Raw genomic sequence first — 115,343 nt, forward strand, 5'->3', positions numbered from 1 at the left:
CAGGATAGTACAGTGGGCAATTATCCTACCCGTCAGATGGATTTAGGCTACCTTCAAACCGGAAGCGATAATGGAGTATTAATACATAATGGTATTCTGACAGACAACCATTATGTACCTTTAGGCTTACCCATCCAAGAGTTCATACAAAGAGATAGGGATGATTATGGTAAACGTCATCAAAGACACCTGCGTCCTTTTGAAGAAAAGGAGAGTGCTAAATGGATTGAAGCCATTGATTTTGCCCGTAAATATGGACGTAAAACGGGTATATCGGTTGTACAAGTAGCTGATAAAGAAGCTGATGTGGCAGAGGTCTTCAATTATGCACTTACCCATCGACAACTCTTTATTATCAATGGCAGACATGACCGTAAACTCAAAAACAGTACTCAAACCCTGAAGCCCTATTTGCAAAGTTTAACCCCTGGTGGGATTGTTGAACGTTCGCTCTTAGATGCCAAAGGCAAAGCACACCTATGTGAGTGTCAGATTACTTTTGCAAAAGTTGACTTACAGGATTTAATTAAACCTATTTATGTACTCACCTTGCAGCAACTTCAACCTATCAAAGGACAAGACTTAGCCCATTGGATGATACTTACCAATGTGCCGGTAAAGACTTTAGCAGAGGCGGTAGCTATTATTGATACCTATACCCGCAGATGGACTACCTGTGAAGATTTTCATAAATGTCTCAAAACGGGTTGTAGTATCCAACAAAGACAATTACAATCCCCACAAGCACTCTTTAATACCATCAGTCTATTGAGTTTAATAGCGATTGGTTTATTAAGAACAAGATATTTAGCTCTCAAAGAGCATGCCCAGAAGACGACTAATCATCTGATTAATGAATTACTCTCACAGGAGGAGTTAATGATGGCTGACATAGCTGCCGATAAATATCTGATGCCTATTGACTTAACTTTTGCCCAGAAGCATACCAATTTATGGTTTATGCTGCTTTTAGCCAGGATGGGAGGGCATCAGGGTATCAAACAGGCTGGTATGCCCGGATGGCAAACAATCTGGAAAGGTTGGATTTATTTCCAGGCACTTGTTGATGGTCTCAATATGTCAAAGAACTTATTTTTACAAAAAAACCGTACTTATGGGTAAAACTCACGTTATAATAGAGAAAAAATACTATATATCTCATTGGCTTATGAGTAAAATTCTATAAATTGAAACCGACTAATTAAGTTAGAAACTTTAAAAAACCACGTAACCATCTACCTCAAATGAGCTTTTTGAAAAAACTTTTCCTGAAAAAAGAAGCAAAAGAAACGCCTATTCAATCATATGCAGATTTCTGGAACTGGTTTCAAATCCATGAGAAAGACTTTTTTGATGTAGTGAAGAATGGTGATTATATTGAAAAAGGCTTTTTCGACAAACTGGGGCCTAAATTAGACGAACTGAAAGAAGGATATTATTATCTAACAGGGATGGAGAATGATGATACTGCCGAATTGATTATAACGGCAGAAGGAAATTTAAAGAACATTGTATTTGTAGAAGAGCTAATTGCTACTGCTCCTAACCTTAAAAACTGGAAATTTACCCCACTAAAACCACCTTTGGATATTAAAGATGTAAATATTGCAATGGCTGGATATGAATTTTGTGGTGATAATATTTATTTCTATGCTAACGAACTTCTTGAATACCCTGATGAAATTGATATAACAATTATCCATAATGATTATAATCAAGACAATCGAGATCAGATTGTCAATGGAGTTTATATATTTTTAGATAATTACTTAGGCGAACTTAATTTTATAACTGGTATTGATGAAATCAGGTTTATTGAAAAATACAAAGCTGAAAAAGAACTCGTACCTATAAGCAAATTAAAAGACTTTTTAATCTGGCGAGAAAAAGAGTTTTTAGAAAAATATCAGGGTATTAGAAATGACAATGGTGCAGGTAACTATTCACTGATGGAAGCCAAACTTCAGAGTGGAAATATGCTCTTAGCAGTGATTAATACCGATTTATTGGATTGGGATAGTAAAGGCTCTCATCCTTGGATTGCCGTGTTAATTGTTCATTTTGACGCAGGTAATAATGGTATGCCTGATGATGACACAATGGCTTTGCTCGAAGAAATAGAAGATAGTGTATTAGCAAACCTAAAGGATTTTGATGGCTACATTAATATTGGTCGTCAGACTGCAGATGGAACAAGAGAGATTTATTTTGCTTGTAAAGATTTCAGAAAACCCTCCCGAATATTCTTCGATATACAGAAAGCATATACTGATAGAATTAAAATAGAGTATGACATCTATAAAGACAAATACTGGCAAAGTTTTGAAAGATTTAATACAGGATATTAATTCATGACAATCATACAAAAGAAAGAGTAATACAATTACCCTAACTTTAGCAGATATAATTACTTTATCAAAAGGCAGCTTTTTTTGATTCCTGAAAGTATCCTTACTGAAAGCCACTAAACCCCTTTAGTTTCATAAATAATCCTCATTTTCAAGAATTAAAACTCCCATCTTCCACTCCTCACATCAAATTAAACCCTATCTTTGACAGCACATAATTCAACCTCATATAACTTTAACCTAACGCATGAAAAAGTATTTAATCGGCTTTGCTATAAGTACTGTTTTAGTAGCAAACAATGCCCTCGCACAAGCATCTGCCAATCAAATCACTAAAGTTACTAATGTAAAAATCACCGATACTTTCTGGAAGCCGAAATTAGATTTATGGGCTACTACCACCGCCAACGATGTGCTGGATAAATTTGAAGCTAAAAACCTGGCTACGGCAGAAGAACGGGAGAAAAACAATGTCTTTAAAAATTTTGATGATGTAGCGCAAGGCAAAAAAGGCACAAACCACCACGCCGGACTACCCTGGTTTGATGGACTGGTGTATGAGTCGATACGTGGCATTGGCGATTTATTGAAACAACACCCCAACAAACAGGTCGAGGAACGCATTGATAAACTGATTGACCGGATTGAGAAAGCTCAACAGGCCGACCCTAATGGGTACATCAATACCTATACCGACCTGATGGAACCTACTCACCGTTGGGGAGATAATGGCGGTTTCTTACGCTGGCAACACGATGTATATAATGCAGGCATGTTGGTGGATGCAGGCGTGCATTACTATAAGTCTACCGGAAAAACCAAGTTATTGGAAGTAGCCACAAGGTTTGCCAATTATATGAGTGCACTCATGGGACCTTCACCCAAAAGAAACATCGTTCCGGCGCACTCTGGCCCCGAAGAAGCCTTGATTGAACTATACTGGCTTTATAAGCAAAATCCTGATTTGAAAAACAAACTGAAAGTGCCTGTCAATGCCCAATCGTATTTTGACCTTGCTACTTTCTGGATAGAAAACCGGGGACGAAATACAGGCTATCCGCTATGGTTGAGTTGGGGGAATGATAAATCGGAAAAATGGATTAAAGACCAGCAATATAAAAATCAGGAGTTCGGCAAAGCCAACCGTCCGACATGGGGCGATTATGCACAGGATTCTATTCCGGTTTTTCAGCAAAAAACTATTGAAGGACACGCCGTAAGAGCCACCCTATTGGCTACAGGTATCACAGCCGCTGCTCTGGAAAATCACTCACCTGAATATATCCGTACGGCAAATGCACTGTGGAGCAATATGGTAGGCAAACGTATGTTTGTTACAGGCGGGGTGGGTGCTATCCACAACGATGAGAAATTCGGCCCGGATAATTTTTTACCTACCGATGCTTATTTAGAGACCTGTGCGGCCGTTGGCGCAGGTTTTTTCAGCCAGCGTATGAACGAACTGACAGGCGACGCCAACTATATGGACGAGTTTGAGCGTGTCATGTATAACAATGTACTCACGGGTATTTCGCTATCAGGCACCCAATACACCTATCAGAATCCGCTTAACTCTGACAAACATGCCCGTTGGGACTGGCATTCTTGCCCTTGTTGTCCGCCTATGTTTCTGAAAATCGTGTCGGCACTGCCTGAGTATATTTACAGTCAGGCATCTGAAAAACTCTATGTCAATCTGTTTGTGGGGAGTTCGGCCAATATAGAGGTAACCAAAGGCATTCAAACGACCATTGAGCAAAAGACCAATTATCCGTGGAATGGCAAAGTAGACTTAAAAGTATCACCGGAAAAACAAAGCACCTTTACCTTATTAGTGCGCATTCCCGGCTGGGCGCAGAGCAAAGAAAATCCTTATAGTTTATACCATTCAGACATAAAAGCCCCTGTTAAACTCTCGGTAAACGGCAAAGCACAGGAGTTAACCATTAAAGACGGCTATGCAGTGGTAAACAGAACATGGAAAAAAGGCGATGTGGTAACCTTAGAACTACCCATGCAACCCAGACTTATTACTGCCAATGCTAATGTAAGAGATTTAAAAGATAAAGTGGCTATTGCTTCAGGCCCAATTATTTACAGTCTCGAAAGCATTGACAATGCAGACCTCAGCCAATTGAAAATTATCAAAAGCGAATCACTGAAACTTGATTTTGAGCCACAGACTTTAAACGGTATCAATGTCATAAAAGGAGTAGCTACTGATGGTCAGTCAAAAAAACTATCATTTACTGCTATCCCCTACTACGCAGTAGGCAACAGAGAAAAGCAAGGGTATCGGGTCTGGATAGATGCTTTAGAGGTGGTGAAGAAGTGATTTTTCTATCCTTCAATCTTAAGCAGGTGTGTATGGGAAATAAGGGGATGTATGTACTATAAAAGTTTCTGAGTAAGTTATTTTTATCTTCAAAAATCGTTTAAACATATAGTTACTAATTCGTGAATAAGCTAAAACTTTCACTTATTTACTTCAATTATTTCAGCACTCAATTCAATTAATATCCTACCTCTGTAATTTTCTCAAAAATAATTTGCGAAACCAGATAGTTGCATATATATTTGCAACCATATAGTTGCAAAATGGAAACAAGAAGAGATATTTTTCAAGCAATAGTTGACCCGACAAGACGGGCAATTATCACACTCATTGCTTTACAGGCAATGACACCCAACGCCATTGCCGAACACTTTGATACTACCAGGCAGGCTGTTTCAAAACATTTACGCATTCTGACAGAGTGCGAATTAGTTACGCAGAAGCAACAAGGCCGAGAAATCTATTACCAACTTGAAATAGATAAAATGAAAGAAATAGACCAATGGCTGTCTCAATTCCGGGAGATTTGGGAGGCACGTTTTAATCAATTAGATGATGTATTAGCAACACTTAAAAACCTAAAAAAATGACATCAGCATTATTATTCGACTTTATCGTAGATAAAGAGAATAGAACGATTACCATTAAACGTGAGTTTGATTCTGACCTTGCATTGGTCTGGGAAGCATGGACGAACCCCGAGATTCTTGATAAATGGTATGCGCCAAAACCGTTCAGAGCTGAAACCCAGAAGATGGATTTCAGAGAAGGTGGTTTCTGGCACTATGCCATGATTAATCCGCAGGGTGAAAAGCAAGGGTATAGCCGTTACGACTACCAGAAGATTGAACCTGAGAAAACCATAATTGAATTGAGAGGATTCTGCGATGAAAACGGAACTGTCAACCCTAATTTTGCGCGTACTACCTGCTCTAATGATTTCAGCGAAGCAGATGGTAAAACATTAGTTACTATTCATGCCCAGTATGGCAGTGTAGAAACGCTTGAATTTATAGTGAAAAATGGTTTCATAGAAGGTATGTCGGCTTGTTTTGGTAACCTTGATGAATGGTTGGATACTTTGAAAAAATAGCGTAAAACAAAGTCAGGTAGAAATATTTTTCTTTCTATCAATTGCCCCTCAGCTTTAGCTGGGGGGAATGCAAAATTGTATTATCTAATTTGGTTAAAGCAGGTCTTGATTATTATGTTTTACTATTAATTCAATAATTCACAATAGTATGGACGTACAAGAACAAATCAACGACTATATTAACAGTCAACCTGAACCGAAACGTAGTGAGATGCAGGCGTTGCACGAGCGCATACTTCAGCTATTACCAACAGGAAAATTGTGGTTTCTGGATGGGAAAGACAGCGATGGTAAAATTATTACTAACCCTACTATAGGGCATGGCTCTTATACCATACACTATGCTAATGGCACAACGAGAGAGTTTTTTCAAATTGGTTTGCTGGCAAACAAAACCGGAATTTCTGTACATATATTGGGTATAAAAGATAAGACCTACTTGCCCCAAACGTATGGGTCAATAATAGGTAAAGCAAGTGTAACCGGATATTGTATCAGGTTCAAAAGCCTGAAAGATATAAATATTGATATACTTGAAGCAGCCATAAGATATGGCGTTGCGGCTCAGTCTGGCGACGATTCATGAGAAAAAAAGACATTAAGCATAGGACTATTCAAGATTTTTAGCGTGCATGCTTTTCAGAAGTTCATAGAATTTTTTCACTGCTTTTTTTTCATATACTTCTTTGATTGACAGAATCATGATACTTCGCTTCATGTTTTTTCCGTCAATTGGGATACCTACTACTTCAGGGTCGTTTACGCTGGTATCACTCAGAATAGTATGCCAATTACCTGTTTTTACGATTTCAAATAAAGTAGGAATATCATTGATTTCCATACAGATATTCGGCTCCAAGTTTTCTTCGCCGAATGATTCCACAAAAAACTGAATGGTGCTATAGCCACTGAAAGGCAATGCCAATGGCAGTTTTGCCACTTCGGTCAGCGATAGGCTTCTTCTGTTGGCCAGCAAAGATTTTTTAGCAGTTACCAGAACCATATTTGCTTTGAGCAGTGTCTGACATTTCAGATGCGGCTCTTTGAGGTTTTCATGGAATGTCAGAATAAAATCAAAATGGTATAAATTGAGTTTTTCGAGCAGGTCTTTGGTAGTGCCAAATACCACCTGTATTTTGATATTGGGGTATTGTTTGGCAAACTCAATGAGTGTTCTGGCAAAAAGAATACGCATAGAGTAAATCACGCCGATAGTGATTTTTCCTGCATTAAGATTTTTTAAATCTTTCAGCACTAATAAACCTTCATTGGCTCTATTGATACTCTGCAAAGCATATTCACCAAATATTTCTCCGGCTTCAGTAAGGTTAATGCGTTTGCCGACACGATTAAATAACGGCACATGCAGTTCATCTTCTAACTGCTTGATTTGCTGTGAGAGGGTACTCTGGCTGATATTCAGCATTTTTGCGGCTTCTGTAAAGTTCAGTAATTCTTTGGCTTTCAGAAAATATCTGAGTTGGCGTAGCTCCATATTTCTAAATCGGTTTTATCGATTGATTTTATCGAAAAATAGCGTTTTGCAAATATAGATACTGTTCTGATATTTGTAGAATACAATTTCAAACAGAAAATTTTATTACTTAAAATCTAATCAATCATGAATGTTAAACTTGTTTTATCGCTATTACTTTTTACCATCGGCTCTGCTGCATTCGGTCAGGAAAAGCCATCTGCTAAAGCTGAAAAAGGCTTGATTAAAATATCGGTTATGTACCCTTATGCCGAAGGTAAAACCTTTAATATGGAGTATTATGAAACCAAACACATGCCTATGGTGGCAGGCTATTTAGGGGCAAATCTGGTTAAATACACCATCGAAAAAGGACTTGCCAGTGGTCTTCCTAACCAACCGTTGCCGTATATGGCTATCGGTACTTTTTATGTAAAAAGTCTTAGCGAGTATCAGGCAGCTGTAGGTCCGAACAGAGAAGCTATCAGGGCTGATTTCCCCAATTATACCAATGTTGCTCCGGTGATTCTGGTGAGTGAGGTAGTGAGGTGAGGGGGTTGATTTGCCAGTTTGGTTATTATCTTATGTTTGGCTAAAGCCAATTCAGGTATTTTCTCTTTTTACCCCCATTTGAAAATGAGGGACGCCGCGCGGGGCTATTGAAATAATATTTATTTAATCAATTGCCTCCATTTTTAAATGGAGGGTACTATATTGACATCATCTAATTGGCTTTAGGTACTGTCTTAAAAAACAACAAAAAAGTATAATTTTTTTTATCTTTACAACCTCAAAAGAAGAAGTTCATTAAGAGCTTCATTCTGTGTAGCCCCGCTTGTCGGGGCTACGTGTTTATATAGGTAATTCTGGTCATATTTTTAGTCATTTTTCCATAGGGAAAAAATAAGTACCAGTAACTTTCTCTGGACAGCAACGTAGGCTTTCATTTTGATTTTTGTACGTTCAAAAACTCATTCAAATAGGTTGAGAAAAGGTGTTTGTTGGTACTTTATGACATTAAAAGCGGGCATAAATAAGGCTCTTCTAATGCGATGATTTCCTTTTTTAGAGATTTTGGCGGCCGCGTCTTTTTTATGCTTACTCTTGCTTGGCAGTGATAGGTTTAGGCAAACTCAATGATGTAGAATACCTGAAAGCCATGCAATCTATTAATAGAGAAATACAGAATTCTTAGTGCTAATAATGAAGCCATTCAAGCACAGAGAATAATATTTGAGAATACATGGAATAGACTTAACCATGTCCGTACTATTTGTTCAGTTATTAGTGTTGTATTGTTAATCATTGGCTGCCTGTATCAATACAGACCAGTAAACAAAGCCAATCATTCCGCTATTACTATTCCTCAGAAAAACAATATCTGTATGCTTACTTAGGATAAAAATTGCTACTTGTTCAACCATCTGTTTTTATGATGAGCAAACCGTTTTTACCGAAAATAAACTGAGTACTGCCGTTCCTATATTCCTATTTCCATCTTCCTCATACACTAATTAGCTTTGTATCAGTAAGAAGCAGGAATTTATTTGTTTTGTAGCAATGAGAACTCATTATGTAATAGCCGCACCAAAAAAGAAAAAGAATATCAAGAAATCAGGCTGGAGGGCAATAATTATCCGCCTTTCCTATTGGTGGAGGAAGCAATTCAGATAAACTGTTATTTTACCGATGCTAAAGGTAAGTCAATAAAAAACGTTGTACCACGGCCATCTTCGGTTTCAAACCAGATATTACCCCCGGCATGCTCTACCCCTCGGCGAGCCATCGCTAACCCTAAGCCTGAACCTCCGATTTTTGTTGTGAAATTTGGCAAAAATACTTTCTGACGGTGATTCTCCTGTATGCCTGAGCCATTATCCTGTATTTCAATAATTACTTTATCCTCTTCACTTTTATAAAGACGCAGATTAATGATGGGTCTTTTTCCGGCTTGAACTGACTGAATACCATTGATGATAAGGTTAGTAATAACCCGACTCATAAACTGGCGGTCGCCCACTACCCATGCTTCTTTTTCTTTGATATAGGCATTTAAAGCAATTTTCTCATCTTCGGCATATAAATCGGCCGATTTCTGAATTAATGGTACTAAATCAAAAGTTTCATTGCGCGGCACAGGCATTTTGGCAAATTCTGAGAACGAATTGGCAATTTCGCTGATATTATCAATCTGCTCGGTCAATGAATTCAGGGCTCTTTCTATTCTTTCTTTCGCTTTTGGGTTGTCTACAGTTAATGTACGCTGCAATTGCTGAATAGATAGCTTCATCGGTGTCAGCGGGTTTTTGATTTCGTGCGCTACCTGTTTGGCCATTTCCCGCCAGGCTGTTTGTTTTTCGCTTAACGAAAGTGCTACCTTACTCTCCTCTAATTTTTTCAACATCTTGTTATACTCTCGCATCAAAAGCCCGATTTCATCGTCCGAATTCCAGTCTAATCGTTCGTGTAATTTATCTAAATTTGTCTTTTTCAGTTTCTGTGCCACAATTCTCAATGGGTTCGTCAAGACATTAGAAGCGAAATAAGAGATAATCAATAAAATCAGGAAAAGCCAGGTAAAGATATTCAAAATAGAAGCTACCACTTCTGTTACCTGATGGTCTAACACAGGCTTGGCATCAAAAAAAGGAATACCTATTACACCTAATGGCTTGCTATCCTGCCCTTTAATAAGCATATACGCTGTTTTGTAATTCAGGCTACCTAAGGTTTCTGTCAGTAATGCCTCGTTTTCCTTTTCTTCAATAATGCGTCGATAAGCTACCGGATTTATGAAATTAGAAATCAAGCCATACTCATACACCAACGGGCGTGTAGTCAGATTCAGTTTACCATCTAAATTATAAAGGTTTATATCTAACTTAGTATCATGTGCTAAATCGTTTATTTCTTGCTCTAAAAACGCTCGGCTCATGCGTTTCTGCGTAAAGTTCTCTAACTGGAGCTGAACAGTTGAAGTAATATTTTTGGTATTATCCAGATAGGCTTTTTCCTGATTATTTACAAAAGTTGAGTTAATTACGCTTAATGTAATAATTACTACCAGCACCAGAGGCACTAAAAATGCGGCATTGAGATACAACTGAATTTTGGTAGAAAAATTGACATTCATATTTCTGAAGCTATACTTTAAAGTATAAAGCGACATCACAAATACAATACAAAGTACCGATAACAAAAATAGAAAGGAGAAATTGGGAAAGACACTCTGCCATATCTGGTATTTCGACGAAATAACAATTTTACGGCCATTCTGCCCTATTTTACCTATATGATTGTAGTTATTTAACTCTACCCCTTTTTCATACAAATCTTTATTTTCTAACACCGATACCGGCAGTTTACGCATATAATTATAGTTGCCCGAGTTGAAAATCAATTGGTTTTTCTCGTCGTAAATGGCATAGCTGTAATTTTTGGTTTCTGGTGTTTGTGCAAATTTTTTATCCATCAATAATTCAGGATAAACACTCTCGGCAAACTCATCTCTCAGTTTCAATTCAAGCACCACATTACCTATCAGGGTATTATTCTTGCTGACAGGAATAAACGCCACATATTGCTTAATGAAATTGTTGCCGATGTCGTCTATAAAAAACACATCCGGATTATTGGTTTTATATTCAGGCTTGCGGAAATTTTCTTCATAATAAGCCAGGTTATTGGCTCCTTCTGACAAATCTAAAGAATTGCCATTTTTATCAAATGCCATTACATCTGTATCGTACCTGTCAAAATATAAATCCAGATGTTTACTTTTCACAATCTGCTGGGTTTGTTCACGTGCAAGTGTAGCTCTTGCCAGGGCAGTACTGATGGCCGTATCTTTTTGCACGGTTTGAACAACCCTTGCTAATAGGCCCTCTCCTAACACATCATTCTCTGCCAGATACTTCTGTCCGAATTTCAGTTTATCAAAAAAGTCTTTCTTCTGCTCTTCATGATAAATAACAAACATGGCTATAAACGCAAAAACAAAAGCCCCAGTAAAAAAATAAATGGTTGTTCTATATTTGAAATTATAAAAGAATCTTGGAAATCTATTGGCATATATCAATAAGAAATAAAACCCGACCACCAGATATATCCAACGGAACTGGTCTATAAGACTGATAGCTGCCAGGCCTATCAATGTGCCTATTAACCACTTGACAACAGCCATTCTAAAGTCTTTATTGAGCCTTAAAAAAAGGCTGCAAAGCAAATGATTAATCAGAAAGAATATAATTGACAGAATAATATAAAACAGCAGACTGGCAATTTTAAGGGACGAAAATGAAATAGTCAGCGCAAGATCTAAAGTAAACTGCGATTTTTCGTAAACACTACACAAGTTTCTGAAAAACAGACTTGTAATACCAATAGAAGTAGCCACAAGTACTACTGATATAATACTCTGAAATATTTTGGGAGTCTTGGAAAGATTAAAGTAAGTATTTGACCGATAGAAAAAAGTAACCAGATACCCTACCAATATAAATACAACAATCGCATTAAGCAACATATCGCCGAGCGATGGTGCTAAAGCACTGATGGTTAAAAACTTGGGATTGAAGAGGTTTGACTCATAGACAATAAAAGGGATGCTATTAGATAGCATCATCAGCCGAATGAAAATCAGGTAAGCAGCCAACAAAGCAAAGGCTCGCCCGAACTGATGTATCTTTATCAGATTAGCAATCCATAAAGCAATATAAACCCCCAGTAAAAGAATACTGATGGCTAATAGAAAAAGCGTATTGCTCGGGATATTGGAGTTAGCAAGTTTTTCTACCTGCGGCGGAATAACTGAGAACAGGAAATGGGATTTATCATCAGTAATATTCAGAAACGATGCTTTACTTGCCTGCTCTGATACCTGTTGTGGTTCGGTTGAGAAAATTTTATGGTTATAGCCATTGTGCAGATAATCGTTTTCGTTGTGGAATTTGCGATAAAGATTAATCAGTGAGAAAATCTCTATCTTACCTCCTTTGTCTCCGAATCTAATTGTGTTAACAATGTATTTACTATTGTCGGTACTTAAAAGCCTTGTTTCTACATTACTGATTAATTGCTGATAGGTAGGCACAAAGCGATGGTCTGACCAATACAATAATTGCCCATTACGAAAAATATAATAAGGATAAACCGTTACGGCCTCAAAGTTCAGAAATGTGCTTTCAGGGGCTTTCTGATACTTTGTACCAATGCTGAATAGTTCATCTTTAGACCGCACAATTTCAGTCTTTATTCTTTCTCTGATAGCATTTACATAGTGTTCCTGTGATGCCCTGGGGGCATTTTTCTCAAATAAAAAGAAATTCAGGGCAGCAGTGATAGCAAATACTATAGAGAGAATAAGGAAGAGATGTTTCTTTAATAACTTCAAATCCATGTTCACTAATTTATTCTCGGGGAAAACTAATCGAAAACCATGCCAAAACCAATCAGTCTTTCAGAATTACAAAGCCCATTCCGGCTTCAGTTTGTGTGTAGTCTATCTTTACGCCTATCAGATACATCAGATGTTTGCGGTCTATTACTACCTTTACGCCATCTACTTCATATACCTCATCCTGTTCGGTAGCTTTATCTAATCCTAAAAGGTAATTTGCAGAACAAGCCCCGCCTTTCAAACCTATTCTTAAAGCGTATCCGTCCGGAACTTGTGGCGAATTCAGTGTTTTACTAATTTCTTCTTTTGCTATTTCTGTAAATACTATCATCTGTTTCAGCACGTTATTCATCAGCATCAACAAAAATAATCACACTTTCATTACATTCGCTAATGGAGTAATGTATAATTTTGCACCACAAGATTCTGAAAAAAGAAAGATAATGGCCTTATTGACCGAATTACTAAAAATTCTTATACCTGTAGCAGCCGTTTTGTATGGCATGTACCTAACTGTTCAGACTTTTTTACAAAAACAGTTTGAGCAGAAACAATTAGAAATCAAGCAAAAAAATTCAGAACTCGTTACCCCTCTGCGTTTACAGGCTTACGAACGCATGACCCTGTTTTTAGAACGCATCACCCCCAATAATCTATTGGTAAGATTAGGCAATAGTGGTATGCAGGTACTTGATTTTCAGCAATTACTATTAAGAGAAATCAGAGAAGAATTTAATCATAACCTTTCGCAACAAGTCTATCTTTCGCACGAAGCCTGGGAAAAAATCCGTCAGGCGATGAATGAAGTCGTAGCTTTGCTGAATACCTCAGCCGGAGACCTGGCTACTGATGCTCCTGCCATTGATTTATCGAAGCGGGTTTTTGAGCGGGTAATCACTGAAAATAAACAACCAACTACTGATGCGTTGAAATTTCTGAAAGAAGAAATTCAGACTATGTTTATGTAGTAGCATTAGGGTTCTGCAAGGTTTTATGTATACGTTTGCGGCGTGATTTTGTCTTAAAATCATCGGTCAATACGCTTATGTTACCGTCCACCTCTAACATGGCCAAATCAACATCTTCTATTCGTTCAATGCCATGTTCTCTGATGGCGGCTTCAAGTTCGGCATGTGTAAAACCTGCTATCATTACGTTTTTTTCCTGTACAGCACCCTTATAAATGAGCATCATAGGTTGCCCTTGTATCAGCCTGCCAATAGAGTCATATCTGCCTATCAGCTTTTTCAGAATAAAATTGGCTATAAACAAGCCTCCTGCGGCTGTCAGCCCTCCTATTAATGAGTTATCAGGGCCTACCATTGCATTTTGTACGGCATTGCTGATAAGCAAGATAAAAACCAGGTCAATCACCGATAGCTGGGCTAATTCTTATTTACCAAACAGCCTGATGGCAAAAATCATAAACAGGTAAACAGCTACCGCACGCAACATTAAGCCTAAATAATAATCCATCATCTGATAAACTTATAGTATAGTCAAATTTAGCAAAACTTTTGTGTCTGAAAAAATCGTAAAACAATCTTCTTTATCGTCTCTCTTTTATTGTTTTTTGTCGCTATTTTTATTAATGTTGAGTATGATTAAGGCATAGACGCAACCAACATATCATTTTTTGCGTATTCACATCAGTTATGGTAAATCATTTGCCTGATAGTCCGGAAGAATTACTTATTGCAAGTGTGAAGGGTGACCGAAAAAGCCAGGAAAGGCTTTATAGGCTCTTCTATGGCTTTGCTATGGGGGTTTGTTTACGGTATAACCAGAATCGTGAAGAAGCATTAGAAATCGTGAACGATAGCTTTATGAAAGTGTTTACCAAAGGCGAGCAATATGATGCCAGCGGACGGCACTCGTCTTATCCTTTTAAAGCATGGTTCAGAAGAATTATCGTCAACACAGCGTTAGATTATTACAGGAGTCAACAAAAACACTATTTCCACGAAAATCTTGATGAAGCATACGACGTTTCTTCAACCGAAAGTAATGCTTTGAGCCAACTGAATCATGACGAACTAATGGAGCTCGTACAACGATTACCTTCAGGTTACCGAATGGTATTCAACCTGTTTGTAATTGATGGGTTCTCGCACGAAGAAATAGCACAGCAACTACAAATTTCGGTAGGAACATCAAAATCAAATTTATCAAGGGCACGGGAAGCACTCCGAAAAATGATTATGAAAATTGAGGGTGCATTAACTGACAATAAAAATTAGCAGGCTTTCTGTAGCAGAAGCCGTTTAAATAAAATGAGCAAAAACTTACATGATTTATCAGATGAAGAGTTTGATGACCTTTTCAGAGATGCTGCTGAAAAGTCGGACATCGGCTTTGACCCTGAAGCATGGAACAAAATGAGTCAAAAACTTGATACGGCTTCTTCGCCTCCGTCAAGCTCGAAAAAAGGAGGTAATTCATTGAAAAAATGGGGATTACCTGGTATAATTCTATTGTTATTACTGATTACAGGTACTTACTTTATGGTAAGAAAACCTTCAGGAGTAGTAGCAGAAACAAATGCAAAAGCTAAAGAAAATTCGGTAAAGCAAGCAGGTAAGGTTGTAGAAAAAGATGTAGCAACAGATAAAGTAGGTACAGAGAAGCAGGAAAATGCCAAAGAAACGGCCATTGAAAATGGTAAAGTTCAGCCAGAAAAAACAATAGATACTGATAGTCAGAACGATACCAAAAAGACTAATGAAGCATTAAAATCTATAGATAAGGTAGCCGATAAATCAGCAAAGACATTTTCACCAAAAACCAATCAGAATCAGGAAAAGAATAATAGAGATTTAACTTCGACTACCCAATCATCTAATCAAGCTGAAACAAACGCTGTTAAAAGTTCCAAAAAGCCAGCCATCGCCTCAGCAGATAAAAAAGCTGATGATAAAAGTGATACTTATGAAACTGGCAAAAATTCTAACGATGAGTTGAAGCCTGCAAGTGTAAAAAATGCCAAAGTTTCTAAATATAAACTAAGAAGTAAACCACAATTAACTGCTTTACCGGAAGAACAAGTTAATAGTACCAAAATAGGTATTGATAATACCAAGCAGGCCTCTGCAACTAAAACTGATACTATTGGGTCAACTAATGAAATTGATGGTAGCTTGAAACCTATTACACAGAATCAGACTTTAACGGTCGATTCGGCAGAAACCATTGATAAAATGCAATGGACAACTGTGAGGATGCTACCTGCCCATCAACCTAAGTTTGAGGTTCATTTAAGACTGCCTGATGTTTATTATGTAGAAAATCTGCTTCAAGGCCGTATAGTCAGTCTTATGAACAACTCAGCATTCAAAACAGGACTTAGTTTACGTGTAGCCTTATCACCGGATTTAAGTTTTATCCCATCAAACAAGATATTTAAAGTAGGTAATAACTGGGCTGCAATTGTCGAATATCGTTTCAATAATCGTTTGAGTGTCCAGACAGGTGTGATTCGTTCGATGAAGTACTATGGCGCACTGCCAAGCCAATATGAATGGAATGCGTACTGGACCATGCCATCGCCCCTGAAGGATATTGATGCAACCTGCAAAATGTTAGACATTCCATTGAATGTACGATATGATATTTCACAAAAGCCGAATAGTCGCTGGTTTGTAGGCGGTGGATTTACCAGTTATATAATGTTGAAGGAAGAATATCGTTATAACTATGAAAATCCTTATGACCCGAATATCAAGCGTACCAGTTGGGAAGGCAAAACAGGAGCCTATCCGTTTAGTGTGTTAAATCTGTCAATGGGATACGAACATCAGCTTTTCAGACGTTTAACTTTTCAGGCGGAGCCATTTTATAAAGCTCCTTTAGGAAAGATAGGCTACGGGAAAGTCAGGTTGGCAACAGCAGGGGTATTTTTCTCTGTTAAATATCCTTTTTAGAGTGTATATTGGTACACAAATTGCTATTTTTGAATAAAAAATCATGCTCATGAAAAAGATTCTCTTATTAATAACGCTTATTACAGGTAGTTATAACTCATTTGCACAGGAAACCAAAGCTCCCAAGCAAGCCAAAGAAATACAATGGATAAGCCTGCAAGAGGCGTATATGCGTACCCAAAAAGAACCAAGAAAAACTATCGTTGATGTATATACGGCGTGGTGCGGATGGTGTAAGGTTATGGATAAACAAACTTACACCAATCCGGATGTGATTGATTACCTGAATAAAAACTACTATATGGTAAAGTTGGACGCAGAAACACGTCAGGAAATAGTAGTGGGAGGCACAAAATATGTGTTTGACGAGAGCAGCAGAACCAATCAGGCAGCTATTGCATTACTACAAGGTAAATTGAGTTATCCTACTACGGTTTTTCTTGATGCCCAGTACAATATGATTCAGCCTTTGCCCGGCTATCTTGATGCGAAGGCCTTTCATCAGATTATCACCTTTATCGGAGGTGATAATTATAAGAAAGAGCCTTTTGAGCAATACAAGGAGGGCACTTATAAAGAAACTTTTAAAGGTACTAAATTATAGTCGATAGCATAAATTGTTTTGAGTTCAACGGACGTGCTGAATCTAACTGAAAGGTTCAGCTCGTTTTGTTTTTATTCATGACTATAATTTGTTGTTGCAAAGATACGAAGCGGGTATTTACGCTCATAGCGTAAAAATACGCAATTCATTAGGGGTTTTTACGCATTGAACTTATCAGAAATTGGTAAAACGTGCTTTTGGCGCACTCATACAGAGAAGATTTATTGCTTACTTATGACTACAGAACAGGCTTTAAGTAACAATACCATAACATTATAAAACAAAAAACCCGATAAAGAGAGACGCTTTATCGGGTTTTTATTGTTTCTAAATATTACTCCTCTAAGAAATCTAAGTCTTTTCCGTGTGTTTCCGGTATAGTCAGGGTTGAATAAAACCCAATGGCAAAGCACAATGCCCCTACAATTGCTCCGGACATAACTACGCCTTGACTCGGTTTAAATAAATTAAAGAGAAAAGTCATAATTACTACTGTGCCACGCACCATATTCGGTACAGTTGTGGCTGCAGTAGCTCTCAGGTTTGTACCAAATTGTTCGGCACCTACGGTAACGAACATGGCCCAATAGCCTGTTCCTAACCCCCACCAACAGCAGATGGCATACAGCATATTGGCACTTTTTACACCGCCCGAAAACAAGAAAAACAATACGCCTATCAGTGCAAAAGACATCATAGCCGCAATGGCTTTTTTACGGGAGTGGAACCAATGGCTAATAAGGCCGCTGAACAAATCACCAACCGAAATACCAACATAAGCCCACATAATGGCTAAACCCGGGTCAACTTTTTCGGTTATACCCATTGCTTCACCAAACTCATTGCTGAAATAGGTAAGAATACCAATACAAAACCAGGTCGGAAGCCCTATTCCTATACATTTGATATATTTCGTAAATCGGTCCCAGCTATTAAAAAAGGCAAAGAAATTACCCCTTTCTACATGTTTTTTGTTCACTACATCTTTATAGATTCCTGATTCGATAACACCTACCCGAAGCAGTAAAAGAGCAATACCCAAAGCACCACCTACCAGATAGGCAATTGTCCAGTCGCCTGAAAGTTTCACTGTAAAAGTAGCAACCACCGCACCAAGCAAACCAATACCTGCCACTAAAGAAGTACCAATGGCACGTAGATTCTTGGGTAATACCTCAGATACAAGCGTAATACCTGCGCCTAATTCCCCAGCTAATCCTATACCTGCAATAAAACGAAGCCATTTATAAGCCTCTACTTTATCCATAAAAGTAATATGAGGAATAAGTCCACAGGCAATATTAGCCAATGAATAAGTAATAATAGAACCGAAAAGTACTGAAAGCCTGCCTTTCTTGTCGCCTAACACACCCCATAAAACGCCACCAATCAGGAGTCCAATCATCTGATAGCTGATAATCTTTGCGCCTATTTTTGAAATTTCGTCCTTCGTAGAAAGTCCGAGACTTTCAAGGCTTTGCACACGCACAATACCAAATAATTGAAGGTCATAGATGTCAACAAAATAACCAAGTGCGGCAACAATTACAGGAAGACTAAAAAGATATTGCAAGGTAGTTTTTTCTTGCTTCATAGTGTTTAGGTAAATTTGATAGTTATTTAGGTTTGGTAAGGTTTCATAAAACAGGTCGGATAATACTATCCGACCTGTTTTTATAGCGGGTATATCAGAGTTCTTTCACAACAATATTCTTCCATCTTACTTTAATTCCGCCACCGCTATGAATTTGTAGTGCCAGAATACCATCTCTTTCGCCAATCTTAGGGTCATCTAATTTAATCATTTCAGTTCCGTTCAGAATAGTAGTTACTACATTATCTACTACCCTTACAGTCATGGTATTCCACTCACCCATTTTCAAGGCTTTATCTTTTTCAGGGTCTGGTTTAATTATCCAACCACGACCATGAGACTCATAAATACCGCCTGTATTATGGCCGGGAGGGGCTACTTCTGCCTGCCAGCCTGTAATGGTAGTACCGGCAATTGATGAATGAAAAAATACACCACTATTGCCATTGGCTTCCTGTTTAAAATCAAGGGTCAGTTCAAAATTCTTGAATTTCTTTTCTGTACCTAAATAACCGTATTGTTTGTCGGGTCCGCTTTCACATACTAAAATACCATCTTCTACATACCATTTTTCAGTACCATATACCACCCATCCGGTCAGATCTTTGCCATTAAAAAGTTTTTGTCCTTTGCTTTTTTGTGCAAAACTTAAAGTTGAAATCAATAATAAAGTAATAGTCAGGAAACGAAGTTTTGTTTTCATTTTGAATAGAGTTTATTTACTGTTACAAAGAAAAGATAAATTTCTTATCTTGCATCACCAAGCAAAAACTATTTCTATGATAAAGCGGATATTCAGCATTTTTCTTTTGTCATTTTCTCTTTTAAGTTCCTTTTCTTTTGCACAGAATTCATTGTCGAAAGAAACTTTTGATGGATTAATCAATAACAAAATTCCTATTTTAATGACCCTTACTTTCGATGATAACCTTATCTACGGAACGTTGGTCTATAAAAGAGTAGGACAAGCCATTAAAATAGTAGGTTCTTTAGAAAATGGCAATGTGTTACTGCATGAGTTCGATTCTAAAACAGAAGTAACAGGCGTTTATTACGGCACAAAAAAAGGCGATGAAATTACAGGCTTCTGGTCAAAGCCTAACAGCGAAAAAGAAATGAGTTTTAGTCTGAAAAAGGCTTCAGAAATTAAAATAGAATCTGCTCCTATCAACACCACCGGAACTTATAACTATAGTTTTGGCAAAGAAGGAGGAACGGGTAGCTTATACGTAAACCAGATTAGCAAAGATAAAATCATTGTTGAAATGCAGTCGCTCAGAGGCGCACCAAGTTATAACCAGGCTATTATTGAAAAAACCACCCTCAAACTCAACGGAAATCAGGCCTTGTATGAAAACAATGAGTTTGGCAAATGTAAACTAAAAATCATTTTCTTTGAGGGTGGCGCTACCATTGTATACCAGGACGAAGCCTTTGAGTGTGGATTTGGTAATGCCGCAACCGTAGCGGGAAATTATCTGAAATATGATAGTAAAGTGCCCAAGTTTGAAAAGCAGGATTGATTGATAAAGTCGCCCTGATTTCTCCGGATATTACTTCCCGAAATATGTTTACAAATAATGCCCCAATCTCATCAATAAGATTGGGGCAGATTTTTACAGGTAATTACATCCATTTTATGGATTTGTTCATGGCTATAAAGTTTTCGTATGAAAAATTTATAGGGCAAAGGTAATCATAATGTGTGTTGTATTTTAGCGTAAAAAGTCCCGAATCATAGCGTAGAAATACTTAAATTCTATACATTTCAAACAATTAAACTAAAAAACCTGATGAAAAAACTATTTACTATCTTATTCTTAGCAATCTCCGTATCCTCTTTTGCACAAACTGACGAAGAGCAAATCAAAGCCAGTATCAATCAGGTTTTTGATGGTATGCGCAAAAATGATACGACACTTATCCGCCAAGTATTACACCCTTCATGTTTTCTGAAATCAATCGGGAAAAATAAAAACGGAGAGGTAAAACTACAGGAAGACCAGATCATTGATTGGTTGAAATCAGTCGGCACCAAACGTGAAGGGGTAATATTAGATGAAAGGTTATTGTCTTACGACATAAAAATTGATGCTGAAATGGCTATGGCCTGGACTCCCTATGAATTATATGTGAGCGATAGATTTATTCATTGTGGTGTGGATTTGTTTACGCTGATGAAAACCGATAAAGGCTGGAAAATCGTAGGCATCGTTGACACACGTCATAAGGATAATTGTAAGAAATAACATTATTGAACGTTAATTGTTTTTTATAGAAATAGTAAAACCTGCCATGAAAAAGATGATTATCATTGTAGTAGCACTATTGAATGCTACCTACATTTTTGCTCAGAAGAATATTTTTATTGCCTCTGACTTAACCAAAGAAGGCGAATTTACTAATAATTGCGAAGGGCCATCGGTAGATAAAGATGGGAATATCTATGCCGTAAATATTAATCAGGATGGTACTATTGCTAAAGTTACGCCCGATGGTAAAACGGCTGTTTTTCTGACCTTACCCAATGGAAGTGTAGGCAATGGCATTCGTTTTGGAGCAGAAAATATCTTTTTTGTGGCTGATTACACACAACACAATGTGCTGAAAGTTGACCTGAAAACCAAACAGGTAAGTGTATTGGCACACGTTCCAACCATGAATCAGCCGAATGACTTGGCTATTATGAGCAATGGTACTGTTTTTTGCAGCGACCCCAACTGGAAAGAAAGCACCGGACAAATCTGGAAAGTAACTCAGGACGGTAAAGCAGAATTATTAGTAAAAGACATGGGTACAACCAACGGCATTGAGGTTAGTCCTGACGAGAAAATATTGTATGTGAACGAGTCGGTACAGAAAAATGTATGGGCTTTTGATATTACGCCACAGGGCACATTAACCAATAAGCGACTACTGATAAAATTTGAAGAAGGCGGCATGGACGGTATGCGGTGCGATGCTGAGGGAAATCTATATATAACCCGTCATGGGCTGGGTATTATAGATATTGTTTCACCACAAGGTAAGTTGATACAAAATGTAAAAATGAAAGGTAAGCTGACTTCGAATATCTGCTTTGGTGGTAAAGATGGCAAAACCTGCTATGTAACCCTACAAGACCGCAAATGTCTGGAAACCTTCCGCAGTATTAATCCGGGTAGAGAGTGGAAGATGATGCGGAAGTTTAAGTAGGTATTAAATGAGTTTTGTCAGGTAATACACCCCTCTATAACTCACCTTTCAAAGCTCAATTAACTGCCTGGCCTGTTTTTCCAGAAAAGCCTTGTAGATATCAGCGGTTTTTTTGGCATTGGTATAGGCATTAATCTCATCAGTTTGTCTTGGATTAAAGTCTTTTCCATCAAAATAATCCCATATTTTTCCCAGTTTTATACGTAAGCCTAAAACATCTGTCTGCATATAACTCAATACATCATTCAGATGCCCCAAGCCATTCGCATTTCCTTGTACACCCGAGGAAACACCTACTAAGGCTGCTTTTTTGTAGTGAAAGCTATCGGGATAGCGTAATCCATCAAGAAATGTCTTCAGAACGCCCGGGAAAGAGCCATTGTATTCGGGTACAATGAAAACAAATTTAGTGGTTGTATCTACTATTTTCTGAAACTCATTAAATAATTCGTTCTTACCTGAATTATGGTATAATGCAGAAAAAGCAAAATCTTCCGGTAAGTCGGATAAATCTATAATCTGACTTTCTGCACCTAATGATTCTAACAATTGCTTATAATATAAACCGATTTTTTTTGAAATTGAATTATGCCGATTGGTGCCAATGATTACTCCTATCATTTTAGAGAAAATTATTAAAAACAAGTCAAAGAATTAATCCTTTGGCTCTACTTGTATGCTATCTATTATTATCTTTAACAAAAAAAACCTTAAATCGTTTCAATGAACGAACTCATTTCAGAATTACAGGCCATAGCGAATCCTGAACGGGCTAAAGCATCTGCCTGGTTTTTCAAAACTGGGAAAGGGCAATATGGAGAAGGTGATGTTTTTATAGGTATTTCTGCACCAGACCTGCGTGCTATTTGTAAAAAATACAATTCATTACCCTTAGAAGATTTACAGGTTTTGCTCAACGACCCTATTCATGAATACCGCATGGCGGCATTGATGATTCTGGTAAGTCAGATAAAAAAAGCCAAAGGAGATACCCAAAAACGTATTTATGATTTTTATCTGAAAAACACGCAGCAAATCAATAACTGGGATTTAGTTGATGCTTCGGCCCGTGATATTGTAGGTTACTACCTATATGACAAAGACAGGGAAATATTATATGACATGGCTCGTACCAATCATCTCTGGACCCAACGTATAGCCATTATTGCCACTTGGTATTTTATCAATAAAAATCAATATGAAGAAACTTTCCGTATTGCCGAAATATTGCTTTCACACAAACATGATTTGATTCATAAGGCTGTAGGCTGGATGCTAAGAGAGATTTGGAAGAAGGAAAAGGCAAGCGGAATAGAGGTCATACAAGTGGAACAGTTTTTAAAGAAAAATATCGGTAAAATACCAAGAACGGCGCTTCGATACAGCATTGAAAAAATGACAGAAGAGCGGAGGAAGTATTTTATGACATTGCCCCCTGCCCCTAAAGGGGTGCTTTTAAAACCTAATTAAAATTATTTTTCATCAATGAACAAACGTCAGTTTATTAAAACATTTGCTGCTACGGGTTTGGCTGTTCCTGCTTTTGGGAAGGGTTTTGAAAAAGCCTTAGCTAAAGTACAATTGCAAACACCCGAAGAAGCGGCAAAGAATTATGACTTCTGGTTAGAAATCCGGAGTGCCTATAAAATCAAGCCTGATTATATAAATCTTGAAAACGGCTACTATTGTTTTACGCCGCAGGTAACTCTACAAAATTTTATTGGGCATGTAGAGGAGATTAATTTTCAGGGGTCTTATTATATGCGTACCAGACAGTTTGATGATAAAGCTGAAATCAGAAAAAAATTAGCTGCATTGGCAGGCTGCTCTCACGAAGAACTAATCGTTACGCGCAATACTACCGAATCATTAGATACTGTCATTGCCGGTATAGACTGGAAAGCAGGCGATGAAGCCGTAATGGCCGAACAGGATTATGGTGCCATGTTGGATATGTTTAAATTACAGGCTCGCCGTTATGGTATTGTAAACAAAATTATTTCAGTACCTAATCACCCGGCATCTGATGAAGAGATAGTTTCTATTTATGAGAAAGCCATCACACCTAAAACCCGATTGCTCATGGTTTGCCACATGATTAATATTACGGGACATATACTGCCTATCAGGAAAATATGCGATATGGCGCATAGCAAGGGTGTGGAAGTAATGGTTGATGGTGCGCATGCTTTTGCCCATATCAACTATAAAATCAGTGATTTAGGATGTGATTATTACGGGAGTAGCTTACATAAGTGGTTAAGCGTGCCATTGGGTACAGGTATTCTGTATGTGAAGAAAGATAAAATTGCTAAACTCTGGCAAATGTTTGGCGATATGGGTTATAAAGATGACGACATCAGAAAACTGAATCATACAGGCACAAACCCTGTACATACAGATTTAACTATTGCCGATGCTATTAGTTTCTACGAACAAATTGGCAGAGACCGCAAGGAAGCACGTTTAAGATACTTGCAGGAATACTGGACAAAACAGGTAAGAAATATTCCGAATATAGTGCTGAATACCCCTGCCGAAAGCCATCGGGCTTGTGGCATAGCCAATGTAGGTATTAAGACCATGAAACCTGCCGACCTTGCCAAAACTCTGTTAGAAAAATATAAAATCTGGACAGTAGCTATTGACTCTCCTACAGTAAAAGGGTGCAGAATTACCCCTAATATCTATACGACAACTACTGAACTGGATACTTTTGTGCAGGCATTAAAAGTTTTATCGGCCTAAAAAAATGCCCACGATTTACTCGTGGGCTTATACCAATAGCAATCACCAGCAGATACGGATAATCTATTTTCTAACTTTTACTATTACTTTCGCATCAACGTCGTTTACTGTTTTAGACTGTACTTCTATCCGACTTTCGCTTATACCCCTTTCTAATAAAACACCTTGTAAAGCATAGGCACGGTCTTCACTTAAAGTACCACCACTACTTTGTGAGCCTCCGGCAATGGTAATTTTAGCTTTTGAATTACTCTTCAAAAACTTTACCAAATCATTCACATCTCCTCTGTTACTGATTTCAGCACTCCCTTTTCTGAAATTAAGGTTTGGCAAAGCAATCCACGAAGTACTGTTTTGCAATTCACTACTCAAAGAACCTGTATTAGAACTACTATTAGTTACAGGTTTAGATTCAATGGCAGGTAAATCTGCTTTTTTAGTATCCACTTTTGTATCGGCAGGCTTAGGTTCTATCTTCTCTACCGGAGCCGTAATGGTCAAAGTATCTTTTGGCACTACACTAAAGGCAGAGGTATCAGGCGTTACAGTAGCCATCGAATCAGCCGCAGGTAAAACCTGAGCCTGATTATCCTGCTGTTTTTTATATTTAAAAACATAAAACAAAATTGCAATCAGAACCAAACCTAATAAAACCCAGGGAATCCAGACGGCAGGACCGCCACCGGGATTATTGTTAGGATTTGGATTGGCATTTTTTTCTTTCTCTTTTTTCTTTTCTTTGGCCTGCTCTTTAGCCGTTTTTTTATCAACAGGCTCTTCTTTCGTAATCAGTTTGTTAATCAGCACAGGCGGTAGTGCTGCCAATACGGCATCTCTTTGTTCGTTTAATAATTTTATCAGACCCGAAACACCCATCCCCTCTCTGGCAATTACTTTTCCCAAAGCACCCAGCACCAGAGGCGTTGCCAAGCCTACCAGAGACGAAGCAGAAGTTTTACGGATATTACTTAACGACGAAATCGTTTCAACAATCCCATTGCTTTTGTTGCCTAAGAAATGATTGAAGATATTTGTACCAATGGTAATCAACAATTGTGTTTTATCGAAGTTTCCTAAAAGATTAGGCAAATCGTCAAGAATTTCGCCTGTATGCCCTCCGTCTTTTAGCACGTCCATCACTTTACCTGCACTTTCTTCTGTAGTAGTATGCTGGATTATACCCCCAAGCACTGTAGGAACGGTTTTATCTAAAGCAAGGCTGATATTCTCGGGATGCTCTCCCAAAAAATTGCTAACTTTTTCAATAACCGAATCTGTCAGTTTATCTTTTATCAGTCCAATTATATTCATACAAATCGTGTTCTCGTGGTAGCTAAAATTAAAGTCCGGGATAGTATCATAACAGGTATAGTTTTGCAAAAACTATGCCCAAAATTAAGGCTTTTTTAAAAAAAACTTATCCGCTTACTAACAAAACGTAAAAGCAAAGCAGCTATTTTCTGTTTTATAAGGTTTATGTCAGTCAGTATAATTTAAGAGTAAAAGTATCGCACATTCAGGAGTAAAATATTATCATTCAAGAATATAATATAACTTTTTAAAGAATTTTACAATATAAACAACTGATAGTCATACAATTATGATTTTTATAATATAATTTTGTTGCGAAAATCAAACTAATGCACAAAATGGCACTTGTAAAACAATTTTCTAAAACCAAATCAGTTTGTAAAGTTACGTTCACGCTACCTTCAGAAGTTGTTAATGAAGCTAAGAAAGTAGCCCTTGTAGGTGAGTTCAACGATTGGAACTCAACAGCTACTTTGTTGAAGAAACAAAAAGATGGTCAATATAAAGCTTCAGTAGAACTTCCAATCGGTTCAGAATTCCAATTCCGTTATTTATTGGATGGTACTAACTGGATTAATGATGAAGCTGCTGACAAATATGTGGCTAACGGATTCACTACAGACAACTCGGTAGTTGTATTGTAATCAGCGCATAGCTCGCAAAAAGAAATTAGAAAGCCCGGAACTTTATTGTCCGGGCTTTTTCATACACTATCAGCGTAGTTCGTAGTCTAATTCCAGAAAGCCTTCTACATTGGCTAACCAGTATTGCTCTACAAATGCGACGTGGTCGGGGTGAGTATTATATTTCTCGTAGAGGTCTCTATTGGCAAAATCCATAAACAAGCCATAATCAAACGAACTATGAGCGCTTGTTTGTTTATAACATACAAAATTCTCTACTCCTTCTATAGATGCTAATTTATTTACGGCAGTAAAGAATATCTGCTCTTCAGCCGACCCAACCGGGTACTTTAACTTAAATACAACTGAATGTCTTATCATTTCTTCTTAAATGAGTGAATGAATGATTGAGTGATTTAGTGATTAAAACATTGAATATTAATAATAAAAGTCAATCATTCACTTCTGACTACTATTGATTAGTCAAATTTCAATGTTTTAAACTTAATTAAGTTATCACTTGGTTTATCATGCTTAACTCCCATAATATATAAATCTCTGAAACCTTCTACAGGTTTTTCTAATTTGCTTTCTACCCATTTCATTTTACCCCAGCCCTCAGTCGGGCTAAAGGTGGCTCTGGCAATCACAGGCCCTGCAACAGAATTTTCTCTCACTTCTATCACGCCCGATTTATCCATCGAAGCATACTCAAAACTAATGGTTTTAATATTAGTTAAATCTATATTCTTAAATACCAGATATGCTTTAGAAGGACCCTGACGAAGTTCGCCCCAGTCAAACACAAAACCCGGGTGTCTGTCAGCATCCATTGCTCTTAATTGATGGTAGCGTAAACGTGTAATATCTTCTGCTTTTTCAGGTTTGGCACCTGTTGCACCATTATCCACATAAGCTGCCTTAATGGTATAATAACCAGTAGTTTTGTTTTCAAGATGTTCTTTCAGAGGCAGAATACCATTTGCTCCGATAGATTTAAAGTTTTTGTTAGGGTCGTTGATAGCTAAAATATACTTTACCATTTCGTCGGCATCCTGAGGCGATATTTGTGGATGTGCACTCATCACATGCACAGTACCCCAGCTACCACCCCCTCCTTCAATAATCTTTTTCGACAGAGTTTTGATAGTTTTATTATCACCACTACCATATTTTTTTGAAATATCGAGGAACGACGGGCCGACAGATTTCTTATCAACTGTATGGCAGGCCTTACAATCGCTTGCATCAACTAATGTTTTACCTAAAGACCCCAACTCTATTTTAGAACCTGATTTAGCACCTGAAACAGGCTGATAAGGGTTCGGGTAATAGTTATATTCTACCTTACGTTTTTTGGCATTAATTACCTTATCTTCTGCATCGTTTACTGACACAGTATATTCGAAAGGTGCATTATCCCAATAAAAAGATTTATTCTTTTTGGCATTAATAGCCACTACCGGAACAGCATTGCCTACCCTCACGTTCAAGGTATCTGTACCTGTTTTTCCGGCGGCATCTTTTACTAAAAATATTACTTTATAATTACCGTTTTTGGTAAAGGTATGCGTGTACATAGGTTTATCAGCAGGTAATTTAGTACCGTTGATATACCATTCATAACTTAGTTTATCATCAAAGTCTAAATCTACTCCCCTACCCGACAAACGCAGTTTCAAAGGTGCTTTACCAGCCCATTCTTTATATTGCGGCACGTCTCTTATTTCAGAGGTAATAAACGACTCTTTTTGTTTCTTAGCCGCCATCACAGTGTCAACAATGCTCGCTATGGCTTGCGGTGCTCTGTTGTCATAGTTATATTCTATTTTTACCAAACGGGCATCTGTATTATCTGCCCCATAAACCGAACCGTATTCTAATACATACATAATACCCTCTTTGCTGAAAGCCAAATCTATCGGGCGTCTGAAATCACCTTTGGTTGGCATAAAAGGCTCTGTTTTTACATAATCCTCATTTGTATCAAACCTGGTTGCCAGCATCCAGTTTCTCATCCAGTCGAAGATAAATAAAGCCCCATCATAATACTTAGGTATTTTGTTTTTGGCAGTTGAGGCTTCATTATATGTATAAAATTCACCTGCCATTGCACTGCGGCCACCTGTACCCAATTCAGGAAAATCAGGCGATAACGCATACGGATACCATAACATTGGCGGCGTAGCCGGAGGTAATTCTTTCAGACCCGTATTATTCGGCGAATTATTCACAGGTTTTTTAGGATCGTAATTCTGGCCGGGTTTTCCGGTTTCAAAGTCCCATTCGGCATAGGCGTAGTTGTTGCCCACAAAATAAGGCCAACCATAATTACCCGGTTTCTTTGCCTGATTAAATTCATCGTATCCTCTCGGACCTCTTGGGCTATCTTCGCCTGCATCAGGGCCAATTTCGCCCCAATAGATGGTTCCCGTTTTTGGATTAATAGCAATTCTGTATGGGTTACGGCAACCCATAGCGTAGATTTCCGGCCTGGTATTCTCTTGCCCTATCTCAAACATATTTCCTTTCGGAATCGTATAAGTTCCGTCAGGCTGTGGATGAATACGTAGAATTTTACCTTTGAAATCGTTGGTATTCGCCGCCGAACGTTGCGCATCCATCGGATAATATTGTGGGTCTTTACGTTCATCAATAGGTGCATAGCCATTAGATGGGAAAGGAGTAGTACCATCTCCGGTCGATAAAATCAGGTTGCGGTCTTTATCAAAAGCTAATGACCCGCCGTGATGCGAACCACTATTGATTTGCACAGGCACTTTCAGCAATATTTTTTCAGAAGCCAGATCAATTTCATCTTTAGCCGAAAGCGTAAATCTTGACAAATTAAAATAAATAGGTTCTCCTTCAATCGGTGGCGAATAGTAGAGGTACATCCATCGGTTGGTATCAAAATCAGGGTCAAGCGTAATACCAATTACTCCTGTTCCGCCTTTCATTACCACCGGAAAACGATGAATGAGTTTGAACTGATTGGTTTTAGTGTCAAAAACAGAGAGATTCCCTGCTAATTCGGTCATATACACTTTTCCACTATTAGATACTGCCAGTTCCATAGGGTTATTCAAATCATTCACCAGCACTGTTTTTTCAAATCTGTTTTCTTCGGGCACGGTTTTCGAATAGGCTTTTGAATAATCTAAAGGTTTGGCCTCTCCTATCGCATAATTTATACCTCCTAACAAGTGTTTCAGAAACAAAGGCTCTGAGAAACTTTCATCGGCATGTCCACCTCCGGTAAAGAAAGACCTGCCTCCATCAAATTCATGATACCAGGCAATCGGATGATTGCCGCCATTTGTACCACCGTCATAGGTGCTTTCATCGAGATAAGCTAAAGGTTTTATATTTCTATAAATAGATTTATAGTTATACCATTCATCAGTCCGTTCCCAGGAATCAGGCAAATGACTGGTTGAAATATGCGACTTATCCGTTACGAGTACGGTTGCTTTTCTGACATTTGAATTATTAGGATGGCTCTCAAAATAAGCCCCTACCAACTGTCCGTACCAGGGCCATTCATATTCTGTATCAGCAGCCGAGTGAATACCCACAAAACCACCTCCGGCCTGAATATATCTTTCAAAGGCTGCCTGTTGGTCGTTATTAAGAATATTGCCCGTAGTGGAGTTGAAAATAACGGCATTATATTTCTTGAGATTTTCATCAGTGAAATCATCAGAATTTTCTGAAATATCAACACCAAAATTATTCTCTTGTCCAAGCTTTTTAATGGCTTCTTTGCCAAAAGGAATGCTTGAGTGCCGCCAGCCTTTTGTTTTAGAAAATACTAAAACTCTTTTTTGTTGAGCCGATACGCCATGAGGAATGAGCGCGGTAAACAGGGCACAAATAGCCCATAAACTGAAAAAAAATCTTTTCGCAGGTTGTTTCATTGTAGTAGGTCAAATAGATAGAATTCAAATATAATTATTTCCTGTTAAAACTATCCTGTTTTAAGATAATTCAGAATAATTCTGCGATGAAAAACCATAAGTACCTTATAAATAATAGACCCTCCCATAATTTAACCATATTTTCTTCTAAATAGATAATAACTTGCAAAGACTGAAATTTGTATTTAAACTTATAATGAAATCTGGTAAAAGCCATATGGGTTGATACACTTTTAACTACTTTTGATGTAGCAATAAGCATTCAGACTTATGATTGATAACGAAACCCCAAGGCTCTCAAGACTTACGGCCCTTATTACTTTTTTGCAAACAAAACGGCTGGTTACTTCTACTGAATTAGCTAAAAAATTTAATGTAAGTGTCAGAACTATTTACCGTGACATCAGAGCTTTGGAGTTATCGGGCATACCCATTTGCACAGAAGAGGGCAAGGGGTATTCGTTAGTAGAAGGCTTTGTTTTAGCTCCTGTCATGTTTACAGAATCAGAAGCCAATGCCTTGATTACAGCCGAACAATTGGTTCTGAAAAACAGTGATACTTCTTTTATCAAAAATTATCAGGATGCACTTATTAAAGTAAAGGCTGTATTACGCACCAATACCAAAGAAAAAGCCCGTATACTCGCCGAGAGAATTGTGTATAGAAATAATTCAGGTCAGGGTTCGCCAAGTCATTATTTATCACTTATTCAATTGGCACTTACCAACTTTACGCCTATCCGTATTGCTTACGTCTCGCAAGAAAATACCTCAACCGAAAGAGTAGTAGAGCCTTTTGCTTTGTACAATACACAGGAAAACTGGGTGCTGATTGCTTACTGTCGGTTAAGGAAAGAAAACCGCTCATTCAGGTTAGACCGCATACAGGCATTAGAAACCTTAACCGAGAGATTCCAACCACAGAACATCAGTTTGCAGGATTACTTTGAATCAGTAAGAAAAATATATTTCAATACCCCTGACATACCGCTGTCCTGAAGGGCAGATACTTTTGCTTATCATTAAAAAAGCAATAACATGCAGCTAACAACCATTCCTTCTTTTGCCTTTATAGGCCTGAGTATCCGAACAACCAACGAAAACCAACAAGCTATGCAGGATATACCTGCTTTATGGGCCCGATTCTTTACAGAGAACACATTGGCTAAAATCCCTGATAAAGTAGATGACATGCTTTATTGTATCTACACAGATTACGAAAAAGACCATACTAAGCCTTATACCACGCTTTTAGGCTGCAAAGTAGAAAGCCTTGATAATATTCCTGATGGATTGACAGGCAGATTAATCAATGGTGGCATTTATACCACTTTTACTGCCCAAGGCAATATAAATGAGGGAATTGTGATACAGGAGTGGATAAAAATATGGAACAGTGATATAAACCGAGCCTATACAGCCGATATAGAGGTATATGGCGCAAAAGCCCAGAACCCCGAAAAGGCTGAAATAGCCATACTCATTGCTATTCAATAATATGTTGTACCCCATAGATAATTATTTTGAACAACAGAACGAACCTACCAGAAGTTGTCTGCTTTTTCTGAGGTCATCTATCCTGAAACACGACCCTGATATAACAGAAACATGGAAATACAAAATGCCTGTGTATTGCTACAAAGGCAAAATGTTGTGTTATTTATGGATACATAAAAAATATAAAAGCAATGGTGTTCCTCTGCCTTATATGGGCATTATTGACGGCAACAGGATAGATGAACCGGATTTAATTAAAGAAGACAGAGCCAGAATGAAAATTCTACTCATTGACCCGCATGAGGATATTGCTGTTGAAAGAATTGACAGGCTTCTGACAATGATGTTACAATTGAGGCAGAGTCTTTAAATTTAAAACTCCACACCAGACTTTTCATACTGAAAATGCCATGATGTGGAGTTAATCTATTTTTTTACTTTCTACTTGTTTCGTTTTCCTTTCTCCATTTACTCCGTTTTCAAAGATTTTACCGGATTCATCAGGGCTGCTTTGATGGATTGGAAACTGATGGTAACAAAGGCAATAAGAACGGCCATGATTCCGGCTAAAGCGAATATCCACCAGGCTATTTCAGTCTTATAGGCAAAATCCTGCAACCAACTGTGCATGAAATAATACGCCACAGGCGATGCCACCAGCAAGGCAATCAGAACCAGTTTTAAAAGGTCTTTTGAAAGCAAAAGGATAATGCCGGGAACAGTAGCCCCTAAAACCTTGCGGATACCGATTTCTTTGGTACGTTGCTGAACAATATAGCTTACCAACCCTAATAAACCCATACAGGCAATCAGAATCCCTAAAAATGAGAATATCCAGAATACCTGTTGAGAAACCTTTTCATTTCTGTATAATTCAGCCAAATCGGCATCTAAGAACGCATAATTAAAGGGTTGCTCAGGTAAGAACTTCTTCCAAGTCTGTTGCAATTGCCCTACCACCGACTGAAAGTCAGGTGTATTAATTCTCACACCTATCAAATTGCTTGTGCGGGCAAAAAAGCGGTCATTCACAATAAACAAAGGCGTAATTTTCTGATGCAACGAAGAAAAATGAAAATCTTTTACCACACCTACTATGGTATAAGTTACTTCCGGCCCATCGCCTTGAACAAAATTATCCGGGCTGAATATTTTCTGTCCGATAGGGTTCTTTAGCCTTAAAGCCTTAACAGCCTCCTGATTCAGAATGATTGACAATGAATCATTAAATTCTCTATTAAAAAATCTTCCCTCTGCTGTTTCCATATTCAGGGTTTGCAGATAACCTTCATCAGCAACCATACCCTTACCTGTTACGGTCTCTTTCTCTCCTCCCTTACGGAAACTAATACCAAAGAAATTTTCCTGACCCGGTTCGGCACTTGTTCCGCCTACTTTTTCAACACCTGTAATTTTCTGTACTTCGTCTTTAAACACCTGTGTACGGTTGCCCAAAAAACCTGCTCCTCTTAAATGAATCACAAAATCTTTTGAGTAGCCTAATTCTTTGTTCTGAATATAATTCAATTGCCGATACACTACCAGCGTACTGATAATGAGAATAATGGAAATAGAGAACTGAAAAACCACCAATCCGTTGCGCAAAGCATGACCTTGCTTTTTGGAAGTAAACTTGCCCTTTAATACCTGTATGGGTTGGAACGAAGATAAAACACCTGCCGGATACATACCAGCCATTAAGCCTACTGTTATTGATAAAATCAATAGTAATGGGATGGTTTTCCAGGTAAAAAAATTGTCTAATACCAGGGTTTTATTGGCCAGATTATTAAAGGATGGCAGTACCAAAACCACTATCAGGACAGCAACAAATAAACTTGTTACACTTAACAGGATAGATTCTGTCAGAAACTGAATAGATAACTGTGACTTGGTTGAGCCTAATGTTTTGCGGATACCTACTTCTTTGGCTCTTTCGGTTGAACGAGCCGTAGCTAAATTCATAAAATTGATGCAGGCAATCAACAACACAAAAACAGCAATCACCATAAAAATGTATACCAAATTCCTGCTCCCGTTAGCTCCTAACTCGGCTTCTAAATGAGACTCCAAATGAATACTTTGTAAGGGTTGCAGGAAATAAAAATAACCATTTCCTGCTTTCAGGTAATCATTAAATGATACACCGAAAGTTCGTTGAACTTCGCCAGCGGCATATTTTTCAACAATAGCCGGAAATTTTGCCTGTACCTGCTCCGGTGAGGTATGAGGTTTTAATAATAGATAAGTGGTGGCGGCAAAATTGATATGGTTGGTTGCCTCAGCAAAACGAATACCTTTGACTGAGTTTAAAAAATCGAACTGAAAATGGGCATTTTTGGGCATATCAGCACAAATACCTGTTACCTGCACTTTAGGTCCTTGAACAAATTCAAGGTATTTACCCATCGCATTGGTTGTTCCAAAATAACGTTTGGCTGTGCTTTCTGTTAATACAACAGTATTTGGGGCTAATAATGCTTTCTCCGGATTGCCATAAATCATTGGTAATTGAAATACCTTAAAGAAATTGGAGTCGGCAAACAGCACATTATTTTCTTCCAATATCTGATTATTATGTCTGATAAGCGTTCCACCACCATTATTAAAGATTCTGACAGTTTCTTCTACCTCAGGCAACTCTTTTTTTACCGATTGGGCATACGAAGGTGGAATAATGGCATACTTGGTTGACCTTCCGGGATAAATTCTTTCCAGAGACATTCGGTAGACTCTATCGCCATTCTTCCAGAATTTATCATAACTCAATTCATCAAATACAAACATCAGAATCAGGATACAGGAAGCCATCCCTATTGAAAGACCTGTGATGTTAATGAGGGTTTGCAGTTTGTTTTTTAACAAACTACGCCAGGCAATTTTTAAGTAGTTACGTATCATAGCCCCTAACCCCTGAAGGGGTATTTAATAATAAAAAATGGTTAAAATCTTAGAATAAAAGTTGGTGTGATTCAATCCGTAATTGTTTCATAAATATACTCCCTCAAAAAACATACCTAAACCAATAAACGGTTGACTATCAATATATTACTTCAACACACAAAGTTATAATCCGTCCACAAGTGGACAATTTGTGTACGGCAGCGTACAAGGGTATAGAGAAGAGAAAAAGGCTAATACAAAAACGAAGATTATAAGGTAAAAAGAGAAAGGAACAGGGAAAAGTATACTTTTCCCTGTTCCTTTCCCCTTTCTCTACCTACTCTGACTTTAAAGATTGCACCGGATTCATTAATGCTGCTCTTATGGCCTGATACAATACTGTCAGCAATGCAATACTTATGGCCAGCACACCTGCCACTACAAATATACTTGCGCCAATATCTGTTTTATAGGCAAAGCCTTGCAGCCAGTTGTTCATAAAATAATAGGCAATCGGGAAGGCAATACCATTGGCAATTAAAACCAAACGGATAAAGTCTTTGGACAATAGCCCTACAATATTGCTTATGCTTGCACCCAATACTTTTCTGATACCAATTTCTTTCACTTTTTGCTCGGCGGTAAAGGTAATCAGGCCAAACAATCCCATACAGGCAATCAGAATAGCCACACCTGTAAAACCTGCAAAAAGGCTTCCCATGCGTTGTTCAGAGCGATACTGTTTGTTAAAGGCATCGTCTAAGAAATAATAATCAAAAGGCACATCTGCTTCATATTTTTCATAAACTTTTCCGATAGATGCCAGTTTTTGTTGCAGGTCTGCTTTAGGGTCTATCCTCAGATAAAGGGTACGTAGTTGGGTGGTATCTTTTACTACCATTAATAGCATACCATCTATTTTCTGCTGAAGAGAAGTAAAATTAAAGTCTTTGAGTACCCCCACTATTTCTTTTCTTGTTCCTGCCAAATTCAGGTTCTGACCAATAGGTTTTTCAGTTATTTTCAGTTTTTCAACAGCCGTTTCGTTTATCACAATTTTATCGTTGCCCAAAGCTAACTGTTCGATATTGGCAGGCTTCACTTTCCAGTCTAATTGCAGAATTTTCAGAAAACCTTCATCTACTTCCATATTATTGATGCTTACATCTTCATTAGTAGTCGGGGTTTTAGTAAAATACATATTCCAACCTCCTGTAAACATAGATAATGACGAAGCACCTACCTGTTGAATACCTGCTTCACGTTTTAAATCCTGCCTTAGTGCTACGGTGTGTTTGCGGGCTTCACTTGAGAGCGGCAATACTAATACCTGCTCTTTATTCATCCCTATTTTTTTGGTTTGCAGGTAATTTAATTGCTTCTGCACCACCATACTACAAATAATCATGACAACCGATGCCATAAACTGAAATACAATAAAAACCCGACGAAGACTAACACCATGATTACCTGAAGCAAACTTACCTTTCAGTACCTGTATAGGTGAAAATTTTGATAAAAGTAAAGCCGGATAACTACCTGCCACTAAAGCTGTAAAAATCAGTAAACCTAAAAGAATACTTAAAAACAACGGACTTGTAATAAAGGAGTCGTCAATATTCAGGTTAAGCAGATTGTAGAAAGGCTGTTTTAAAGTCTGAAACAAGAGCAAAGCCAGTATAAAAGAAATCAGGCTCACTATGATAGACTCTCCATAAAACTGTGTAGCCAGATGCTTACGGTTAGCTCCCAGCACTTTACGAACGCCCACTTCTTTTACTCTGACTGTAGCGCGTGCCGTTGTCAGGCTCATATAATTGATAAGCGCCAGAAGCAGTACAATTCCGGCAACAATCAAGAAAATAGAAACATATTTAGTATTCGAAAAATCACCCCAGTTATTGCCTAAATGGGTTTCCAGAAAAGGTAACAACAGATATGTTGAATGGGATGTAAGGCCATTATTCTCATCTTTGGTAAGTACCTTTGGGATAACTTTTTCAACTCGGGTAACCGACTCAGGTTTGTTGAGTAAGAAGTAGGTTTCATAGCTTCCTGTTCCTACTAAATCATCTGTCTCATACATTTGCCCTCTGTCACGTTTCATCAGGGCATCAAAGGTTGATAAGGAACCAATAAAATCGAAATCAAGGGTAGAATTGGTAGGTAGTTTTTTGAAAACCCCCGTAACCCTAAGCACATCTTTTTTATTATAAGTAATGGTTTTACCTACCGGGTCTGCATTACCAAAATACTTACGGGCCATTTCTTCGTTAAGCACTACTGTATTAGGTTCAGACAAAACCGTTCCCTTATTACCTTGCAGAAGCTCTATGGAAAAAAGATTAAATAACGAAGGCTCAGAGAAATAGAATTTACGCTCAAAAAACTGATGATTTTCGTCAGATTTAATCACGAGGTCATTCTGAAAAGACTGGCTGATGCGTGCATAATCTACTACTTCCGGGTTAGCCCGCTTCACGGCATTCCCAAAGTTTTTTGATACCAGATTAAACTGTACTTCATTAGAACCAAACTTCATTTTTATCAGCGTATGAAAAATATTTTCCCCTTTCTGATGGAATTTGTCATAGCTTAACTCATGCGACACATAGAGCAGAATCAACATACAAACGGCCATACCAATAGCCAGTCCTGCAATGTTGATAATACTGAAAATCTTGTTTTTCAGTAAGTTTCTGAAGGCGATTTTGATGTAGTTTTTAAGCATAGAACTCCTAACCGTGCGACGGTCGCCCCTAAAGAGGGACTTTTTTAAAGTTAGAAAATATGTATCCTTTTCCCCCAATTGTAAATTCTTGCGTAAGCAACTCCCCTTTAGGGACGGTCCGCCGCGCGGCCGGGGGCGCTTTTATTCACTTTTCAACGATTTCACCGGATTCATCAGGGCGGCCCTGATGGTTTGATAGCTGATGGTCAATAAAGCAATTGTTAAGGCTGTAATGCCTGCCAGGGCAAATACCCACCATTTAAGCTCAATATGATAGGCAAAATTCTGCAACCAGTTGTGCATAGCCCACCAGGCAAGCGGAAAGGCTACTACTGCTGCTATCAATACTAATTTTACAAAATCTTTAGTCAGAATGATAATAATGCTGCTGATACTTGCGCCTAATACCTTACGGATGCCCACTTCTTTGATACGTTGTTCGGCCGCATAGGTAGCCAGCCCAAATAAACCTAAACACGCAATCAGAATAGTCAAGATAGCTACAATCAGAAAGATGGTTTGTTGTATCTGGTCTTGCTGATAAAATAGCTCCCATTGTTTGTCTAAAAAATGGTACTCAAACAAATGGTCGGCATCTATGCTATGCAGAATATTATTCATTTGCTTAAGCGTTTCAGCAATATTATCCGAATTAACTCTACTACTGAAATAGTCGATATTCTGAAACGGATTATTACGGAAACCCAACACCATAGGCGAAACCGACTGGTGTAGAGACTGAAAGTTGAAATCCTTGACAATGCCTACTACTCTTACATTAAATGATTTATCTAACCTCTCAACACTACCCCCAAAATCAATGCTTGGGATTTCAATCACCTGGTCTGATACCTGTGTAATGCCTAATTGTTTGGCGGCAGTCTCGTTAATGATAACAGCCGTAGAGTCTCCATTACCGGCATTTGCAAAATTTCTTCCTTTTAGCAACTCTATATCGTAGGTTTTCAGAAACTGGTCATCAATCCCCAAAAAATACATATCTCTTCCCTCTAATGAAGTGATAGTTTCGTTTTTCACCCGCACTTTTACTAAGTTTTTCCACTCACCTGGCACACGTGAACTAACCGAAACCTCTTTTACCTGCGATAACTTGGCAAACTCTCTCTTGATGGTTTCGGCACCACGTCTTACTTTTCCGCTATTAATATCTACTATCACCAGTTGGTCTTTCTTAAAACCCATATCTTTGGTATCTACATACTTCATTTGCAGATAGACAATAGTGGTAGCTATTATCATAAAAATAGACAATGAAAACTGGAATACAACCAATATACGACGAATTGAGAGGTTACTTTTGCCTACATTGATTTTATTTTTCAGTAATAAAATAGGCCTGATACGAGACTGAAACAAAGCCGGATATATGCCAGACATGAGACTGGCTACTATTACTACGATTACAACACCTATCCAGATACGATAATCAGTATTAAAATTCAGCGTTAGTTCTTTATGCGTAAAATTATTGAAATAAGGCAATAGTGCCTGCACAAACAATAGGGCTATCAATAACGCCATAAGAGTAACCAGAAATGCCTCAGCAATAAACTGTTTAATCAGGTTTTCACGGGTTGCACCTGCTGTTTTGCGTACGCCTATTTCTCTGGCACGATTGGCAAATCTGGCAGTAGTCAGATTCATATAATTGATACAGGCAATAACTAATACAAAAACTGCGAGTATAGCAAATACATAAATATAGGTAAGGTTGCCTCCTGATGCTCCCTCAAAATCGTTTGAGTAAAAATGAATGTCTTTTATCGGCTGAAGCGAATAGGTATACTTGTCTTTTTCTTCCGGTGAGCGTTTAGATTTTATTAACTGGTTGAGTTTTGCCTCCAGATTGTTGGTTTCAGCTTTTTCATCAAGCAGAAAATAGGTAACGAAGCTATCAGAACTCCAGTCTGTTCTGACAAAATCACGGAAACGCTGCCCATTGATACTTGACTCTGAAAAAAGGAGATTGAATGAGATATGTGAATTGACAGGAATATCTTTCAGAATGGCAGTAATGGTATAAGGAATCGAATCTCTGTCAACCTTGATGGCTTTTCCGATAACATTGGCCGTATTGAAATACTTCATAGCCGATTCTTCTGTCAGAACTACTGAATATGGCGCAGTTAAGGCTGTTTTTCTGTCTCCGGCTATCAGGTCAAAATCAAATATTTCTAAAAATTCATTACTCGCAAACGACAGGTCTTCGTAAAAAACATTGGTATTTTCAAGAGTACCTACATTGGTTCTGCCAGCACCTGTATATCTTGCTATTTTCTTAATTTCAGGAAAAGTAGTTTTTCCGGTTTCTGAAATCTGATAAGCAACGCTTGCTACTTTAGCCTCTTTGCCTTCGGCAGACACCTTTTTATTTACTACTCTGTAGATATTTGCAGCTTGCGAATGAAAACTGTCAAAAGTCAGTTCATCAAAAATATATAAGGCAATCAGCAAAAAGCTGGTTAACCCAACTGTTAAACCAAAGATGTTAATAAAAGAGAACACCTTATGTCTCATCAGATTTCTCCAGGCGATTTTAAAGTAGTTTTTAAGCATAAACCCCTAACCCCTAAAGGGGGACTTTTTTAAAGTTAGAGAATAGTTTTTTCATAATTCTTATCCGCCCTTTAAGCTATTTCGCACGAAAATTTGACTTTACAAATTTTCGTGCGTAAGCAACTCCCCTTTAGGCAGGCTTGATTGGTTCTAAAAAAAGTGAACAGAAAAATGTAAAACAGAAAAATGTAAAAGTTACTTTTTGCCAAATAATATCGCAGCGGCGCACCGTTCCAATTTTTACGGTTTACTTTTACAGCAACGGCTGTCGCATTTTACATTTTACATTTTGCGGTTTTTCGATTAAAATTAGAACCAATCAAGCCTGCCCTTTAGGGGTCGGGCGGACGCTGCGCGGGGCGCTTTTACTCCGTCTTCAACGATTTCACCGGATTCATCAAAGCCGATTTAATCGCCTGATAGCTTACTGTCAGGATAGCAATCAGAATAGCAATAACACCTGCCAGCGCAAATACCCACCATTCAATATCAATGCGATAAGTAAAATCTGTGAGCCATTTATTCATCAGCCAATACGCCACCGGACTGGCTATAATTAAGGCTATGGCTACCAATTTAATAAAGTCTTTGGTTAAAAGCGTAGTAATACTCAGCACCGATGCCCCTAATACCTTACGGATACCCACTTCTTTGGTACGTTGCTCTGAAATATAGGTTACCAGACCAAACAAGCCCAGACAGGCAATCAATACAGTAAGAATAGCAAACGTAATAGCTATTTTACCCACTCTTTGTTCGGCACGATACATCTGGTCAAAACTTTCATCTAAAAAATTATAGCTGAAAGGCATCTCAGGTGCCATTGCTCTGTATTTCTTCTCTATTTCATTTACCAGACCTTTCAAATCATCAGTACGTACTTTAAACGCCATCGTCCAGTCGCTTCTGCCTAAGCGCATACTTAAGGGTCCTATGGTTTCGTGCATAGAAGAAAAATGGAAGTTTTCAACCACCCCAACTATCTCATAGTATTTAGTCTGACCTGAATTAGGAGGCCCGTCTGAAGTATATAATTTTTTCCCTATCGGGTTTTCATAACCTAAAATCTTCGCCGCCGCTTCATTGATGAGAATACCACTTGAATCGGAGCCAAAACTTCTGGAAAAATTTCTACCTTTAACAACCTTCATACCCAACGTAGGAATATAGTCATAATCTACCCTCCAGACCTGCATATTAAAGCCATTTTTCATATCCATTACCGCCTCTTTAGAAAAACTGTTATCGTTGCGGGAAGAATTAGACACAGGCAAATAGCCTGCATTTGTGCCATTTTGTACACCTGTCAGTTTCATTACTTCGTTTCTGAATGATTCTGATTTCTGCCCTAAGGCATCTGTGCCATTAACCACTAAAATCTGGTCTTTATTAAAACCCACATTTTTGGTCTGGATATAGTCTAACTGACGATAAACAATGATGGTGCTTATAACGAGGAAGATGGAAGTAAAAAACTGAAAAGTTACCAGGGCATTACGGAAATTACTTTTCTGGAATCCGGCATTTACTTTACCTTTCAATACAACAATTGGTCTGAATGATGAAAGGAAAAATGCCGGATAATATCCTGCCAGAATACCTACCGCAACAGGTAGTAGTACTAAGAAAGGCAAGGTTTTTAAAGCGAATAAAGAACCAAAATTGAATGATTTGGCTGCCAGGTCATTAAAATAAGGCAAGATAGCCCAGGTTAACAATAAAGCTACTAAAAAGGCCAGATAGCTCATTAAGGTTGATTCGGCCATAAACTGACTTATCAAAGTACCCTTTCCGGTACCTAAAACCTTGCGGATACCTACTTCTTTAGCCCGATTAGCCGAACGAGCCGTACTCAGATTCATGAAGTTGATACACGCTAACAGTAATACAAACAAGGCTACTGCCGAGAAGATATACACGTACTGGATATTTCCGTTCACGTCTAATTCAGGAAATCTATCCGATTTCAGATGAATATCTGTCAGCGGTATCAGGCTATATTCCAGTTTATTACCCGATTTTCTGAATTCTTCTATGCTTTTTACCTGCATAAATTCACTGGCCTGCGGAACTACGTATTTAACAATTACCTGCTCCAGTTTTTTCTCAAAAGCCTTGGCATCAGTCCCCTTTCTCAGCACTATATAGGTATGAAAATTATGGCTCAGGAAATTCCCGAATCCATAATCCACATTGTCCATCGAAAATAGCATATCAAAATGGAAATGTGAATTCTTCGGAATATCTTTTATTACTGCCGTAATGTTATACTGTGTTTTTTCCTGAATCCCTACTTCAATACTCTTGCCCAGTACATCTGTTGTGCCAAAATACTTTTTTGCAGTGCTCTCGCTAATCACAACCGTATTAGGTTGGTCTAAAGCTGTTTTGGGATTACCTGCTATTACAGGTAGAGTAAACACATCAAAAAGAGTAGAGTCGGCATACACGACATTATTTTCTGAAATATATTCGTTGCCTTTTTTAACAAATTTAGAACCCTCACTGGCATAGAATCTTACAAATTGTTCTACTTCGGGATAATCTTTTTTTAAAACTGCTCCTGCCGGGTCGGCACTCACAGCCAGTCGTAAATCAGTACCTCCAAATCGGATATCGGCTTGCAGGCGATAAATCCGGTCAGCTTTTTCGTGGAATCTGTCATAGCTGAGTTCGTCAATCACATATAGTCCTATCAGTATAAAACTGCTAAAGCCAATGGCTAACCCTGAAATGTTAATGAGCGAAAATGTTTTGTTTTTCAACAAATTCCGCCAGGCGATTTTTAAGTAATTGCGTATCATAATACCCCTAGCCCCTAAAGGGGGACTTTTTAAAGTTAGAAAATATGTTTCCTTTTCTCCCTATTGTAAACTCGTGCGTAAGCAACTCCCCTTTAGGGGTCGGGGGTACTTTTACTCGGTCTTCAAAGATTTTACCGGATTCATCAAGGCTGCTTTGATTGACTGGAAGCTGATGGTAATGAGGGCAATAATCAGTGCCGAAATACCTGCTATCAGGAATACCCACCATTGTATATTGATACGGCTGGCAAAGTCCTGTAGCCATTGGTTCATGACTGCCCATGCAAGCGGGAAAGCAATTAGTGAGGCGATGATGACTAATTTCAGAAAATCTTTAGAGAGTAATACCACAATGCTTGAAACACTTGCACCTAATACTTTACGTACCCCAATCTCTTTGGTACGTTGCAAGACATTATAAGAAGATAGGCCTAATAAGCCCAAACAGGCCACAAAAATGGCTAACATGGCAAAAAAGCCGAATACTTTTCCGAATAGAATATCTGATTTATATTGTCGGTCGAAATGCTTGTCAAGGAAGAAATAATTAAATGGGTCGTTTGGGAAATAACGATTCCATAGTCCCTGCACTTCTGCTAAAGTACCGCTTACATCATCTGTTCTGAGTTTGATTGAATGAAAGCCGCCATTCTGCAGATTTATTCTCGCAACCATCGGATTAACTGCTCTTTTCAAACTTTCCTGATGAAAATCTGCCATTACACCAATCACCGTTACGGTGTCACCCCCTACTACTACTTTTTCACTGATAGCCTTCTGTGCATTTTCTATCCCTAATGCTTTTACAGCAGACTCATTTAATAGTATGTTTTTCCGATGCTGGTCTTCACCGAATTTTTCAGAGAAAGCCCTGCCTGCTACCATTTTCATATCGTAGGCCGGAACAAAGTCATAGTCCATCGACATGATATACATGGTTGTATTAAATTCTTTCGGTTTACGCATCCATCTTGCCCCATTAGTCCAGTAAACTTCATCACCCGGAACCGTAGAAGACAAGGTAATATTTTCAGCACCTTTTAGTTTAAGCACATCATTCTTGAAAGGCTTGAATGAAGCCTGAAATAAAGAATCCCGTACAGAACTGGCTCCTTCAAGTACAAGTGTCTGAGCAATATCAAGTCCCAGTTTCTGATTACGCATGTACTTTATCTGCTGATATACCACAATGGTGCCGATAATTAAGGCTATAGAAGCCGAAAACTGAGAAACAATGAGTATCCGACGCATAGAAACACCCCCTGTGAGTTTTGGCATGATGCCTTTTAGAACAATAATCGGTTTTATGCCTGACATCACAAATGCCGGATACATACCCGAAAGGAAAGTACCTGCTACAAATACCAATAACATCATGAGCCAGAAACCTACATTATTACTAAAGCTGAAACTGATTTGCTGCCCCAGAAAATTACTGAAATAAGGCATGGCAAAATAAGAAACCGTAAAAGCAAGTACCAATGCAGAAAGATTAAGAATCAGACTTTCCATCATGAATTGCCCTACTAACTGCTCTCTTAATGCGCCCATTACCTTACGCACACCAACTTCTTTGGCACGCTCTAACGAACGGGCAGTTGCCAGATTAATGTAGTTAGTCCAGGCAATAGCCAGTATAAAGAAGGCAATCAGAAATAACCATGATACAGCCTGCCCATTCCCATTCACCTCAGCCTCCTGATTAAAGTTAGCATACAGGTGAATATCTGTCATAGGCATCAGATAGGCCTCTGTCCGGCGATTGCTCTTGGGGTCTCTTTTGGAGTTAATGTATCTATCGCACAAATCCTGCATTTTTGCTTGTACCTGTGCTATGGTAGCGTCGGGGCGTAGTTTAAAATAGGTATAGAAATCGTACCAGCCCCAGGCAGTTTCCGTAGAATTTTCAGTATCTCCTGTCTCTTTAAGAAACTTTCCCAATGTACTGTAAGATACCAGATACTCGATTATCAGGTGAGAATTGGCAGGATAGTCTTTAAACACACCCGTAACCTCAAAAGCACGTGGGTTACCCATGCCACTCACTTTTAATACTTTACCAATGGGGTTTTCATCTGCAAAATATTTTTTAGCGTAGCTTTCTGACAGAATAATCTTTTCAGGGGCATTAAGAGCTGTAGCCGGATTACCCTTTAGCATGGGTATGGTAAATATTTTCAACATAGAAGGGTCGGCAAAGTACCCTTTCTGCTCATTGAATTTGACATTCCGTGCTTCATTGGTCAACAATAAATTGGCATCAATCAGGCGACCTGCTTCTTCAATCTCCGGAAACTCTTTTTTCATCGTCGGGGCAAATGCCGGAAAAACCGTAGCCGATTTCCAGAGCAGTTTCCCCTCGCTGTAATTGTCTATACGTAAGCGGGCAATGCGGTCGGCATCGTCATGAAACTGGTCGAAACCACGTTCATAATTTACATATTGCAGAATCAGCAAACAGCAAGTCATCCCAATAGCCAAGCCGAAGATATTCAGCAAAGTAAATCCTTTTCTTTTAAAAAGGTTTCTTAAAGCGATTTTTAGATAGTTACGTAGCATAATACCCCTAACCCCTAAAGGGGGACTTTTAAAAGATTTGAAAAATTATACCCAAGCCCTTAACAGAGAACTTTCTAAAATTAGATACTATTTATTTGCAGTCCCTAACCTCTAAAGGGGGGCGTTTAAAAGATGATTTTTTTTACTGCGTATAAAGCAATTACTCATGCGTAAGCAACTCCCCTTTAGGGACGGTCCGCCGCGCGGTCGGGGGTTATTCCGTTTTTAATGATTTTACAGGATTTGCTAACGCTGCCTTAATTGCCTGATAGCTTACTGTAAGCAAAGTAACAATTAATGCCACTACAAGCACTAATAAGAATACACCAACACCAATTTCGATTTTATAGGTATAGTCCTTCAACCATTCTTTCATTCCATACCAGGCTATAGGTGAGGCAATGGCACAAGAGATTACTATCAGCTTCACAAAGTCTTTTGAAAGTAAGCCCCATAGATTGGCTACACTGGCGCCTAATACTTTTCTTACACCAATTTCTTTTTTGCGTTGTTCAGCCATAAATGAAGCCAAGCCAAACAATCCTAAGCAGGAGATAAAGATGGCTAATACTGAAATGATAGCGGCTAAATTGCCAATCAGTTCTTCGTAATTGAATTTTCTTAAGTATTCGCTATCGGCGAACTTATAGGCAAACGGGAAGCCCGGATTGTATTTATCAAAAACAGGCTGAATGCGTTTGATGGCGTCGGCGCTTGAAACATTCGGGTTGATTCTTATATTAATAAAATTTACCCAATCTTTCTCAAAAACAATAGTCAAAGGCCTGATGTCGCGGTAAGGAGACTCCATCATGACATCGGATACCACCCCTACTATCCGGCGGTCTTGACCATTCCATTTCACCATTTCTCCTACCGGATGTTTCAATCCCATGCGTTTAACGGCCGCCTCATTTAGAATTACTCCTGTAGAATCAGTCGAAAATTCTTTAGAAAAATCCCGACCTTCTTTTAATTTAACCCCTATTGTCTTTACATAATCAAAATTGGTAGCGATGGTATTAAAAATAGCTGATTTGTCTTCGGGAGTTGAGCCTTTCCACTCCCAACCGCTATTATTACTATAGATGTCGGTTGGAGGAGAATTAGTTTTACAAATAGAAGATACCACGCCAGATGCAGCCAATTCGTTTTGAACTGACTGAAAATTATCACCCAGGTCTTTAGACCATTCTACTGAAATAAGCCCTTTACTATTAAATCCTATCGGACGGTTCTTGGCATGCTGTATTTGTTGATAGATAATTACGGTACCAATCATCAATACAATTGAGAAGGTAAACTGTATTACTACCAGAATTTTGCGAGGTAATGAGGCATTCTTACCCACATGAACACCGCCCTTGAGGATTTTGACAGGGTTAAAAGAGGATAGATAAAGCGCAGGATAACTTCCGGCTAATAAGCCTGTAAATAGGGTAAAACCTAAAATAATTGCCCAAAAAACAGGATTGTCAAACTGAATGGTCATCAGTTTTTCGGTCAGTTTATTAAAATAAGGCAACGAAAGAGCTACTAATAGAAAGGCTACTACCAAAGCCAGAAACGCAATCAGAATAGATTCGCTCAAAAACTGGCCGACTAATTGTGTACGGGCCGAACCAACAGCTTTACGAACACCTACTTCTTTGGCACGCTTTTCTGAACGAGCTGTACTCAGATTCATGAAATTGATACAGGCAATAACCAAAACGAAAATACCGAAAATACCAAAGAGTCTTACATATTTGATGAATCCACCTGATGGTTTTCCATCAGTAAAATCTGAATATAAACGCCATTCCGACATTGAGTGAATGAAAACCTCCGGTTTAATGCTTTTTTGCATTAGCTCATTATCTTTAAAATGGTCTAATACCACATTCTTGATTTTAGCATTCGTTTTTTCAGGAGTCACACCATCTTTCAACTGTACGTAAGTTTGGTGCGAATTGTTACCCCAGTTCGTTTTATGAAATTTAGCAATCCAATCATAAATTTTTTCCTGTAAATGCCAGGGTAATAGGTAATCATACTGAAGCGTGGCATTTTTAGGTTGTTTTTCTACTACAGCTGTTACTTTCAGATTCATTGTATTATCTACTCTCACCACCTTGCCAACAGGGTCTTGTTTACCAAAAAGTGCTTCGGCCGTTTCCTCAGTCAATACAATAGAATAAGGTTCTTTCAATGGGTCTTTATCGCCATTTTTAATCTTTAATGAGAACATATCAATGGCATCCTGGCCAATAAAGTGCCCATACTTCAAAAATTTTTGATTACCAACTACCAACGAGCGTGTACTACCCCAGTCGCACATAGCTACTGCCTTGAAATCGGGGTATTTAGATTTTAACTCTTCTCCCATCGGATAAGGTAAAGCCTCTTGCGTACCTCTGCGTCCATCAAAAGTCTGGTGCATTTTAACCTGATAAAGGGTAGCATAATTAGCATGGTGCTTATTGGCCGACAACTCGTCGTTTATCCAGAGACCAATCATCATGGCAACTGCCATACCTACGGCAAGGCCAAAGACATTAATAAACGAGTAAACTTTGCTCTTGGCAAGGTTTCTCCAGGCGATTTTCAAGTAATTGCGAATCATAATTTTTTAGTTAATGAAAAAGAGTGAAAAGGAAAAATCTTAAGCAAATTTTCCATTCAGTCCTTTTTCATCTTTTATGTTTAAAGTAATATCTTTTACTATAAATAAGATGCGAAAAACAGTCGTCACGTTGCAGAAATCCAGCACATTTTTACACTGACACTCAGTTATTCTATTTCAACAAACCGGCTATTCTTTTCTGCAACCTATTCTGTTTTTAAACTCATTACCGTATTTATCAATGCGCTTTTAATTGCCTGCTGAAAGAACCCGTTAAAAGAAATTTTTCCGTTTTCCTTGCTCCGTTTTCCTTTCTCCAATCATTCTGTTTTCAAACTCTTTATCGGATTCATCAAAGCGGCTTTGATGGCCTGAAAACTAATTGTGACTAACGCTACTGCAATAGCACTAACACCTGCCAGTACAAATACAGGCCAGTTAATATCTACTTTATAAGCAAAGTCCTGTAGCCATTTATCCATTCCCCAATAACCTAATGGAAAGGCAATTAAACAGGCTATCAGAATTAACTTCACGAAATCTATAGAAAGTAAAATCACAATCTGAGATACATTGGCGCCTAATACTTTGCGGATGCCTATTTCTTTGATGCGTTGTTCGGCCGTGAAGGTGGCCAAACCAAACAATCCTAAGCAGGCGATAAAAATAGTAAGCCCAGTGAATATGCCTAAAATGACCCCGGTTTTTTGTTCGGCCATATAGGTTTTATTGAAAAATTCATCAAGAAAACCATAATCAAAGGGCTCTTCTACTTTAAATGCAGCCCATTGGCTTTTCATGTCTTTCAGTAATGTTGGAATATCCTGTGCTTTAACCTTGACAATCAACCCCGAATTGTTTTCAAGAACCATCACCAATGGAGCAATTTCCTCATGCAATGACCTGAAATGAAAATCCTTTACGACGCCAATCACTTTATAGGCTTTCTTATTCCCCTGATTATCAATAAATCTATTGATGGTATGCCCTACGGCATCTTTCCCCCAACCATAAATTTTAGCGACTGTCTCATTGATAATTACTCCTGATGAATCTGTAGCAAATTCTTTTGAAAAATTGCGCCCACTTACCAATTCCATGCCCATTGTCGGAATATATTGGTCATCGACCTGATAGATAATGGTTCTTCTATTCTGATTTACTTTTTCGTCAGGATATGTCCCTGACATATTGTTATTGGTAGGCCCGACAGGCAGATAGCCTGAAACAGTAACATTGAGTACTCTGGGGTCTTTCATAAGCTGGTCTCTGAAAATTAGTTCGTTTTGACCTAATGCCCATGAGTTTCTCAAAACTAATAACTGGTCTTTATTGTAGCCAAGTTTCTTGCTTTGAATATAGGCTAATTGCTGATAAACGATAGTAGTGCCAATAATAAGGGCAATGGAAATCATAAACTGAAAAACCACCAAGCCACTTCTTAAACCTATGGTTTTGCCTGCTGCCATAAACTTGCTTTTCAGAACCGAAGCAGGCTTGAATGAAGAGAGGAAGAACGCAGGATAACTACCTGCCAACAGGCTTACTAATAAGCCAAATAAAACAAGGCCAGTGATTACAAGCGGATAATTATTGAATTGCAGAATTAATTCTTTACCCGATAAATCATTAAATAACGGTAAAGCTATTTTAACTATTACCAAGGCCAATAACAGTGCAAAGAATGTCAGCATAACCGACTCTAACAGAAACTGTCCTATTAATTCATATTTAACAGAGCCTAATACTTTTCTGATACCCACTTCTTTGGCACGTTTAGAAGCTCCGGCCGTAGAAAGATTCATGAAGTTGATACAGGCAATCAGTATCATAAAGATGGCAATTGCACCAAATATATAGACATAGCGCACATCTCCGCCCGGCTCAATACTGACACTAAAATCAGAGTGAAGATGAATATCTGTTAAAGGCTGTAAATGGAATCTGATATCATTACCTTTTTTTCTGAATTCGCTTAAGGTTACGCCCAAAGCTTTTTGTAATTGAGGAGCCACATATTTTTCGACTACCAGTGGCAGTTTGGATTCAAGTTTTTGATAGTCTTGTCCTTTGCGTAACAGCAGATAAGAGAAATAATTAGACTCCATCCAACTGGTACCTTTGGCATCTTCCAGGCTGGTCATTGAACCAAACAAATCAAAATGAAAATGTGAATTGGCAGGTACTTTCTCAATGACACCTGTTACTTTATATACCTGTTTCCAGTCCTTAAAGGTCAACACTTTGCCAATAGGGTCTTCATTACCAAAGTATTTGTTGGCCATTGCCTGAGTAATTACTACTGTATTCGGTTCAAGCAAAGCAGTTTTCGCATCTCCCTTGATAAGCGGGAGCGTGAATATCTGAAAGAAGTTAGCATCAACGTAAGCCAGATTTCCATCTTTGAATGTTTTTTCGCCGACTACGATTTTATGGTAGCCATAGGTTCTTAGTCGTGTAGCATCTTCTACTTCTTGATAATCGTTTTTGAGGGTAGAAGCTGTCGGGGCCATAGTTACAGCTTCTTTCATCTCTTCCCCATTAATCATTCCTTTAAAAACCACACGTACAATCCTGTCTGCCTTTTCATTGTATCGGTCAAAACTTAATTCATCCTGCACAAAAAGCATGATAATCAGGCAGGTAGCAATGCCAATAGCTAATCCCAATACATTGATAGCAGAAAAAACCTTGTTTTTTACAAGGTTACGAAATGCGATTTTTAAGTAATTTTTTATCATAATGTACCCCTAGCCCCTAAAGGGGGACTTTTTTAAAGTTAGATAATATACTTCTCGGCTCCAGTTGGTAATTCATAACCTGAGCAATTACTCATGCGAAAGCAATTCCCCTTTAGGGGTCGGGCGGACGCCGCGCGGGGCTCCAATTATTCCGTTTTCAAACTCTTTATCGGATTCATCAAAGCGGCTTTTACAGCCTGATAACTAACCGTTAATAACGTAATACCCAAAGCCCCCATGCCTGTTACTACAAAAATCCACCATGATATTTCGGTGTGATAATTATATTTTATCAACCATTGATTCATGAAATAATAAGCTATGGGTGCCGCAATCATACAGGAGATAATAACCAGCACTACAAAGTCTTTCGATAGCATACTCCACAAACTGCCAATGCTTGCGCCTAATACTTTGCGGATACCAATTTCTTTGGTGCGTTGTTCGGCCACAAAAGAGGCCAGCCCAAACAGGCCTAAGCATGAGATAAAAATGGCCAACAATGCAAAGAAGGTGGCTAATTTACCAATACGCTCTTCCTGACTGAATTTTTTACCATATTCCTGATCTACAAATTTGTAATCAAACAAGGCAGATGGTACTATTTTGTTAAATACTGCTTCTATTTTTGGTAGCGCTTCACTGGCACTTACATCTGGTTTCATCTTGATTATCATCTGGCTGACATCTGCGTACTTAGGGTCCAGAAAATAGAAAGAACGCTTTACAGGCTCATACGGCGACTGCATCACCAAATCTTTTACCACCCCGATAATCTGCCAGCTTTTGTTCGCTCCTTCATCTGCATTCGTAATAAATTCACCAACAGGATTTTTAAGACCTAAGTATTTTGCTGCTGTTTCATTGATAACTATCGCATTAGAGTCTGTTGCGAATGCGCGGGAGAAGTCGCGGCCTTCTTTAATTTTCCAGTCAACTAATTTACCAAAATCATGGGTTACGTTGATTACTGCAAAATCAGAGGCTAATTCAGGGTCTTTGCCTTTCCAGTTGTATCCTCCGGCATTACTCCATATCTCGGTCAATGGGCTTGAAGAGAGCGCCAGGTTTTCTACTATGCCTGTATTTATCAACTCTGTCTTTATCACATCCTGCTTGCCCTGATAATTCGGGTCATTCAATGATACTTTAATTAAGCCTTCTCTGTTATAGCCTACAGGTCTGTTACGGGCATGCTTAATCTGCTGATACACCACAATAGTTCCTACAATCAGCACTACCGAAACTGTAAACTGCACAACCACTAAAACTTTACGAGGTAATGAAGAAAAGCGACCTAACTTGAAAGTACCTTTCAGCACTTTAACAGGCTGAAAAGATGACAGATAGAATGCCGGATAAATACCCGCCATACCTGCTGTAAATACAATAAATGCCAGGCTGATTGCCCAGAAAACAGGATTAGTAAACGGAACCGACATATCTTTATCTGCCAGATTATTAAACCAGGGCAATGTCAACAACACGAAGCCAATAGCTATGACAAAAGCTAATAAAACCACCAAGAAAGATTCGCTGAGAAACTGTTGAATCAACTGACTTCTGACAGAACCAATGGCTTTACGAATACCTACTTCTTTGGCACGCTTTTCAGAGCGGGCAGTACTCAGATTCATGAAATTGATACAAGCCAACAATAAAACGAATATACCCACAATACCAAATAGCCATACAAAAGTGATACGCCCGCCTGCTACCTTACCATCTTTAAATTCTGAATATAAATGCCATTGTTTCATAGGGTATAAGAAGATACCCGGGTTATATTTCCGCCACTCGTCTGCTATCTGTTTAGGTGCATTTTTATTATAAAAATCTTTTAAAGCTACATTTGCCTGCTCAACCGATACGTTAGGTTGTGTTTGCACATATACATTAAATGAGCTGTTCTCCCATTGGTTTTCACAGGCTTTTACCCAATCGTTTGAAGACACCCATAATGACCACGGTGAGAAAAATTGTACCTCCCTGAAACGGTTGTTTTTGGGCAGATCTTCGTACACGCCTCTCACCACAACATCCATGCGGTTGTCTATTTTCAGATTTTTGTTCAGCGGGTCCTCATTGCCAAAAATAGCTTCTGCAGTAGATTTTGAAAGAATAACCGAATGTGGGTCTTGCAACGAAGCCCCTGAACCTTTCAGCATTTTCAATGATAGCATCTCTATCACATCTCCATCAATAAATTCGCCCCTCTTGGGGTACTTATTGTTGTCAGAAGAAAGTGTATAATCGCCTACCCAAAAGGCTAACAATACGTGTTTGAAATAATGCTTATAATTATTTTTTAATGAAGTACCTAACGGAAATTGCAGCGCAGGGCCACTTCTGGTAATACCTGTATTAGGGTCTGTGCTGATATTGCGAATCTGCGCAATAGAATCATAGTTTTTATGAGATTTATTGTAAGATAACTCGTCATAAATCCAAAGTCCAATCAGTATAGCTACCGACATACCTACGGATAATCCACCGATATTGATGAATGAATAAACCTTATTTTTAGTAAGATTTCTGAATGCGATTTTGAAATAATTGATTAACATAATACACCCCTAGCCCCTAAAGGGGGACTTTTTAAAAGTTTTACAATTTGTATTCTATTCCCCTTTAAATTGTATTGCACGAAAAATCTATCTTAAAAACTTCTCATGCGTAAGCAACTACCCTTTAGAGTCGGGGGTCTTTTAGTCCGTTTTTAGTGATTTCACTGGATTCATTAAAGCGGCTTTAATAGCCTGATAGCTTACTGTTAACAGCGTGAGCATTAATGCTCCTGCCCCTGCTGCGGCAAAAACCCACCACGAAAGCTCGGTGTGATAAGTGTATTTTTCCAGCCAGTTATTCATAAAATAATAGCCTATGGGTGCCGCTATCAGGCATGAAATGATAACCAATAGCACAAAGTCTTTAGATAACATTTGCCAGAGATTGGTTACACTTGCCCCTAAAACCTTGCGGATACCAATTTCTTTAGTGCGTTGTTCGGCTACAAAAGAGGCTAAACCAAAAAGCCCGAGACAAGAGATGAAAATAGCCAGAATAGCAAATAGCGCAGATAATTGACCAATACGCTGTTCCTGAGAGAATTTTTTATTATATACATCATCTACAAATTTATAATCAAAAGAAGCTGAAGGTACCAGTTTGTGGAATACCGCTTCTATTTTAGGTAAAGCTTCGGTTGGGCTGACAGTAGGCTTAATGCGCATGGTCATTTGTTTAGAACCCTTGTTAAAATCTAAAAAGTAAAATGAGCCATTGATTTCGTCGTAGGGAGACTGGATAACCATATCTTTGGTTACACCTACTATCTGCCATACAAATTTACCATCTTCAGTTCTGATGTATTCACCGATAGGGTTTTTCAAGCCTATATGTCTGGCAGCAGCTTCATTCAGGATTACGCCTGCCGAATCAGTTTTATAATCATCAGAAAAATCACGACCTGCTACTACTTTCCAGTTGAGCATTTTGCCAAAATCGGCCGTTACTCTGAATTTATTAAAGCTCGATGGAGTCTCAGGTGCTTTGCCTTTCCAGGTAAAACCGCTTGACCTGTTAGAGATAGAAGTTAAAGTACTATTGGAAAGTGCTACATCTGATACTACACCCGAATTCATCAATTCACTTTTGAACAAATCATACTTGCCTGCGTAATTGGGGTCGTTTAAACTGATAGTAACTAAACCGTCCTGACTATAACCAACCGGACGATTTTTGGCATGCTGAATTTGTTGGTAAACTACCAATGTGCCTATAATCATCACTACTGAAACCGTGAACTGCACTACCACTAATACTTTGCGGGGAACTGCCGCAAAACGACCTGTTTTAAAAGTACCTTTAAGTACCTTGATAGGCTGAAAAGAAGATAAATATAAAGCAGGATAAAGACCTGTAAGGATACCTGTTAAGGCAACAAAGGCCATACCCGCTATCCAGAAATACAGATTGGTAAATGGCAAAGCAATGTCTTTATCTGACAATTCATTAAACCAGCCCAAAGACAAAACCAATATAATACATGAAATTACAAATGAGACTAATACGATGAGAAACGACTCGCTGAAAAACTGACTTACCAACTGGCTACGAACAGAACCAATGGCTTTGCGGATACCTACTTCTTTAGCACGTTTTTCTGAACGGGCAGTACTCAGATTCATAAAATTGATAGACGCCAGCAAGAGCACAAAAACACCAATAATACCAAAAAGCCAGACAAAAGTAATGCGTCCCCCGGTAGGTCGGCCATCCGTAAAGTCTGAATACAGATGCCATTGCTTCATAGGATGCACAAATATTTCAGGCTTATAGGCCTTTATTATTGTATAGAAATCTTTGGGAGAATTTTTAGCATAAAAATCTTTCAGACCAGCCTGCGCTGTTTCAAGGCTAACATTTGGTTGCAATTCTACATAAAGCCCAAAAGAAGTATTATCCCAGGAAGTTACATTTTCTTTTACCCATTCATTTGAGGCCACAAATAAGGCCCAGGGCGTAAAAAACTGTACCTCAGCAAAGCGTGAGTTCTTAGGAATATCTTCATAGACACCTGTTACTTTTACATCAGTTTTATTATCAATCTTAAGACTCTGGTTAATTGGGTCGGCACTACCAAATATAGCCTTAGCCGTAGATTCTGACAGAACAATTGAATGAAGGTCTTTTAAACCGTCATACGAACCTTTCAGCATTTTCAAAGAAAGCATTTCAAGAATACCCGGCTCAACAAAATGCCCTCTTCTGCTCAGATTTTTCTCGCCCACTTTTAATGTATATTCTTCTACTGCCCACGAAGTAAGCACTTTGCTGAACAGATGTTTGTAATTCTCTCTCAAAGCCGTACCCATCGGAATCTGCATATGAGGGCTACCCTCAATTACTCCGGTAGATGGTTCGGTAGAAATAGAGCGTATCTGTCCTATTCTGTCATAATTCTTATGATATTGATTAAAACTCAATTCGTCATACATCCATAGTCCAATCAGCATGGCTACCGACATACCTACGGCCAATCCACCGATATTGATGAATGAATAAACCTTATTTTTAGTAAGATTTCTGAATGCGATTTTGAAATAGTTTAAAAGCATAGTAGTGGGTTAAAGGAAAATGGAGAACGGAGAAAGAAACATACAAGCATAGATTTTACTTCCTCCGTGTTCCTTTCTCCTTTTTTCCGTTATTCTGTTTTTAATGATTTAACCGGATTTACGAGTGCTGCCCTGATTGCCTGATAACCCACAGTAAGTAAGGCTACTACGATGGCACCTAAGCCTGACGCTGCAAAAATCCACCATGATATATCTACCTTGTACTCAAAGTTTTCTAACCATTGAGTCATCAGATAATAAGCAACCGGGCTTGCAATGGCAATTGAAATAAGCACTAATTTCAGGAAGTCTTTACTTAGCAATGCCGTGATACCTAATACGCCCGCGCCCAATACTTTTCTGATACCTACTTCTTTTGTCCGGTTTTCGGTAGTAAAAGTCGCTAATCCGAAAAGACCTAAGCAGGCAATCACAATAGCCCAGATAGATGAGGTAGTGAATATTCTGCTGTATTGCTGCTCGGTAAGGTATTGCTTATTGAAATTCTCGTTCACAAAGAAGTATTCATAAGGATTACCCGGAAAATTAGCTTTATAAATTTTTTCAAGGCTTGCGATTTTATCCTGCATTTTATCAGGCGTAAGTCTTACCGTAAAATAGACTGATGAGTTTTGTGGGTAGAAGATAATAGGGTCTATGGCCTTTTGTACTCCCTGATGGTGGTAGTTTTTTACTACCCCGATAATCTCTAATGGTCTTTCGTCCCACTGAATACGTTTGTTTACTGCTTCTTCTGCCGAAGCAAAACCTAAAGACTGTATGGCCTGTTCGTTAAGCAATATTTTGCTATTTTTATTCCATTCCACATTACATTCGGCCGCAGTAAAGTTTCTGCCAGCTTTTAAATCAATCTCATAGGTTTTCAGGAATCGGTCTCCGATAAGGGCAAAAGAATAGGTTTTCAACTCGTCGTCGGGTTTTGATTTCGGTTGCGTAAACCCTGAGGTGGTGAAATTATACCAACCACTTGGAACACTACCTGAGGCACAATAGTCTTTTACAAAACTTTGTTGTGAAAGGCCGTCAATAAAAGCCGTTTTACGTACCTTATAAGTACTATCCTGACCTACTTCAGGCCCTTTAATAACCAGTAACTGGTTGGTATTCATGCCTAAGTTTTTGTTTTGCATGAAGTGCAACTGGCGGTATATTAGAACCGTACCTAAAATAAGCATGATAGAAATACTGAACTGCGAAACCACCAAGGCTTTGCGTAAGAATATCCCTTTCGATTGTTTGCCTAATTTTCCTTTCAGTGTTTCAATCGGATTGAAGTTTGATAAAACCAGGGCAGTTAAAGCCCCTGAAAGGATTGAACCGATAAGCAGTAAGCCTAAACCGACAATAGAAACCGACGAAAACTGAATAGTTTTAACAGATAATTCCTTACCAATCAGTTCATTGAATAAGGGTTGGAATGAATAGATGAAAAACATAGACAGCCCCAGACCCAATAAATTCACTAAGATTGACTCTCCTAAAAACTGTGCAATCAGGTTCATCTGGGTAGCACCTATTACTTTTCTAACTCCCACTTCATTGGCTCTTTTCAAAGAATTGGCTGTTGATAGGTTAATATAATTAAACCATGCAATCAGCAATATCAGGAAGGCAATACCACCCAGCATATATACGTATTTCAGATTGCCGGTTGTCTGATAATTATCATTCAAAGAGGAAGCTAAATGTACGTTACCTAATGGTTGTAAACGAAACCGAATACCATCATTTTCTTTACCCAATTTTTTGCGCAAAGCAGATAGTTTGTTCTCAAATGTTTTGGGGTCAACACCATTATTAAGCTGGAAATAAGTATTGATGTATTGCGAATCAAGATTTGTCAGTAAAGCCCAGTCGTTGCCTTTCAGATAGCCAGGGTTTTTCATGGTTTCCAAGGAAAACACCATATCGTATCTGATGTCTGAATTATCAGACATATCGGCAAAAACTCCTTCAATGGTATGCGTTGACTGTCCGAACTGGTTATTTAAGGTGAGTACCTGCCCCATTGGATTATCATTACCAAAATATTTTTTAGCAGTTGCTGCTGATAGAAAAACGGTGTTTGGTTTATTAAGCGCTTTGGCATCACCTATTACTAAAGGAAAAGTGAAAAACTCAAAGAAATTCCCTTCTGCAAAGCCAATATTTGATTCACGGAAAGGTTCGCCATTGGTATTTGCTCTTTTTACTACTCCTTTAGATACACCTGACTCAAATCGGCAGAAATCTTTAATTTCAGGAAAATTTTCTTTGGCTTTCAATGCCCAACCGGGTTCTATTTCTGTCCAGGTTACCCCATGAATATCTTCATTCAGTAAACGATAGGTACTTGATAGGTTTTTATGAAAATGATTAACGCTTTTCTCCAGACTGATGTATTCCAGAATGAATAAAAAAGCAGTAATACCCATAGCCAAACCAACAATATTGATAAAGCTATACACCTTGTTACGAACAAGATTTCTAAAGGCGATTTTTAAATAATTGCGTATCATACACACCCCTAGCCCCTAAAGGGGGACTTTTTTAAAAGTTAGAAAATATGCCCCAACCGCGCGACGGTCGCCCTAAAAGGGGAGTAAAAAATAAGATGCTACTCATGCGAAAGAAGCTCCCCTTTAGGGGCGGGGGCTTTTACTCCGTCTTTAATGATTTCACCGGATTTACCAATGCTGCTCTGATGGCCTGATAACTGACAGTTAACAAAGCAATCAGTAAAGAAATAATAGCCGACCCGACAAATACCCACCAATGTACTTCTACTTTGTAGGCAAAGTTTTGTAGCCAGTTATTCATTAAAACTATTGCTACTGGTATGGCTATTACTGCTGCTATGATTACCAGTTTTAAAAAATCTTTGTTCAATAAAAGGAAGATAGAAGTAATACTTGCGCCTAATACTTTTCTTACTCCGATTTCTTTCACCCTTTGTTGGGCAGTAAAGGCAGCCAGGCCGAATAATCCCAGACAAGCCAATAGCACAGAGATGAAAGCAAAATTGAGTGACAGAGTTCCCTGTTTTTGTTCTGCTTGGTATTGACGGGCAAAATTCTCATTCAGAAAATTGATTTCAATAGGGTTTATTTTGTCAAACTCACGATACGTTTTTTCAATATGAGCTAATGCTTCTTTAGTTTTTGAAGTATTAATTTTCACATACAGATTATCTTCCATGCTTGCTTGTGGTGGCATAATCAATACTACAGGTTCTACTTTATGTTGTAAAGAATACGTATGAAAATCTTTAAATACACCTATTATTTTTCGTTCGACTGTAGTTTCATTATTAATTTTTACCTGCATTCTTTTGCCTATTGGGTTCGAGAAACCTAATTGTTTCATCAAGGTCTCATTGATAAGTGCTGCATCGGTAATAGCACTTGGCTTATTCTCTGAAAAATTTTCACCCAACTTCATCTTAATATCCATTGTTGGTACAAATGAGGCATTTACCATCAGTTCTTGTACTACAGTAGAATTGGTAGAAATAGAGCCATCTGACTTTTCAAAATAGTAAGGTATTTGACCCAGATTATTATTCCCAATCGGATTGCCCGCAGTTGCTACATTTTCTATCAGAGGGTTTTTCATTAATTGTTCTCTTAAAGCGGCAACTTTCGAGCGTAGATTTCTATCGTCAATGTGGATAGTTAGTACTTGTTGTCTATTGAAACCCAGGTCTTTGCTGGCTGAAAACCTCAATTGCTGATAGATAATCCAAGCTCCGGCAATCAAAACCATAGTCGCTACAAATTGAAATACAACCAATGATTTCCTGAAAATAACGCTTTGATTCAAATTGCCAGAAAGACCCTTTAAGGCCAAAACAATTTTGAATCTCGAAATAAAGAAAGCCGGATAACTGCCACTCAAAAAACCAACAAACAAACTGAAAAGAGCGAAAGTAGCAATTGAATTACCAACACCAAATCTATCTATACTTAAAGATTTATCTGCTAATTGATTGAAAAAAGGAAGCAACGCAGTTATTAAAAAGACTGAAACAATGGAAGCGATGATACTAAGTGTAATTGCTTCAACAATGAACAAACCCATTAAATCGGTTTGAGTAGAGCCTATTGCCTTGCGTACACCTACCTCACGGGTGCGTAAACCTGCTCTGGCAGTAGCCAGATTCATATAGTTGATAATAGCAATAATCAGTATCAAACCTGCCAATGCCATAAATAAATACACACGGCTGATAGAGCTATTGGCGCTTACTTCGTATTGAAGATTAGAATGTAAATGAATATCAAGTAGTGGTTGCAGTTCCATTTTATAAGAAACTACAGGCATTTCTTTTAAAATAGTTTTTTGCGCAAAGGCAGGGAATTTTGCCTCTAATTTGCTTTTATCTACACCATCGCTCAAAAGCAAATAAGTATATAAATTAGAATCTTGCCAGCCTGCTGTAAAGTTAGTCGGCAATGAACGTAAGCCTTCAAATTGTAAATGTGAATTACTTGGGGTATCCTTTATGACACCCGTAACCTTATTGGTTACTGTTTTATCAAATACAACGCTCTGATTCAAAGCTTTCTGCGCATTACCAAATATTTTATTTGCCAACGATTCTGTAATAACAATGGTATTTGGCTCTGAAAGCGCCGTTTTTGGATTGCCTGCTACGAAAGGAAAGGTAAATACCTCAAAAGCATTTCTATCAGCGAAAAGAATATTACCTGCTTTAACAGTCTTATCTCTAAAAGTGATAACTCCCCCACCTTCGGGTGCAATTCTAACGGCCTCTTTTATCTCCGGAAATTCTGTTTTCAATGCCGGAGCAAAGGCTGCTGAGGTAACTGCATGATGTGCTTCTCCCCCTTCCCATTCGGCATGATGCACTAATCGAACTATATGGTCTCCTTTTGCATGAAAACTATCAAAACTTAATTCATCAGCTACATATAAGGCAATCAGGCAAAAGACCGTAAAACCTACAGCCAAGCCCCCGATATTGATGAATGAATAAACCTTGTTTTTAACAAGATTACGAATGGCGATTTTTAAATAGTTTCGTATCATATGACCCCTAACCCCTAAAGGGGGATTTTTTTAAAGTGTAGATAATACTTTGCTCAACTCCCTATTTGCTTACCATTTATGCACATATTAAACTCGTGCGTAAGCAATTCCCCTTTAGGGGTTAGGGGTATTTTACTCACTCCTCAACGATTTCATCGGGTTCATCAAAGCGGCTTTGATTACCTGATAGCCTACTGTTAAAGCGGCAACCACAAACGTTGAAGCAATAGCTAATATAAATACGTCGATTTTGATCTCAATCTTGAACTTAAAATCCTGTAGCCAGCTATTCATTAACCACCAGGCAAGTGGTGCGGCTACTAAAAAAGCAATCATAATCAGGCGGGAAAACTCTTTTCCGAAAATCCAGATAATACTGCCAATGCTGCTGCCTAATACTTTTCTGATACCTATTTCTTTGGTTTTTTGTGTAACCATAAAAGAAACCAGCCCATACAAACCTAAACAACCAATGAAAATAGCAATACCTGAAAAAGCCTGTATCAGTTTAAGCATAATGCTTTCGGTTTCGTAAAACTCAGCAATGCTTTCATCTAAAAACTGGTACTCATAAATCTGGTCAGGGTGTGCTTGTGTCCATATCTTTTCTACCGAAGCAAGCGTTGCCTGAGCATTGGCCATATTCAGTTTGAGTCCGTAACTATCATAATTTTCAGCTAATGTAGTAATACAAACCGGGTTAATTTCTTCATGGAAAGAGCGGTCATGAAAATCTTTCACCACACCTACAATCGGCCCGCTACTATTACCGCCATTCATTGATACATTTTTACCGATAACTTCCTGTGGGGATTTGAGGTTAAGCTTGCGAACAAATGTTTCATTTACCAGACATTCTCTCATACTATCGGCAGGAAAAATATTTCTTCCTGCTACTAATTCGAGGTCAAAGGTTGAAAGATATTGTTCATCTGCTGATTTTACATTTACTCTGAACACCTCGTCTTCGGCACGATTGTCGAATTTTACTGAAGTACTCCAGTTTGAATTTGAAGCAGGTGCTCTGAAAAATAAAGAAGTCTTTTCAACCCCACTTAAAGCCGCAAACTGATTTTTAAGTGTTTTTTGCTTATTCAAATCTGTACCTGAAGCTATCGGAACAGTAACAATGGCATCTTTCTGAAAACCAAGGTCTGACTGTTGCGCGTATTTCATCTGATTGGCAATAATCACCATGCCGATAATCAATACCTGAGAAATAGCAAACTGGGTAATAATAAGTGTACGTCGTGTGTTAAAACCACCTACATTTTGTTGAGATAGTTTTCCTTTAAGAGCGAGAACAGGCTGAAACCCGGCCAATATAAGACCGGGATAAGACCCAGAAAATAAAGTAACTACTACAATTAATGAGACAATGAAAAGCATTAGCTGCCAATCACTGACCAGATTAATACTGATTTGAGAACTGAACCAGGTGTTTACGTATGGCAGAGCCACATAAGCTAATAGAATAGCAACCATAGCCCCAAGAATGCTTATCAGACTTGTTTCAGAGATAAATTGCCAGAAAAGCTGCATTCTTACACTACCCAATACTTTTCTTACACCTACTTCTTTCGAACGTTTTAATGCCTGTGCCGTAGCCAGATTAATGAAATTAACACAAGCAGTAATAATCAGGAATAATCCGATAAATGACAATACCCAGAGATTTTTCTTATCCATAGGGCCGCTATAACGGGCATCGAAGTGCATTTCAGCCAATGGCTGGAATTTATAATGGTGTACGTTTTTGGATGTTGGACGATATTTTTTTACATAAGCAGGCATCACTTTTTCAACCTGTGCAGGCGATATACCCGGACGAAGCAAGACAAAGCATTGCATCGAACTGAAAATACCTCCCCATGAATCATCGCTGGCAGCCCATTCATTATAAGATTTTAAAGTAGGATAAGAAGTATAGATTTCTGTTCTTCTGTCAGTATTGGCAGGCAGGTCTTTTAATATACCTGTAACTTTAAACTCAATGCGGTTATCTAATTTAAAAGTTTTGTTAATCGGATTTTCATCGCCAAAGTATTTTTTAGCAGCTTTTTCAGTCATGATTGCCGTATTAGGTTCGCTCAAGACTGTTTTTTTGTCGCCTTGTAAAAGTGGATAGTTAAAGATTTCAAAAAATTCGGGTTCTGTGAAAGCTACGCCCTCTTCATCTTTAAATTTCTTGATTTCGTTGCCTTGTTTTACTGTAATCAACTGATCGTCGAAAGTACAGATTCGTGCCACTTTTTCACCAAAAGTATAATCATTCCTGAATGCTTTGCCCAGTGGATTAGGTACACTGAAACTATAGCTGATGTTATCTCGGTGTTGCTCTGTAACGATGCGATAAATACGGTCAGAATTGTTGTGGAAATTGTCGAAGCTCAGGTGGTGTTTTACCAATGCGAAAATAAGGATTCCGCAACTCATACTTAAGGCTAACCCCAAAACATTAATTGAAGCATAAACTTTATTTCGTTGCAGATTCCTTATTGCGATTTTTAAATAGTTCTTCAACATAGCTTTTTCATAATTTTGTATTATACATTCTAATTATCTAAAGCCATGCCAAAAACACAAAATATTGATAATCAATATATTACAACCAAACACTAAAATTATTCTGTCCGTTTTCGGACGACTTTCGTACGTTGACGGACAAGGATTTTCATATTGGTTCTCTCTGACATTTATACATCATTTTATGTATTCTGTACAGCGATTTGTGTAGTATAACCGAAATCCGTTTTTCTCTGACACCTTTGATGCCTGTTTTGCACTAAAATTATTAATCAGCTAAAAACTTTCAGCCAATCATGCAATTAAAATCACCAGCTTCCGACTCAGTATTTGATAAAAAATTCTGGGCAATCTGCCTTGTAACAGGGCAGTTTATGGTTATTCTCAGTTCCTTTTTTTGGAAAGATAACGGACGTCATTCAGTCAATGGCTCGGTTATGGTCTTTTTTTCAACCCTCTTTCTGGCAATGGGCATGATAGGTTTATTTGCTATTCTTAAATCTAAAATGCCTGTCTATTCACGTTTGGGGTTTCTATATGCTATGTATGGAATTTTCGGAGGTGTAGGTTTTGCCTTTGAAGGGATTTATTCGGGTACACTCAATATTTCGGATAAAATCGGTTTAGAGGCATTTAAAGCCTTCCCGACACAAATGAATCTTTTGCTCTATTGGAGTGGCCCTGCGTTCCCGCTTTCGCTCCTTATTCTGGGTATAGTCTATATCCGTACTAAAGTAGTAAAATGGTGGGTAGGTGTTTTATTATCTTTAGGAGGAATTACCTTCCCGATAAGCCGGATATTGCGCAACGAATGGCTCGCTCATTTGAATGATATGATTCTATTTATACCTTTATGTATCATTGCTTATCAATTCTGGAACGCTACTGAACAATGAGACCCTACAATTTTTTCAGTAATTCATTCTTTCAGTTTATTATCATTACCCTTATCAATTTCGGATTAGGTGGAGGTTTGTTTCTGTTAGCTACCCTATTAGGTTATGTACCTGATGCAGATATGCCTCTGGGTGCCGCCAACGACTTTATTTTTTATGATAACCTCTTAGAATCATTCATGGCGGTTGTAGTCATCTATTTGTATCGCAGATACACTTTTATCAGCAAACAAAAAACCTTTTTAAATTACCTAATTTTAGGATTTCTGTTGTATTCAGGCAAAGGGTTATTAGTACTTTTGAGTGTTAAGGATATGCCTTTTAATTATACTGTACAAGATTTGTTCTTTAGATTGAATGGTTCTATTATTTTCAGGCTGAATCTGGTCTGGGCAGGGCTATTTGCTTACTATTGGGTTGAAAAAGAAAAAAATCGTGAACAACATTTTTTGTTAAAAGAGTTAGAAGTAACGCAATTAAAAGAACTGAAAACCAAAGCTGATTTAGAGGCTTTACAGGCGAAAATCAACCCTCATTTTCTGTATAATTCTTTAAACTCTATTGCCAATGCCATAGACGATGAGCCGCAGAAAGCCAAACAAATGACACTGCTATTGAGCAGGTTTTTCAGATTTACTACCAATGCACAAAGTCAATATTACTGGACACTGAGCGAGGAAATAGATTTAGTGCGTACCTACTTATCTATTGAAAAAATCAGGTTTGGCAACAGGCTTGATTTCAGACTTCCTGAACTTGGTTCAGAATTGTCCACCTGTCTGATTCCACGCTTTCTGATTCAGCCACTGATTGAAAATGCCATCAAGCATGGAATTTCAAAAATAGCGGAGAAAGGGATAATGGGCATACAGGTAAAGGCTACTCACGATTGGATAGAATTAAAGATTTATGACAATGGAATACCTTTTAGCTCTGGTTTTCAACAAGGGTATGGGTTGCGAAGTGTGAATGAAAAAATAAAATTATTAGGTGGAGAAAACGCTACTTTTGAGTTATATAATGAATCGTCTATGGGTATTGACAATTATCATGATAATCCGGGTAAATATATTCTGATTCGTCTTCCTAAAAAATTATAGAGCCTGTTTAATTATTATCTTTCTGACCGAAAAGGTAAGATTTTTCAGTTAGACAAGATGTATTTTGCAGACGTAGCCGGCAGCTACGGCGAAAAAATACAGCGCAGTATAACTGGAAAAACTGCCTTTGCAGGTCGAATTATAATACTTAAACAGGCTCAAAAAAATGAAAACAGTTATTGTAGAAGATGAAGAATTGGCTATTAAGGGTCTGAAAAATCTTTTATCAGATTATAGTGATTTTTTTGATGTTGTAGCTATAGCCCGCAATGGTGAGGAAGCCGTTGAAATGGTAGAAATACATAAGCCCGACCTTATTTTCTTGGATATTGAAATGCCTGTTTTCAATGGCTTTGAGGTTTTAAAAAGGCTAAGAACCATGCCTTTAGTTGTGTTTACCACTGCCTACGACGCCTTTGCAGTAAAAGCTTTTGAAGAAAACTCGGTAGATTATTTGTTGAAACCCATTGAAAAACAACGTTTTGACCTCACAGTAGAAAGATTGAAACAAAAGAAATCTGACCAACATACATCCATTAATTTTCAGAAATTTAGTTCTATTCTACATGCACTTGAAAACAAAAAAGAAATTCATTCGCTTACAGTTAAATCAGGCGAAAAGCTGCTCTTTATTTCTATTGCCGAAATTGCCTGGTTTTTTGCCGAAGAACGTTATGTTTTTCTGAATACGCTGGATGGTAAACAATACCTGACCAACTATACGATTCAGAATCTTGAAGATATATTGCCCAAAGAGTTTATCAGAGTAAGCCGCTCTGCTATTATTAATTCAAAACATATTTTAGAGGCGCAACGTTTTTTTACAGGTAATTACATGATTATTTTAAAAGACGCTAAAAAATCAAAAATAGAAACAGGCCGGAAATATGTTGATAATTTTGTCAGATTATTTGATTATTAGGTACTTAGCTTTGAAATATTTTTGTTGAGTTTCCAACTATTTTTCAAAGAATAGTATCATAGTAATAATACCTTAAATCTATTTTTTTATGAAAAAACTCATGCTATTATTCAGCTTTATGGCAATCATGTTCTCTTGCGAAAAAGGCCCGGAAGATATGTCGGCCAATGCAGATGATTTACCTGCAAAAGCTAATACAAAAGATGGTGAGAATCCGAATGAGCCTGTATCAAGCAAAGACCCTGATGCCACTTCAAAACCTACTGAATATTATTTTGCAGGGTATCAGGTAAGCAAGACTGTCGGTTCAGAAAAATTGGGCATGAACGTAGCTAAAAAAGCACCTGATAATCTGGCATATCTCAATATCAGTGGCTATAGTTTTGTAAATATGTATGGGGCTACTTATACCCACAACGAAGCCGATGGCTCAATTAAAAACACTGAAGTAATTACTACCGAAATGGCAGGGCCTGCCGAGGCCATGAAAGCGGAAGATGAATTTTACAAAAATCTGAGTAAGGCAACAAAAGTAATATTTGAAGCAAATCAGGTAAAATTATTGGTAGGAAATCCGGCAACTGAAGTATTGATTTTTAAGAAAAGATAAGGTTTAAAACTGAATGATAAAAAAATGGCAAGAGGACATTCCCCTTGCCATTTTTATTTATTGTAATTCGTCAATGTCTTGTAAGCTAATGGAGAATAAACACGACTACAATCCCACTCTACTTGTTCCATTCTCCTTTCTGCTTTTTCCGTGTTCCCTCTATAAAAATTACTCCGTTTTCAAAGACTTCACCGGATTCATTAAGGCTGCCCGAATAGCCTGCCCTCCTACCGTCAGCAATGCAATCATAATTGTAACTACTGCTGTAACAATAAAGATTGATGCCCCGATAGAAATACGGTAAGGATAATTTTTGAGCCATTCCTGTGCGGCATAAAATGCCAATGGGAAAGCAAAAATAAACGATAGGCTTACCAGTTTCAGAAAATCTTTAGAAAGTAACTGAACGATACTACCTACTGATGCACCTAATACCTTGCGGATACCAATTTCTTTGGTACGTTTTTCTGCTGATAAAGTTGCCAGACCAAACAAACCTATGCAGGAAATAAAAATAGTCAACACTGCACCAAACATCATGATTTGCTTCCATTTGGCTTCTGACTCGTATCTTTTCAGGTTCTCGGTCTCTACAAATTTATAGTCATAAGAGTTGATAGGGAACAGTTTTTTGAATGTCTTTTCAATATGTTTTAAACTCGCTACCTCGGTATTTGGCTTGATTTTGATATAAACCATTCCGTATTTATTGGTTGGTTTCATGGTAAAGAGCTGTGGTCCTATCTCCTGATTCAAGGTATTGAAATGATAATCTTTTACAACACCTATCACTTTATATTTTGTATTGTTATCATACCAGAAATTCACTTCTTGCCCGAGAGGATTTTTCCAGCCTGCTTTTTTCACAAATGCCTCGTTAACGAGCACCGACTGTGTAGAATCAGAAGGAAAATCAAGAGAGAAATTCCGACCTTTTAGCACAGGTATGTTTAAAAGCGGAATAAAAGTCGGGTTTACAGTTTCATAAGCAAAATCTATCTGTTTGTCTCCATTCACTCGTGCTATCGTACCCCAGCTTCCTCCATTTTTAGGAGCAACATCCACAATATTCGGGTTTTTCTTCAATTCATCCACAAATAAATGAGACTGGCTGTGTGTCAGTTGCCATTTATCAACCGTAATCAGGTTTTTATCAGTATAACCCAGTTCCTTCGTAGTCAGGTAATCGAATTGCGAGAAAATAGTAAGCGTGGCAATAATCAGAAAAGAAGCTAATCCGAACTGTACCACTACAAGGCTTTTCTGTAAGTAATTTTTTCCCGTCAGGTTGAATCGGCTGTATAAGGTTTTCACCGGGTCATAGCCCGACAACACCAGCGCAGGATAAAACCCAGCTAAAAGACTTGTAATGAAGAAAAGTGCAATATATCCTGTTATTAGTTTGAGGTCAAACAAATAAGAGAACGCCAATGATTTATTAGCCAATTGGTTAAAAGTAGGTAATACAATCTGCAAAATTACAACTGCCAATATAAATGCGATTGAACACAAGACAAATGACTCTCCCAAAAACTGGAAAATCAATTGTTTTCTATCTCCCCCTACTACTTTTCTTACACCAATTTCTTTAGCACGTTTCAGCGAACGAGCTACTGTAAGATTAATAAAATTGATACAGGCAATTAAAAGTATAAAGAGCGCAATGCCGGTCAGAATATAAGAAAAAGTAGGGTTACTGGCATCTGTTAGTCCATTCTGCGCAGTAAACTGTGTGCTCAGGTGCATGTCTGTTAATGGCTGTAATCCATAGCGGGCCTTTTCTTTAATGTCATAATCTTTTGCTACCTTTACAATACTCTCTTTTGCATCAGCTTCATATACTCTTTTCATTTTTGCCTCTGCTGCAATCGCATCAGCATTTGGCTGCAATACAACAAAAGTATTCAGGAAGAAATTGAACCAGTTTTCATTATTCTGATATTCTTCGCTCTTCACAATAAAAGGCAGTAGAAAATCAAATTTTACCGAAGAGTTTTGTGGGGCTTTTTTAGCCACACCCGTAATCAGATAAGGTACTAATTTATCTTCTTCTACAAAATCAATGGTTTTTCCTAATACGTCGGTTGTCTTGAAAAGTTTCTCAGCCATTTCGTCTGAAACCACAATAGATTTAGGTTTTTCAAGTGCCGTAGCCGGATTGCCACTAAGTAGCGGGAATGTAAACACCGAAAAGAAATTGGCATCTGTTTCCAACATGCCATATCCTTTAATTTCGGTACCCTGACGTATATTTCTGAAATCACTTCTTACTCTTAAATAAGACTTAATTTCAGGTACTCCTTCCTTAAATTTAGGACCCTGAAAATAGCCCGTAGTTCCATCTTCCTGCTTCACACTCCCATCAGGATTAATCCATGAGGTTGTAACCCTGTAAATGTTCGGATTATTGATGTGAAAACGGTCATAGCTTACCTCGTCTTTGGTGTAAAGCATAATGAGCATGGCCGCAGCAAGGCCAATGCCCAATCCGGCAATGTTAATAAAACTGTAAACCCTATTCCTGAAAAGGTTTCTTAATGCAATTTTTAAGTAGTTTTTGAACATAAGCCCCTAACCCCTGAAGGGGGACGTTTTAAAAGTTGATTAAGAGCCCCTAGCCCCTAAAGGGGAACTCTTTTAAAGATTTTATAATACTCATGCGTAAGCAACTCACCTTTAAGGTCGGTCCGACGCACGATAAGGGGTAACATTGAAATTCTATTATCCAAAGCCATGCCACAACTACAACACACTCATTATCAATACATTACAACCAATTAACAATAAAATCCTGTCCGAAAACGGACAGGATTTTGTACAGTAACGGACAAGGTCTTTAGATAGAATTCTCTACTCCGTCTTTAAACTCTTAACCGGATTTGCCAAAGCAGCCTTAATTGCCTGATAGCTGATAGTTAATAAAGCTATGATAACAGCCACTATACCTGTAGCGGCAAATATCCACCATTCGATAGATACCCGATAAGCAAAATCTTTCAGCCACGCTGCCATAAAATAATAGGCTATCGGTGCCGCTATGAGTATGGAAATCAGGACTAACTGCAGGAAATCTTTTGATAATAACGCAGTAATACTAAACACCGAGGCCCCTAATACCTTGCGGATACCGATTTCTTTTGTACGTTGTTTGATTGAGAAAGTAGCCAACCCAAACAAGCCCAGACAAGATATAAATACAGCTAAAGCGGCAAAAGTCTTGGTAAGATTGCTGATGAGTTCTTCTCTCTCATAAAAACGGGCTACATCATCTTTGAAATAAGTGTATTCAAAAACATTATCAGGGTATAATTGCTCCCAAATTTTAGCAATATCCTGAACAGTATTAGGATTATATCCTTTTAACTGAATAGCCGCATAACGATACAAAGCACGTGCAGACATAATAACCGTTGGTTCAACACCTGTATAAAGGTCTGTATTGTTAAAATCAGCTACTACTCCTACAATGGTACCTGTTTTGCTTAAATCTCCTACCAATAATTTTTTATTCAGTATCTCTTCCGGTGATTTCAACCCCAGATTTTTTACCATTTTTTCATTCACCATTAGCTCCCGCAAAGTATCAGAGGCTACAGGTTTTCGTCCGGCTACGAGTTTAATCCCATAAGTATCAATATAGGCTTCATCAGCCATTTTAGACCTTGCTACAAACTTTTCCCAGTCCCGGTTTTCGTACTTGATACTCCCTCCACTACCTGTTTTTGAAGAAGGGGCTGTACGGAAAAACGAAACATTTTCAATATTGGCTTGTTGAAGCAGTTGGTTTTTAAAGGTAGTGAGTTTATCAACTTCCGGATTCGGAATGTTCACATGCAGAATCATGTCTTTTCTTAGTCCTAAATCCTTATTTTTCAGATAATTCAACTGTAAAACCACCAATAGAGAAACCGCAATCAGAATACAGGCAATGCTGAATTGTGTTACTACCAAACCCTTTCTTAAGGTAAATCTCTTAGGCAGTTCTGTAATGTTTTTCAGTGCCTTTAACGGGTTAAAATTAGCAATAACCATTGCCGGATAAAACCCTGCAATAAATACAATAGTAATTAGTAACAGCACAAGAAAACCTATCAGTTTAAAATCTGATAAAAGCGTAATACTTAGTGGGGTCTTTAACCATTGGCTCAACATTGGAGCAGCTACGCTGGCTAATACAACTGCTAATACAATCGAAAATACAGCTACAACAGCCGTTTCGCTGATAAATTGCCAGAAAATCTGTCCCTGAGAACTGCCTAAAGTCTTTCTGACACCTACCTCTTTATAACGTTTGAACGATAAGGCTGTAGATAAATTAATGAAATTAATACAGGCGATGATTACCATCAGCACACCAATGACTAATAATAGGTTAATGGTTGATTTTTTAATAGTTCCGCCATAATCAACATTAAAATGAATATCAGACAGGTTTTGCAGGTGATACTTAAATACCTCACTATCTGCTCCGTGGTATTTTTTTGAGAAAGCTGGCATTTGCTTTTCAAAACTCTCTTTCTGGTCTTTCGAACGGAGCATGACAAACGTTTCACGACTGCTTTCAATCCAACCCCAATCTTCATAGCCATAATTTGGCATAAGGGTTTTAATGGTTGGCAGAGAAACAAAAATATCAGTTTTAAAATCGGTATTGGCCGGATAGTCTTTAATGATACCAGCCACTACTACTTCCTGCTGATTTTCTAACTTCATGCTTTTGCCAATCGGATTCTGTATTCCGAAAAACTTTTCGGCATAGCGTTCTGTCAACACCACCTTATTAGGTTCATCTAATACTGCGGGTGTTCCGATTTCCCATGTAAAATCAAATATTCTGAAATAATCGGCATTGGTAAAAGCCGCTGATTCTTTTTCCAGGTATTTACGAACGCTCCTTTTATCAGTTACGGCAATAGTTAAAGGTCTATGTGCCAGATAAGAGGTTTGCTCAATAGCAGGATACTCTTTTTTGAGTGTACTATGCAATATATAAGCACTGCCTTTCGAGCGTTCAATCTGTCCATCACCTAAGTGCAAATCAACAACCGCCCGGTAGATTCTATCAGCATTTTTATGATAGGTATCCACGCTTAAATGGTATTTCACTAACTGAAAAACCAATATCCCTCCGGCCATACCCAAGGCAAGTCCGGCTATATTCAGAAAAGTAAAGAGTTTGTTTCTGTTTAAAACTCTGAGAGTAAATTTAAGCTTCATGATTTTTGCATGGGGCAGAGGGCATGGAGCGGGGGGCAGTATCCCTCTGCCCTATGCCCCTTGCCTCCCTGCTATTCTGTTTTTAATGATTTTACCGGATTAACTAAGGCTGCTTTGATAGCCTGCGAACTTACTGTTAATAGCGCTACCAGTACTGCAATAAAGCCTGTTACCGCAAATACCCACCATTCAATCGTAACCTGATAAGCAAAATCTTTCAGCCATTGCGACATAAAATACCAGGCTATCGGGCTTGCAATCAGTACTGAGATAAGAATTAACTTTAAAAAGTCCTTTGATATTAAGGTAGTAATACCTGCCACCGAAGCGCCCAATACCTTGCGGATACCGATTTCTTTGGTGCGTTGCTCGGCTGTGTAGGCGGCTAAACCAAATAGCCCCAGACAGGCAATCAGAATAGCCAGACCTGAAAATACCAAAACGACATTAGCTGTCTGGGTTTCAGCACGGTAAAGGGTGCCTAAGAACTGGTCAAGAAACAGATATTCAAAGGCAGATGACGGAACACTCTTTTTAAAAGTGGCTTCCAGTTGGTTCATGGTCTGCGCCAGATTACTGGTATTTACCTTTACAAGCAGATAAGGTCTCGACTCGGTATCGTTATTATGAAATACGTACGAACCGATAGGTTGATGAAAAGATTCATAATGAAAGTCTCTTACAACCCCTACAATCTCAGCCTTACGATTCCAGAATAAATCATCTGAAAACTTGCCGATGGCTTCCTGTGGTGTTTTATAGCCTAATAATTTTATGGTGGTTTCGTTCACTACCATCTGCACAGTAGTATCTTTTTCACTTTTTATCAAGGGTAAGGTTTTTCCAGCCAAAAATTTCAGGTCTAAAACTCTGGCAAAATCTCCTGTTACCCGATTGGTACGAACAAAGAACGATTCTTTCGGATTATCAGCCTTGCTCATTGAACGACCGCTTCCGCCAAATCCTAAATAGGCTTGTACACGTGAGGTTTCTACCACATTGCTTAGTGCTTTAAAATTATTTATTAAGCCATCTATCTGTTCTTTGTTTTCGGCACCTGAGGTCATTACGGCTAATACCTGCTCGGGATTATAGCCTAATTTTTTATTCTGTATAAATTTTAACTGCTGAAAGAATATAAAGGTGCAGATAATGAGAATGATAGATGCGCCAAATTGCACAATAACCAACGACTGACGGAAAAATCCGGCTCCGGTCTTTTTGGTAATAACCGTTTGCAAAAGGTTTTTGGGAGCAAAAGAAGACAGATAAAATGCAGGATATAAACCTGAAATGAATGTAACAAAAGTAAAAATAAGCAATAGCCCAAAGCTTACTTCAGGGGTAAATACATGAGCAACAGATAAGTTTTTATCAGTTACCTGATTAAAGAAAGGCAATGCTAATATTAAAAAACTCAAACCTAACAATAATGCCAGAAATACCGTAAGTGCGGTTTCGGTATAAAAACGACCGATTAGCTGACGATTGGTAGCACCGATAGTCTTGTTAATACCTACCTCTTTGAAACGCTTTTGCGACCGTGCTGTTGCCAGATTCATATAATTGATACAGGCAATTACCATAACCACCAAAGCCAGAATCAACAATATTTTTACCTGTTTGGCATCGCCTATACGAGTGGTATTTGAATTAACAATATCAGCCGAATTCAAATGTATATCTACCAATGGTTGTAACCAGAGAGAAAACCAACGGTCTTCCTTATTCGGAATATTTTTTTCAAGAATCGTAGCCATTTGTTTATCTACCTTCTGCTGATTGGCATTAGGTGTCAGCAACAGATAAGTTTCAAAGCTCGAATTACTCCACACCAGATTTTTAGAGGCCCATTCTACACTATTGAATGACCCCATCAACTCGGCATCTAAAGTGAAATTATGAGGCAGGTCTTCATAAACCCCTGTTACTTCTAACGAATATTTACTACCTACTTTTAATACTTTTCCTATCGGGTTGTCTTTTCCAAAATACTTTTGGGCAGTCGCTTGACTTAGTACTACTTTATTAGGGTCTTGCAAAGCCACTTTTGGGTTCCCTTGTAAGAGTTTTATATCAAAAATCTCGAAGATAGTACCATCTACCCAATACAGTTTTTTCTCAGCAAACTTCTTTTCTCCTGAATTCACAAAGGCTGTTTGTCCATAGTCATTCAAGAGTATTCTGGTTTGTTGCACAACCTCCGGAATCTCGTTTTTCATGGTGGGTCCTACTACATTGGGTGCATTAGCCCAGTTCTGACTTTTACCATCAAAAGTAGCCGTTACTCCTACTCTATAAATGTTATGAGCCTTTGAGTGGTACTTATCAAAAGATAATTCATCTTTTACGTAGAGCATCAACAATAGAGATACTGCCAGGCCTAAAGCAAGACCTAACAGATTCAAGGCAGTGAAGAGTTTGCTTTTCAATAAGCTCCTCCAAGCGATTTTGAGATAGTTGCGAATCATAAGCCCCTAACCCCTAAAGGGGGATTTTGTTTAATGGTTATAAAAAATTTACCCCTATAGGGAAAGTCTATTAAACTTTATAGTTTTTTGCCTTAGCTCCCCTTTAGGGGCAGGGCGGACGCCGTGCGGGGCTTTTACTCCGACTTTAATGACTTAACCGGATTTACCAGTGCAGCTGCAATAGCCTGATAGCTGACTGTTACTACGGCAATCAAGACAGCTAATAGCCCTGCTAAAGGGAAAATCCACCATTCAATATCAATACGATATGCAAAATCGGTCAGCCAGCTACTCATGGCATACCAGGCAATAGGCGAGGCAATGAGAATAGATATGAATACCAGTTTAATGAAATCTTTTGAAAGCAAAGTAGTAATACTCCCTACAGATGCCCCTAATACTTTGCGCACACCTATTTCTTTGCGGCGTTGCTCTGCCATAAATGCGGCTAAAGCAAATAAACCTAAGCAGGAAATAAAGATAGAAATACCTGCAAAAATCATGAATAAAGACCGTTGCTTTTGCTCGGCCTGATATTGGTTATTGAAACGCTCGTCTAAGAACTGATAGCTGAACGGGGTATTAGGCATATATACTTTAAAGGTTTTTTCTATATTGGCAATGGTATTCTGAAAATCTCCGGCAGCCATATTGATTGAAAGCCAGCTACGCCAGCCTTTATTAATAAACATCACCATCGGAACGATTTTCTGATGTAAAGACTCAAAATGGAAATCTTTTACCACTCCTATTACCTTGCCTTTTGTACCACCATACTCAAAAATCTCATCAATAGCATCGGCATTACTTTTCCAACCGATTGATTTCACAGCTGCCTCGTTCAGAATATAGCCTGTTGAATCATCTGATTTAAATGCCCTCGAAAAATCTCTGCCAGCTGCCAATTTTATCTCATAAGTAGATAAATAATCGTGGTCAACCGAAAGGGCTTTTATTTCAGTACTGGTAGGAGCCAGAGAATCACCTTTGGCTACCTTTGCCCCTTGCGAATCAAGCAAGCGGCCGGTAGGTGTTCTTGAAGAATGGCTTACATTTTTTACGCCTGACTGACGCTTCAGTTCTTGTTTAAAACTCTCAAAATCAACCGAGCTATCATTTCCTACACGCATTACAATTACCTGGTTCTTTTGGTATCCGGCATCTTGCGTAAGCATAAAACTCAATTGCTTATAAATAATAGCAGTACTGATAATCAGAATACAGGCAATTGAAAACTGCATAACTACTAAAACCTGACGCAGACGACCATTTTTCATGGCATTCTTTATTTTTCCTTTCAATACTTCAACCGGTTGAAAAGCCGTCAGGAAAAATGCCGGATAACTACCTGCTAAAACTCCGGTAAAGAAAATGATACCTATGATTAACAAAATGATTTTATAGTCTAATAAATTAGTGAAAGTTAATGACTTACTGGTAAAGTCATTCAAGACAGGAATCAATAATACGGTAGCTATCAAAGCAATAGCTAAGGCAAAAACGGTAAGCAATAACGATTCGCTTAAGAATTGGCCTATCAGTTGTGAGCGTACTGCGCCTACCACTTTGCGCAAGCCCACTTCTTTAGCTCTACCTGCCGAGCGAGCCGTTGCCAGGTTCATATAATTGATACAGGCTATTAACAAAATAAAGAAAGCGATGGCAGAAAAAGTATAAACATACTTAATGTTTCCGTTAGTCTCATGCTCTGAATCCAGGTGTGAGTAAAGGTGAATATCTGTTAATTTCTGAAAAGTTAAATCAGAATACTGAGAGCCTTTTCTGCCATCGTACGCAGGTAAATGGGTATCAAGAAATGACTTCATCCGGCTTTCTATTCTTGACATATCATACCCCTTGGGCATCAGAAAATAAGTAGAGAAGTTGTTGCCACCCCAGTCTCTGTTCATTTCGTCTTTGCCATAAATTCTATTGTCATTCAGCGTACTCATAGACATCAGAAAATCGGCATGAAAATGCGACTGTGTTGGCAATGGCTCAAATACACCTGAAACCCTTAATTCATACTTGCTATCTATTTTCAGTAGCTTGCCAATAGGGTCCTGATTACCAAAATATTTCTCGGCCATAGGTTTAGATATGGCAACCGTAAATGGCTCGGCCAAAGCTTTGTCAGGATTGCCCTGAAGCACATTAAAAGAAAATACCTTAAACAGATTTGCTTCAGCAAAGTACATTCTTTGTTCCTGATATTTTTTTTCAGGATTTTCCGGGCGGTTTACTACTGACTGCGCACCAAACAATCGGGTGATTTGCTCCGCCTCCGTAAAATCGCTTTGAAAATACTGCATAAAAGCCGGTGCTATATGCCCTAAATGCAGGCTCACGGTTCCATCATTTGACTTAAAAATACGGGTAACACGATAAATGCGGTCAGCATTTTTATTGAATCGGTCGTAACTCAATTCATCTTTCACATACAGCCCAATCAACAAGAAGCAGGTAATGCCAATGGCCAACCCGGCAATGTTGATAAAAGTGAAACCCTTTTGTTTCCTCAGGTTTCTAAAAGCGATTTTTAAATAGTTCCTTATCATAATACACCCCTAACCCCTAAAGGGGGACTCGTTTAAAAAGTTATAGAAAATTACACCCCTAACCGCGCGACGGTCGCCCCTAAAGGGGGACTTAAAAAATTAATTAGTACTCATGCGTAAGCAACTCCCCTTTAGGGGTCGGGGGGTTTATTCGCTTTTTAGGCTCTTCACCGGGTTCAGCCTTGCTGCTTTCAGTGTCTGGAGGCCTACCAGTAAGACAACCATTACTACAAAAGCGAGTCCTACCCAGACAAATAGACCCCAGGTTAAATCAATGCGATAAGCATAATTCTGCAACCAGCTTTTCATGCTTAATGCCGCTAACGGAAAAGCAATGACTATAGCTAATGCTACCACAATCAGAAATTCTTTAAGAAACAGAAAAACAATGCTGATACCCGAAGCACCTAATACTTTCCGGATACCGATTTCTTTGGTTCTTCTCACAACGCTTAATGATACCATGCCTAAGATACCTAATAAGACAATGATAATGGCAAGGGTGGTGGCTACCTCGGCCGCTTTCTGCAATTGTATTTCTGACTGATATACTTTCTGCAAGGTCTCATCCATGAAAGTATATTCAAAAGGCGCATCAGGCAGGAGTTGCTTCCATTTCTTTTCTATATTTGCCATACTTTCACGTAGATTACCCGGATTCATCCTGAATGACAGGTAACGGTAGAATGTATTATCTCTTAACTGCATAAAAGCAATAGGTTCAATGGCTTTATGCATAGATTCAAAGTGGAAGTCTTTGGTTGCACCAACAATAGTAAAAGGTTGTGGTAAATTATGCAGTCTTATCTGCTGACCCATGGCATCCTGAACATTTTTAAAACCTAAAGCCTTGATAGCGGCCTCATTAAGCACCATTCTATCAGCCTGAAATGTACCCCGGTCTGCATGGAAATACTGCCCTGCCGCCATAGGTATCTGATAGGTTTTTGCAAATTTTTCATCAGTTACCAGCGTAGGTGCATAAAAAGCCTTAGTAGAATCCTGCCCTGCTTTGTAAATAGCACTGCTGAATCCTGTAGCCCCGTCAGGTATCTCCCAAGAAATACTCCCCTGTTTTATTTCTTTTAATTTGGCTATTTCGTTTCGCACGGTTTCCATCTTTTCTACTCCCCTGAGCGACCAGTCACGTGGTACCCTGAGTGAGAAAACAGCCTCCTTATTATAGCCTAAATCTTTATTAAAAAAGTAACTCACCTGCCTTGAAATGACAGTAGCCCCACCAAAAACAAACAAGGCTACCGTAAATTGAGAAGCCAACAGCACTCTTCTGAACATAACATTCTCTTTTACCGATTTGAGCTTTCCTTTCATGGAGTCAACCGATGGCAGGTTTGCCAGAATCAAAGAAGGATAAAGTCCACTTAATACGCCGATGAAAAGACTCAAGGCAATGGCTGCCAAATAAAAATAAGGCGAAGCACTGAATAAAGATACAATATCTTTCTGAAGCATCTGAGCAAAATAAGGTCTGAATAGTTGATAAAATAGCAAGGAAACTAACAAGCTAAACAGACTGATAATGACAGACTCGGTTAAGAACTGACGCAGTACCTGACCTTTCAGGCTTCCTAACACTTTTCTTACGCCTATCTCTTTCAAGCGTGAAGAAGAATTACCTATAGAGATATTTACAAAGTTCACTACGGCCATCAGCAGAATAAACAGAGCTACTATTCCCAATGTCAGAATTGTTTTCTTTACCAGCCCATTGGCTAAATCAAGGTGTAGCTCTTTCAGAGGCTTCAGGTATGGGTGTAGATTTGAACTGATTTCATTAGATGCATTGGTGGCAATCAGTTGCTTCATGGGTTTATCCAGGTCTTCTTTCCGGACGCCCTTTTTTAATTCCAAATAAGTAACTATGTAGGCGTTGTTCCATAAATCATAGCCATTACGACCCATGAATGCGGCGTTACTGAAAGATATTAACACCGGAAGTTTATTTGCCTGTGTAACAAGGTTAGTAACAGAATTGAAAGGTATATCGTCTAATACTCCCGTAACCATAAAATCCCGTTTTTCACCCGAAAATGATTCTATTCTTAAAGTTTGGCCCACCACATCGGTTTTACCAAAATACTTAATAGCATGGGCTTTTGAAATAACCATCGTATTCGGCTCATTCAAGGCTGTTTTAGGATCGCCTTGTAAAAGAGGAAATCCATACATGGTCAGCATGGTTGAGTCTGTCAGTTGAATATCTTCTCTGAAAACCTTATCACCTTTTGAAACAATAGTGGTAACAGCATCAAACCTATGGTAGTTTTCAACCAAAGCCGGGTAATTCTCTTTCAAGGCTTTTCCTATGGGTCCTAAAGAGGTAATCTCACCGCCCATATTCTCTTTATCCCATTTGCTTTGAATCATATACTGATTTTCCAGGTTGCGTAGTTCACTATTCACCTTAATTTCACCCCAAATAAAGCTACCAATCAACAAAGCAAAGGTAATTCCGACTGATAAGCCGAAAACCGTAACCGAGGTATAAAACTTACGTTTCATGAGGTTACGCCAGGAAATTTTCAGATAGTTTTTTAACATAATTTTGAAATTTTGATGATTAAAATCTGAAGTTACAGCCTCCATTAATCATTCTCATTTCATTTAAGTTATTTTAACATTCCCTACTCTACTTTTAAACTTTCTACCGGGTTGCTCAAAGCCGCCTGATAAGTCTTGAAACCAATGGTAAATAAGGCAATCAGAAAAATTATACCGAAACTACCTATCAATAATCCGGCGTTTATTCCTGGGTTAAAAGTAAAAATATTTAATACTAATACACTGCTTAGATAACTAATCGGAAAGGCAATCAAGGCGGCAATCAGTAAGAGTTTTAAAAAACTCCATGAAAGCAAACGTATTACTTCTGAAGCACTGGCACCTAATACTTTACGAATGCCTATTTCCTTAATTCGTTTCTCGGTACTATAAGTAACCATGCCCAATAAACCCATAATGGCTATCACAAACCCAACTAAAATAGTAATGCCAGAAAATTGCATATCTTCACCCGGAAAATAGCGTTCGTAGAGCTCCTGTGCATACCATGAATAGACCATCGCCTCATAAGGATGATAACGTTTCCAGATTTTCTCAACAGAGGCTAATAGGGTTGTTTCATCAGCCGCATCGGCTATTTTTACAGAGAGTATATGAAACTGCTGAGGATTGTATTGAAAAACAGCCGGAGTTACGGCAAACTCGTAGTTAGCAAAACAGAAATCTTTTAATATTCCTGCTACTGTAACTTCGGTTTCATTATTCAACAAAACCATTTTTCCGATAGCTTCCTGTGGCGTACCTAAATGGAGCGTTTTAACTGCTTTTTCGTTGAGTAACACAAACCTACCTGTTGAGTCCGAGGCTGCATCGGGTAAGTTACTGCCTGCTAACAGGGTGAGTTTCATATTATCAATAAATGACTTATCTACCGAAAAATGATGCGCTGCCGAATTTTCATCTGTGCGTTTGGCTTTAATAGCATACTGGCTTGTTCCGCTGCCAAAAGTAGCCGAAGTGAGACCAATAGTCTGTACACCTGATAGATGCGAAAGCTCGTTTTTAAGTAATTGATAATCATTACCTGCTAAGGTAATATTCAGAATATTTTTACGGTTAAAATTTTCATTTTCAGTAGCCATGTATTCAAACTGGCTATACATGGTTACGTTCAATGCCATGTAGATAAGTGTTACTACAAACTGAATCACTATCAGGCTTTTGCGCAAACTGAGTTTTCCGAAAGTACCCGGGCCTAACTCTCCTTTCAGTACCTTGGCAGGCTGAAAACCCGATAAAATACGGGCAGGGAATACTCCTGCAATAATACCTGTCAGTAAAGTAAATCCTCCAAAAACACCCCACATCAACAGTTTATCATCAACCTCCCACACAATCCATGAAAGATGAATATATTGTTTGATTGTAACAAAACTTCCATAGGCTATCAGCAGCGCAAAAAATGCCAGTACAATAGCTTCTATCAGAAACTGACTGACCAATTGCCCCCGCACAGCACCGGATACTTTTCTGACACCCACCTCTCTTGCCCTGCTTAATGAACGGGCTAAAGTAAGATTGGTATAATTGAAACCTGCCAGAATAATAATAACCAAAGACATCAGAAAATTGACTGATAAACTAAACACGTCATCTACGTAAGCATTTTTCTCTAATCTTTCAAAATCGGGAGAAATATCTTTCAAGGCTTGGCGACGATAGGCATGAGTCGTTTTACCAAAATCGGTCTCTTTTTTATTGTCTTTGGCTACGGTGGCTAAAGCACGGTCAAGCGTAGCGGAGGTAATACTTTTGTTGACTAATATAAAAGTGTAGGTATCAAATTTTGACCAGTCTTTAAGGTCTGGCTTATCTTTATTCAGGTTGGCGAAAGTTGCCATTGATACCATCAGGTCGCTTCTGAAATGTGTTCCCCTGTACTTATAGGGTTTTAAAACGCCTGTAATGGTAAAAACGCCAAAATCAGGATGAGTAATGGTTTTACCAACCGGATTTGTTGTACCAAAAAACTTCACAGCGGTTTCATGATTTAGTACAACCGTATTAGGTGCCACAGGATAAGAACCTTTTTCTAAAGGGAAACCAAAAATATCAAAGAAAGAAGGGTCAACATAAATCCCGTTGACCCGTATGTTCTTGATACGGTTATTCATTTCGCCCGAAAAAAAACGAATCACCCTTGCCGATTTCTCAACAAATCCATAATCGTTTTTCAGCTTTTCTGCCAGCAAAAAAGGAGAAGTAGCATAAGAGAGTTCTTTCCCTTTTTCGTTTTTAAAATCTGTCAGAATCCGGTAAGTTCTTTCAGGATATGGATGAAAATTATCAAATTCAAACACATTCTGAATCTGCATTAATCCTATCAGCCCGAAGGTCATGGCAAGACCTAATCCAACAATATTGATGAACGAAAAAAGCTTATTTTTCCAAAGGCTTCTAAAGGCTATTTTAAAGTAGTTGCGTAACATAAACTCCTAAAGGGGGACTTGTTATGGTTATAGAAAATATTTCTCTCAATTCCCTATTTAGCTGCTTTGTATTGCACTTAAATTCAGGCATAAGCAACTCCCCTTTAGGGGCCGGGGGTGTCTTTTACTCTGACCTCAATGATTTAATCGGATTAACTAATGCTGCTTTAATAGCCTGATAACTTACGGTAAGCCAGGCAATAATGATTGAACCGAAAATAGCCAGTAAGAATATGCCAACTCCTAAGTCTATTTTATACTCAAACTGTTTTAACCAATTGTTCATGAAATAATACCCTACCGGAGCAGCTATTAAGAAAGCTATACCAATCAGGAGCGTAAATTCTTTTGAGAATAAATAGACTATATGACCCACAGAAGCACCTAATGTCTTGCGAATGCCTACTTCTTTGGTACGTTGCACGGCCATGAATGATACTAGACCATAAAGACCTAAGCATGAAATGAAGATGGCAATACCTGCAAAAATTTCGTAGAGTATTGATAGCTGTCTTTCTTGCTGATAAAAACTTTCTATGCTCTTATCGAGAAACTGATACTCGTATAGATAGTTCGGAAAGAGCTTAGACCAGATTTTTTCTATCGATGCCAAGCCACTTTGCATATTTTGCATTTGTAGTTTTACACCCATTGTGCCAAAGAAATTTTTATTGCTGGCTATTACTAAAGGAGGTATAGCACCATGTAATGAAGTAGCATGATAATCTTTAATAACCCCTACAATTGGTGCCTTCATTTTTCCACCCCAGAAATTAATTTCTTTTCCCAACACCTCATCAGCATTTTTTGCACCCAGTTTTTTCACCATTGTCTCATTCACTACATAGCCTTGAACGGTATCACTTGGTGAGTAGGCTTTACCCGCTACGAATTTCAAATCAAAGGTTTTGAAATAATCGGCATCTGCCCAGTTTAAAAAGGCCGAAAAATCAGTATCCTTTGGGCGGTGGTCGTATTGAAAAGGGCTATTCCACTGGTTATCATCTGCTGGTAATCTGAAAGCGATGCTTACACTTTTGACACCTGTTTCTTGCTGTATTTGTGTCTTCAGCAAATCGTATTTAGTCTGGCCAAGGCTATCGTTAGGGATAGGCACTCTGACAATTGCTTCTTTATCAAAACCCATAGAAGCTGTCTGGAAATAGTTCATCTGACTAACCACTACCAATGTGGCAATAATCAGGAATTGCGCAATCACAAATTGAGATACTACCAGGCCACGTCTGAGAGAAATCCCACCTATAGATTTAGCAGTAACCTTGCTCTTTAACGCCAGAATCGGGTTAAAGCTTGAAATGACTAAAGCCGGATAAAAACCAGACAGGAAAATAACAACAATAGATACTACAACTAAAAACAGTACAATAAAAGGATTATCAATAAACGAAAGGCTTAGCGGATAATGCAATAGATTATTTAAGAAAGGCAAAGTAATTTGAGCCAATAAAAGCGCCACCAGAACAGACATTAACGTTATTAAGGCACTTTCGCCTAAGAACTGACTTCTTAATTGCGACTTATTGCTTCCTAATGCTTTTCTGACTCCCACTTCTTTTGAACGATTTACCGCCTGTGCAGTAGCCAGATTTATGAAGTTTACGCAGGCTACTAATAGTAAGAATGCCCCAATCAACTCCAATACCCAAATCATTTCAGGGCTGATGGTATGATGAGCAAAATTACCAAAGCGGCTATCATAATGTAACTCACTTAATGGACGTATAAAGTTACGCACGCGGCTTCTTTGCTCGGCAGTTTTGTGTTTTTTCTCAAAATCGGGCATTAAGGCATTAAATTGCTTTTCTGACATTTGTGGAGGAAGCAAAATAAAGCAGTTCCAACTGCCTGATACGCTTTCCCAGTCATTTGCATTGCCTTTCTGATTGATTAGGAAATTCTTGTAGGAGAGTACAATCTTTAATGGAAAATCTGTATTTTTAGGTATATTTTTCAAAACACCTGTAACACGGTATGGCTCTTTCTCATTATCTCTGGTAAACGTTTTTCCGATGGCGCTTTTCCAGTCGCCAAAAAACTTTTCAGCCATTTCTTGTGTCAGAATAGCCGTATAAGGCTCAGAAAGCATGGTTTTAGGGTTGCCTGAAATCAACGGAAAGTCAAACATTTCAAAGAATTCCGGCTCGGCATAAAACATCCCTCCTTCATCTTTAAACTTCTTTTCTATGGTTTGTGTCTTAGGGTCATAGATATTTACCTGTGCCCCTGTTTCTGCAATACCTGCCACTTTCTCTAATTGTGGGTAATCGGTTCTCATAGCCAGTGGCACAGGCATAGGAGATCCTCCGCCATAGCTGATACCCCCATAATGGAATTCAGATACTACCTGATAGATTCTCTCTTTTTTGGTGTGGAAATTATCGAAACTCGACTCAAACTGCACAATCAAAAAAAGAAGCAGACAAGCAGCAATGCCCACTGCCAAACCAATAGCATTGATAGAAGCGTAGCTCTTATTACGAACCAGGCTACGAAAGGCGATTTTCAGATAGTTACGAATCATAAGCCCCTAACCCCTCAAGGGGGACTTTTAAAAGTTAGATAATATTTTTCTCTAAACCCCTTTTGCTTACTTCCTATTTTAAATTTCTGGCGTAAGCAACTCCCCTTTAGGGACGGTCCGCCGCGCGGTCGGGGGCGTTATTCCGTTTTTAAACTCTTCACTGGATTCATTAAGGCTGCTCTGATGGATTGATAGCTGACTGTGAGCAGGGCAATGACTACTAAAAGCACGCCTGCCAGAGCAAAAATCCACCAGTTTAAATCAGTACGATTGGCAAAATCCTGTAACCATTTCTGCATGGCGTAGTAGGCTACCGGAGTTGCTATCACAAAGGCAATACCTACCATTTTCAGGAAATCAACCGAGATAAGATTTACGATACTGCTCACGCTTGCCCCTAAAACTTTTCGTACACCTATTTCTTTGGTACGCTGTTCGATAATCATTAAGGCAATGGCAAATAAGCCCATACAAGAGAGCATAATGGCAATACCTGCGGCAAGGCTGAAAATCTGTGAAAGACGTTCTTCTTTATTAAACCATCGGTCAACATTTTCATTAATGAATGAGCCTTTAAACTCTTCGTTAGGAGCTAACTTCTTCCAGGTGTTTTTCACCAGATTCATTGATTCGGCCAGATTCTGATTCCCTGTTCTTATTAATACATAATTAACTCTGCCTTTAGGCGCCATTTCTAAAGTAATAGTACGATTCTCACGGCGCAAAGAGTATAAATTAAAATCAGCTATGACACCTATGATTTTTTGTTTACCAACTGCCGAATCGGGCATGAGAAACTTATCTACTCCATGTTTTTCACCCATTTGTTTCAACATACTCTCGGTTACAATTAATGCTGTTGAATCTGTACCAAATGTAGGACTGAAATCTCTGCCTTCAATGGTTTTGATACCCATTGTTTTGATGAACTCATAATCTACACGTACCCAATCTGTAAGGATGCTTTTTGAATTTTTAGTATCGCTTGCATTCGGATAATAATCAAATCCGTAGGTACTTCTTGAAGAACTTCCATCTAATCCGTTACCAAAATTGATTTGTGAACCGGATACAGCCTCAATACCTGGGTATTTTGATAACTCATTACGGAATTGTTGCACAGCGGTCTGGTTATTCAGTGCATTACCGATAGGCACACTAATAACCTGCTCTTTACTATATCCCAGTGGCTTATTTCTCAGGTATTTTAATTGCGTGAAAATTACCAGTGTACAACTGATAAGGATACATGAAATTGAAAACTGAACAATGATTAAAGAGTTGCGTAATGCGCCTGGCTTTTTACGGGTCAGTTTTCCTTTTAATACCTGAACAATATTGAAACGGGAAGAAACAAATGCCGGATACCCCCCGGCAATAAGGGTAATTAAGATAAAGCTGATAAGGCTTATGATTAGGTTATCGGGAATTAAGAAATTATCTATAGAAAGACTGGAATCAAATAATTTATTGAATTGAGGCAAGAAAGCATAAGCGAGGCTTAAACCTAAAATTAAAGCTACTATACAAACCATAAATGCTTCGCCCCAACCTTGCAGAAAAAGCTGTACTTTGTTTGCTCCTAAAGATTTACGTACGCCTACCTCTTTGGCTTGCGTAAACGATTTGGCAATAGTCAGGTTAATAAAATTGATAGAAGCAATTAAGACAATTACTAAAGCAATGGTTAATAAAGTGTAAATATAATTCTTGCTCATGCCACTTCCCCAACCGGTAATTTCATCAAAATGAACCTCTTTTAGTGGCATCATTAACAAACTAAGATACTGCCCTCTTGCATTTTTTAACCGACCTGCTTTCTTGGCTTCTTCTTCTGAGGTCTTCATATATTTATTAACCAAAGATTCAAAACGCTTTTCTGCATTAGCCTGAGTGGTATTAGCAGCCAATTTTACATATACCTGATGGTTCTGACTTGTCCACCTGTCTTTGATTGGTTCATAACCTGGATTTTTTTCAGTCCGTATCAATGCATCGTACCTTACGGTAGAATTTTTCGGGGCATCATCTATCACAGCTGTAACAATAAATGGTACTTTCTCATTTGATAAGGTAACTAATACCTGCTTACCAATAGGTTCTTCTTTACCAAATATGTTTTCTGCTGTAGTCTTACTGATGACGATATTGTTTTTATCTGCTAAAGCACTATTAATATTTCCTTTTAATAGTGGAAATGAAAATACTTTCAGGAAATCGGCATCAACTGTTTGTATATTTTTTTCAAACTTCTTTTCCTGATATGTTAGTTCTCCGGCTCCCCAACTATAACTGGTAACCGCTTCTACTTCCGGGTATTCAGTCTTTAAAACTGGTGTAAGCGGATAGGCCATAGCAGCACTGTATTCCGGTTTTCCGGCTTTATCAGCACTATTGAAATACAAACAATACACACGGTCGGCGTCTTTATGAAAAGTATCATAAGAAAATTCGTAAGAGGCAGTGAGGTATAGCAGAATACTGCTACCAAAAGCAACAGCCAGACCCACCATATTAATAGCGGTATGCACCTTGTTTTTCCAAAGCTTACGAAAGGCGATTTTTAAATAGTTCTTAAGCATAATGCCCCTAACCCCTAAAGGGGGACTTTTTTAAGGTTATAAATATTTTTTCTTTCCACTTATATTGAAATAATCATGATATGATTATTAAAAATTACTCGTGCGCCAGCAGCTCCCCTTTAGGGGCGGGGGGCGATTTATTCCGACTTTAATGACCTGACAGGATTCATTAATGCGGCTCTGATAGACTGATAGCTTACAGTAAACAAAGCTATCAACAAGGCTACTACTCCTGCTAATCCGAAAACCCACCAGGTAATTTCGGTACGATAAGCAAAGTCCTGAATCCATTTATCCATCAGATAATAAGCCAATGGCGTAGCAATCAGAATAGCAATCACCACTAATACAACAAACTCTCTTGAAAGCAAAGCTACCAGATTTGGCACACTTGCCCCTAATACTTTACGGATACCTATTTCTTTGGTGCGTTGTGCCATCATCATTAAAGCAATGGCAAATAAGCCCATACACGAAAGAATAATAGTAAGCACAGCGGCACTCATCACAATCTGCGACATTCTCTCTTCTTTTTTATACTGATTGTTGGTGTTTTCGTCTAAGAACGAAGGCATATACTCCGATTTCGGAGCAATTTCTTTGTAGGCTTTCCCAATCAGGTCAATGGTTGTTTTAGGTGTTTCAGGTGTAAGTTTTACGAATATGTAGTTGATACCGAAATCGCCCTGATAAAGGAAAGTTATTGCTTCAATTTTGTTTTTCAGAGACTCAAAATGATAATCTTTCACTACCCCAACAATGGTTTTACCGATACTATCACCCAAAGCTACTTTCTTGCCTATGGGGTCTTTATAGCCTAAGTGTTTCACCATAGTTTCGTTCACGATACACGCCCGGTCTTTATCTGAAGGAAACTCACGTGAAAATTCTCTACCTGCCACTAAGGTAAGACCTAATGTTTTCACATAATCGTAATCGATACTTAAGCCATTAGTGCGATAGGTTTTCCCTTCCATTTCAAAGCTATAAACCGATTTGTAGCCTGAGCCATCTTTGCCTCTGCCAATGTTTATATCAGCCCCGGTAATGCTTACAATCTGCGATTCATTGGCCAGTTTATTACGCATAAACTCTAATACCTTGCTGCCTTGTACTTCATTCCCCACAGGAATACTGATTACCTGTGTCTGGTCAAAACCTAAAGGTTGGTTACGTAAATAATCTATCTGCTTCCAGATAATAAGCGTACAACTAATTAATAAAATAGCAATGCTGAATTGAGCCACAATCAAAGCACTTCTGATACCTCCTGAGCGTGAGCTTACTTTTATTTTCCCTTTTAATACTTCTACCGTATTGAATTTAGCTACGGCTAAGGCCGGATACCCTCCGGCAATTAAGGTGATAATTAAAAAGCTGGCAAGCAATAGAATACCCACCATAGGGTTAAGAAGGTTATCAAAAGTAAGGTTGCTTCTGAATAAGGTGTTGTATTGAGGCATAAGCGTAGTAGCCAATGTACAACCTATACCAAACGCTACAATACAGATGATAAAGGCTTCGCCCCAGAATTGCCCTACAATCTGGGCTTTCAATGCACCTAATGCTTTTCTCATGCCTACTTCTTTGGCACGGGTCATTGAACGGGCAATTGAAAGATTAATGAAGTTGATGCAGGCAATTAATAATACTAAACCACTAATTACCAGCAATATATAAGGATAAGCAATGTCTATTGAGCGGCTACCGCCTGCTTGCTTATTAAAGTGCATTTCAGGTAAAGGCAATAAGCGCAGACTGCGTACCTCTCCCCTTTCGTCAGGTTTTGCGCCGTCTTTCTTTAGTTGCTCAATACTGCCTTTGTAATATTTTTCGGTGAAAGATTTCAGGCGTTTTTCAAAACTCAGATAATCAACTTTATCAGCCAACTGCACATATACATCATGATAATTTGAATCCCATTTTTCTTTCGAGTCCTTGTATTCAGGATTATTCTCAAAACGCATCAACATATCATTCTCGATTGATGAATTTTTTGGGGCTTTTTCCATTACGCCTGTTACCACAAAACTTTCAATTCTGCCACCAAAATTCAATTGCACAGTTTTACCTACAGGATCAGCCTTGTCAAATATCTTTTCTGCTACTTCTTCGTTCAGCACCACACTCCGTAAATCATTCAGGGCTACATCAGGATTTCCCTTCAACATTCTGAAAGAAAACATTTTCAGAAAATCAGCGTCCACATAGCGTATATCCTCATCAATCGTTTTCTCGCCTTGTACAATCTGCACGCCGCTGCTTACAATACGTGTAGCATATTTAATTTCAGCATTGAAATCACTTTTCAAGGCAGGAGTTACAGGCGTAGACAAATTAGACTGATATTCAATTTTTTCAGGTTGATTGATTTTAAAGTAAACTCTGAAAATGCGGTCTTTATTATCCTGAAAATCATCGTACGTAAACTCAAAATAAGCTGTCAGAAACAGCAGAATAGCACAACCAAAAGCAATAGATAGCCCAACAATATTGATTGAGGTATATGCTTTATTTTTCCAGAGATTACGAAGAGCGATTTTGAAATAATTTTTTAACATAGTTTTTTCAAAATTTAATGTGGGGAGGACAGGCTTTGGAATGGCAATAGCAAATGAAGCTTACTATGATTGATGTCATAATAAGCCCATTTTACAGCATTTAACGTTTATTAACTCGTCTTTTCCCCGACAGGTAGCCGGGAAATATCTTTACACTATACGTGGAAATTCTCTGTTACTACCTTACCATCGAACAGGTTGATGATTCTGTGTGAGAAACCTGCATCATAAGGTGAGTGCGTAACCATGATAATAGTAGTACCTTCGTTGTTTAGTTCCTGAAGCAATTTCATTACTTCTTCACCATTGGTAGAGTCAAGGTTACCGGTAGGCTCATCGGCAAGAATTAGCTTTGGTTTGGCTACTACCGCACGTGCAATGGCTACACGTTGTTGCTGACCACCCGATAATTGTTGCGGAAAGTGATTGCGGCGGTGCATGATGTTCATTCTCTCTAATACTTCTTCTACCTTTTTCTTACGTTCGGTAGCAGGTGTTTTCAAGTATAAAAGAGGAAGTTCTACGTTTTCGAAAACTGTTAACTCATCAATCAGATTAAAACTCTGGAAAATGAAACCAATATTGCCCTTGCGGTGTGCTGCACGTTCTCTCTCACTCAATTTGGCTACTTCTACGCCATAGAAATCATAGCTTCCTTCAGATGGGTTATCTAACAAGCCCATGATGTTGAGCAAGGTTGATTTACCACATCCTGACGGACCCATAATGGCAACGAATTCACCATCTTTGATATTCATATCAATACCATTTAGGGCGGTAGTTTCTACCTCTTCGGTAGTGAACACTTTTTGAAGATTAGATACTTTTATCATAATTTTTGTTTGTTATTCTTGAATTTCAAGGGAATTTGTTTATGTTATTATATCGATTATTTTAAATCCAATACTTCGTTGTCTCCAAAGTTTTCATAAGAGGATGTAATCACTTTATCTCCTACCTCTAAGCCTTCTAACACTTCAAAATATTCAGGGTTTTTACGACCTAAGGTGATTTTGCGTTTTACGGCTTTGCCACCTGATTTATCTAATACATATACCCAGTTTCCACCTGTATCAGAGAAGAATCCACCTACCGGTAAAAGTACTGCTTTAGTAGCTTTACCCAACTCCAGACGAATAGGAGAAGACTGCCCTCTTTTAATGCCCTCAGGTACGGTTTTCGAGAAAACCATATCTACCTGGAAACGACCGTTACGAATTTCAGGATAAATCTTGGTAATTTCTAAAGGATATTCTTTTCCACCAAATTCAAACGTACCACTTAGACCTGCAAAAATTCTTCCGTTATAGTGTTCATCTATATCTACACGCAATTTGAAACCATCTAAGTCATCAATCTGACCAATGTTTTGTCCCTGGCTGATATTTGAACCTACCTCTACATCTATTGACGATAACAGACCCGATACAGGAGCTTTTACCACAAGGTTCTCAAGCGTTTCGCGCCATAACTGTACGTTTCTCTGCGTACGTTCCAAAGTACCTTCCAATTGTTTAATCTGCATGGCAGCATTTTCTTCCTGATATCTTTGAGATTCTAAGTCAATTTCCTTCTGACTTACCAGCTTCTCATAATCACGCTTTGCTTTCAGATAATCAGCCTCAGGAATTACTTTGTCGTTATACAATTTCTTGTTTCTTTCGTATAAGTCCTTAGCCTGATCTGTTAAAAAGTCTAAGTCAGACATATTCTTGCGAATCGTAAACTTCTCTACTTTCAGACGTTGGCGTGTATTCTGTAAGTCGTTTACTAATCGGCTTGCTTCTGTTTCTGACTGTAAGAAATTCAGCTTTAAGTTCTGATTCTCTAATTTTAATATTACCTGACCTTGTTTCACTATATTCCCGCCATCAACTACTTTTTCTTTCACATATCCTCCTACGATGGCATCCAAGCGAATAATTCTCAAAGGCAATACCACTCCTGTAACCACGATAAACTCATCGAATGTACCATTGGTTACCTGTGAAATAGTCATTTTATCTTTTTCGGCATTCAGTGTCGAGCGTCTATCCGCAAAAAGCAAGCTGTAAGCTGCAAATGAGGCAAATAATACACCACCGATCGTTAATAAGATTCGCTGTCTACTCCAGAATTTCTTTTTTATCTGCTTGTCCATTGTAATTTTTTAATTGCTATACAATTCGTGTTTAGGCAAATTGTTGTCTGTTACTGATTGTTAATTAAGTCTAAAAATAAGATTTAAATCTGTTCAATTATAATTCACAATGTGTGCCAAATATATTAAACAATTGACTATCAGTAACTTACAAAATAAATACCTTCTAAAATTGTCCGTTTTCGGACAACACTTGTACGTTCACGGACGAATACCTAAAGATAGGTATTTTCTCAAAAAAAAATTAATCTATTTATTATCAATTAGTTATCTTCGCTTTCGGATATTTGCTTTTTGAAAGGAATGTTTTTTGTCGTAAAATGCGTCAAAAACCCTTAAAACACAATTTTACTAATCTGAACCTGAATTATGTCAAAGCTTTTAATAATTGATGATGATGTAGATGTATTAAGTGCAGCTAAGTTATTTTTAAAAAGACATTTTGGCCAAGTAGATATTGAAAAGAACCCCGAGCGGATTCCCTTTTTAGTTTCTAACGGCAATTACGATGTCATATTATTAGATATGAATTTCACACGGGATGTGAATACAGGTAAAGAAGGCTTTGAATGGCTCGACCGTATTTTAGATATTGACCCAAAGGCCTCGGTGGTATTATTTACTGCCTATGGCGATGTAGAAATGGCTGTGCGGGCAATTAAGGTGGGTGCATCAGATTTTGTATTGAAACCCTGGGAAAATGAAAAGCTCTTGGCTACTATGCAGTCGGCCTTAGAAATAAGAGAATTACGTACAGGTAAAACGCCTACCGTAAAACGTAAAACTGAAAGCAAAGTTGAGATTATAGGCAAAAGCCCTGCCATGCAGAAAATCTTTGAAACGATTGAGAGAGTAGCTGCTACCGATGCCAATATTCTGATATTAGGCGAAAACGGAACAGGAAAAGACCTGATAGCAAGAGCCATTCACGAAAAATCTGACCGGGCAGATAAACCATTTGTACATGCCGATTTGGGTTCCATTTCAGAAACTCTTTTTGAAAGCGAACTTTTCGGGCACGTGAAAGGGGCTTTTACCGATGCCCGAGAAGACCGTGTTGGTCGTTTTGAAGAAGCGAACGAAGGCACCATTTTTTTAGACGAAATAGGTAATATTCCACTGCCCTTGCAAGCTAAACTATTGACAGTACTCCAGAATAGAAGTGTAACCAAAGTAGGCTCAGGGAAAGCGAAGAATATTGATGTACGTCTGATTTGTGCTACCAACGAGCCTATTCACGCCCGGGTAGCGCAACGTACTTTCCGTCAGGATTTACTGTATCGAATCAATACCATCGAAGTCAAATTGCCCCCATTAAGAGAGCGTATTGAAGATATTGTAACGCTGGCTGAGCATTTTCTGAAGATGTACCGTAAAAAATATAACCGTCCGGTTAGTACTATCAGTGCAGCATTAATCAAACAATTGCAACGCTATAACTGGCCCGGGAACGTGCGTGAGCTACAACATGCCATTGAACGTGCTGTTATTTTATGTCAGGGTAATGTATTGCAACCTGAAGACTTCTTTGAAGGACAACCCTTTGAAAAACAACTGGATTCAGCACCCTCTTTCGACCAGACATTTCAGTTAGAAGAAATGGAAAAAATGCTGATTATCAAGACTTTGAAGAAATTCAATGGTAATATCACCGAAGCCGCCCGTGAAATGGGTCTGACACGGCAGGCATTGTATCGGAGGGTGGAGAAATACGGGATTTGATATTGTATCACGATTTTTTAAATCGTCTTTCGTCATCGACAATTAAATATTGTCGGATTTGAAGCCAATCTAACCGAAAACGATTTAAAAAATCGTGATACAAGCAAATCATTTCCTATACCCAATCACACAATCAGGCACAGGTATATCATGCACCATCTTAGGGTCAGTAATAGGTGCTTGTGCTTGTAGTTTCAAAGGTAACACCCCTGCCCATACCGATAATTCATAATCTTCTTCGTCATCGTTAGGGCCGCCTGTTCTTATCTTTGCCGATGCTTCTTCAATTGTAAAAGAAATAACCATGGTTGCTTTCATTTCTTTCGTGTTGGGTTGTCTGATTTCTTCCCAACGACCTGGTATGACATGATTAGTGAAAGCCTCTAAGGCATCCCATCGCTCCTGCTCGTCGGTTACTACTGTAGCCGGACTAAATAAAACTACTGAACGATAATTGACAGAATGGCTAAAAGCCGAACGTGCCAATACCAACCCATCAACAAATGAAACTGTCAGACAAACCCTGCGGCCATCGGCTATGCTACGCATAAAATGACTACCTACAGAGCCATGAATATATATTTTATTGCCTATGCGACAATAGCCTGTGGGTATCATCATGGGTTGGCCATCAAGTACATAGGCAATATGACAGAAAAGCCCTTCGTCTAAAATCTGATAGATAGTTTCTTCATCGTAAGAGCCTCTTTTAGCACTTCTGCTGATTTTAGTATGGGGTGTAACCGGATACATCATATAAAAATTATAAAAGATAAATAGCTAATATTCAGGCAAAGCTATATTTTTACTGGATTACTATACTCATCCATTTTTACATTATTAAGTAGTCCAGATGAAAATCCCTTTTAAGAGTTTAATTAGTTTTGATAAAAACTCATCTGTTCCGTTGTATATCCAGATTAACAATGCGATTATCAAAAATATACAGGCGGGTATTTTGCCTACCCAGACCCGACTACCCGGTACGAGACAATTAGCCGACTTGCTTAATGTACACCGCAAAACCGTTATAGCAGCTTATGACGAGCTTCTGTCACAAAACTGGGTAGAGACTATTCCGCAAAAGGGAACTTTTGTAGCTGCAAAACTGCCCACGATTCAACCAACCATTCTGACAGAAAATACTTCAAAAGAAAGCTGGCACAACAAAGTAAGAGAGCGATTGAACAACAATTCAGCCATTTATTTACCACCACACATTCAGCAAAAACTGGCCTTTAACGATGGTTTACCTGATGCAAGATTAGCACCCCGAGAAGAATGGGCAAAGCTCTATGCGCATTATGTCCGCTATGCTGACCCTTTAAGTGTTGGTTATACTGACCCGCAAGGAAGCATCAGATTCCGTACACTTTTTGCTAAATACCTGAACGAAACCCGTGGCATACAGGCTACTGCCAGGCATATTATTACTACCCGAGGCAGCCAGATGGGTATTTATCTGGCCGGATTGACGATTCTTCAAAAGGGTGATATAGCCATAATAGGCGAATTGAGCTACAGAGCCGCCAATCTTACTTTTAAGCAATTAGGTGCAGAATTAGTAACGATTCCGGTTGATGAAGAGGGTTTGCAGGTAGAGGCTATTGAAGAGATTTGTGAGCATAAAAAAGTAAAGATGATTTATGTAACCTCACATCATTATCATCCTACTACGGTTACACTCAAACCCGAAAGGCGGCTCAAACTATTGGCTATGGCTGAAAAGTATCAGTTCTTTATTATCGAAGACGATTACGACTACGATTATCATTATGCCAATACCCCTATTTTACCATTAGCCAGTGCTGACCGATACGGATGGGTGATTTACGTGGGTTCGTTCAGCAAGCAAATTACCCCTGCATTCAGGGTAGGTTATGTAGCAGCTCACGAAAGTATTATTGAAGAAATGACCCGGCTGCGCCGCATTATTGACCGCCAGAACGATACAATTTTAGAATATTGTCTGGCTGATTTCTTAGAAAACGGAGATTTGAAACGCTACGCCACCAAAGCCATGAAAGTGTATAGAGAAAGACGGGATTTCGCCTGTCAGTTATTGAAAGAGACCTTAGGCGATAAAATAGATTTTAAGATACCCGATGGTGGCATGGCTATATGGGCAAAATTCAGTAAAGATATTCCACTTTTAGCGCTTTCTGAAAAAGTAGCCAAACAAGGTTTATATTTAGCTAACGGACAAACCTATAAAGATGAAAACCCCATGCTCAACGCCTGCCGCATGGGGTTTGCCAGTATGAACCAGAAAGAAACCGAAGATGCCGTGAAAATCCTTAAAAAAGCTATTTAAATTAATTATTTAGAGTCAGGCATGAAGATGGCTTTATATTGGTCGGCTTTAAATCCTATAGCCTTAATTGTGCCGTCTTCTACTATTGGCCTTTTGATGATAGAGTTGCTATTCATCATCAGGTTAATAGCTGCTTTTTCATCACTAATACTACTCTTAATTTCTTCGGATAATTCTTTAAAGGTAGTACTGTTTTTATTAAATATCTTGTCTATGGGCTCCTGGGCAAGCCATTCTTTCAATTTATCAGCACTTATGCCTTCTTTTCTGTAATCATGAAACTGATAAGCAATGTTATGGGTTTTAAACCAGTCTAATGTTTTTTTTACTGTATCACAATTAGGTATTCCGTAAACTGTAAGCATTTTTAAAGTTTTAATATTGAACCCTGTTTTTATAAAAAATGAGGAATGGGTCTCATTCCTCATCTCATGAATAACTATAATATTTTACAAATTTTCTTTGATTTTATGAGATTTCTGCCCGGCGGCAAAAAGCGGATACTGATCAAAAATATTCCGGACTATACTCTTAAAATAATTTTTCTTAGACGAGGCCTTATTAAAAATTCCGGTGGCATAGCCCCGCCATACTACCTCACTTGTTTCGGCTTCTATCAATGAAATCATCAGCGTTCCTTTTCCGAGCTCATACTTGACAGGTCTGTATTCAGTATTATTATCTTCTGTTACCAACCAGTTTATCAACGAAGGCTGTTCATAGCCTTTATACCTGACGGCATCGTTATAGATAGTAAAATTAATAAATACATTGGGCCTCTGGGCATTAAACTCATATCCGCGTGCTCTCATCTGGTGCTGTATAGCCTGTTGCACATCTTCACAGATTACAGTTGTGTCACGTTCGCAGTCAACAAAGGCGTATGAGCGATATTTACCGAGATGATTGGAATAACGATAATCATTTTCTACAAAAACCTTCGCACAACTTCCCAATAAAACCGTAAGGCCTAATAGAAACATTCTCTTTCTCATATATCATCCGTTAAAGTTCATCTATCCTACGAGGTTTTTCTCCTGCGGCAAAAAGCGGATACTGGTCGAAAATATTTCGTACTACACTGCGGTAGTAATTAATAGGCTTATTTACATTTTTATTGAAAACTCCTGAGGCATATCCGCGCCATATCAACCGGCTACTTTCTGCATCTAATAATGACACTAAAATCATTCCGCCACCAAAATGGAAATTCTGTGCTTTATAGGTATCATCTTCATCAAAGTGATTCACCCAGCGGTCAAGTGCAGGTTGAAAATATCCTTTGTAATCTACACGGTCACGGATGATACTATAACTTACCAGTAGACCCGGTTCTTTATCAGTTACTTTGTATCCACGGGCTTTCATTTGTCGGCGAATAGCGTCCTGAATTTCAGTACAAACAAACGAAGTATCAATTTCACAATTCAAAAAATTGTAGGTTTTGTACTTGGTAAAGTCAGTTTCGTAACTATAATCGTTATCTACCAACAATCTAAGACGATTACAACTTGTAAAAGCGAGTCCTAAGGCAATAAGAGCAGAAAATAAATACAATTTTTTCATACGGCATACAGATTATTTTTGGTTAAATACAGCTTATTCAAACTCATTTATAAACAATCTCACCTACATTTCCAGACGGGCACCCATCAAATATAGCAAGTGTTTTATAAAAAGTCAAGATAAGTTTATTGATTGATTTTACTATTTTTTACAAACCAGATACGTTTTAAATCCTTATCTGTCGAATGCGCAGTATTCCCAAAAACTCTTGCCGTCAGTTCACATAATATTCCAAAGCTCTTTTCATTTCTCCTTTTGATACTGCAATATCGTATAGACAACTACCTGCACCATTAATTAACGAAAAACGTATTTCTTTACCTTTATTTTTTTTGTCTTGCTGAGTGTGTTTGATAATTGCCTCAAAGTCATCAGCTTTCATCGACACCTTTCCGTACACCGAAAATATAAACTCTTCAATCTGGGCTAATGTTTCCGCATTGATAAGTTTTCTTTCAAAAGATATATACGATTCAGAAAGCATTCCGGTTGCAATAGCTTCGCCATGAAGCAATCTTTTTTTTCCTTTATCTAAAAAATAAGTCTCAATGGCATGCCCAAGCGTGTGGCCGAAGTTCAGAATCTTGCGTAAGCCTTTCTCAGTCGGGTCTTGTTCAACTACTTTTTTCTTGATTTCAACCGAGTGGGCAATCAAATTGGGGAAATCCTGCTGGTCTAAATCTTTCCTTCTGATTTTGTCCCATTTTTTACCATCCTGTATCAGACAATGCTTAACTATCTCGGCAAACCCTGAACGTTTTTCTCTTTCTGAAAGTGTCTCTAAAAAAGCAGGGTCTATCAATACGGCTTTAGGCAAGGTAAAAACGCCTAAATGATTTTTCAATCCCTGAAAATCTATTCCTAACTTTCCTCCTACACTGGCATCTACCTGAGCCAGAAGTGTAGTCGGAATCTGAATAAAATCTATGCCTCTTTTATAAGTTGCGGCGCAAAAACCACCCATATCACCAATGACTCCACCGCCTAAATTAATCATCAAAGCATGGCGATCTAATTCAGCAGTAGTCATAGCCGACCAGATTTGTTCGCAAGTGTTCAGATTCTTATACGCTTCGCCGTCTTTTACAGTAATCAGAATATGCTTGGGCAAAGAATTTTTGATGGAAGGATAACAGAATTTTTTGGTGTTTGTATCAGCCAGAACTACAATTTGGGAATAGTCTTTCTGGCCCAGAAAATTCTGTAAACTTTCGGTAACCGGAGATATAATAACAGACATTTTACCTTTGATTTGTTAAAAAACCAAAGGTAAGGAATGATTTAAAGATTTACCAATTTGCAGGATTGAGGGGAAATTTAAAAAATATATGGTGGCAAAACATTATTTGGTAGAAATTGACCCCACTCCCTAAATCTCTCTCCCCAACAGTGGGGAGAGAGACTTTTACTGCCTTCCCCACTGTTGGGGAAGGGTTGGGGATGGGGTTTCTCCAAATATTATTTGGCACAAAAACTTTTAAATACCGTCAACCAAACAAAAAGCCCAAAATTAGATTTTGGGCTGGTAATTTCTTGAAAAACTTAAAATTTTGTCGATCGCTTTATCTGAAGGCGAGAGTTGAATCTGGTCTAATCCTAATTTAATATCTGCACAATCAAGATAGAAGTCAAGCAATTCGCCATCATGAAGTAAGGTTTCTTCAATCAGTAAACTTTCTTGATTCGATGTCTCGTTATACAAATAGCGAATTACATCATCTTGCGTATTGGTAAAGGTTTGTATCATAAGCATATGCGGTTTTACTCATCATTTTTCTAAGGTTGATGAGAGCATAACGCATTCTACCTAACGCTGTGTTGATACTGACCCCAGTAGCATCTGCTATTTCCTGAAAACTCATGTCGTCATAATGACGCATCACAAGCACTTCGCGCTGCTGGTCAGGAAGACGTTTTATCAAATCTCTTAAATGCTCGTGAGACTCTCTTTTGATTTGCATCGATTCAATAGAGTCTTCGGCAAACTCAAGTGTGTTAAACACGCTACTTCCGTCTTCAAACACTACGCTAGGGTAGCGTTTCTCTCTACGGAAAAAGTCAATTGCTAAATTGTGAGCTATTCGTAGTACCCAGGGAAGAAACTTACCTTCCTCGTTGTATTTACCTTCACGTAAAACTTCTACAGCTTTTATAAAGGTATCCTGTAGCAAATCTTCAGCTACATATTGGTCTTTCACAACAAGGTAAATGGTAGTATAGACTTTTGACTTATAACGCTGCACAAGTGTGGCAAAAGCCTTTTCATTACCGCGGATATACAATGATACCAGTTCACTATCGCTAACTTGGATTTTTCCCATTTCTGTATTTCAATTTAGTTAACGTAGAGCTTTATATCATATTGTATATTTTGGTTTTAAATTCAGAAGATTTTTTTTGAATGTTTAAAGATAGCAAATAAATACGATTCCTGTCAAGTCTTTATAACAAAATTTTAGTTAATAATTTGTTAATAAACCAAATGATATTTCGGTTTTAGCGTTATATACGAAATAAAACCAAAAATTGTACCGTTTAATTTTGCTTAGTTTTATTACAATAAATAACTGAATATCAATACCTTATGCACGCATAACATAACATTGTTTTTTTTCGGTATAGTTTTTGCACAAAGGTATTGTATCTATCAAAAAGTATAAACATAAAATGTTACGATTGACTAACAACTTTTCCTTGAAGTTTCCTGAACCCTTTGAATCAGAAAATAAGGGTATGCAAACTGATGTTTTCGTACCGTCAGGATCGTTTGGTTTAAAGTCTGAAAAAAAACATTTGCTAAGCAAAATATCAATTGTACTTTTCTTAGTTCTATGTTTTTCAGCTACGCAATCTTTCGGACAAAGAGACCAGATAACTACGCAGGCCGGAGAAAAGATTCGTTGTCGGATTTTAGATGAAACTCCTACCCGATTTATTTATGCTTATGTGGCACCAAACGGAAAGGTTTTAAGAAATGAAATCTTTAAAAATTTAGTAACTGATTTTAAATACAATTTTTATCCCGAAGACATTGTAACAAAAGGAAATAAGATTGTAACTAAACCAACTCAGGATAAAGAGCCTGAGAAGAATACAAACACTGCTAAAACTACTGATACTCAAAAAGCTACTACTGATAAGCCTGCGACCAAAGTAGCCGAAAAAAAGGAAAAACCTGAAGAAAAAATAGCAGACAATCAACAAAAAACCCAACAGGAAGCGGTAAAGAACGAAACGAAACCGCCTGTAAAAGACAAAGCAAAAGAGACAAAAAATCCGCCTGAAAAGAAAGAAGAAAAAACCGTAGCACAAAAAGAGGAAAAAACCGATACACCTATGGCTGATAAAAAAGCCAAAAGCGAATATGATGATTATCTGAAGTTCAGAGTTGGGGTAAGAGGGGGCTTCGGAAACATGCTATCAAAAATCAATACTGAAGACCAATTTGGACTTTATCAAGAAAAATTACTCAGAGGGTGGACATGGGGTGCAGACTTTGCCTACTTCCCGACTGATAACTTCGGATTTGGTATTATGTTCAATAATTTTCAGAGTAAAAACAGTGCTGACAACATGAATTTCAAGTTTGTAAAAAATGGTGAAGTAATAGATACCTCTGGTAGTATTACTAATAAACGTTCAGCAAAATTTGTTGGTCCGGTTTTCTATTTCCGCAGAAGTATTGACTTCAAGACTATGGTTATTTTAGGCTTGTCTCCCGGTGCTTATTTCTATAACGACAAGGGCACTTATAATGGGGTTACCATTCCATACAAAGGCTGGGATTTTGGTGGAGCAGCCACACTGGGTATAGATTTTCTGCTTGGGAATGATATTACAGGCAGAGATATTATTTTAAGCCTTGAAGCAGGCTATAATTATGGCAAAATAAAATCAATGAATTTTAGTGATGGCAAAGGAGTAGTCAGTCTGGCGAACCCTGTTGATTTAAGCAGAGTAGACTTTACGATAGGCTTGCGATTCACCCGTTATCCCAGGTATTTCCGTAACTAATGATATAGCGCATATTGATTGAAAAAGCCTGATGAATCTCAGGCTTTTTTATTAGTAACCGATTATTTTTTCAACCAATCATCAAGTACTTGTCTGATATTGGCATCTGACGGGCGGGGAGCATTTATGTTATGAATAAAGAGAAGAATTTGATACTTTAGGGTTATAATATCTCTTTCAATTCTATTAGTTTCTTAATCTCAAAAGTAGGTTTTTGCATAGCTACAAAACTATCAGGATTATAAAATACCGAATCCATCTGTGCATTAATCGCACCCATAATATCAGCGTCAAAATTATCTCCAATCATGATACTCTCTGAGAGCCTTGCATTAGCTACCTGAATGGCATAATCGAAAATTCTTTTGTCAGGCTTTCGGGCTTCGGCTCTTTCATTGGTAATTACTTCTTTAAAGTAATGCCCGATTTTAGAACTGTTTATTTTTCTTGCCTGCACATCCTGCCAGCCATTACTGATAATGTGTAATTCGTAATGAGGGGCTAAAAAATCAAGGATTTCAATAGCTCCCTCTATTAAGTGTGATTTCTGTGGAAGCAACTCCAAAAAAGCCTCGTTCAGCTGTAAACCCAGTGTTTCGTCTGCTTCTACCCCTAAATTAACCAACGTATCTCTGAACCGACTACGGCGGAGTTCTTCGTGCGTAATCTGATTACTTTCAAGCAATGACCAATACCGCCTGTTGACTACAGAAAATTCCTGCTGAAATGCACTTAATTCAGACAGATTCCAGTTATGAAGACTAAAAGCCTGATACAAATCTGCTAAAGATTCTTTTGAATTTTTCTCAAAATCCCATAGCGTATGGTCAAGGTCAAAAAAGAGATGCTTATACATAAAAGAGTTATTCCCGGCTTAGGCTCTTGCAGGGAATTGAAGTTTTAATCTGTCAACAGGTTGGTCATTTACTAAATGACTTTCTACAATTTCTTCTACATCTGATACCTGCACTTTGCCATACCATACGCCTTCAGGATATACTACTACCGATGGTCCAAAAGCACAGGTATCCAGACAACCTGATTTCTGTGCTCTGATATCAAGGTGCAATCCTTTTTCTTTGATAGAGGCTTTAAACGCTTCTACCAATTCCATTCCGTGCACACTACCACATGATTTCTTAGGTGCTTCTTTATCGTTTGTACAAACAAATACGTGTTTCTTAAATTTCATAATCTGTCGTTAAAATAATAAACGCCACAAAGGTACAAAAACTTTGTGGCGTCTGTTGTATATAATCTATGTTCTTTCTATGATCAGAACCAACCGAATGGATTCCAGATACCACCTATACCCCAGAGTATAGTAGCAATAATACAACCCCAAAGTGCCTGACGAACCTGATCTTTGTCGTTATCGGTAATGAAATATACCAGACCTAAACCCACAATTCCCAAACAACAACCCCACCAGAAACCACCTACAATAGGCATTTCTTTAGTAGGCGAAAAATTCGTCTCAGTTGTAGCAATTAATTCAAATCCTTCTAATAACTCAGGGTTTGTTTTCTTAACAGTCTCTAAAGTAGCTTTGGGGTGCGATACCAGAAATTGTTCCAATTTCTCAATTTTAGCAAATTCGTTATCAACAGTTTGCTCTTTGTATTCCAAATCAGCAGCAGAAGAGGTAGCCGCAAAACCCGAAATAGTTGCACAAAAAAGAAAGATTAGCAGAAGATTCCATTTTGTTTTCATTGTGGAGGAAGTTTAAGATTAATAATTAAATTGTGGTGCGAACTTCCAGTTCGCAATAGGTAATATATACTATTTTTCAGTATATCATTTTCAACGATAAGAGAGGTTTTGGAATATATCTATTTTTTTTAGCTGAACTACTTTAAAGTAACCTATATGATAGCCACTACGAACTGAAAGTTCGCAACAAAATTTAGCTATTCATTCACCTTCATTGAATATAAGATGATTTTTCCGGAAAAATGGTTGCTTGCAAAAAAGACAATATCGCCTTTTATAAATTCCAGATTTCCCAGGCTTTTTCGGCTTGCAGATGAAGCATTTTCAATCCATTATGTGTTTTAGCTCCTTGCTCCTCTCCTTTTTGTAAAAAGAGCGTTTGCACCGGGTTATACACTAAATCATATAAATAATGATTAGGCGTCAGTTGCTCATACGGAATATCAGGACATAGGTCTGATTTAGGGTAAGTACCCACAGGTGAAGAATTAATGATGAGTTGATAATTCCCGATTTCGGCAGGTAAATCTTCATAACCCAATGTATCGGCAGATTTTGTACGAGAAACTATTTTATAAGGGATTGATAAATCGTTGAGGGCAGCTATTACCGCTTTGGCAGCTCCACCATTTCCTAACACAAGGGCTTTGAGTGCCACATCGGCGGGGATAAATTCCTCTAGAGAAGTTTTAAAACCATAATAATCAGAATTATAGCCTATCAGTTTGCCTCCCTCGCTTATCTTAATCACATTTACGGCGCCTACTTTTTCGGCAGAAGCATCTAAACCATCTAAAAAAGGCATAACCGCCTGCTTGTGTGGAATGGTAACATTAAGCCCTCTTAAATCGGATTGACTCTTGATTAATTGAGGAAAAGTCTGAATATCTGCTATCTCAAATAATTCATAGGCATTGTTGTCAGCAATGCCCATCTGCTCAAATTTTTCGGTAAAATATTTTTTTGAAAACGAATGACCCAGAGGGTAGCCAATCAGTCCGTAGATATTCATTTCTTAGTAAAAAATTTGGCTTTGATAATGGCCCATATCATAGGAGCAATGGAAATAAAAACGATTGTTAAAACAACCTTTTCAAAATTCTGTTTTACCCACTGATTAGACCCTAAGAAGTAGCCTAAAAGCGTAATACTTACTACCCACAAAATAGCCCCTAAAATACAATACATAATGTATTTAGGATATTTCATGCTGCCTGCACCTGCTACAAATGGAGCTATGGTTCGCACAATAGGCATAAAACGGGCTAAAATAACCGTTTTTCCACCGTTTTTCTCATAAAACTCTTCAGTCTGTGTAATATACGAGCGTTTGAGGAAAAGTATTTTTTCTCTTGATTTGATATAATTACTGAAGTTTTTTCCGATAAAATAATTGACGTTATCGCCTAATAAAGCTGCTAAAATAAGCAGAGGAATCATGATAGTAATATCTAATTTCCCTGTTGAAGAAGCTAATAAACCTGCCGCAAAAAGCAGAGAGTCGCCGGGTAATAATGGCATAACAATCAACCCTGTTTCTACAAAAATTATCAGAAACAATATACCGTAAGTCAACGTATCGTATTTATCAAGAAAACCCTGTAGCGTAAGCAAAGGGTCTTTGAGCAGGTCTATCAAAAAATGTATAATTTCCATAAAAGTCTTTTTCCCGACCGAAATTCAGGAGGGATTTGTGTTTGGTTTGTGTATTGAAAAGTATCTATTCGTCCTGCGAAATTCTTCTGTCACTACTATACTTGCCTAATTTGAAGCGTTTTTTTGCTTTTTCGGTCAGGAAAGTACCAAAGGTATCCCCTCTTAGTCCTAAGCGAATGGTTTCTAACGGAATCACTTCGTTAGGTGCAATGTTTCCTACATTTACGTTTGCCCCAACCAGTTTTACAAAATATACCTGCTGTGATTTTTGCGGAGCCTCCCATATAATTTTTTCAGCCGGAATAGCATGAATAATTTCATCAACCAAACCCTGGCGCACCTCTCCACTACTACGAAACAAACCCACATTACCCCCCTCACGTGCTTCACCAATTACCTTCCATGCACCTGCGTTCAGTTCGGCCTGCATCATTTCAATCCATTTATAAGGCGCAAATATCTTTTCTGCATCTTTTGAACCTACCTCCGACAATACTTTTGCACGGCTTGCCAGACGGGCAATGTAGCCACATTTTTCGTCGTGAGGAATCTCGATAGAACCATCTGAAACTTCACAATATTCTAAGTCATAATCATCTAATACTTTCAGATAATCTTCAAATTGGTCTCGTACCACAAAAGCCTCAAAAAGAGTACCGCCAAAATATACTGGTATGCCGGCATCTTTGTAAACTTTTAATTTATCTTTCAGATTAGGGGTTACGAAGGAAGTTGCCCAGCCCAGTTTTACGATGTCAATGTGTGGTGCAGAAATAGATAGCATATCTTCTACTTCTCTGATGCTCAAGCCTTTATCCATTACCATCGTTAGACCTGACTCCCGGGGTTTACCTGTACGTTTAGGAACTTGACTTAGGTTATAATTCATTCTTTACAATTACTTTTTTGCAAATGTAATAATTTTTAGAGAATCGTTGGTATTAAACTATACAAGTGGCGGCAATAAAAAATGCCATAATTTGATTTATGGCATTTTTTATAATCTATGTTAAATCATATATTTCAATCTGATTACTTCTTTCTCAGTCAGAAATCTCCATTTACCGCGAGGCAGGTCTTTTTTGTTCAACCCTGCGTAGGTTGTCCTGTCAAGTTTCAGAACTTCATAGCCAAAATGCTCAAAAATACGGCGTACAATGCGGTTTTTACCACTATGTATCTCAATTCCTACTACTTCGGCATCGGGTGTTACCAAACCTAAATCATCTGCTTTAATCAACCCATCTTCTAATTCAACCCCATTTTTAATGGCTTCAAAATGTTCGTCGGTAATGGGTTTATCCAATTCTACCTGATAAATCTTTTTTATTTCATTGGATGGGTGAGATAGTTTTTCCGCTAACTCTCCATCATTCGTTAATAGTAATAAACCGGTAGTATTTCTATCAAGACGCCCCACCGGATACACTCTTTCTTCACAGGCATTAGCTACTAAATCCATTACGGTTTTACGCTCATTGGGGTCTTCTGTAGTAGTAATAAAGTCTTTAGGTTTGTTTAGTAAGAGATAAACCAGTTTCTCACGGTTTAGTATTTTCTTGCCATATTTTACCACATCACTGGGTTTTACCTTATAGCCCATTTCGGTTATTTCTTTGCCATTCACTGTAATCTGCCCTGAAGCTATCAGTTCATCAGCATCACGACGAGAAGCAATCCCTGCGTTTGAGATATAACGGTTCAGTCTTATCAATCCATCTGAATCTTTTTCTTCCTGTTCTACCTTGCGTTGGATACGTGCCGGCAGCGAACTCTTCATTTTGTCGAGATTATAATTAGGCGCACTTGTTTTAGAAGTACTCGCCTGATTTTCTTTCCTTTCTACTTTAGCCCCTCTGCCAGTCCCTCTTTCTTCACGTCTATCATCTCTTTTTTCAAATGAACGCTCTGTACGATCATTAGAAAATGGTTTCTTATCTCCATAAGGACGTTTTTCAAAACTATCTCCTTCTCTTTTTTGAAACGGACGTTCCGGGCGGTCATTAGCAAATGGTTTTTTATCACCGTAAGGGCGCTTTTCTCTGCTGTCTTCTCTTTTTTCAAATGGGCGGTCTGGGCGGTCGCTTGAAAAAGGTTTCTTATCACCGTAAGGGCGTTTTTCTCTGCTATCTTCTCTTTTCTCAAATGGGCGGTCGCTTGAAAAAGGTTTCTTATCACCATAAGGACGTTTTTCAAAACTATCCCCGTCTCTTTTTTGGAATGGGCGGTCTGAACGGTCTTTGGCAAATGGCTTTTTATCTTCAAAAGAACGTTTCTTGTCAAATCCACCTTCGTCTCTTTTTGTAAATGGTCGGTCTGAACGGTCTTTGGCAAATGGCTTTTTATCACCATAAGGGCGTTTTTCAAAACTATCTCCTTCTCTTTTTTGAAACGGACGTTCCGGACGGTCGTTTGTAAATGGTTTCTTTTCTCCGTATGGACGTTTTTTATCTGAACCTCTTTCTACTTTTTTTTCGAAAGGACGTTCTGACGGCTCGTTTACAAATGGTTTTTTATCACCAAAAGGTCTTCTTTCACCGAAACGAGGTTCGCTGAAACTTCTTTCAAAACCATCTTTTTTTGGAAAATTACCTTTAGGCTTGGCAATTGATGAGGATTTTTTATCGCCATAAGGACGTTTATCGTCTGAGAAGCTTTTTTTGTCCGAACGCTTGTCGGTTCCCGGAGAGAAAGATTTATCTTTCGTGTCTTTCCTCGGTCTTTGAGGTCTGTCTGTATTCTTCATTGAGTTTGCAGCATCACTGCTGTAATTTATTGATTATCAAGCTGCAAAGGTACGACAATAAACTGATATTTCTATTATTCTTTTACTAATTCAATACAAGCCATTTGCATAAACGAGCTTTCTATCAACTAAAAGAGGTATAACTTTCTTACAAGTCATACCTCTTCTCTTTGATAAATTCAGGTACTTATATCGGTTTAAAAATCAAATCACGGTAATCCATCATTGATTTTCTGATTACTTCGTGCGCCCCTTCTCTGCCATATACATTCGATATTTCAATGGCATTTTTCTCGTCCGGTAAACTCTTATAAGTCAGAAAGTAATGTTTTAGTCTGGCTAAAATAGCTTCCGGCAATTCGCTGATGTCGTGATATTTCTGATAAATAGGGTCAGCTACCAATACGGCAATGATTTTATCATCAGCTTCGCCTTTATCTAATAAACATAATCCACCAATCGGAATAGCCTGTAAAAGAATATCACCATGCGGAATATGATGGCTTGATAATACACAAATATCCAATGGGTCGCCATCGCCTTCTGTTACTTTTTCTGAACCACGTTCACGTGCCAGTTTCGCTACTTCTTCTCCACAATAGGTTTGTGGAATAAAACCATATAAAGACGGAATGATATTAGAATATTTTTGCGGACGATCTATCTTTAAATAACCTGATTCTTTGTCTATTTCATATTTAATGGTATCAGATGGTACAATCTCAATAAAAGTTGTTACTGTTTCGGGGGCTTTTTCTCCAATCGGAATACCGTGCCAAGGATGTGCTTTGTAAACTGGTTTCATAAAAACTTCTTTTTTTTGGCAAATAAACACAATTCAGCTAAAATCACATACTGATTTCTCATAATAATCCTAATTGGCTGTAGGAGTAATTTCTATAATCTGGTCGGCATTGCCACCATTACCTGTGCATATATACACCTTACCCTCAGGCGAAATAGCGATGTCTCGCAAGCGGCCAAAACTACTGTTATAATATAAAGTAGGCTGCCCGATAATGCTGTCGCCATTAGGGCTCAACTCAAAACTATAAAAAGTCTGGTTTTTCAAAGACACCATCAGTAAGTGATTCTGCCATTCAGGATAGGCACTATTGTTATAATAATCTAATCCACAGAATGCCCATGTAACATTACCCGAAGAAAATATGGGGGCAATCACATTGTTAGCATTGCAGAAAGTTATTTCAGAAGGCGTATCACAGGGGCCATTTACATCAGGCCAGCCATAATTACCTTTTTTCTGAATCAGATTTATTTCATCTTCTAATGACGACCCGTGCGACGATACATACAATTTGTTATTAGCATAGACCATTCCCTGCGGATTCCGATGCCCTATACTCCATACAGGGCTACCCGGATAGGGGTTATCGGCCGGAATACTTCCATCAATATTTATCCGCAGAATTTTACCATTTATTGAAGTACTATCTTGCGGCAGACTGGTGTCTCCGGCATCTCCGGTAGTAATAAACAATTTTAAATCAGGCGTAATGACTAATCGGCTTCCATTATGAATACTAAAACCTGCTATATTGTCTAATATAGTCTGCTGGCCTACCAGAGTAGTACCATTGTAGGTGAATCTTACTACCTTTTCTTTAGGGTCTGAGGTAGTGCCATAGTTATATACCACATACACAAAAGGTGAAGTGTTAAAATCAGGGTGAAGCACCATACCTAATAAGCCCCCCTCGCCATAATTCAATACTTCTGTAATAGTATATACAGGTATCACCTGTCCGGTTTGAGGGTTTACCCGGCTGATTTTCCCTGACTTCTCTGTCATCCAGATAAAATTATCAGGCCCCCATAAAATTTCCCATGAATAATGCAGGGTATTGGTTACTCTTCTTGTTTTCAGGTTTTTTCCGGTACAACCGCCAATATATGCTTTGAAAATACTACCCATGCGGGCTTCAAAGCCTGTATTCAGCAGCACATATTTATTGGCTCTGAACTCTACACTTGCATCAGTATCAATAAAACTATTGCCTGTTACACTATTATTAGCCTGATACCTGTAATTGGTATTCGACAACCCTGTATTGACACTGATATTCTCCGGGCATGGCGACTCAGTAAATCTGACTTCTACCAATGCCTCGTTTGCCGAAGTTTTTGTCTGATTATTTGCCGTGCATGTAGCCGAAATAACTGTTGTGGCACTTGGAGAGACATTAACACTACTACCAGTCTGATTGGTTGACCAGTTGATAATTCCGCTACAGCCTGAAGCTGTCAGCGTAACGCTTTGTCCGAAATTAATGACCGCATTTGCTGGAGATACGTAAAAATTATTGTACTGACCAAAAGCAAAAGTTGTACTTAAAAAAAGTAGAAAAGAGAAGTTTTTCATGGTCGTTTTTGTTAAAAAATACGAAACTATAACCATAAAAGTTTTGTTTTTGTTTGATAGGCCTTTTGATAACAACGCTTACCGTATGCAATACAAACTCACTTCAACTTACAAACCTACCGGCGACCAACCGCAGGCTATTCAGAAGCTGGTAGAAGGCATTAATAATGGAGAACAAACCCAGGTTTTGCTGGGTGTTACGGGTTCCGGTAAAACATTTACCATTGCCAACGTCATCGCACAACTTGACCGACCTGTGCTGATTTTAAGTCATAACAAAACCCTGGCAGCACAGCTATATGGCGAGTTCAAGCAATTCTTTCCTGAAAACGCCGTAGAGTATTTTATCAGTTATTACGACTACTACCAGCCAGAGGCATATATTGCTACCACTAATACCTATATTGAAAAAGACCTTTTGATTAATGAAGAAATTGATAAGCTGAGGCTTTCGGCCGTTTCTTCGTTGTTATCAGGCAGACGGGATGTGATTGTGGTTGCTTCTGTATCCTGTATTTATGGTGCGGGGAATCCTCATGAAATGCAACAAAGCATTATTCAGGTAAAAACAGGCCAGACCGTCAGTCGCAATCAGTTTCTTTATAGACTGGTTGAGATTCTGTATTCACGTACAGAAGCTGAATTTACCCGTGGCAATTTTAGAGTAAAAGGCGATACGGTTGATTTATATCCAAGCTATGCCGATTTTGCTTATCGTTTTATATTTTTTGGCGATGAGATAGAAGAAATTCAGCGGATTGATCCGAATAATGGAAAGAAATTATCTACCGAAAAACAAGTGGCTATTTTTCCGGCCAATTTATTTGTAACCGGACGAGACGTGATGCATAATGCCATTCATGAAATACAGGATGAACTGGTAAAACAAATCAAATATTTTGAGTCTGACGGGCGATTGCTCGAAGCCCAGCGCATACAGGAGCGTACTGAATTTGACCTGGAAATGATGCGTGAGTTAGGCTACTGTTCCGGTATTGAAAACTATTCAAGGTATTTCGACAGGCGTTTGCCCGGTCAACGGCCTTTCTGTTTATTAGATTATTTTCCGGAAGACTTTTTAATGGTGGTCGATGAAAGCCATGCTTCTATGCCACAGATAAGAGCTATGTGGGGAGGCGACCGCTCACGTAAGGAATCACTGGTTGAGTATGGTTTCCGGTTACCATCTGCAATGGATAACCGCCCTCTGAAATTTCAGGAATTTGAAGAATTAGTCGGGCAAACCATTTTTGTAAGTGCTACACCTGCCGATTACGAAATCAGAAGAACTGATGGCGTAGTAGTAGAACAGATTATCCGCCCGACCGGATTGCTTGACCCCGAGATTGAAGTAAGACCAAGTATTAACCAGATTGATGATTTGCTTGAAGAAATCCATGTTCGGGTAGAACGCAAAGAACGGGTATTGATTACAACACTTACCAAAAGAATGGCGGAAGAGTTGAGTAAATACCTTGATAAGGTAGGTGTAAAAGGTCGTTACATTCACTCGGAAGTAAAAACCTTTGAGCGAGTTGAGATATTACGTGAACTACGACTTGGGGTATTTGATGTATTAGTAGGTGTTAACCTGCTGAGAGAGGGACTTGACTTACCGGAAGTTTCACTGGTGGCAATCATGGATGCTGATAAGGAAGGTTTTTTGCGTGACATCCGTTCTCTGATTCAAACCATCGGCCGTGCTGCCCGTAACGAAAACGGCAAGGTATTAATGTATGCTGACACCATTACAGGCTCAATGGCGAAAGCCATTGATGAAACTAATCGCCGTCGTAGTTTACAGATGGCTTACAATGAAGCCAACGGCATTGTACCTAAGACAGTATTTAAAAGCAGAGAAGCTATTATGGAGCAGACTTCTATTGCTGATAGCAAACCAAGTACAAAAACCTATTATCTGGAGCCGGAAGAAGTAAATATAGCAGCAGACCCGGTGGTTGGCTACATGAACAAAGGTCAGTTGCAAAAGCTAATGGAAGAAACGCAAAGAAAAATGGAACGTGCAGCCAAAGAGCTTGACTTCCTGGAAGCAGCCCGATTCAGAGATGAAATGCTGCAATTGAAAGAGAAAATAGAAAGAGCATCATAAATAAACAGGGGTTCAGCATGCTGAACCCCTGCCTTGTTTTTATACTGACTTTTATCAGAACGGCAAATCATCGCCACTGTTTCCGGCCATTTCAATAGGCGGAGGGGTTGGTACAGGTGTAGGTTTGGGTGCATAGCCTCCGCTATTACTGTTGCCGTAAGACGATGCCGATTCATTTTCTTCTACAGCATTGCCTCTACCCCCTACCAATTGCATAGCAGTACCTCTGATTTTTTGAGTATATCGCTCCTGACCGTTTTGGTCAGTCCATTTTTCTGTCCGAATCTTACCTTCCACATAAGCCATGTCTCCTTTCTTCAGATATTGCTCCGCAATACCTGCCAGATTATCCCATAACTCTATACGATGCCATTCTGTCTGTTCTACTTTCTCTCCGTTTTTGTTTGTATAGTTTTCTGAGGTAGCAATGCTAAAGTTTACCACTTTACCACCGCTCGGAAGTGTGCGGACTTCGGGGTCTTGCCCCAGTCTTCCTAATAAAATTACTTTGTTTACACCAGCCATTTTTCTGAAAATGTTTGAAATATTGACGTTTTGATTATAAACAAATTTACAAAGAATTTATTGGATTTTTATGAAAAACTTTAAATAATTCGTGGTTTTCAGGGGCTTTTTGTCCTGCTTTTTTCAGCCATGCCAAGAGTTTCTCTATTTTTAATAAAATAGAGAAAAAGTACTCTTTGACAGACGCTTGTTCAGGCATTTTTCTCAGTAAGTCTACTTAAATTTTAAAGACTTTCTGATGTTTTTTCAGGTATTTTTCAATCAGAATAGGCTTGGGTAAATCTTCTATTGCTTCCCATGTATAAAACTCATAATCCAGTGGCAATGTGAGGCTTTGGTCTTCGCTTAATACAATGTGCCAGAACCGTACCTCTATGGTCTGATGAGTCAATACATGTTTATAAACTTCTGAACTATTTTTAATAATTGAGACAGGTAAAAGCTCTTGCAGAAAATCGTTATCAATCTCTTCTATTTGTAGTAGCTTATATTTACTCTCAACCAGATAAAAATGGTAGAGCCCCTCCCATATATCTTTGGCACCTCGTTTGGTCATAAGCAATTTGCCATCTCTTTCAATTACAAAATAATCAAAATAACGTTTTTTAACTTTTACTTTCTTCGATTTCACAGGCAAAACAGCCTGTTTACCCTTCGCATTGGCTTCACAGTCGTAATGAAAAATGCAAAACATACAGCCGGGGTTGGCAGGGGTGCAATAAGTTGCGCCAAACTCCATCATAGCCTGGTTATGTGTAGCCGGATTTTTAGCCGAAATTAATTCATTAGCCAAATCGCCAAATACTTTTTTGGCTTCATGGCTGGCAATATCTGTTTCTATGCCAAACAGCCTTGCCAGCACTCTATACACATTTCCATCAACTACAGCCACTTTTTCGTCAAAAGCAAAAGAAGCAATGGCAGCGGCTGTATAGGGGCCTATACCTTTAAGTTTTACTAATCCGGCATAGTTCTCAGGAAACTTGCCATTCAGGTCATTGGCAATAATTTTAGCCGTCTGGTGCATATTTCTGGCTCTTGAATAATAGCCCAGACCCTGCCACAGGCGTAGAACCTCCTTTTCGTCGGCATTAGCCAAATCTATAATGGTAGGATATTTGTCAACAAATTTATGATAGTAAGGCATGCCCTGCACTACACGGGTTTGTTGTAGAATTATCTCCGACAGCCATATTTTATAAGGGTCTCTGGTATTCCGCCAGGGTAACTCTCTTTTATTCCGCTCATACCAGTTCTGCAGTACTTCGGAAAACGTTTGTCTTTCCAATTTTTATCGAAGTTTTCTTAATATTCTCTTATTTTTTCTTTTCCGAAAATAGTAAATTGCCATAGCAGAAAGCATAACTCATTAATTATTAAGCTATTACGAAAAAAATATTAAAATCTGTTTGGCAAAATGTTTTTAAAACTCATATCTTTGCAAACCCAAAATAAAACCAAAGAGTTTTGGGATGTTGAATTAATAAAACTTGAGAGCTTCTGAATTAGTTTTTTACGTCCTTTCAATTCAATATTTATCTTGGTAAAAATCAATATTATCACTTTAAAAAAAACGTTACGATCGTGACTAAAGCAGAAGTAATTTCAGCTATTGCCGACAAGACTGGCGTGGACAAAGCAAGTGTATCATCTACACTTGAGGCATTTTTTGACACAGTAAAAGACACATTGGCACAAGGCGATGCGGTCTATGTTAGAGGTTTCGGAAGTTTTGTAAACAAAAGAAGAGCTGCTAAAAAAGCTCGTAACATTTCTGCTAAAACTACGGTAACCGTTCCTGCTCACTCTGTTCCGGGCTTTAAACCAGCCAAAGAATTTACAGAACAGGTAAAAGCAAACGTGAAATAATCTCATTGCCCCACGGGGTAAATTGCCCAATCATGGATAGTGTTGAACTATCCATGATTAAAAATCACACTATGAAACGACACTCATTAATATTAATTGTAATAGCGATAGCCCTTACGGGCTTTCTTTATTATCGCCCCAAAGTAGTTGTAAAAAATGAAGCCAAAGCAAATAGGGATAAAGTATCTGATAATAAACCTGCTGCTTCCGACAATAGCAAACCCGACATCACTACTCAGGCCCCTAAGCTCTCGGCAGAAGAAGAAAAAGAGATAGGCGACCTGAAACAGAAATTAGCTACCGCTACCGATAAAGTAGTGGTGTTTAATGAGATAGCCGAAGTTTTTGCCAAAGGAAATCGCTTTGACAGTGCGGCGGTATATGTAGAAAAAATAGCCGTAGCACAACCTACTACCGAACACTGGATGAGAGCCGGAGACGCTTACTATCAAGCGT

At 38.4% G+C, this 115,343-nt stretch carries 83 protein-coding genes (1 of these 83 running past the window's edge); 30 read left to right on the forward strand and 53 right to left on the reverse strand.

Annotation, left to right across the window (positions count from 1 at the left end; translation table 11 throughout):
- The 6 genes from EWM59_RS00005 to EWM59_RS00030 form a co-directional block, all read left to right on the forward strand.
- Positions 1–1,122: IS4 family transposase (locus EWM59_RS00005; protein WP_130018865.1), on the forward strand; the 1,122-nt coding region annotated here is incomplete at its 5' end.
- A 122-nt stretch (positions 1,123–1,244) separates the two neighbouring features.
- Positions 1,245–2,348, forward strand: a complete 1,104-nt coding sequence (locus EWM59_RS00010; RefSeq protein WP_130018866.1) for a DUF695 domain-containing protein — start codon at positions 1,245–1,247, stop codon at positions 2,346–2,348.
- Positions 2,349–2,595: 247 nt separating this feature from the next.
- On the forward strand, positions 2,596–4,683 hold the full coding sequence (locus EWM59_RS00015) for a glycoside hydrolase family 127 protein (RefSeq protein ID WP_130018867.1): 2,088 nt from the start codon (positions 2,596–2,598) through the stop codon (positions 4,681–4,683).
- Between the two features lie 263 nt (positions 4,684–4,946).
- Positions 4,947–5,273, forward strand: coding sequence for an ArsR/SmtB family transcription factor (locus tag EWM59_RS00020; protein ID WP_130018868.1), 327 nt, complete (start codon positions 4,947–4,949; stop codon positions 5,271–5,273).
- A complete protein-coding gene (locus EWM59_RS00025; protein WP_130018869.1) occupies positions 5,270–5,776 on the forward strand; it encodes an SRPBCC family protein in 507 nt (168 codons plus the stop codon). Before EWM59_RS00020 ends, EWM59_RS00025 begins: the two co-directional genes overlap by 4 nt.
- Before the next feature lie 148 nt (positions 5,777–5,924).
- Positions 5,925–6,362 (forward strand): DUF1801 domain-containing protein, encoded by a 438-nt coding sequence (locus tag EWM59_RS00030; RefSeq protein ID WP_130018870.1) that lies wholly within the window; start codon positions 5,925–5,927, stop codon positions 6,360–6,362.
- Between the two features lie 24 nt (positions 6,363–6,386).
- On the opposite strand, the gene EWM59_RS00035 is transcribed toward EWM59_RS00030, so the two are convergent.
- A complete protein-coding gene (locus EWM59_RS00035) occupies positions 6,387–7,271 on the reverse strand; it encodes a LysR family transcriptional regulator (protein ID WP_130018871.1) in 885 nt (294 codons plus the stop codon).
- 126 nt (positions 7,272–7,397) lie between these two features.
- On the opposite strand from EWM59_RS00035, the gene EWM59_RS00040 reads away from it, so the two are divergent.
- A complete protein-coding gene (locus EWM59_RS00040) occupies positions 7,398–7,802 on the forward strand; it encodes an EthD family reductase (RefSeq protein WP_130018872.1) in 405 nt (134 codons plus the stop codon).
- 419 nt (positions 7,803–8,221) lie between these two features.
- Here the strand turns inward: EWM59_RS00040 and EWM59_RS28735 are convergent, their stop codons facing one another.
- The 4 genes from EWM59_RS28735 to EWM59_RS00060 form a co-directional block, all read right to left on the reverse strand.
- Complete coding sequence (locus EWM59_RS28735; RefSeq protein ID WP_130019100.1) at positions 8,222–8,365, reverse strand: transposase; 144 nt, start codon at positions 8,363–8,365, stop codon at positions 8,222–8,224.
- Positions 8,366–8,548: 183 nt separating this feature from the next.
- Positions 8,549–8,674 carry a hypothetical protein gene (locus EWM59_RS28520; RefSeq protein ID WP_262709068.1) on the reverse strand — a complete coding sequence of 42 codons (126 nt, stop codon included), beginning with the start codon at positions 8,672–8,674 and terminating at the stop codon, positions 8,549–8,551.
- Positions 8,675–8,928: 254 nt separating this feature from the next.
- Entirely contained in the window at positions 8,929–12,648 is a 3,720-nt protein-coding gene (locus EWM59_RS00055; protein WP_130018873.1) for a sensor histidine kinase, read from the reverse strand.
- A gap of 52 nt (positions 12,649–12,700) precedes the next feature.
- Entirely contained in the window at positions 12,701–12,979 is a 279-nt protein-coding gene (locus EWM59_RS00060; protein WP_130018874.1) for a HesB/IscA family protein, read from the reverse strand.
- Positions 12,980–13,091: 112 nt separating this feature from the next.
- Between EWM59_RS00060 and EWM59_RS00065 the strand changes: the two genes are divergently transcribed.
- Positions 13,092–13,616, forward strand: coding sequence for a DUF7935 family protein (locus EWM59_RS00065; protein ID WP_130019101.1), 525 nt, complete (start codon positions 13,092–13,094; stop codon positions 13,614–13,616).
- Here the strand turns inward: EWM59_RS00065 and EWM59_RS00070 are convergent.
- Positions 13,609–14,022 carry a DUF421 domain-containing protein gene (locus tag EWM59_RS00070; protein WP_207219921.1) on the reverse strand — a complete coding sequence of 138 codons (414 nt, stop codon included), beginning with the start codon at positions 14,020–14,022 and terminating at the stop codon, positions 13,609–13,611. The two genes, EWM59_RS00065 and EWM59_RS00070, sit on opposite strands and share 8 nt — an antisense overlap.
- Before the next feature lie 281 nt (positions 14,023–14,303).
- On the opposite strand from EWM59_RS00070, the gene EWM59_RS00075 reads away from it, so the two are divergent.
- Genes EWM59_RS00075 through EWM59_RS00085 form a run of 3 tightly spaced genes read left to right on the forward strand, consistent with a single transcriptional unit; the run spans position 14,304 to position 17,172 of the window.
- On the forward strand, positions 14,304–14,888 hold the full coding sequence (locus EWM59_RS00075; protein ID WP_130018875.1) for an RNA polymerase sigma factor: 585 nt from the start codon (positions 14,304–14,306) through the stop codon (positions 14,886–14,888).
- Positions 14,889–14,921: 33 nt separating this feature from the next.
- Complete coding sequence (locus tag EWM59_RS00080; protein ID WP_130018876.1) at positions 14,922–16,568, forward strand: hypothetical protein; 1,647 nt, start codon at positions 14,922–14,924, stop codon at positions 16,566–16,568.
- A 49-nt stretch (positions 16,569–16,617) separates the two neighbouring features.
- On the forward strand, positions 16,618–17,172 hold the full coding sequence (locus EWM59_RS00085) for a thioredoxin family protein (protein ID WP_130018877.1): 555 nt from the start codon (positions 16,618–16,620) through the stop codon (positions 17,170–17,172).
- A gap of 334 nt (positions 17,173–17,506) precedes the next feature.
- Here EWM59_RS00085 and EWM59_RS00090 read toward each other — a convergent pair whose 3' ends face one another.
- Positions 17,507–18,766, reverse strand: a complete 1,260-nt coding sequence (locus EWM59_RS00090; protein WP_207219922.1) for an MFS transporter — start codon at positions 18,764–18,766, stop codon at positions 17,507–17,509.
- Between the two features lie 94 nt (positions 18,767–18,860).
- Positions 18,861–19,469 (reverse strand): 3-keto-disaccharide hydrolase, encoded by a 609-nt coding sequence (locus EWM59_RS00095; protein WP_130018879.1) that lies wholly within the window; start codon positions 19,467–19,469, stop codon positions 18,861–18,863.
- A gap of 151 nt (positions 19,470–19,620) precedes the next feature.
- Here EWM59_RS00095 and EWM59_RS00100 point away from each other — a divergent pair, with 151 nt between their 5' ends.
- From EWM59_RS00100 to EWM59_RS00110, 3 genes are all read left to right on the forward strand, one after another.
- Entirely contained in the window at positions 19,621–20,289 is a 669-nt protein-coding gene (locus tag EWM59_RS00100; RefSeq protein ID WP_130018880.1) for a hypothetical protein, read from the forward strand.
- A gap of 270 nt (positions 20,290–20,559) precedes the next feature.
- The gene (locus tag EWM59_RS00105) at positions 20,560–21,015 is read left to right on the forward strand and encodes a nuclear transport factor 2 family protein (protein WP_130018881.1); all 456 of its coding nucleotides are present in this window, start codon (positions 20,560–20,562) and stop codon (positions 21,013–21,015) included.
- A gap of 46 nt (positions 21,016–21,061) precedes the next feature.
- Positions 21,062–21,961 carry an SMP-30/gluconolactonase/LRE family protein gene (locus EWM59_RS00110; RefSeq protein WP_130018882.1) on the forward strand — a complete coding sequence of 300 codons (900 nt, stop codon included), beginning with the start codon at positions 21,062–21,064 and terminating at the stop codon, positions 21,959–21,961.
- A 48-nt stretch (positions 21,962–22,009) separates the two neighbouring features.
- Here EWM59_RS00110 and EWM59_RS00115 read toward each other — a convergent pair whose 3' ends face one another.
- On the reverse strand, positions 22,010–22,582 hold the full coding sequence (locus tag EWM59_RS00115; RefSeq protein ID WP_130018883.1) for an NADPH-dependent FMN reductase: 573 nt from the start codon (positions 22,580–22,582) through the stop codon (positions 22,010–22,012).
- Between the two features lie 102 nt (positions 22,583–22,684).
- Between EWM59_RS00115 and EWM59_RS00120 the strand changes: the two genes are divergently transcribed.
- Both EWM59_RS00120 and EWM59_RS00125 read left to right on the forward strand, forming a co-directional pair.
- The gene (locus tag EWM59_RS00120; RefSeq protein ID WP_130018884.1) at positions 22,685–23,431 is read left to right on the forward strand and encodes a DNA alkylation repair protein; all 747 of its coding nucleotides are present in this window, start codon (positions 22,685–22,687) and stop codon (positions 23,429–23,431) included.
- A gap of 15 nt (positions 23,432–23,446) precedes the next feature.
- Positions 23,447–24,709 (forward strand): aminotransferase class V-fold PLP-dependent enzyme, encoded by a 1,263-nt coding sequence (locus EWM59_RS00125; RefSeq protein ID WP_130018885.1) that lies wholly within the window; start codon positions 23,447–23,449, stop codon positions 24,707–24,709.
- Between the two features lie 63 nt (positions 24,710–24,772).
- Here EWM59_RS00125 and EWM59_RS00130 read toward each other — a convergent pair whose 3' ends face one another.
- Positions 24,773–26,020, reverse strand: a complete 1,248-nt coding sequence (locus EWM59_RS00130) for a DUF937 domain-containing protein (protein WP_130018886.1) — start codon at positions 26,018–26,020, stop codon at positions 24,773–24,775.
- A 338-nt stretch (positions 26,021–26,358) separates the two neighbouring features.
- Between EWM59_RS00130 and EWM59_RS00135 the strand changes: the two genes are divergently transcribed.
- Positions 26,359–26,664, forward strand: coding sequence for an isoamylase early set domain-containing protein (locus tag EWM59_RS00135; RefSeq protein ID WP_130018887.1), 306 nt, complete (start codon positions 26,359–26,361; stop codon positions 26,662–26,664).
- A gap of 69 nt (positions 26,665–26,733) precedes the next feature.
- Here the strand turns inward: EWM59_RS00135 and EWM59_RS00140 are convergent, their stop codons facing one another.
- Positions 26,734–27,024 carry a Dabb family protein gene (locus EWM59_RS00140; protein WP_130018888.1) on the reverse strand — a complete coding sequence of 97 codons (291 nt, stop codon included), beginning with the start codon at positions 27,022–27,024 and terminating at the stop codon, positions 26,734–26,736.
- A gap of 98 nt (positions 27,025–27,122) precedes the next feature.
- Positions 27,123–30,563 carry a ThuA domain-containing protein gene (locus EWM59_RS00145; RefSeq protein WP_130018889.1) on the reverse strand — a complete coding sequence of 1,147 codons (3,441 nt, stop codon included), beginning with the start codon at positions 30,561–30,563 and terminating at the stop codon, positions 27,123–27,125.
- Between the two features lie 270 nt (positions 30,564–30,833).
- Between EWM59_RS00145 and EWM59_RS00150 the strand changes: the two genes are divergently transcribed.
- From EWM59_RS00150 to EWM59_RS00160, 3 genes are read left to right on the forward strand one after another with little or no spacing between them, the layout of a single operon-like run.
- Positions 30,834–31,562, forward strand: a complete 729-nt coding sequence (locus EWM59_RS00150) for a helix-turn-helix transcriptional regulator (RefSeq protein WP_130018890.1) — start codon at positions 30,834–30,836, stop codon at positions 31,560–31,562.
- Positions 31,563–31,601: 39 nt separating this feature from the next.
- Complete coding sequence (locus EWM59_RS00155; protein WP_130018891.1) at positions 31,602–32,060, forward strand: GyrI-like domain-containing protein; 459 nt, start codon at positions 31,602–31,604, stop codon at positions 32,058–32,060.
- A gap of 1 nt (position 32,061) precedes the next feature.
- Positions 32,062–32,430, forward strand: coding sequence for a DUF1801 domain-containing protein (locus tag EWM59_RS00160; RefSeq protein WP_130018892.1), 369 nt, complete (start codon positions 32,062–32,064; stop codon positions 32,428–32,430).
- A 98-nt stretch (positions 32,431–32,528) separates the two neighbouring features.
- Here the strand turns inward: EWM59_RS00160 and EWM59_RS00165 are convergent, their stop codons facing one another.
- The 12 genes from EWM59_RS00165 to EWM59_RS00220 all read right to left on the reverse strand — a co-directional run bounded on the left by EWM59_RS00165 (position 32,529) and on the right by EWM59_RS00220 (position 63,658).
- Positions 32,529–34,961, reverse strand: a complete 2,433-nt coding sequence (locus tag EWM59_RS00165; protein ID WP_130018893.1) for an ABC transporter permease — start codon at positions 34,959–34,961, stop codon at positions 32,529–32,531.
- 319 nt (positions 34,962–35,280) lie between these two features.
- On the reverse strand, positions 35,281–37,674 hold the full coding sequence (locus EWM59_RS00170; protein WP_130018894.1) for an ABC transporter permease: 2,394 nt from the start codon (positions 37,672–37,674) through the stop codon (positions 35,281–35,283).
- A gap of 141 nt (positions 37,675–37,815) precedes the next feature.
- Positions 37,816–40,251 carry an ABC transporter permease gene (locus tag EWM59_RS00175; protein ID WP_130018895.1) on the reverse strand — a complete coding sequence of 812 codons (2,436 nt, stop codon included), beginning with the start codon at positions 40,249–40,251 and terminating at the stop codon, positions 37,816–37,818.
- A 365-nt stretch (positions 40,252–40,616) separates the two neighbouring features.
- Complete coding sequence (locus tag EWM59_RS00180; RefSeq protein WP_130018896.1) at positions 40,617–43,055, reverse strand: ABC transporter permease; 2,439 nt, start codon at positions 43,053–43,055, stop codon at positions 40,617–40,619.
- Positions 43,056–43,166: 111 nt separating this feature from the next.
- The gene (locus EWM59_RS00185; protein WP_130018897.1) at positions 43,167–45,614 is read right to left on the reverse strand and encodes an ABC transporter permease; all 2,448 of its coding nucleotides are present in this window, start codon (positions 45,612–45,614) and stop codon (positions 43,167–43,169) included.
- A 214-nt stretch (positions 45,615–45,828) separates the two neighbouring features.
- Entirely contained in the window at positions 45,829–48,219 is a 2,391-nt protein-coding gene (locus tag EWM59_RS00190) for an ABC transporter permease (protein ID WP_130018898.1), read from the reverse strand.
- A gap of 320 nt (positions 48,220–48,539) precedes the next feature.
- The gene (locus EWM59_RS00195) at positions 48,540–50,960 is read right to left on the reverse strand and encodes an ABC transporter permease (protein ID WP_130018899.1); all 2,421 of its coding nucleotides are present in this window, start codon (positions 50,958–50,960) and stop codon (positions 48,540–48,542) included.
- A 146-nt stretch (positions 50,961–51,106) separates the two neighbouring features.
- Entirely contained in the window at positions 51,107–53,527 is a 2,421-nt protein-coding gene (locus tag EWM59_RS00200) for an ABC transporter permease (RefSeq protein ID WP_130018900.1), read from the reverse strand.
- A 141-nt stretch (positions 53,528–53,668) separates the two neighbouring features.
- A complete protein-coding gene (locus tag EWM59_RS00205) occupies positions 53,669–56,080 on the reverse strand; it encodes an ABC transporter permease (protein ID WP_130018901.1) in 2,412 nt (803 codons plus the stop codon).
- Between the two features lie 89 nt (positions 56,081–56,169).
- On the reverse strand, positions 56,170–58,599 hold the full coding sequence (locus EWM59_RS00210; RefSeq protein WP_130018902.1) for an ABC transporter permease: 2,430 nt from the start codon (positions 58,597–58,599) through the stop codon (positions 56,170–56,172).
- 139 nt (positions 58,600–58,738) lie between these two features.
- Positions 58,739–61,132, reverse strand: coding sequence for an ABC transporter permease (locus EWM59_RS00215; protein WP_130018903.1), 2,394 nt, complete (start codon positions 61,130–61,132; stop codon positions 58,739–58,741).
- 132 nt (positions 61,133–61,264) lie between these two features.
- Positions 61,265–63,658 carry an ABC transporter permease gene (locus EWM59_RS00220; RefSeq protein WP_130018904.1) on the reverse strand — a complete coding sequence of 798 codons (2,394 nt, stop codon included), beginning with the start codon at positions 63,656–63,658 and terminating at the stop codon, positions 61,265–61,267.
- A gap of 296 nt (positions 63,659–63,954) precedes the next feature.
- Between EWM59_RS00220 and EWM59_RS00225 the strand changes: the two genes are divergently transcribed.
- The 4 genes from EWM59_RS00225 (at position 63,955) to EWM59_RS00240 (ending at position 67,186) form a co-directional block, all read left to right on the forward strand.
- Complete coding sequence (locus EWM59_RS00225; RefSeq protein WP_130018905.1) at positions 63,955–64,554, forward strand: hypothetical protein; 600 nt, start codon at positions 63,955–63,957, stop codon at positions 64,552–64,554.
- Positions 64,551–65,654, forward strand: a complete 1,104-nt coding sequence (locus EWM59_RS00230) for a sensor histidine kinase (protein WP_130018906.1) — start codon at positions 64,551–64,553, stop codon at positions 65,652–65,654. Before EWM59_RS00225 ends, EWM59_RS00230 begins: the two co-directional genes overlap by 4 nt.
- 166 nt (positions 65,655–65,820) lie before the next feature.
- A complete protein-coding gene (locus EWM59_RS00235) occupies positions 65,821–66,576 on the forward strand; it encodes a LytR/AlgR family response regulator transcription factor (protein WP_130018907.1) in 756 nt (251 codons plus the stop codon).
- Between the two features lie 88 nt (positions 66,577–66,664).
- Positions 66,665–67,186 (forward strand): META domain-containing protein, encoded by a 522-nt coding sequence (locus EWM59_RS00240; RefSeq protein WP_130018908.1) that lies wholly within the window; start codon positions 66,665–66,667, stop codon positions 67,184–67,186.
- A 168-nt stretch (positions 67,187–67,354) separates the two neighbouring features.
- Here EWM59_RS00240 and EWM59_RS00245 read toward each other — a convergent pair whose 3' ends face one another.
- The 11 genes from EWM59_RS00245 to EWM59_RS00295 form a co-directional block, all read right to left on the reverse strand.
- The gene (locus EWM59_RS00245; RefSeq protein ID WP_130018910.1) at positions 67,355–69,751 is read right to left on the reverse strand and encodes an ABC transporter permease; all 2,397 of its coding nucleotides are present in this window, start codon (positions 69,749–69,751) and stop codon (positions 67,355–67,357) included.
- A gap of 285 nt (positions 69,752–70,036) precedes the next feature.
- On the reverse strand, positions 70,037–72,403 hold the full coding sequence (locus tag EWM59_RS00250; protein WP_130018911.1) for an ABC transporter permease: 2,367 nt from the start codon (positions 72,401–72,403) through the stop codon (positions 70,037–70,039).
- A 71-nt stretch (positions 72,404–72,474) separates the two neighbouring features.
- A complete protein-coding gene (locus EWM59_RS00255) occupies positions 72,475–74,835 on the reverse strand; it encodes an ABC transporter permease (protein ID WP_229239242.1) in 2,361 nt (786 codons plus the stop codon).
- A gap of 173 nt (positions 74,836–75,008) precedes the next feature.
- Positions 75,009–77,432 carry an ABC transporter permease gene (locus EWM59_RS00260; RefSeq protein ID WP_130018914.1) on the reverse strand — a complete coding sequence of 808 codons (2,424 nt, stop codon included), beginning with the start codon at positions 77,430–77,432 and terminating at the stop codon, positions 75,009–75,011.
- 147 nt (positions 77,433–77,579) lie between these two features.
- On the reverse strand, positions 77,580–79,994 hold the full coding sequence (locus EWM59_RS00265) for an ABC transporter permease (protein ID WP_130018916.1): 2,415 nt from the start codon (positions 79,992–79,994) through the stop codon (positions 77,580–77,582).
- A gap of 83 nt (positions 79,995–80,077) precedes the next feature.
- The gene (locus EWM59_RS00270) at positions 80,078–82,444 is read right to left on the reverse strand and encodes an ABC transporter permease (protein WP_130018917.1); all 2,367 of its coding nucleotides are present in this window, start codon (positions 82,442–82,444) and stop codon (positions 80,078–80,080) included.
- Positions 82,445–82,568: 124 nt separating this feature from the next.
- Positions 82,569–84,986, reverse strand: coding sequence for an ABC transporter permease (locus EWM59_RS00275; protein ID WP_130018919.1), 2,418 nt, complete (start codon positions 84,984–84,986; stop codon positions 82,569–82,571).
- A 137-nt stretch (positions 84,987–85,123) separates the two neighbouring features.
- Positions 85,124–87,568, reverse strand: coding sequence for an ABC transporter permease (locus tag EWM59_RS00280; RefSeq protein WP_130018921.1), 2,445 nt, complete (start codon positions 87,566–87,568; stop codon positions 85,124–85,126).
- Between the two features lie 137 nt (positions 87,569–87,705).
- The gene (locus EWM59_RS00285) at positions 87,706–90,129 is read right to left on the reverse strand and encodes an ABC transporter permease (protein ID WP_130018922.1); all 2,424 of its coding nucleotides are present in this window, start codon (positions 90,127–90,129) and stop codon (positions 87,706–87,708) included.
- Positions 90,130–90,284: 155 nt separating this feature from the next.
- The gene (locus EWM59_RS00290; RefSeq protein WP_130018924.1) at positions 90,285–90,962 is read right to left on the reverse strand and encodes an ABC transporter ATP-binding protein; all 678 of its coding nucleotides are present in this window, start codon (positions 90,960–90,962) and stop codon (positions 90,285–90,287) included.
- A gap of 56 nt (positions 90,963–91,018) precedes the next feature.
- A complete protein-coding gene (locus EWM59_RS00295) occupies positions 91,019–92,269 on the reverse strand; it encodes an efflux RND transporter periplasmic adaptor subunit (protein ID WP_130018926.1) in 1,251 nt (416 codons plus the stop codon).
- A gap of 369 nt (positions 92,270–92,638) precedes the next feature.
- Here EWM59_RS00295 and EWM59_RS00300 point away from each other — a divergent pair, with 369 nt between their 5' ends.
- Positions 92,639–93,991 carry a sigma-54-dependent transcriptional regulator gene (locus tag EWM59_RS00300; RefSeq protein ID WP_130018928.1) on the forward strand — a complete coding sequence of 451 codons (1,353 nt, stop codon included), beginning with the start codon at positions 92,639–92,641 and terminating at the stop codon, positions 93,989–93,991.
- Positions 93,992–94,099: 108 nt separating this feature from the next.
- Here the strand turns inward: EWM59_RS00300 and EWM59_RS00305 are convergent, their stop codons facing one another.
- The gene (locus EWM59_RS00305) at positions 94,100–94,747 is read right to left on the reverse strand and encodes a pyridoxamine 5'-phosphate oxidase family protein (protein WP_229239243.1); all 648 of its coding nucleotides are present in this window, start codon (positions 94,745–94,747) and stop codon (positions 94,100–94,102) included.
- 97 nt (positions 94,748–94,844) lie between these two features.
- Between EWM59_RS00305 and pdxR the strand changes: the two genes are divergently transcribed.
- Positions 94,845–96,305 carry a MocR-like pyridoxine biosynthesis transcription factor PdxR gene (gene pdxR / locus EWM59_RS00310; protein ID WP_130018930.1) on the forward strand — a complete coding sequence of 487 codons (1,461 nt, stop codon included), beginning with the start codon at positions 94,845–94,847 and terminating at the stop codon, positions 96,303–96,305.
- Positions 96,306–96,310: 5 nt separating this feature from the next.
- On the opposite strand, the gene EWM59_RS00315 is transcribed toward pdxR, so the two are convergent.
- From EWM59_RS00315 to EWM59_RS00340, 6 genes are all read right to left on the reverse strand, one after another.
- Positions 96,311–96,670, reverse strand: a complete 360-nt coding sequence (locus EWM59_RS00315; RefSeq protein WP_130018931.1) for a Spx/MgsR family RNA polymerase-binding regulatory protein — start codon at positions 96,668–96,670, stop codon at positions 96,311–96,313.
- 84 nt (positions 96,671–96,754) lie between these two features.
- Positions 96,755–97,300: a DUF4136 domain-containing protein gene (locus EWM59_RS00320; RefSeq protein WP_130018933.1), complete on the reverse strand. Its 546-nt coding sequence runs from the start codon at positions 97,298–97,300 to the stop codon at positions 96,755–96,757.
- A 10-nt stretch (positions 97,301–97,310) separates the two neighbouring features.
- Positions 97,311–97,871, reverse strand: a complete 561-nt coding sequence (locus EWM59_RS00325) for a DUF4136 domain-containing protein (RefSeq protein ID WP_130018935.1) — start codon at positions 97,869–97,871, stop codon at positions 97,311–97,313.
- 214 nt (positions 97,872–98,085) lie between these two features.
- Positions 98,086–99,111 carry a 3-dehydroquinate synthase gene (gene aroB / locus EWM59_RS00330; protein ID WP_130018936.1) on the reverse strand — a complete coding sequence of 342 codons (1,026 nt, stop codon included), beginning with the start codon at positions 99,109–99,111 and terminating at the stop codon, positions 98,086–98,088.
- Positions 99,112–99,381: 270 nt separating this feature from the next.
- The gene (locus EWM59_RS00335) at positions 99,382–99,618 is read right to left on the reverse strand and encodes a hypothetical protein (protein WP_229239244.1); all 237 of its coding nucleotides are present in this window, start codon (positions 99,616–99,618) and stop codon (positions 99,382–99,384) included.
- Positions 99,587–100,192: an RNA polymerase sigma factor gene (locus tag EWM59_RS00340; protein ID WP_116982786.1), complete on the reverse strand. Its 606-nt coding sequence runs from the start codon at positions 100,190–100,192 to the stop codon at positions 99,587–99,589. The genes EWM59_RS00335 and EWM59_RS00340 overlap by 32 nt, the downstream gene beginning before the upstream one ends.
- A gap of 412 nt (positions 100,193–100,604) precedes the next feature.
- On the opposite strand from EWM59_RS00340, the gene EWM59_RS00345 reads away from it, so the two are divergent.
- Entirely contained in the window at positions 100,605–101,885 is a 1,281-nt protein-coding gene (locus EWM59_RS00345) for a hypothetical protein (protein ID WP_165372068.1), read from the forward strand.
- 163 nt (positions 101,886–102,048) lie between these two features.
- On the opposite strand, the gene EWM59_RS00350 is transcribed toward EWM59_RS00345, so the two are convergent.
- The 9 genes from EWM59_RS00350 to EWM59_RS00390 form a co-directional block, all read right to left on the reverse strand.
- A complete protein-coding gene (locus tag EWM59_RS00350) occupies positions 102,049–102,741 on the reverse strand; it encodes a YjjG family noncanonical pyrimidine nucleotidase (RefSeq protein WP_130018941.1) in 693 nt (230 codons plus the stop codon).
- Positions 102,742–102,759: 18 nt separating this feature from the next.
- Positions 102,760–103,077 (reverse strand): (2Fe-2S) ferredoxin domain-containing protein, encoded by a 318-nt coding sequence (locus tag EWM59_RS00355; protein WP_130018943.1) that lies wholly within the window; start codon positions 103,075–103,077, stop codon positions 102,760–102,762.
- A gap of 83 nt (positions 103,078–103,160) precedes the next feature.
- Positions 103,161–103,598, reverse strand: a complete 438-nt coding sequence (locus tag EWM59_RS00360) for a hypothetical protein (RefSeq protein WP_130018945.1) — start codon at positions 103,596–103,598, stop codon at positions 103,161–103,163.
- A 274-nt stretch (positions 103,599–103,872) separates the two neighbouring features.
- Entirely contained in the window at positions 103,873–104,610 is a 738-nt protein-coding gene (locus EWM59_RS00365; RefSeq protein ID WP_130018946.1) for a shikimate dehydrogenase family protein, read from the reverse strand.
- Positions 104,607–105,254, reverse strand: a complete 648-nt coding sequence (locus EWM59_RS00370) for a VTT domain-containing protein (protein ID WP_130018947.1) — start codon at positions 105,252–105,254, stop codon at positions 104,607–104,609. The genes EWM59_RS00365 and EWM59_RS00370 overlap by 4 nt, the downstream gene beginning before the upstream one ends.
- 64 nt (positions 105,255–105,318) lie before the next feature.
- Positions 105,319–106,143 carry a phosphosulfolactate synthase gene (locus EWM59_RS00375; RefSeq protein WP_130018949.1) on the reverse strand — a complete coding sequence of 275 codons (825 nt, stop codon included), beginning with the start codon at positions 106,141–106,143 and terminating at the stop codon, positions 105,319–105,321.
- Between the two features lie 120 nt (positions 106,144–106,263).
- On the reverse strand, positions 106,264–108,000 hold the full coding sequence (locus tag EWM59_RS00380; protein WP_130018950.1) for a pseudouridine synthase: 1,737 nt from the start codon (positions 107,998–108,000) through the stop codon (positions 106,264–106,266).
- Between the two features lie 187 nt (positions 108,001–108,187).
- A complete protein-coding gene (locus EWM59_RS00385; protein WP_116982795.1) occupies positions 108,188–108,805 on the reverse strand; it encodes an inorganic pyrophosphatase in 618 nt (205 codons plus the stop codon).
- A 69-nt stretch (positions 108,806–108,874) separates the two neighbouring features.
- The gene (locus EWM59_RS00390; RefSeq protein WP_165372069.1) at positions 108,875–110,383 is read right to left on the reverse strand and encodes a PQQ-dependent sugar dehydrogenase; all 1,509 of its coding nucleotides are present in this window, start codon (positions 110,381–110,383) and stop codon (positions 108,875–108,877) included.
- Positions 110,384–110,468: 85 nt separating this feature from the next.
- Between EWM59_RS00390 and uvrB the strand changes: the two genes are divergently transcribed.
- Positions 110,469–112,493 (forward strand): excinuclease ABC subunit UvrB, encoded by a 2,025-nt coding sequence (gene uvrB / locus EWM59_RS00395; protein ID WP_130018954.1) that lies wholly within the window; start codon positions 110,469–110,471, stop codon positions 112,491–112,493.
- Positions 112,494–112,547: 54 nt separating this feature from the next.
- On the opposite strand, the gene EWM59_RS00400 is transcribed toward uvrB, so the two are convergent.
- Together EWM59_RS00400 and mutY are read right to left on the reverse strand one after the other, a co-directional pair.
- Complete coding sequence (locus EWM59_RS00400) at positions 112,548–113,018, reverse strand: single-stranded DNA-binding protein (protein ID WP_130018956.1); 471 nt, start codon at positions 113,016–113,018, stop codon at positions 112,548–112,550.
- 217 nt (positions 113,019–113,235) lie between these two features.
- A complete protein-coding gene (gene mutY / locus EWM59_RS00405) occupies positions 113,236–114,306 on the reverse strand; it encodes an A/G-specific adenine glycosylase (protein WP_130018957.1) in 1,071 nt (356 codons plus the stop codon).
- 245 nt (positions 114,307–114,551) lie between these two features.
- Here mutY and EWM59_RS00410 point away from each other — a divergent pair, with 245 nt between their 5' ends.
- Positions 114,552–114,887: an HU family DNA-binding protein gene (locus EWM59_RS00410; RefSeq protein ID WP_165372078.1), complete on the forward strand. Its 336-nt coding sequence runs from the start codon at positions 114,552–114,554 to the stop codon at positions 114,885–114,887.
- Between the two features lie 71 nt (positions 114,888–114,958).
- On the forward strand, positions 114,959–115,343 hold the 5' portion of the coding sequence (locus EWM59_RS00415) for a tetratricopeptide repeat protein (RefSeq protein ID WP_165372070.1). The gene runs 443 nt beyond the window's last position; the window shows 385 of its 828 coding nt (coding positions 1–385); the start codon lies at positions 114,959–114,961; its stop codon lies beyond the right edge, outside the window.

Origin of the sequence: Emticicia agri (genome assembly GCF_004168285.1) — a bacterium.
Lineage (GTDB): Bacteria > Bacteroidota > Bacteroidia > Cytophagales > Spirosomataceae > Emticicia > Emticicia agri.

Excerpts from the sequence above, each read along its gene's own strand:
- EWM59_RS00010 (WP_130018866.1), top strand. The coding sequence starts at position 1,245 with ATGAGCTTTTTGAAAAAACTTTTCCTGAAAAAAGAAGCAAAAGAAACG.
- EWM59_RS00015 (WP_130018867.1), top strand. The coding sequence starts at position 2,596 with ATGAAAAAGTATTTAATCGGCTTTGCTATAAGTACTGTTTTAGTAGCA.
- EWM59_RS00020 (WP_130018868.1), top strand. The coding sequence starts at position 4,947 with ATGGAAACAAGAAGAGATATTTTTCAAGCAATAGTTGACCCGACAAGA.
- EWM59_RS00025 (WP_130018869.1), top strand. The coding sequence starts at position 5,270 with ATGACATCAGCATTATTATTCGACTTTATCGTAGATAAAGAGAATAGA.
- EWM59_RS00030 (WP_130018870.1), top strand. The coding sequence starts at position 5,925 with ATGGACGTACAAGAACAAATCAACGACTATATTAACAGTCAACCTGAA.
- EWM59_RS00035 (WP_130018871.1), bottom strand. The coding sequence starts at position 7,271 with ATGGAGCTACGCCAACTCAGATATTTTCTGAAAGCCAAAGAATTACTG.
- EWM59_RS00040 (WP_130018872.1), top strand. The coding sequence starts at position 7,398 with ATGAATGTTAAACTTGTTTTATCGCTATTACTTTTTACCATCGGCTCT.
- EWM59_RS28520 (WP_262709068.1), bottom strand. The coding sequence starts at position 8,674 with ATGGTTGAACAAGTAGCAATTTTTATCCTAAGTAAGCATACAGATATT.
- EWM59_RS00055 (WP_130018873.1), bottom strand. The coding sequence starts at position 12,648 with ATGGATTTGAAGTTATTAAAGAAACATCTCTTCCTTATTCTCTCTATA.
- EWM59_RS00060 (WP_130018874.1), bottom strand. The coding sequence starts at position 12,979 with ATGATAGTATTTACAGAAATAGCAAAAGAAGAAATTAGTAAAACACTG.
- EWM59_RS00065 (WP_130019101.1), top strand. The coding sequence starts at position 13,092 with ATGGCCTTATTGACCGAATTACTAAAAATTCTTATACCTGTAGCAGCC.
- EWM59_RS00075 (WP_130018875.1), top strand. The coding sequence starts at position 14,304 with ATGGTAAATCATTTGCCTGATAGTCCGGAAGAATTACTTATTGCAAGT.
- EWM59_RS00080 (WP_130018876.1), top strand. The coding sequence starts at position 14,922 with ATGAGCAAAAACTTACATGATTTATCAGATGAAGAGTTTGATGACCTT.
- EWM59_RS00085 (WP_130018877.1), top strand. The coding sequence starts at position 16,618 with ATGAAAAAGATTCTCTTATTAATAACGCTTATTACAGGTAGTTATAAC.
- EWM59_RS00090 (WP_207219922.1), bottom strand. The coding sequence starts at position 18,766 with ATGAAGCAAGAAAAAACTACCTTGCAATATCTTTTTAGTCTTCCTGTA.
- EWM59_RS00095 (WP_130018879.1), bottom strand. The coding sequence starts at position 19,469 with ATGAAAACAAAACTTCGTTTCCTGACTATTACTTTATTATTGATTTCA.
- EWM59_RS00105 (WP_130018881.1), top strand. The coding sequence starts at position 20,560 with ATGAAAAAACTATTTACTATCTTATTCTTAGCAATCTCCGTATCCTCT.
- EWM59_RS00110 (WP_130018882.1), top strand. The coding sequence starts at position 21,062 with ATGAAAAAGATGATTATCATTGTAGTAGCACTATTGAATGCTACCTAC.
- EWM59_RS00115 (WP_130018883.1), bottom strand. The coding sequence starts at position 22,582 with ATGATAGGAGTAATCATTGGCACCAATCGGCATAATTCAATTTCAAAA.
- EWM59_RS00120 (WP_130018884.1), top strand. The coding sequence starts at position 22,685 with ATGAACGAACTCATTTCAGAATTACAGGCCATAGCGAATCCTGAACGG.
- EWM59_RS00125 (WP_130018885.1), top strand. The coding sequence starts at position 23,447 with ATGAACAAACGTCAGTTTATTAAAACATTTGCTGCTACGGGTTTGGCT.
- EWM59_RS00130 (WP_130018886.1), bottom strand. The coding sequence starts at position 26,020 with ATGAATATAATTGGACTGATAAAAGATAAACTGACAGATTCGGTTATT.
- EWM59_RS00135 (WP_130018887.1), top strand. The coding sequence starts at position 26,359 with ATGGCACTTGTAAAACAATTTTCTAAAACCAAATCAGTTTGTAAAGTT.
- EWM59_RS00140 (WP_130018888.1), bottom strand. The coding sequence starts at position 27,024 with ATGATAAGACATTCAGTTGTATTTAAGTTAAAGTACCCGGTTGGGTCG.
- EWM59_RS00145 (WP_130018889.1), bottom strand. The coding sequence starts at position 30,563 with ATGAAACAACCTGCGAAAAGATTTTTTTTCAGTTTATGGGCTATTTGT.
- EWM59_RS00150 (WP_130018890.1), top strand. The coding sequence starts at position 30,834 with ATGATTGATAACGAAACCCCAAGGCTCTCAAGACTTACGGCCCTTATT.
- EWM59_RS00155 (WP_130018891.1), top strand. The coding sequence starts at position 31,602 with ATGCAGCTAACAACCATTCCTTCTTTTGCCTTTATAGGCCTGAGTATC.
- EWM59_RS00160 (WP_130018892.1), top strand. The coding sequence starts at position 32,062 with ATGTTGTACCCCATAGATAATTATTTTGAACAACAGAACGAACCTACC.
- EWM59_RS00165 (WP_130018893.1), bottom strand. The coding sequence starts at position 34,961 with ATGATACGTAACTACTTAAAAATTGCCTGGCGTAGTTTGTTAAAAAAC.
- EWM59_RS00170 (WP_130018894.1), bottom strand. The coding sequence starts at position 37,674 with ATGCTTAAAAACTACATCAAAATCGCCTTCAGAAACTTACTGAAAAAC.
- EWM59_RS00175 (WP_130018895.1), bottom strand. The coding sequence starts at position 40,251 with ATGCTTAAAAACTACTTTAAAATCGCCTGGAGAAATCTGATGAGACAT.
- EWM59_RS00180 (WP_130018896.1), bottom strand. The coding sequence starts at position 43,055 with ATGATACGCAATTACTTAAAAATCGCCTGGCGGAATTTGTTGAAAAAC.
- EWM59_RS00185 (WP_130018897.1), bottom strand. The coding sequence starts at position 45,614 with ATGCTACGTAACTATCTAAAAATCGCTTTAAGAAACCTTTTTAAAAGA.
- EWM59_RS00190 (WP_130018898.1), bottom strand. The coding sequence starts at position 48,219 with ATGATTCGCAATTACTTGAAAATCGCCTGGAGAAACCTTGCCAAGAGC.
- EWM59_RS00195 (WP_130018899.1), bottom strand. The coding sequence starts at position 50,960 with ATGATAAAAAATTACTTAAAAATCGCATTTCGTAACCTTGTAAAAAAC.
- EWM59_RS00200 (WP_130018900.1), bottom strand. The coding sequence starts at position 53,527 with ATGTTAATCAATTATTTCAAAATCGCATTCAGAAATCTTACTAAAAAT.
- EWM59_RS00205 (WP_130018901.1), bottom strand. The coding sequence starts at position 56,080 with ATGCTTTTAAACTATTTCAAAATCGCATTCAGAAATCTTACTAAAAAT.
- EWM59_RS00210 (WP_130018902.1), bottom strand. The coding sequence starts at position 58,599 with ATGATACGCAATTATTTAAAAATCGCCTTTAGAAATCTTGTTCGTAAC.
- EWM59_RS00215 (WP_130018903.1), bottom strand. The coding sequence starts at position 61,132 with ATGATACGAAACTATTTAAAAATCGCCATTCGTAATCTTGTTAAAAAC.
- EWM59_RS00220 (WP_130018904.1), bottom strand. The coding sequence starts at position 63,658 with ATGTTGAAGAACTATTTAAAAATCGCAATAAGGAATCTGCAACGAAAT.
- EWM59_RS00225 (WP_130018905.1), top strand. The coding sequence starts at position 63,955 with ATGCAATTAAAATCACCAGCTTCCGACTCAGTATTTGATAAAAAATTC.
- EWM59_RS00230 (WP_130018906.1), top strand. The coding sequence starts at position 64,551 with ATGAGACCCTACAATTTTTTCAGTAATTCATTCTTTCAGTTTATTATC.
- EWM59_RS00235 (WP_130018907.1), top strand. The coding sequence starts at position 65,821 with ATGAAAACAGTTATTGTAGAAGATGAAGAATTGGCTATTAAGGGTCTG.
- EWM59_RS00240 (WP_130018908.1), top strand. The coding sequence starts at position 66,665 with ATGAAAAAACTCATGCTATTATTCAGCTTTATGGCAATCATGTTCTCT.
- EWM59_RS00245 (WP_130018910.1), bottom strand. The coding sequence starts at position 69,751 with ATGTTCAAAAACTACTTAAAAATTGCATTAAGAAACCTTTTCAGGAAT.
- EWM59_RS00250 (WP_130018911.1), bottom strand. The coding sequence starts at position 72,403 with ATGAAGCTTAAATTTACTCTCAGAGTTTTAAACAGAAACAAACTCTTT.
- EWM59_RS00260 (WP_130018914.1), bottom strand. The coding sequence starts at position 77,432 with ATGATAAGGAACTATTTAAAAATCGCTTTTAGAAACCTGAGGAAACAA.
- EWM59_RS00265 (WP_130018916.1), bottom strand. The coding sequence starts at position 79,994 with ATGTTAAAAAACTATCTGAAAATTTCCTGGCGTAACCTCATGAAACGT.
- EWM59_RS00270 (WP_130018917.1), bottom strand. The coding sequence starts at position 82,444 with ATGTTACGCAACTACTTTAAAATAGCCTTTAGAAGCCTTTGGAAAAAT.
- EWM59_RS00275 (WP_130018919.1), bottom strand. The coding sequence starts at position 84,986 with ATGATTCGTAACTATCTGAAAATCGCCTTTCGTAGCCTGGTTCGTAAT.
- EWM59_RS00280 (WP_130018921.1), bottom strand. The coding sequence starts at position 87,568 with ATGCTTAAGAACTATTTAAAAATCGCCTTTCGTAAGCTTTGGAAAAAC.
- EWM59_RS00285 (WP_130018922.1), bottom strand. The coding sequence starts at position 90,129 with ATGTTAAAAAATTATTTCAAAATCGCTCTTCGTAATCTCTGGAAAAAT.
- EWM59_RS00290 (WP_130018924.1), bottom strand. The coding sequence starts at position 90,962 with ATGATAAAAGTATCTAATCTTCAAAAAGTGTTCACTACCGAAGAGGTA.
- EWM59_RS00295 (WP_130018926.1), bottom strand. The coding sequence starts at position 92,269 with ATGGACAAGCAGATAAAAAAGAAATTCTGGAGTAGACAGCGAATCTTA.
- EWM59_RS00300 (WP_130018928.1), top strand. The coding sequence starts at position 92,639 with ATGTCAAAGCTTTTAATAATTGATGATGATGTAGATGTATTAAGTGCA.
- EWM59_RS00305 (WP_229239243.1), bottom strand. The coding sequence starts at position 94,747 with ATGATGTATCCGGTTACACCCCATACTAAAATCAGCAGAAGTGCTAAA.
- pdxR (WP_130018930.1), top strand. The coding sequence starts at position 94,845 with ATGAAAATCCCTTTTAAGAGTTTAATTAGTTTTGATAAAAACTCATCT.
- EWM59_RS00315 (WP_130018931.1), bottom strand. The coding sequence starts at position 96,670 with ATGCTTACAGTTTACGGAATACCTAATTGTGATACAGTAAAAAAAACA.
- EWM59_RS00320 (WP_130018933.1), bottom strand. The coding sequence starts at position 97,300 with ATGAGAAAGAGAATGTTTCTATTAGGCCTTACGGTTTTATTGGGAAGT.
- EWM59_RS00325 (WP_130018935.1), bottom strand. The coding sequence starts at position 97,871 with ATGAAAAAATTGTATTTATTTTCTGCTCTTATTGCCTTAGGACTCGCT.
- aroB (WP_130018936.1), bottom strand. The coding sequence starts at position 99,111 with ATGTCTGTTATTATATCTCCGGTTACCGAAAGTTTACAGAATTTTCTG.
- EWM59_RS00335 (WP_229239244.1), bottom strand. The coding sequence starts at position 99,618 with ATGATACAAACCTTTACCAATACGCAAGATGATGTAATTCGCTATTTG.
- EWM59_RS00340 (WP_116982786.1), bottom strand. The coding sequence starts at position 100,192 with ATGGGAAAAATCCAAGTTAGCGATAGTGAACTGGTATCATTGTATATC.
- EWM59_RS00345 (WP_165372068.1), top strand. The coding sequence starts at position 100,605 with ATGCAAACTGATGTTTTCGTACCGTCAGGATCGTTTGGTTTAAAGTCT.
- EWM59_RS00350 (WP_130018941.1), bottom strand. The coding sequence starts at position 102,741 with ATGTATAAGCATCTCTTTTTTGACCTTGACCATACGCTATGGGATTTT.
- EWM59_RS00355 (WP_130018943.1), bottom strand. The coding sequence starts at position 103,077 with ATGAAATTTAAGAAACACGTATTTGTTTGTACAAACGATAAAGAAGCA.
- EWM59_RS00360 (WP_130018945.1), bottom strand. The coding sequence starts at position 103,598 with ATGAAAACAAAATGGAATCTTCTGCTAATCTTTCTTTTTTGTGCAACT.
- EWM59_RS00365 (WP_130018946.1), bottom strand. The coding sequence starts at position 104,610 with ATGAATATCTACGGACTGATTGGCTACCCTCTGGGTCATTCGTTTTCA.
- EWM59_RS00370 (WP_130018947.1), bottom strand. The coding sequence starts at position 105,254 with ATGGAAATTATACATTTTTTGATAGACCTGCTCAAAGACCCTTTGCTT.
- EWM59_RS00375 (WP_130018949.1), bottom strand. The coding sequence starts at position 106,143 with ATGAATTATAACCTAAGTCAAGTTCCTAAACGTACAGGTAAACCCCGG.
- EWM59_RS00380 (WP_130018950.1), bottom strand. The coding sequence starts at position 108,000 with ATGAAGAATACAGACAGACCTCAAAGACCGAGGAAAGACACGAAAGAT.
- EWM59_RS00385 (WP_116982795.1), bottom strand. The coding sequence starts at position 108,805 with ATGAAACCAGTTTACAAAGCACATCCTTGGCACGGTATTCCGATTGGA.
- EWM59_RS00390 (WP_165372069.1), bottom strand. The coding sequence starts at position 110,383 with ATGAAAAACTTCTCTTTTCTACTTTTTTTAAGTACAACTTTTGCTTTT.
- uvrB (WP_130018954.1), top strand. The coding sequence starts at position 110,469 with ATGCAATACAAACTCACTTCAACTTACAAACCTACCGGCGACCAACCG.
- EWM59_RS00400 (WP_130018956.1), bottom strand. The coding sequence starts at position 113,018 with ATGGCTGGTGTAAACAAAGTAATTTTATTAGGAAGACTGGGGCAAGAC.